This is a genomic window from Streptomonospora alba (genome assembly GCF_000826685.1).
Classification (GTDB): domain Bacteria; phylum Actinomycetota; class Actinomycetes; order Streptosporangiales; family Streptosporangiaceae; genus Streptomonospora; species Streptomonospora alba.
Window position 1 is genome coordinate 1 of the sequence record NZ_JROO01000029.1, and the last position, 114999, is coordinate 114999.

The following is a 114999-nucleotide window of genomic DNA, read 5'->3' on the forward strand; positions in this document are numbered from 1 at the left end:
CGGCGCTGGTGGCAGCAGGCGATCGAGCGGCGCGCGGTGGTGCCAGGGCTCATCGGCGCTGCGATCGCGGGCGCGTTCAGCGCCTTCAGCGTCTACATGCCGCTGCGGGTGTCGGAGGTGTCGGCATTCAACCCCGGGCTGGTGCTGTCGGTCTACGCCGCGACCACCCTGCTCCTGCTGCCCGTGGTGGGGCGGAGCTACGACCGCTTCGGACGGTCCTGGGTGCTGGTGCCGGCGTTGCTGAGTCTGGCCGCCGGACTGGCGGTGCTGTCCGCGGTCGTCCACCCCGCCGCCATCGTCGGCGCGGCTGTGCTGGTCGGCGCCGGGATCGGCGGCGGTGTGCCCGGGTTGACCGCGTGGACCGCCGACCGCGTCGACGTCGACCGCCGCGCCGGGGCGCAGGGCACCTTCTGGACCGTCTACGAGATAGGGCTCTTCGCCGGTTCGCTGTCCATGGGCCTGATGTTCGCCTCCTTGCGCTACGGCGGCTTCGCGGTGGTGGCGGCGGTGATCGCGGCGGCGGCCGGAGCCTACGTGCTGGCGCTGCGCTCCGGGCGCGGCTTCGAGGAACGGGAGGCGGCCGATGAGTGAGCCGGAAACGGGAGCGCCGGTCGCGCTGGTCACCGGGGCCAGCGGCGTGGTGGGCTCGCAGGCGGCCGTGGCGCTGAGCGCCCGCGGCTACCGCGTGGCGGTGCACGGGCGCAGCCGGCGGCGGCTGGCGCGCACCGTGCAGGCCTGCTCGCGACCGGAGGAGACCGTCCTTCCCCTCACCGGCGACCTGGACGCCGAGGGGGTGGCGCACGGGCTCGTCGATGCCGTGCTGGAGAGCTTCGGGCGACTGGACGTGCTTGTCGCCGCGGCGGGCGCGTTCCCCAAGGAGGATTTCGAGGGTTCCGACGAGCAGCTGTGGCACTCGGTCCTCGCGCTCAACCTCACTGCTCAGACCCGGCTGCTGCGCCGCGCCCTGGAGCCGCTGCGCCGAGCCCGCCCGGGCGTGGTGGTGCTGCTCGGCTCCGAGCCGGTGACCCGCCCGGTCGCCCGACCCGACCAGGAGGCCTACTACGCGAGCAAGGGCGGCCTGCTCGGGCTCGCGCGAGGGCTGCAGGCGTCCCTGCTGCACGAGCCCGTGAGCACGGTGATCGTGCACCCCGACTGGACACTGCCCGACCGGGAGGTCACCGACCCCGCGGCGCAGATTCCCGCCGGCCGGCTCGGCGAGGCCCTCGCCCACGTGGTGGCCATGGCCGGGCTGGTCCGTGTGCGCGAGGTGACGCTGCACCCACTGGAGGCCGTCGCGGCGGACGCGGACTCCCCGCTCCCGGCCGCGCCGCCCGGTCCCGGAACAGGACGGCCGCCGGCGGCCGCCGGCGGCGCCGCTTCGCACAGCGGTTCGCCTACACAAGCAAGGAGTGCGGTCGATGACTGAGAAGCCCCGTGCTGCCCCTGCACACAGGGGAGAAGCGCAGACGGTACGCAGCTGGCTCCCCGGCGACCCGCCGAACTGGGATCCCCACACCGGCGTCGACGACTGGTCCATGCGGATCCACGCCGGGCTGTTCGAAGGACTGGTCCGCCCCGCTCCCGACGGGGATCTGCGCCCCGCGCTGGCCGAGGGATGGCGGATCGACCGCTCCGGGCGGGTCGTCACCGTCCAGCTGCGGCGCACGGCCCGGTGGTCCGACGGCCGCCCGGTGCGGTCCGGCGACGTCGCCCACACCTTCCTGCGCGGCACCGACCCCGCCCTCGGGTTGCGCTGCGCCTGGCAGATGTACGTGCTCGGCGGGGCCCGCGACCGCCATCAGGGCGTCCCCGGCGCCGCCCTCGGCGTCGACGTCCTCGACGAGCACACTGTGCGCTTCCACCTGGAGCACCCGTTGGCCGACATCCGCGAGTTCTGGGCGCTGCCGGCGTTCGCGCCGCTGCGCGAGGACGCTCCGCCCGCGCGCAGCCCTCACGATGCCCTCGCGGTGCCCGCCAGCGGCCCCTTCCGCTACAGCGCCGTCGACCCGGGCGAGCGGATCGAGCTGGAGCGCAACCCGTACTACTGGGACGACGCCATGCCCGCGTCCCCGGTGCGCTACGTCGTCGGGGGCGATCCCGTGGAGCTTTACGCCAGCGGGGACATCGACCTGGCACCCCTGGAGATCCGCGCCCTGGACGAGGTCGACCCCGCCCACGTCACCCGGATTCCCGAGGCGACCGTGAGCTACCTGGTGATGAACACCCGCGACGACCTGCTGGCCGACTCCGGGGTCCGCGCCGCTCTCGCCGACGCGATCGACCCCGAGGAGCTCGTCACCGACACCCGTTCGGGGGCGGCGCCCATCGGCCGGCTCGTCCCGCCCAGCGCCGGCACCCGCGCATACCTGCGCGCCAGCCCCCGGGTGGCGCGCCGCCGCCGCTCCGGCGGGAGGCTCGACGGCGTCCGCCTCACTTTGGTCTGCACCGACATCCGCGACCGCGTCGCTGAGGCCGAGCGGCTCGCCGACCAGATCCGCAAACGCACCGGCGCCTCCGTCGAGATCGACGCGCGCAGCTACGCGGGCCAGTACACGGCGATCCGCGAGGGGACCTACCACCTTTCGATCGCATCCTGGCGGGCGGACTACGACGACCCGCTCGCGTTCCTCGCCGAGCACGTCTCCGACGGCGTGGCCGGCAACCAGTCGAAGTGGTCGGACGCCGAGTACAACAGGCTGGTCGCCGCCGCCCGCGACGAGATCGGCGACGCCGAGCGCCACTCCCGCCTCGCGGCGGCCGAGCAGCGGCTGCTGGACCACGACGCCGTCGTTCCCCTCTATTCCTGGTCCGGGCTGTGGCTGCAGCGTCCCGGCCTCACCGGTGTGGTGCACCGTGCGGCGGGAGCCTCGCCCGACCTGCGTTGGGCGGTGCGCACATGACCGCCCCGCGCGAGGTCGTCGTCGTCGGCGGCACCGGCATGCTCCGGCCCGCCGTTCACGAGCTGCTGCGCACCGGTGCGCGTGTCGTCTGCGTCGCGCGCCGGCCCGAACGCGCCGAGCGCGGGGCACCCGACACCGGGGAGCTGGTGCCGGTGCCTGCGGACTGGGCCGCTCCCCGGGAGCTGGGCGAAGCGGTCAAGGGGGCCGTCGAGGGTCGGCGGGTCGCCGAAGCGCTGCTGTGGGTCCACACGCCCTTCGACGAAGGCGTCCACGCTGCGCTGGTCCCGTTGCTGAGTGCGGACGCGACCGTCGTGCAGCTGTGGGGCAGCTCCGGTGTCGACCCGCGCCGGAGTCGGCCCGAGCCCACGCATTATGCGCCACCGCGCAGCTACCGCAGTGTCGTTCTGGGGTTCGCCGACACCGGTCGGGGAACCCGCTGGCTGACGAATCAGGAGATTTCCGACGCCGCGTTGCGCGGCCTGCGCGACAGCGAACCGAAGCAGATCGCAGGAAGGGTTGAACCGTGGTCGGACCGACCGTGAGAGCCGACGTCCTGTGCATCCAGGGCAGTCTGGGACATCCATCGAGGACAGCGGTGCTGACGGAGCTCGTCCGCAGAACCCTGGAGCAGCTGGGGGCCCGCACCGACGTACTCGACCTCCGTGAGCACCGCCTGCCTCAGGTGGACGTGCGCTATCACGGTAGCCCCGAGGACCCGCCCGACCCGGCCGTCGGCGACCTGTTGCACCGGGTGCGGGCCGCCGACGCCATGGTGTGGGCGAGCCCCGTCTACCACAACTCCTACTCGGCGGCGCTGAAGAACGCACTCGACCACCTGGCGATCGCCGACGTGCGGGGCAAGCCGCTGGCGCTCTGCGGCAACGGCGGGCGGCGCGCCAGTGGCCAGGCCGCCGACCACCTGCGGATCGTGGCGCGCGGACTGCACGGGATCGCCGTTCCGCTCGTGACGACCACCGCCGACGGCGACTTCCGGCGGGTCGACGGCGAGTACCGGATCGCCGCGCGGGAGACGATCGAACGCGCCGTGGCCATGTGCCAACAGCTGCTCGACTACACCGACAGGTTCCGAACCGCACCCCAGGACGCCGTCGGTGTGGCGGCGCCCGCGTCAGAAGGAGCATCATGAGCCAGAGCACCCTGGACGACCTGCCCGACGCGGTCCGGCTGGAGCGCGAATACGACGTCCCCCGGCTGGTCGCGGACCTGAAGCAGATCACCGGGCACCAATGGCAGCGGCAGCGGTACTTCTCCGACACCGGTGTCGGCACCGAGGTGAGCTACGACTGGACGGTGCTGCCGCTGCGCAGCCCCGGGGGCGGCGACGACCGCACCGATCCCGGCGGGCCCGGACTGGTGGACCACGCCGACACCGGCTGGCTGGCCCGGACCCCCTACTTCGCCCGGATCCTCGCCGAGCTTCCGGTTCCGCTGCGCGCCGTGCGGCTGATGGCGCTGGGCCCCGGCGCGGCCACCCGCAAGCACGTCGACACCAAGTACGGCTTTCCCTGGGGCACACTGCGCCTGCACATCCCGATCACCACGGTCCCCGAGGCGACCCTGGAGTTCGGCGACGACGTGTACCGGTGGCAGCCCGGGACACTGTGGTTCGGCAACTTCTGCAGGCCCCACCGCGTCAGCAACACCGGTACCGGAAACCGCGTGCACATGGTGATCGACACCCACGTCACACCCGAGCTGGTCGAGCTGTTCCCCGCCGAACTCCGCGAAGCGCTCGCCGAGCCCGACGTCGTCTTCGCCCGCCCCGAGCAGCCGCTCGATCCGGGCGGGGCCTCGCGGCGCCGGTGCCGGTTCGCCATGCCCAAACCCTTCACCAGCTGGGAGGACGATGACGAGTTCCGCACCAGCGACGCGCTGGTCGACGCGTCGATCGACTGGGCGCAGGGACAGCTGGCCGTGCATCTCGACGGCAGCCCCGCGCTCGGACTCGTACACCTGGGCGAGGGGGAGTTCCGCTTCCGCGGCTGGACCGACGAGCGCTGGATCCGCGTGGAGGGGCAGGGAGACGGGATGACCGTCACACTCTTCAACCGGCGAGGGAGCGAGGTGCGCTCGCGCAACTGCCCCGCCGCCGCACTGTGACGGCCCGGGCGGGGCCTGCTGAAGAGGTGTTCCGCGACGCCGTCGGGGGCCTCGGCGGCGCCGAGTGGGACCGGCTCGCCGGCGACCGCTTCTATTCGTCCCGCGGCTGGCTGGAGTTCTGCGCCTCCCTGGACGGCCACACCGGGGGAGCCGTCTGCGTCGAGGACGCCGGACGCCGCGCGGCGGTGCCGGTCTCGGCGGTGACCCGCCAAGCCCACACCCGCTACCGCTGGGACGCTCTGCTGCGCGACCTGGGGACGTCGGAGGTGCCCGCCGGCGTCCTCGTCGGCCCCGCCCGCGGATACCAGACCCACATCCTCTCGGCGGCGCAGCCCCACACCGGGCTGGTCGAACGGCTGCTCGACCGGCTGCGGCGGCTGCCCGAGCACGCGGCCGCCGCCGGCCTCCTGGGCGACGCCCCGCCGCAGCGGCCCCCGGTGATGGCGATGTTCCTCTCCACCGCCGAAGCCGAAGCCCTGCGGGCCGCCGGAGTCCGCCGGCAGCCGGTGCTCTTGGGCGCCGACGCCTGGTTCACGCTTCCCGACGGCGGCTGGGAGGGGTGGCTGGACTCGCTGTCGGCCAAACGCCGCAGCATGGTACGGCGCGATCTGCGCAGGTTCGACGAGGCGGGCTGCACGGTGCGGCACGCGCCTCTCGAAGACGTCGTCGACGTCGCCGCCGAGCTCCAAGCCCGCACCGACGAACGCTACGGACGGCGCGCCCCCGCAGAGGCGATCGCCGACTCCTTCCGCCGGCAGGCCGCGGCCGCGGGGGGCGCTGCTCGCGCTGCGCTGTGCTGCCGCGACGGCCGGATCATCGGCTACTGCGCCTACCTCCTCCGAGGCCGCACCCTCTTCCTGCGGTCGGCCGGATTCGACTACACGCGGCTGAACGGCGTCGCGGAATACTTCACGACCGTCTACTACAGCCCCATCCGGGCCGCGGTGCGGGCGGGCGCGCGGCACGTGCACGCGGGCATCGCGGCCGAGGACGCCAAGGCGCTCCGCGGTGCCGACCTGCACCCCTTGTGGCTGCTGGATCTCACCCCCGGCTCCCGCGGCACCGATCGGGACGAGCCGATACTGGCCCGCAACGCCGAGGTCTCCGCCCGAGTCGCAGCCCTCTCCCCGGCCGTGGAACGGGCATGGACGCCCCAGGCCCGCAGCGCCGAGCAGTTCGGGCTCGCTCGAAGCCTGCCCTCGACGCGCCGATGAAACAGCTCTCGCGGCGCAGACCCGGGCCGCGACGCCCACCCGCGCCCCCCGCGCAGCGACGAAAGGCGACGGATACATGGATACGGCACCGCAGACCGCAGCGCCCCGCACCGACGTTTCGCGCGAGGACGGATTCCGGTTCGACGGCCGGGACCGCGACCCCGCCGGAATCGCCGAGCAGATCAGAATCCTCGACGTCAACAACAGCCGCCCAGCGGTCCGCGCGCTCAAGGAGTGGGCGTTTCGGCGGCTGGCGCCGCGGCCAGGCGAGACCGCCCTGGACGTCGGGGCCGGAACCGGCGAGGACGTCGTGGCGCTGGCCGCCGGGGTCGGCCGGCACGGGCGCGCCGTGGGGGTGGAGCCTGTCGCAGGGTTGCGTACCGAGGCCGAGCGCAGAGCGGCGGAACGCGGCGTCGCCGTCGACATGGCCGACGGCGACGTCCGCTCCCTGGCCTTTCCCGACGGGTGCTTCGACATCGTGCGCTGCGAGCGCGTCCTGCAGCACATCGAGGACCCCGCCCAGGCGGTCGCCGAGATGACGCGAGTCCTCGCGCCGGGCGGGCGGATCGCGCTCCTGGACACCGACTGGTCGACCGCCGTGCTGCACCCCGGGCCCGCCGACGTCGTCGACCGGGTTCTCGATGCCCTCAGCGCGCCTTTGGCCAACCCGCAAGCCGGTCGGCAGCTGCGGGGCCTCCTGGTCGCGGCCGGGGTGGATGTCGCCGACTGCGAAGCCGCCACCTGGATCGACGACGGCGCGGCGGGAGCCCGGGCCCCGGCGTCGGAGCTGCCGTGGCGGGCGCTGCGCTGCGGTGCCGTCACGCGAGAGGAGGCCGTAAGGCTCTCCCAGGAGCTTGCACGCGCCTCCGCGGCCGGCGCCTTCTTCCGCGCCACCACCGTGTTCGGTGCGTTCGGCACCCGCGTGGACGGCCCTCCGGGGAAGGCGAAGGGGCCGAGTATCGCGTGAACACGGGAGGCCGCGCATGCGGCCGCGCGGAGAGACTCGAAAGCGGCGGAAGGCAAGCCGCGACCGGTGTGAGAGGGGAGCGCGATGCGGGTGTTCGCGGTCGGAGCCACAGGAGTGCTCGGCCGGCGGCTGGTACCGCTGCTGACGGCGCGCGGCCACAAGGTCACAGCCATGGCACCGGACAGGTTGGACTCCCTGCCCGAAGGGATCCCGACGGTGCGGGCTGGGCTGCTCGACTCCGGACTCGACCTGCGCGCCCAGGTCGAAGGCCACGACGCCGTCGTCAACCTCGCCACCAGTATGCCGCGCGACCCCTCCGCCGCCGGCGCATGGCGGCCGACGGGGCGTATCCGCAGCGTGGGCACCGGCGCTCTGGTCGAGGCCGCGCGGGCTGCGGGCGTACGGCGTCTCGTGCAGATGAGCATCACCATGGCCTACGCCGACGGCGGGGACGGCTGGCTGGCCGAGGACGCCCTCTTCGACGCCGACCCCCGGCGCCGGGAGATCGTGGACCCCGTCGCGGAGATGGAGAGGGCCGTCAGCGCGGTACCGCCCACCGAGGTCGCCTGGTGCCTGCTGCGCGGAGCGCGCTTCGCCGGTCCGGGAACGGCCCAGGACACGCAATGCGGCCAGCTCGCCCGCGGCGAGCTGCGCATTCCCGGCGACGGACGCGCTTTCGTGTCGATGGTGCACGTCGTCGACTACGCCGCCGCGGTGGTCGCGGCCCTGGAGCGAGCCCCCGCCGGATGGACGTTCAACGTCGCCGACGAACCGCTGCGTGTCGGCGACTACTACACGAGGCTCGCCCGCGCCACCGGCTGCGCACCGCCCGAGTCCGACGGCGCGGACGAGAGCGGCATCCCGTCGCACCGGATCGACAGCACCGCCGCACGCCAGAAGCTGGGATGGCATCCCGCTCGCGGGATCTGGCCGTCCTAACGGGTGCTCCGTCCATCGCACCCATGCTGCGCGGGAGCGGGCGGCACCCTGCCCGGACCGCGGGGACCGGAGGTCCGACGCCATGACCGTTACACACTGCCCCTACTGCGCGCTGCAATGCGCCATGCGGCTGACTCCGGCCCCGCAGGGCGGACTGTCGGTGCGACCGGTCGACTTCCCGACGAACCGGGGCGGTCTGTGCCGCAAGGGCTGGACGGCGGCCGAACTGCTCCGCTCCCCGGAGCGGCTGACCCGGCCCCTACTGCGGATCCGTCGCAGCGCCCCCCTGCGGGAGGTGGACTGGGAGACCGCCCTGGACCACGTCGCGGCCCGCCTGGGCGAACTGCGTACGGAGAGCGGCTCCGACGCGGTGGGCGTGTTCGGAGGCGGCGGGCTGACCAACGAGAAGGCCTACCTGCTCGGCAAGTTCGCCCGTCTCGCCCTCGGCACGTCCCGTATCGACTACAACGGCCGGTTCTGCATGTCCTCCGCTGCGGCGGCGGGCACCCGCGCCTTCGGCGTGGACCGCGGGCTTCCCTTCCCGCTACCCGATCTGGCCGGGGCCGAGGTCGTGCTGCTGGCGGGCGCCAACCCTGCTGCGACCATGCCGCCCATGATGGGCCATCTCGCCTCCCCGCGGCTGATCGTGGCGGATCCGCGCCGGTCGGAGACCGCGGCCCGAGCAGAGGAGGGCGGAGGCCTGCACCTGGCCCCGCGCCCGGGAACCGACGCCGCCCTGGCGATGGGACTGCTGCACTCCGCCCGCAAGCAAGGGCTCCTCGACGAGGCGTACATCGCGGAGCGGACCACCGGTTTCACCGCGGCCCTGCGGCAGGCGGCCGCCTGGTGGCCCGAGCGCACCGAGCACGTCACCGGAGTCGCCGCCGCCGACATCCGCACCGCCGCGGACATGCTGGGCACCGCCTGCGGCGCGTACGTGCTTACCGGGCGCGGCGTCGAACAGCACAGCACCGGAACCGCCACCGCGGGCTGGTGGATCAACCTGGCCCTGGGCCTGGGCCTGCCCGGCAGGCGCGGTTCCGGCTACGGCACCATCACGGGCCAGGGCAACGGGCAGGGCGGGCGCGAGCACGGCCAGAAAGCCGACCAGCTGCCGGGTTACCGGAGCATCGGCGATCCCCGCGCCCGCGAGCACGTGGCGAAGGTGTGGGGAGTCGAGCCCGACGAGCTGCCGGGGCCGGGGCCCAGCGCCCAGGAGTTGCTGGAGTCGCTGGGGCGGCCGGAAGGGCCGCGCGGACTGGTGGTGATGGGCTCCAACCCGGCGGTCTCGGCCCCGGACTCCGACCGCGTCCGGGAACGGCTGGGCGCAACGGAGTTCCTGGTCGTATCCGACTTCGTGCTCTCCGAGACCGCCGCGCTGGCCGACGTGGTGCTGCCGAGCCTGCAGTGGGCCGAGGAGGAAGGCACGCTCACCAGCCTCGAAGGGCGGATCCTGTGCCGGCGGGCGGTCGCGGAGCCGCCGGAAGGGCCGCGCAGCGACCTTCGGATCCTTTCCGAGCTGGCCCGTCGGCTGGGGCAGTCCGCCGCCCGGTTCCCGGCCGAACCCGAAGCGGTGCTGTCGGAGCTGGCCGCCGCATCGGCCGGGGGACCGGCCGACTACGCAGGGCTGAGCCCGGACCGGCTGGCGGGCGGAGAGGCGCTGTACTGGCCCCTCCCGGACTCCGCCAGCAGCACTCCTCGGCTTTTCCTGGACGGGTTCCACCACCCTGACGGACGGGCCCGGTTCCACAGTGGCGGGCTGAGCGCGCCCGACGAAGCACCCGACGCTGAGTTCCCGCTGCTGGCCACCACCGGACGGCTGCTGAACCACTACCAGTCCGGCGCCCAGACCCGCCGCGTGCCCGAACTGGCCGAGGCCGCACCCGAGGCCGAGGTGCAGGTGCACCCTGACAGCGCCCACCACTACGGGATGTCCGAGGGCGAGTGGGTGCGCGTGGTCTCCCGGCGCGGCCGCATGCTCGCACGCCTGCGGCTGAACGGCGGAATCCGCCGCGACACGGTGTTCCTGCCCTTCCACTACTCCGGCGAGCAGGCCGCCAACAAGATCACCAATCCCGCCTTGGACCCTGTCAGCCGTATGCCCGAGTTCAAGCTCAGCGCCGTGCGCCTGGAAACGTGCGCCTCCGGCGCCGACCCGGCCTGATCCCGGGCGCCGGCGGCACCCGGCGCCCCCTGCGGCCGGCCTTCGCGACGCCAGGAAGGATCCGCCCGTGACATGTGCCGTGCGCCATCTCGTCGTAATCGGCAACGGGATGGTCGGAGCCCGTTTCGCCGAGGAGGTCGCCCGCCGCGACCCGGACGGGCGGCGCTGCCGCGTCACGGTTGTCGGTGCCGAGGCGGGCGGCGCCTACAACCGCGTTCTGCTGCCCGGCGTCGTGGCGGGGGACTACACCCTGGACGACATCCGCCTGCCGGAGCCGGAGACGCCCTCGGTCCGGGTGCGCACCGGGGTGGCCGCGCGCGCCATCGACCCCCGCCGCAAGACCGTCGCCCTGGACGACGGAACCCGGCTGAACTACGACAGGCTTGTGCTGGCCACCGGCGCGCGTGCGCGCGTGCCTCCCGTCGCCGGGATCGCCGACGAAGCGGGGAGACTGGCCGCGGGAGTGAGCACGCTGCGCGACATCGCCGATTGCCGCCGCCTCATGGCTCAGGCCCGCCCAGGCGGGGCCGCGGCCGTGCTGGGAGGCGGCGTCCTCGGCCTGGAGATCGCCCGGGCGCTGGCCGGTCGGGGCGTGCGCTGCACCGTGGTGGAGGCGATGCCCTGGATCATGCACCAGGAGATCGACGAGCAGGCCGCGGAGGTCCTCTCCCGGCGCTACGGCGAGGCCGGTGTGGCCGTCTGCGCCGGCCAGGCGGCCGCGCGCTGGCATCCGACCGCGGGTCTGGAACTGGACGACGGCCGGACGCTGGCCGCCGAAGCGCTGGTGCTGACCACCGGGGTGCGCGGCAGCACCGAACTCGCCGATGCTGCCGGCATCGCGACCGACCACGGCGTCCTCGTCGACGACGAGCTGGCGTCCTCCGAACCCGGCGTCTACGCGATCGGGGACTGCGCTCAGCACCCGGCGGGAGGAGCCGGCCTGGTCCAGCCGGGCTGGGAGCAGGCCGCGGTACTGGCCGATCGTCTGACGGGAACCGGCCCCGGCGCCTGTTACACCGGCGTCCGGCCGGTGACCCGGCTGAAGGCCGAAGGGATCGAGCTGGCGGCGATGGGGCGGCTCGACACCGGCGATCCCGTGCTGACCATCGACGACTTCCGCGCCGGCCGCTATGCCCGCCTGTCGGCGCAGGGGGACCTGGTGACCGGCGCGGTGCTCTTGGGCTTCCCGCGCGCGGCCGGGACGCTGGGGCGGCTGTTCGCCACCGGATCGCCCTTGCCCGCCGAGCCGCTGGCACTGTTTCACGAGTCGGCGACCGCGGCCGCCGATACAGGCGAGGAGGAGCCGGTGTGCCGGTGCAACGCCGTTTCCCGCGACCGCATCGAGGCCGCATGGCGCGACGGAGCGCGCAGCCGGACGTCGGTGGCGGAGCGGACGCGGGCCACCACGGGGTGCGGCGAGTGCGCCCGCGACGTCGACGCGCTGCTCTCCGCCTGGAGCGGCGGGGACGCGGCGTCCCGGTCGCAGAGGTGACCGCGCCGCGGGCGCCTCACCGGGACCGGCGTCCGTACGCCCGGTTGCCGGCCTCGCAGCCGTTCGCGATCGTTCCCGGCTTCGGCGGGCAGAGCCGTGAAGCGACGAGCCGTTCGCTGGCCCCGGCCGGTGAGCAGGTCGCGTGCCTATGCGGGTGACATCGGCGTGTGCGGCTAGCGAAAGGAACGGGCATGCGCTCGTCGTGCGGCTGGCGCTACTCGCACCCCACCCCGTCGCGATCGCGATCGAGGTGCGGTCCGTATCCGGGGTCGCCTTCGCGGACGGGGGCGGCGCCCGCTGCGCGGGCCTCGTCGCAGTTGTCGTAGTACGTGTCAAGGCCGCCGTCTTGGGCGGGCGCCTGCTCAGTGACCGTCTGCCGGACGGTCTCCGTAGCGGTCACCTGCACTTCACGGGTTTCGGTGGAGGTGGCTTCGACCTTCTGGGTGGCGGTAGCGGTAACGGTGACGGTCGCTGTCGGTGCGGGGGAAGGCGCCGGTGCGCTTCCGGTGGGCTCGGTGCCCCCGCCGGCGCAGCTCTGGGCGGTTGCGGCGATCAGGCCGACTGCAAGGAGGGTGCCGGTGACGGACACGGACATGCGAGTGCCGTGTTCACCGCGTCCGGGGGATCTGGTGGAAGGGCGCTGCATACCCGAAGGATGCTCTGGTCGGGGGGAGGTTGTCAGTCGAAACTAGGAAAAATCACCGTGCAATCGGGGTCACCCGAGGCGACCGGCCCCGGGCTCAGGCGGCAGAGTCGCCGGGTACAGCCTTCCGCGCCCGATGTGAAACTCCGGACCACCGCCGCCTCGTCGCACGAGGCCGAGGGAGCGTCTCGCACGGCGCCCCGAGCTTCGCCGCAGCCTCGGCTACCTGCCGGATTCGGGAGGAGTCGGGCGGTCGGCCGGTGTGGAGCGGTCGGCGGTGTCGTACTCGCGGCGGTTGGCGAGAACCTCGTCCATGTGCGCTTCCGCCCACCCTTTGATGCCGCGCATGACGCCGTGGAGCGACAACCCCAGGTCGGTCAGCTCGTAGGTGACCGTGACAGGCACGGTCGGCGTCACCGTGCGGGTAAGCAGGCCGTCGCGTTCGAGGGAGCGAAGGGTCTGGGTGAGCATCTTCTGGCTGACGCCGGACAGCCGGCGCGACAGTTCGGAATAGCGCATCGCCCGCGGATCACCGCGGCGGTCCTCGCCGGGGTGCGGGCCGTCGCTGCCGAGCGCGGCCAGGACCAGCGTCACCCACTTGTCCGAGATCCGGTCGAGGAGCAGGCGGCTGGGACAGTTCGCCAGGAACGCGTCGTACTCCGCCTTCTCCTTCGCCCGTTTCTGGGCCGCCGTCATCGTCGGCAAGGACCCCTCCTCCCTACCTCGCGGTGGCCAACGCACTTCGAAGTGCGTACTTCCCGTTGGAGAGTTACCCCTCCATTGTGGTGGAGCAGTACCGATATCTCCACAGGAGGCAGACATGTCCACCACGTTCCGGACCGCGGTCGTCCGCATCCCGGCCGGTCCCGACTCCATCGAGATCATCGACGTGCCCGTCGTCGAGCCCGGGCCCGGCCGGATCCGGGTCGACATCGCCGGGGCCGCCGTCAACCCCGTCGACCTGGCTGTGGCCGGCGGGGTGTTCCACGAACTCGGCCTGATCGACCAGCCCGAGCACACCGGCCTGGGTTGGGACTTCGCCGGTACGGTCACCGCGGCCGGACCGGGCACCGACCTTCCGGTCGGCAGCCGTGTCGCGGGGATGGTCGGCGGGTTCGACCGCGACCTCGGTACATATGCCGAGCAGGTGGTCGTCCCGGCGGGCGACGCCGCTGTTGTGCCCGACGGTCTCGACCTGGTCACGGCGGCGACGGTCCCGGTCAACGGCCTGGCCGCGGCTCAGTTGGTCGACCTGCTCGGCGAGGGCAGGGGCCGGAGCCTGCTGGTGACCGGGGCCGCAGGGGCGGTCGGCGGTTATGTCTCCTCGCTCGCCCAGGAGCGCGGCTGGCGCGTCACCGGTCTGGCCCGCGCGGAGGACGAAGAGTTCGTCCGCAGCCTCGGCGCCGACTTCACCACCGAGGCGGCATCCGGATGGGACGCCGTAGCCGACGGTGCCGCGCTCCAGGAACGGGGCCTCGCGCTGGTCGGCGACGGCGGCCTCTTCGTCGGCGTGCAGCCGGGTGCGGCGCCGGCGGAAGAGCGCGGCGTCACCGTCCGGGTGGTGGTGGCGCAGCCCGACGGCGCCCGGCTCGCCGGGCTCCTCGAGGCCACCGCACGCGGTCGGCTGCCCGGGCGGGTGCACGCCGCGGTACCGCTGGATGAGGTCGCCGCCGCCCACCGCGCGGTCGCGAAGGGCGGAGTGCGCGGGAAGTACGTCCTTCGGCCTTGAGCGTCGGGGCGCCACGGGAAGGGGCGGAAGTGCGGTCGAAGCGGCTCGGCGATCCCGGGGACCTGCGCCCGGGGATCGCGGAACCGGTCGCAGGCGCGGTTCCGTTCTCCCCATGGCCGGGGTGGATACGGCGATCCAGCCCGGCCCTAGGGCCCGGCCGCCCCCCATGGCGCGACGAGCCGGGTCGGTGGACGACGCCCCACCCCAGCGTTCGCAGCGGAGTCCGTCCGGCCGGCTCATTCCGCACCGTCCCCGAACGCGGGTCGCATGTCGGCGATGTCGAACTCCTGGACTGAGGCCGTGAGCATCGCCGGTTCCGGTTGCGATTCAGGGCCGCTGCTGCGGAAGGCCGCCAGCGCCGCCCGCGATTCCCAGCGCTCGTAGACGTTGACACGGCCGGGGTCGGCCAGGTCCGCGCAGATCGCGAAGTCGAGGCAGCCGACCTCCCGGCGAGCCTGTTGGACGATGGGTGCACAGCCCGCGAGATAGGACTCGCGTTGATGCGGTTCAACGGTGATGTGTCCTGCAACGATGACCATGGATGCGCTCCAGTGCTGTCGCCTTCGTGCCCCGCGCGCCGGGCAGTTCCGCTGGGATGGACTTGCAGGGGCGGAGAAACTCATCGTCGGGTACGCAGAAACGCCCGGCGCTTCGGCTCGGGTTTCGAGGGGACCGGTACCGGCGGACGCCGCCTGGCCGGGCGGGTCGATTCACGCGGATGCCGGTGACCCGGGCATCCTCGATAGAGGAAAAGCGGGTTTCTCCGCCTCAGGTTCCCGCCCGAGTGGCGCCGTATATACCGCCGGGTTTCCGGATACCTGCCGGTCGTTCTCGGGCATACTTCGTTCATGCGATGGTTGGCGGTGGGGACCTTCGGGGGAGTGGCGGCGGTGGCTGCTGTCGCGGCGGCGCTGCTCAAGTACGTCATGGACCTCGACGAATTGGCCCAATGGGCCGCGGTCGCCGCGGTGGCCGTAGGCATTGCCGCTATCGCGGTCGCCATCTGGAGCGCCCGACGTTCCGGCGGCAGCGCTGCGCCTGTTCCCCGGGCCGGCGGTGTGTCCAACCGAATCGAGGGCAACGTGTCGGGCACCGTGATCCAGGCAGACACCATCACGGGGGGCGTCACCCACGCGACCTATGCGGGCGACCGCATCGACCTCTCTCACGGCACCTTCCACGGATCGGTGGCAGGAAAGCACAGCGGCCACACCCGCCCCCGCCGCGAATCAGAGAACACGGACGAGGACGAGCAGTGACCGACCCGGGCACCGGGACGTGCCAGGAGCCATGTCGACGTCTTCCCCGGCATTTCCTTCTGTTTCGCCCGCAGAACGGATGCACCACCACCGGGTCGCATCCGGAGTCCTTGTGCGGGCAGATCGCGCACCGATGAGTTTCCCGCGCCGCGCCGGTCTGCACGCCGAAGACCGACTCACGGAAGGCTGGCGCCATGCGGAAACTGATCTACGGCATCAACGTGACCCTGGACGGCTACATCGCCGCGCCCGGCGACGACATCGGCTGGAGCGCGCCGAGCGACGAGCTGTTCCAGTGGTGGCTTGACCGGGAGCGGGCGATCGGACTGTCGCTGTACGGGCGCAAGCTGTGGGAGACGATGAGTGCCTACTGGCCGACCGGTGACCAGCGGCCCGACGCGACCCCGGCGGAGATCGAGTTCGCGCGGAACTGGCGGGACACGCCGAAGGTGGTGTTCTCCTCGACGATCGACAGGGTCGACTGGAACACCCGCTTGGTCACCGGCGACGCGGTCGCCGAGATCACCCGGCTCAAGGCCGAGGACGGCGGTCCGATGGGCATCGGCGGCGCAACGCTCGCCGGAGCTGCCATGCGGGCCGGGCTGATCGACGAGTACGAGCTGGCCACCCACCCGGTCCTGGTGGGCGGCGGCACGCCGTTCTCCACGGCGTTGGACAGCTGGGTGAACCTGAGCCTGGTGGAGACGCGGACGTTCCCCGGCGGCGTCGTGCTGACCAGATACGAGACGACGCGCTGAGGGGAGCGACCACACCAGTCACAACAGGCACACCGCCCCAAGCCGCATAATCACGTCACCACATGAGACACGCTCCTAGGGGCACTGCACTGGCCCCGGCGCACCCTAGCGTCGGCGGCTTCTCCTCAGGACGCCGGGCCTTCGCTGTGGTCGCCGGCCCTGGCCGAACCGCCGCGCTCCTGGTCGTTCAGCCGGGGGGAGGCCTCAGGCGGAGGCGCGGCGCCGCGACGGTGGCCGTGTTGCGAGCAACCGCGGCAGTGGTGATGGAACTGGACGTGGCCGATGGTTCCCGCCTGTACCGCCGTTCCCGTCACTACGCCGTCTACCGAGTTACGGGTTCCGCTGGGGTCCGCGCGGGGTGTGCGGTTTATGCGGCGTTGAACGACGTTCAACAGGATTCCCGCGAATCCCCACCCCAGCCTGGCTAAAAACGTCGATACCCCAGCGGCCACCGCTATGAGGAGAATGTCTACGGGGTGGAGGTTCTGATTTTGGGCAGGGGATGCTAGCAGTGTATGGCTATGTAAAACGAGCTAAACATCCCTGGTGCCATTATCTGCTTCCGCGGATTCTCCCTCTGCGTCCCGGTAGGGGCGGGTGCTCTCTCCGGGCACGTCCAGACGACGGCGGATTCTATCAGTCGTATGCCGCAGGCGCGGAACCGCGTGGACATGCGCCCGCGCTCGCCGAAGAGCAGCGCCGGTCCCCGGTGGTGGCAGAGCGTCCGGTTCCTACGGGCGGGGATCGCCGAGCCGACGGCGTGTCCGGACCGCTCCCGCCACTTTCATCTTATATCAGATCCGCGCACCTCATGAGGAACCGAAAACCGCTCCATACTTGCTGCCGTGCGGACCGGATCGACGAACGACGGGGGAGCGGAATTGCGCTATGTGATGGATTTCGAGCAGATCGACGCGACGAACGCCGCGGACGTCGGCGGAAAGGGGGCGCTGCTGGGCGAGTTGTCGCGGATCGCCGGTATCCGCGTGCCGGACGGCTTCTGCATCACGACGGACGCATTCAGAGGGATCGTCGCCGAGGAACCGTCGATCGGTGCCCGGTTCGATCTGCTGTCGCGCGTGGAACCGGGCGACCGCGCGGCGATCCGCACCCTGAGTGCCGATATACGACGCAGCATCGAAGGCGTCGCGGTGCCCGAGGCCCTTGCGGCGGCGATCAGCGAAGCGCTCGCCCGGTTCGGGGAGCACACCTCATACGCGGTGCGGTCCAGCGCGACCGCCGAGGACCTGCCGACCGCGTCCTTCGCCGGCCAGCAGGACTCCTACCTGAACATCACGGGTCCGGCGGCGGTCCTTCGGCACGTCCGGCGGTGCTGGGCCTCGCTGTTCACCGAGCGGGCGGTGACCTACCGTCTCCGCAACGGCTTCGACCACCGGGACACGGGAATGGCCGTGGTCGTACAGCAGATGGTGTTCCCGGACGCGGCCGGGACCCTGTTCACCGCAGACCCGGTGACCTCGAACCGCACAACCGCCACTGTGGAAGCCGGCTGGGGGCTCGGGGAGGCGCTCGTCTCCGGGCTGGTCTCCGGTGACGTCTACACGGTGCGCGACGACCAGGTCGTCTCCACCGCGCTCGCCACCAAGGCCCGGTTCGTGCAGGCGTCGCCGGGAGGCGGTACCCGTGACGCACCGATCGAGCCGAAGCGGCAGACGCAGCCGACTCTCACGGAATCACAGGCCGTGCACCTGGTGCGGCTGGGGCGGCGCATCGAAGCGCACTTCGAGTGGCCTCAGGACGTCGAATGGTGCCGGATCGGCGACGAGTTCCACATCGTGCAGAGCAGGCCGATCACCACGCTGTTCCCCGTCCCCACGACCGACGACCGGGAGAACCACGTCTACGTCTCCGTCGGTCACCAGCAGATGATGACCGACGCGATGAAGCCGCTGGGGCTCTCCCTGTGGCAGCTGACGACCCCGCGGCCGATGCACGAGGCGGGTGGACGGTTGTTCGTCGACGTCGCGCCCGCCCTGGCGACGCCCGCAGGTCGCGCGAGCCTCATGGAGGGCCTGGGGAGCTCCGACCCGCTGATCGGCGACGCGCTGCGGACCGTCCTCGACCGCGGCGACTTCCTCCGCGCGCTTCCGGAGGACGATTCCACCGCCGCCCCCGCCGGTGACGGCCCCGCTCCGATCGCGACCGATCCCGACGTCGTCAGCGAGCTGATCCACCGCAACGAGGCTTCGGTCGCCGCCCTGCGCAGCGGGATCCGGAAGCTGTCCGGGCCGGAGCTGCTCGCCTTCATCCGGGCCGACATCGCGGAGCTGAAGCGCATACTTTTCGATTCGCAGAGCCTCCAGGTGGTCACGGCGGCGATGGAGGCGAGCCGGTGGCTCAATGAGCACGTGCAGGAGTGGCTGGGCGAGAAGAACGCGGCCGATGCGCTCACGCAGTCCGTCCCCCGCAACGTGACCTCCGAGATGGGGCTGGCGCTCCTCGACGTGGCGGACACCGTCCGGCCGTACTCCGACGTGGTGGCGTTCCTGCACCGTGTCGTGGACGAAAGCCGGGAGGGCGACGGCTTCCTGGACGAGATGGCCGAGCTGGCCGGCGGACCGCAAGCACGGGACGCGATCCGGGGCTATCTCGACGCCTACGGAATGCGCTGCGTGGGCGAGATCGACATCACCAGGACACGCTGGAGCGAGCGACCCGCCGCACTCGTGCCCGCCATCCTCGGCAACGTCAAGAACTTCGATCCGGGCGAAGGGGAGCGACGCTTCGAACGAGGGCGCCGGGAGTCACGCCGGAAGGAACACGAACTGCTGGCGCGCTTGCGGGCCCTTCCCGACGGCGAGAGCAAGGCAGAGGAGACCAGGCGGATGATCGACCGCGTGCGTACCTTCGCCGGATACCGGGAGTACCCCAAGTACGGCATGGTCAGCCGCTACTTCGTCTACAAGCAGGCGTTGCTGCGGGAAGCCGACCGCCTCGTCCGGTCCGGCGCCCTGCGCGAGGAGGAGGACATCTTCTTCCTCCGGTTCCGGGAGCTGGAGGAAGTCGCGCGCACCGACTACGTGGACCCCCGCCTCGTTGTGGAAAGGCGGGAGGCGTTCCGTTCGCACGAGGCGCTCACCCCGCCTCGGGTCCTCACATCGGACGGCGAGGCCGTCACCGGCCGGTATCGGCGTGACGACGCCCCGCCCGGCGCACTGGCCGGCCTCCCGGTCTCGGCCGGGGCCGTCGAAGGCCGGGCCCGTGTCGTCACGGATATGGCGCAGGCCGACCTTGAGGCGGGCGACATCCTGGTCACCGCCTACACCGACCCCAGCTGGACGCCCCTGTTCGTCACCGTCTCCGGACTGGTGACGGAGGTAGGCGGACTCATGACGCACGGGGCGGTGGTCGCGCGGGAGTACGGCCTGCCGGCCGTCGTGGGGGTGGAGCAGGCCACCCGCACGATCCCGGACGGGCAGCGGATCCGCGTGCACGGAACCGACGGGTACGTCGAGATCCTCACGTGAACCGCCGGAGCGGGCCCGCCACCGGACCGAGGGCGGGTCGCAATCGGGGACGGGGCCGCGGCAGCCGAGCACCGAGCACACACCGTCCGTTCGGCAGGCGGTGACGGATTCGGTGATGGCCTCCAGGCCCTCGTCGAGCCGCCTCAGGACCGCGAACCCTGTCCGTCCGCGGCCTCGGGGGCGCCCGGCCGGCACGGAACGGCCGGCCGGGCGGGGATCCGCAGGGGGAGCGGGGAAACCCTCATCGAGCGGGTGTCCGTATCCACGCTGCTGCGGCGGCGACGGCCGCGCCGGTGACCATGGCGATTCCGGACCAGGTGAAGGCGCCGCCGACTCCGATGGATCGGACCACGGGCTGGGCGGCCAGCGGCGAGAGGAACTGGCCGAGGAAGATCGCGGCGACGAGTCCGCTGAGGATTCGGCCGCGCCAGGCGGGCGGGGCGAGCTCGGACAGGCGCAGGGTGAGGTTGGGGACGGCGAACCCGACACCGGCGCCGCCGACGAGCAGCCCGGCCGCGGCGCCCCAGGCCGTGCCGGTGCTGCCGACCAGCAGCCAGCCCGCGCCGAGCAGCGCGATGCTGACCGTCGTAGTCGTGGCGGAATCCAGTCGCCTGCGCAGCGCCGGGAAGGCGAACGCGCCGAGGGTGCTGGTCAGCGTGCTCGCGGCGACGACGACCCCCACGAGGGCGGGCCCGATGCCGAGGCTCTCCAGCAGGAACGGAACCTGCGTCGGCGCCATGTAGAACGCCATGGTCGCGCCGAGTGCCAGAGCGTAGATGCCGAGCATGCGGCCGGTCACCGCCCGCCCGCGGTCGGCGGCCACCGTGGGAGCGTCCCGCGGCCCGTCCCGTACGGCGAGGACCGCGAACAGCGCGACCACGGCCGCCAGGCTGTAGAGCCAGAACGGCACCTTCCAGCCGATCGTCGCGAGCACTCCGGCCAGCGGCAGGAACACCACGCCGCCGAGGCTTGCGAACGCCTGCTGCAGTCCGAGGAAGGAGGCCCGCCTCGGCCCGTCGAACCAGTCGGTGATCGTCGCGCTGACCGCCGTCATGACCCCGCCGACGGCGATGCCCAGCACGGCTCTGGTCCCCAGCAGCAGGAAGAGGTCGGTCACGAAGTACCCGGCGGTTCCGCCGGCCGCATACAGCACGAGGCTGAACACGAGCAGCGGGCGGCGCCCGACGCGGTCGGCGACCAGTCCGGACACCGGCGCGCTGACGGCGATCATGAGCGAGGTGACCGTCATCACGAGGCGGACCAGCAGGGGCGCTCCTGGCTGGGCCGCGAAGACCTGCTCCATCGTCGGAAGGCTGGGGGCGATGAGGGCCGGGGCCATGATCGTCAAGGTCGCCGCGGCGAGGATGGTGCCGCGTGCGAGGCGCTGAGGGGCCATGCGGGCGGTTTCAGTCGTCATGCCGTCACGATCGCTTGGGCGCGGCCGCGTTCGCGTCGGTGACGATCGCCGATGTGTTCGCCTCCGCCCGCTGCTTCGGGGCGCTGCCGGCGCCGCTCTGCACGCAGGCGGCGGGCGTGACCCGTGATCGGGGTCACGCCCGCCGCGGGCGGCTCGCCGCGGCAGGTCAGTTCCCGTGCTTGCCGGGTGCGGCGCTGCCGGTGTACTCGCCGAGGTCGGAGACCAGTCCGGCGATCTCGGGCATGGTGTCGTAGCGGCGCTGGTGGATCTCGGCGATCTTCGCGCCGGTCTCCGGGTCCGGGTCGTCGGTGATGTCGAACGACATGAAGGTCTCGACCAGCGGCAGCCCGATCCGGTCGGTGTGCTGGTGCGCCGGGTGGTTCATGTACTCCTCGTAGCCTTCGAGGTCCGTGAGCACGAAGACGGCGCCGTACTCGTACTCCCCGCCGAAGTCGGGGCCGACGACGAACGAGGTGACGGACGGGATGGCGCGGCCCTGGTTGCGCAGGCTCTCCAGAGCGGCCTGCTTGTCCTCCTCCGAGACGCCGGGCCTGAGGGTGAAACGGTTGCCGTGGTAGATCATCGAAACGTTCCTTCCAGCGGATGGGTGTACACGCGCGAATGCGGTGAGGGGTGTCCCTCGGCGGGTCCGGGCGCGGTTCGGCTCGTGCGCACGGTGGCCGCGACCGGCTGTGCCCCGGAAGCGGGGACGGGCGGCGGTGCGAGGGCGATGAGGACGGACGCGGCCGCGCTGAGGAACGCGGTCGTCGACACGATGCCTCCGTACGCTCGCGAGGCGTCGAGGCGCCCTGCCGCCGGCTGGTGTGGCCATGCCACGACGATCGCGTGGGCGTGCTCTCGCTCGCGTCGGTGAGGATCACCTACTTCGACGGCGGCGCCGCCGACCGCTCCCGGCCCCTGGCCGCCGCGACGAACGCCCGTCGCTGCGGGCCGTCGACGACGTGCACGTGGCGGACACCGACTCGGCGGCGCGGGACCCGCCACCGTTGCGGTCGGACCACCGGATCGCCGGTCCGATCGCGCTTCGGCCGACGCGCGGGACACGGCCCGCTCCCGCAAGAGCGTTCCAGCCCGCGTCACCCGAGTTCGGGCATGTCCCTGAGCTGCCTGCGCGACGTGATGCCGAGCTTGCGGAAGATGCTGCGCAGGTGGGCGTCCACCGTGCGCGGGCTGAGGAACAGGTGCGCGGCGACCTCCTTCGTCGTCGCGCCCCCAGCGACCTGGCGCGCGATGTGCATCTCCTGCATGGTCAGCCGGTCGTAGGTGTGCTCGGAACGGCTGCGCGCCACCTCGCCGGTCGCGCGCAGCTCGTCCGCGGCTCGCCGGGCGAACGCCTCCATCCCGATCCCCGACAGCTGCTCGTGGGCGGTACGCAGGTGTTCGCGGGCGTCGCGGCGGCGGCCGGCACGGCGCAGCCACTCCCCGTAGCGCAGGTGCGCCCGCGCGAGCTCCGGCCTCAGCGGGCTCTCCGCCAGGCGCTCGACGGACTCCCGGTAGTCGTCCTCCGCGCCGCGGACCAGAGCCCGTGCGCCCGCCGCGACGCCGAGGCCGTAGGCGGTGCCCGAGGGCGCGGTGCGCTCGAGTAGGGACTCCAGCGCCGACTCCGCGACGGTGTTCTCGCCGCACCGCACCGCGGCCTCCACCAGTTCGGGCAGCGTGAAACCGGCCAGGAAGAGGTCGCCGCGTGCCACCGTGCGCCCGGCCGCCTCCAGTGCGGCCGGGTAGTCGCCGAGGCCGTTGTACAGCACGGCCGCGGCCCCGTCGGTGTTCGCGGCCAGCTGGCCGGCGCCCCGCCTCCGCGCTTCGGCGAACAGCTCCAGCGCCTCCTGGCGGCGGCCGCGCACCGCCGCCAGGTGCACTCGCGAATACAGCTGAGGCACATCGCCCAGGGCGTCGGCGATCGCCTCCTCCTCGGCGATCGCCGCCATCGCCCGCCCGAAGTCACCGGTCAATACCGCCGACATCGCCACCTGAGACAGGCCGAGCCGGATGGTGAGGGGCGACCCCGTGTCCCGCCCGCTCCGCACCAGCCACTCGGTGATCGCCGTGTGCAAGTCGAGGTCCCACAGTTCGCCCGCCACCATCGTGGCCAACGCCGGCACCCGGGTCCAGCCGGCGTCGTCGCCGGTGAGAACCTCGCGGAGCATCGGCACACCGGTGCGGTGGCCCTCGGTGCTCAGCAGCACCAGCGCGTCGAGGAGGTCCGGGGGGTGCGGCGCCGGCGGCGCCGCGCGGGCCGCATCGAGCATCCGGTCCATCACCCCGGCGGCCCTGCCCACGACGAGGCCCATCTCCAGCGCCGCCACGAAGGACTCGCGCGACCGTTTCGGATCACTGGCGGCGAGCCGCTGTGCGGCCCGCAGGATGAGGTCCGGCCCGCTGTCGGACCCGTCCGCACCCCCGACGAAGGCGATCCGCCCGCGCAGCAGGTCGACGGACGCGTGCTGGAGATCGTCCAGCGTCGCGGTGTCGACGCTGGCCAGCAGGTTCGCCGCCGCGTCCGCCCCGCCCGCGTCGAGCGTGGCCCGCGCGGCCGCGATCGTGCGCTCGGTCTGCTTACCGCGGTCGTGTGACAGCGCCGCCGCGCGTTCCAGGAAGGCGGCGGCCGCCGCCACGCCCCCGCGCGCCTGCGCCCGCGCCGCCGACGACTCCAGCGCCTCCGCGACCTGTTCGTCCGGCCCGGCGGTGGCCTGAGCGCGGTGCCAGGCCTGCCGGTCCGGCGCCGTGGCCGGGTCGGTGGCATCGGCCAGCGCCCGATGCGCCGCATGGCGCCGCTCCGGATCGGCCGCACGGTATACGGCCGAGCGCGCCAGCGGGTGGCAGAACCGCGCGCGCGTGCCGAACAGCGCCAACCCGGATGCCTCGACGGCGGCGCTCGCGGCGGGAACGTCGATGTCCGACCGCTGAGCCGCCGTCCACAGCAGGCCCGGATCCCCGGTGGGATCGGCGCTCGCGAGGATCAGCAGCAGCCGCGCGTCCAGCGGGAGTTCCGCCGTTCTGGCCTGGAAGCTCCGCTCGATCCGGTCGGCGACCGGCGAGGGTGTGGGCAGCACGAAGCCCCCGGCCTTCGGCAATTCGAGCAGGGCCAGCGGGTTTCCGCGTGCCTCGGCGAGAACGCGATCGCGCACCCGCTCGTCGAGCGTCACGGTCTTCCCCTCGGCCAGCAGCGTGCGCGCATGCGCGTCGTCCAGGCCCTCGACCGCCATCCCGGGCAGATCGTCCAGCCCTCGGGCGGTGCCCTGGTCGCGGGCCGCGAACACCATCGCGATCGGCTCCGCCGCGATGCGCCTCGCCAGGAACGTCAACGCCTTCGCCGAGGCGGCGTCCATCCAGTGCGCGTCGTCCACGACGCACAGCAGCGGACGCTCCGCCGCGGCGGCGGACAGCAGTTCGAGGGCGGCAAGGCCGACGCGGAACGGGTTCGGCGCGCCGTCGGCCAGTCCGAACGCGACCAGGAGGGAGTCCCGGTAGGGAGCCGAGACCGCGTCGAGGTGTCCCAGCACCGGGACGCACAGCTGGTGCAGCGCCGCGGACGGCAGCTCGGCCTCGAACTCCGTCCCGGATGCGCGGATGGTCTGGAACGTCTCCGGCGCCGCACGTTCGACCCGGTCCAGCAGTGCGCTCTTGCCGATTCCCGGGTCGCCGCGAAGGACGAGCGCGCCGCCCTCGCCCCTTTCGGCGGTCCCGACGAGGGCGAGGAGGCGCTCGATCTCGTCGTGCCTGCCGACGAGCGAGCGGGGGTGCCTCGGGAGCATGGGCCAACTTTATGTGGCGGGGCGGTCGGCGGCGCCATCGGCGAAGTAGGCGATTGTCACCGACGCGAATGCGGGTGCCTCCGCGCGATGGTCATGGCATGACGGCACACGCCCGCGGAACGGCGGAGCACCTGCCTCGCCCGCGGCACGTTTCGGGCGGGCCCCCGGGCGCGGCCCTCGCCGCCGTCGGAACACGGAATCAGCCGCCCCGTGCCGAGGACGTGTCGATGAGCAGCGAAGCCGCTCTCACCGCGGTGCCCGACCGCCTGCGGGCGCCGCGCGGTCCCGCTCGTCTGCACCGCCATCGCCCTGTCGCCCGTCCCGACCGCCGATACACGGCCGGTCCCCGATCGCACGGGCGCGCGCTGACCCCCGGGCAGACCCCGCCGAGGCACCCGCCTGGGCGGCACCGAGGAAGGAACACCTGACGATGAACGCACCCACCGTGCTCGTGACCGGCGCGACCGGAACCGTCGGATCAACCCTGGTCCCCGCCCTGCAAGCCCGCGGCGCCGACGTCCGCGCCATGACCCGCAACCCCGACCGGCCCGTCCCCGGCGCCGAGAACGTCGTCGCCGACCTGCGGAATCCGGAGTCGGTCACCGCCGCGCTGAAAGGCGTCGACGCGGCATTCCTCAACAGCCCTTCGGCAGCGGACGCCGCCGCGCTTCAGATCCGGTTCGCCGAGCTGGCCCGCGGCGCGGGCGTGGACCGCCTCGTGGTGCTCTCGCAGTACGCGGCACGCCCCGACTCACCGGTGCGGTTCCTGCGCTGGCACGCCGAGGTCGAGGCACACGTGCACCAGCTCGGCCTCGACCACACCGTACTGCGCCCCAACCTCTACATGCAGGCGCTGCTCGCCTTCGCGGGCACCATCGCCCAGGGCCGGTTCGCCGCGCCCATCGGGGGTGCCGCCGTCAGCACCGTCGATACCAGGGACGTCGCCGAGGCCGCCGCCGCGGTGCTGACCGGCGCGGGGCACACGGGCCGCACCTACACACTGACCGGGCCCCGGGCCGTGACCCACGACCAGATCGCCCAGGCGCTGTCCACCGCCACCGGGCGCGCCATCGCCTTCCACGACGTCCCCTCCGACCGGTTCGCCGCCGCGCTGGACGGCATGCTTCCGCCGTGGCAGGTCGCCGGTCTCCTAGAGGACTACGCCCACTACGCCCGCGGTGAGGCCGCCGACGTGCACACGTCGGTCGCCGACCTGACCGGGCACCCCGCGCGCGACATCACCGACTTCGCCCACGACTACTCCGCCGCGTTCATCCCGGCGTGAGGCCGCCGGTGGACCCGGTGTCTTCACCTCGTCCGCCGAGCCGGTCTCCGCCACGCGGGCCGTCGGTACGGGTGGCGTGATCCTCTCCGCATGCCCGACCTCGGGCGAGACGAAAGGGAGGCGACGTATGGATCCCGCGTCCCCTCCGGCGGCGGAGGAGGTCGTCTCCGCGCGGCGGCCGCCGCGCGCCCCGAACAGGTCGTGCTCCTGCCCGGTCTGGATGACGCGAAGACGGATTCCTGGGCCACGCCGCCTCCCCGTCCGGCGCAGGGGGGGGCGGCGATTCCGAGGTGCGGGCGGTGCTTGACGGAGGTGGCCGCCGCTCAGCGCGTCGGGCGTGGAAGCGGCGCCGGCTCGGCGGCCAGGGACCCCAGCAACCGCAGCGCCCGGAAGTCGGGACCGCCCTGCTCGGCCCGGTACACGACCAGCATGAGTCCGTCCTCGCCCCGCACGTCGAACACGTGCGAAGACAGGGTCAGCTCACCCACCGCGCCGTGCCGAAACGTCTTGGCCTCCTGCGACTTGCCGCGAACGTCGTGCTCGTTCCACAGGTCGCGGAACCGGGGACTGCCCCGGTCCGCCTCTTGCACGAGTTCCTGCACCCTGCGGTCGTGCGGATCGTGACCGAGCGCCAGACGCAGGTTGGCCACGCACGCCCGCGCGGTGCGCTGCCAGTCGGCGAAGAAGACCTCTCCCGCCGGGTCCAGAAAGGCCATCCGCACCAGGTTGTCGGCCTCGGCGAAGTCGGCGTACAGCGCGTCCGCCAGCGCGTTGGTCGCCAGGAGGTCCAGGCGCCGGTCGATGATCATCGCCGGGGTGTCCGGCCAGGAGTCGAGCAGCATACGCAGGTGAGCGTCGACACGCGGCCGGGCGGGTGCGGGACGGTGCTCCGGCGCGACACCGGCCAGGCGGAACAGGTGCTCGCGGGCGTCGGGCTCCATGTCCAGGGCGCGGGCGACGGCGTCCAGCACCGAGGCGGAGGGACGGCGTTCCCGGCCCTGCTCCAGCCGGCTGTAGTAGTCGGCGCTCACCCCGGCCAGAACCGCGACCTCCTCGCGGCGCAGCCCGGCCACCCGGCGCGTCCCGCTGTAGGCCAAGCCGACGTCGTCGGGAGCGAGGCGGGCGCGACGGGCGGTCAGGAAGGCTCCGAGTGCGGTGCGGGGCATGGTCACCAGCTTACGGAGGCCGGGCGGAGCCAGCCAGGGTGTGCCGCACCCAGGGGGAGCCCGGCCTGGTAGTCCGGCCGCCCGGCTCCGAGGGTGGAAAGCGTTCCTGAAGACGCACCCACCTTGCGGAGGAAGACCATGAGCACCACGCTGCTCGACGAGGACCTGCTGAAGACCGTCGCCGCCGAGCCGCACCGGCCGCTGCTGTTCGGAAACGCCACCGTGCACACGCTCCACCCGGTGATGGGCGACCTGACCGGCGCCGACCTCCTCCTGAACGGGAACGAGATCGCCGGTGTCGGCACCGGTCTGCACACGGCCGCCGAGGACGACGGCATGATCGTCGTGGACTGCGCGGGACTGACCGTCGTGCCGGGCGTCGTCGAGAACGACACCGTCGCCGGACTGCGCCGGCGCCCCTCCGACCGGGTCGGCACACTGGCGCCCGGAAACCCCGCGACCTTCGCCGTGATCTCCGGGCACCGGCCCGAGGCCCCGGAGCTGGAGCGGATCGTCTGGCGTCCGGAGCAGGCCGCCGCGATCGTCGTCGAGGGCGAGATCGTCCTGTTCAACGGCCGCCGCCTCGTCGAGCCCCGGACCGCGCAGGTCCCGGACCCCGCACAGACGCCGGCGGACAGCCCGTACCTGGGGATGTGGATCGACGAGACGGGCTTCATCCACCAGGAGCTGACCGCCGACGGCCGCTACGACGAGACGCGCGGCGGACGCCCCCACGCCTACCAGGGATCGTTCTGGATCGAGGGCGACCGCATCGTCTACCGGGACGACCTGGGGTTCTGGGCCTACGGCCGCTTCGCCGACGGTGTGCTCCACCACGCGGGCTACGTCTTCCACCGCCGATGACCGCACCCGGCACGTACCGATCACACCCGGGCAGAACACGAAGGAGAACCATGACCGCCACACTCTTCACCGGCGGGACCGTCGTCACGATGGACCCCGGGATCGGAGACCTGGAACGCGGCGACGTCCTGGTCCGCGGCGACCGGATCGTCGCGGTCGGCGCGGACCTGGCAGCGCACCCGGACGCGGCCGGGGCGAGGGCGGTCGACACGTCCGGGCGCGTCGTCGCCCCCGGATTCGTCGACACCCACCGCCATGCCTGGCAGTCGCAGATGCGCCGCACCATCCCCGACGTGTCCGACCTCGGCTCGTACGTGAGGTCCACGCTGGGCGAGGTCGCCCCCCGATACACGCCCCACGACATGTACGTGGGCACCCGGCTCGCGGCGCTCACCGCGCTGGACGCCGGGATCACCACGATGCTGGACTTCTCGCACAACTCGCGCACGTCCGCCCACTCCGACGCGGCGATCCGCGCACTCGCCGACACCGGTATCCGAGGGGTGCACGCCTCCATGGGTCCGCACTTCGGCGCCTGGGACCACCAGTGGCCCGGGGACCTGGAACGCCTGTGCGACGCCCACCGGGGAACCGGGGACGGCCTGGTCACGATCCGCCTGGCGGCCCTGGCCACCGACGAGGTCGCGGGCCCCGACCTCGCCTACGGGAGCGAGCTGGCGGCGGTGGCCCGCGACCTCGGCATCGGGGTGAGCGTCGACGCGGTGTTCGGGGCTCCCTCCTCCCGGGCGATCCTGGGCTGGGCCGACGCGGACCTCCTCGGCCCCGAGGTGTGCCTGATCCATGCCACCGGCCTGACCGCGCCCGCGTGGCGTGCCGTCGGCGAGACCGGGACCACCGTGTCGCTGGCGCCCTCCTCCGACGCCCAGATCGGCTTGGAAAGCGCCGTTCCGGCGATCGACGAGGCGCTCGCGGCCGGCATCCGCCCCGGTCTGAGCATCGACGTGGAGGTGGCGCTGGCAGGCGACATGTTCACGCAGATGCGGACACTGCTCGCGATCCAGCGCATGCGCGCGGTGCGGGGCGTGTACGGGAGCGGCGCCCCGGTGCCGGAGCGGATCACCGCCCGTGACGTGCTCGACTTCGCCACCCTGCAAGGCGCGCGCACCATCGGGCTGGGCGAGGCCACCGGCTCGCTGTCCCCGGGGCGGCAAGCGGACCTGATCGTGGTCGACGCCGGCGACGTCAACACCATGCCCTTGAACGACCCGGTGGGGATGCTCGTGCTCGGCGCCGACGCCCGCAACATCGAGACGGTCATGGTGTCCGGTCGGATCCGGAAGGCGCACGGGCGCTTGGTCGGGGTGGACGTGGACGGCCTGCGCGAGGAGGTGACCGCCTCCCGGGACCGGATCGTCGCGGCCCTGGGGTAGGCCCCCGCTACCGGCAGGGGAACACCGGGCCTTTCCGCGCGGGGGAGCCGGGGGCCGAACCGTGAGGCCGCCCCGGCGCCTTCCCGCACCTGCGGGAAGGCGCCGGGGCGGCACGTGCCGATCGGCTAGAGCAGGTACAACCACACGGTGAGGACCAGGCCGGCGATGGCGACCGCCCAGGTGTAGGGGATCGTGGAGAGCATGGAGCGCTCCGGGCGGACTCCCGCGTACTGGGCGCTCCAGACCGTCTGGGTGCTGGTGGGGTCGGAGACGCCGAGGACTTGGCCGTAGGAGGCCATCAGGCCCAGAACCGCCGGCGGCGGGTAGATGCCGCCGGAGATCAGGACCCCCGCCACTCCGGCGCCCAGCCCGAAGATGTTCATCGGGCCGCGGTAGAGGCACAGCGGCACCAGGACGGCGAAGACGGCGACGAACAGCAGCGGGCTGCTCGGGCTGATCGCGGTGACGACCGGGCTGAGGGCCTCGACCGCGCCGGGCAGGTTGACGGCCGCCAGCAGCATGCCGATCGCGATGAACAGCACGATCGGCGGCGCCGCCACGTCGAACGAGCGGTAGAGGCTGCGCAGCGCCGTCGACGCCATCTCGCGCCAGCGCACCGCGGTGACCAGCGCGAAAACCAGACCGGTCAGCAGTGACGGGACGATGGGGATCTCCAGTCCCAGGGCGAGCGCGATCGGCACCACGGGGGTGAGCAGCGCGTACCAAGGTGCGTCGCCGCGGCGCTCGCGGCGGCGCGCCGCTCGGGTGAAGGCGCCGTGGCCCCCCTCGGCATCCGGCCCGCCGCCGGCCTCGGGGCCGGAACCGCCGTCCGCGCCGCCCGCCGGGACGCGTACCGCCCAGGTGTGGCGTGTGCCGCGGCGGCGCATCTCGATCAGGATGTAGGCCAGGCCGCCGACCACCGCGATCGGGAACATCCGCAGCTGGAAGTGCTGAACCGTCGAGACGGGCACGCCGATGGCGTCGGAGAGGAACTGCCAGTTGATCAGCTCCAGCGGCAGGCCCGCCGCGATGCCGACCAGCACGGTTCCCGCGGCCACCACCGGCGGCACCCCGACCGCGATCATCGCGGGGATGCCGACCACTCCGGCGAGCATCGCCGCAGGGGCCGAACCGGTGATGCTGCCGCACATGATCGCGACGGCGAACACGCCGACGGCCACCACCGACGGCCGCTCTCCGCCGAACTCCACGATCTTGCGGACGAGCGTGGACGCGATGCCGGTCTCCGACATCAGTGTGCCCAGCCAGCTGCCGAGCAGGATGGCGACCATGGTGGACGCCAGCATCGGGGCGCCCTCCTGCAGGACGGTGCCGGTGACGCTGCCCTCGTCGCCCGTCAGCGGGGCGCCCGCGATGAGCGCGATGGCCACGGACAGCAGGACGAGGGCGAAGGCGGTCGGCAGGCGGCGCGTGAGCATCAGGCCCACGCCCACCGCCATCACCGCGAGGATTGCGAACGCGGTCATGCTGGGCCTCCGGGGGACGGGACGGACGCCGGCGCCGCCGGAGCGGGAGGGCCGGCGTGGGCGAGGGTGGCGGCGACGGCGGCGGTGAGCAGCAGCGGACTGCGCCGCATCCGGCCGCGCCGGTGGGCGTAGGCGTGCGCGGCGATCTCGTCCGCGCCGACCACGTGTCCGCGGACGCGCAGGCGCCCCACCGCCGCAGCGGTGTGGTCGAGCCGGCGCCGCAGGTCGCGGCCGCGGGGTCCGTGCAACAGCCGGTGCGCGCACTCGTGGTCCAGGGCGGCGGCGCGGACGGCCTCTCGCGGGAAGTCCGCGGCCCAGCCCGCGGCCTCGGCCACGGTGCGCGCGTAGTCGAGGGCGTCGGTGTAGAGGACGACGGTGCCGCCGCGCGCCCGGCGGCGGTACTCGGCGAGCAGAACCTCGTCGCGGCGGAGTCCGCCGGTCGACTCGGCGACCCGCGCCTCGGCGCCGCTGCCGGCCGCGTCGGCGTCGCCGGCCATCTCGGTGCCGACCGCGATGGCGGTGCGCGCCCATGCGCGCAGCCGCTCGGGGCTTCTGCCCTCGTGGGTGGGGGCGGCCGCGAGCATCCGGGCGCCGAGTTCGACGTCGCCGAGCGCGGCGAGCTCGGCGTAGCGCTCGGCCGGGGCGAAGCGGCGCGGCTCCGCCGCGCCGGAAGTCGGCGCGCTCACCGCCGCTCCTCCGTGATCGCGACGAGTTCCTCGCCGGGCATGCGCCCGCCGGCCTCCGTCGCCGCCAGCGCGAGCAGGTGGCCGGCGTCCAGCACCCCGGAGAGGTCCACGAGCTTGGGGCCCAGCAGCAGCCACAGGGCAGGGGCGCGGGAGCCGCCGTCGCCGTAGGAGGTGCGTTCGGCCACCAGCTCCTTCAGCCGCGCATCGGCCTCGCCGGCGGTCATCGTGTCGACGCGTGCGTCGGCGCTGTGCAGCCGCACCACGCCTTCGGTATCGACGACCCGGACGCGGGTGCGCTCGCGCGCGAAGCGGCGCGCAAGCCCGCCCGGGCGGCGGGTGTGGCCGAGGACGCGGTACTGGGCGGTGGCGGCCAGTTCCCGCATTTCCCCGGGCGGAGCGCCGAGGCTCGCGGCCGCCGCCCGCCGTGCCTCCTCGGAGCCCACGACCTGTGCACGGTCCTTGGTGCGCAGCTCGGTGGCTCCGGTGGCCACGGCCGAGACGAGGTTGCGCTGCGGGTCGACGGTGACGTCCACCTCGACCGCGGCGGGGTCGGCGCCCTGCCGCAGGACCGCCTGCTCGGCCTCGGTGCGCACCGCCAGCACGTCGGAGTGGCCGGCTCCGGGGATGATGCGCTCCACCGACTCCCGCACCAGCGCCAGAGCCACTCCGAGCGGGCTGATGACCTCGCTGTGCGCGGCGATGCGCGCCTCCAGCCGCATGCGCGCTCCCAGGTAGGGGGTGACCGTGGCCGCACCGCCGCCCCCGCCCACCAGGCTGCACACGTCCCGGTCGAGCCCGTGGTCGGCGATGAGCCCGGCGACCGTGGACTCGATCCGGTCCGTCGCCCGCTGCAGTACGGCGCGCGCGGCGCTCTCGGCGTCGGTGCCCAGTTCGCGCGCCAGCGGCTCCAGCGCGGCGCGGGCGGTGGCGGGGTCGGAGCGGGCGTAGTCGTCTTCGGGGACGAGTCCGGCGGCGTTGGCGGCGCAGGTGAGGGTGAGCGCGAACCGCCCTCCGGCGGCCTCGATGACGGCGTAGTCGGCGGGGTCGCCTTCACGCGGGCTGAGGCGGACGAGTTCCGCGTCGCGCAGGTCCTCGGCCGCGGCGAAGCAGGCATAGGGCAAGCCCGCGATGTGCGCGCTGCGCGGCCCCACGTCGGCCACCTTCGCGCCGCCGCCGCGTGTGGAGCCGAGTCGGACGAGCGAGCCGCCGCCGATGCCGACAGTGCGCACGTCCAAAGCCGAAAGGTAGGTCTCCTTGCCGCCGAGGCGGGCGTGCCGGATCTGCACCCGGCCGCGGCGGATGACGCTGATGTCGGTGGAGGTGCCCCCGGTCTCCAGGAACACGCCCTCGCTGACCTTCTCGCCCATCAACGCACCGGCCACCCCGGCGGCCGGGCCGGAGAGCACGGTCAGCAGCGGACGCGAGCGCATCTCGGCCAGCGACATGACACCGCCGTCGCAGCGCATCACCATCAGCGGCGCGCTGACACCGGCCTTGGCGATGCTGCGCTCGACCAGGTCGGCGGTCTCCAGCATGCGCGGCATCACCCCGGCGTTGAGGACCGCGGTGCGGGCGCGCTTGCCGAGCCCGTAGAGCTGGGTGATCTCGTGGGTGGCGGTGACGGGCACACCCGCCTGCACGGCCGCGGCGGCCACCGCGTCCTCGCCCTCGGGGGCGTCGACGCTGAACGGCTCGACCGCCACCAGGACGTCGGCGCCCTCCTCGCGCAGCCGGTCCACCGCGGCGCGGGCCTCGCCCGGCCGCTCGGGGTGCTTGAGGCCGGTGTAGCGGATGGGCAGGGGGCGGCCGGAGTCGAGCTTGAGCCGGCCCAGCGAGCGCAGCCGCCCGGTGGCGAAGGCGTCGTAGCCGGTGCCGATGCCGACGATCCCGACCGTGGCGACGTCGCCTTCCAGCAGCGCGTTGGTGGCCTGGGTGGTGCCGTGGGCGAGGAAGGTGACGTCGTCGGCGCCCACGCCGATGTCGGCGAGCAGGCGCTCCAGCGCGGCCATGATGCCGTGGGCGACGCCGTCGGCGTGGTCGTGGCTGGTAGGAACCTTGGCCTGGCCGAGCAGTTCGAAGGTGCGCGCGCTGACGGCGACGGCGTCGGTGAAGGTTCCTCCGACGTCGATGCCGATGCGCACTGCGGTGTCGTCCGGGCCGGACGGTTCGCCGGGCACGGCCGGTTCCGCCGGTTCGGCGGGGGGATGGGGTTCGGTCGGCATTTCCGCACCTTTCGTAGGGCGGGGACGGGGATCAGGCGGGGGAGCCGCGGGCGGCTCCCCCGAGGGCTGTCAGTAGCCGCGCACGTCGGGCCAGCGCCGTTCGACGCCGGCGCGGTCCAGCACCGCGCAGAACCGCTCCAGCAGGTCGTCCTTCTCACGCACCGCGTGCGGCCGGGTGCCGTTGTCCAGGGCGAACGCGGCCAGGTGCCCGGCGGTCTCGCCGATGTTCCACTCGACGGGGTGCAGCCGGAAGCAGCCGTTGGTGATGTGGGTGGTGCCCGCGTTCTTGCCGGCGGGCAGCAGATTGCGCATGCGCACAGGCAGCAGCGCGCCCAGCGGGATCTCGAACGGCACGCTGGGGATGTCGATGTAGGTGTCGCCGCCGGTGGAGGGGTGCAGGTCGATGCGGTAGCTGCCGATGCCCACCGCGTCGTGGCGGCGCGTGATGCCGTAGGGGCCGACGAGATCCATGGCGACGTCGTGTTCGGTGACGGTCGTGACGGCCTTGATGCGGCGGGACTCGCGCACGTAGGCGGCCTTGGCCAGGCCGTACTCGGCTCCCGTGACGTCGGGGCGGGGCCGCAGGCCGGGAAACCCGGTGCCGCCGTCCGGGCGGGGCGCCTCGGTCTGCAGCCAGTACAGCACCGACAGGGAGAGCTGGCGGGCCTCCTCGTGTGCCAGGCGCACGGTCTCGGCGTCGGCGCGGCCGTCGATCTCCAGCGCGGGCCGCAGCCAGTAGTCGTTCAGCGGCCAGTTGGCCAGCGTGATGTCGGAGTCGAAGGCCCCGGGCCGGTGCAGCCTGCGCGCGAGGATGCGGCGGAACCCCCACAGCTCCTTGTCGCCGGCCTCGGCGCTCTGGTCGGCGGCCACGTCCAGCGGGTCGACGTCGGGGTTGGGGTCGAACCTGCGGGTGACGGGTTCGAGCGTGCGGGGGTCGGGGGCGGAGAAGCCCACCAGCGGCCCGGGCCAGAAGTCCGGCCGGTACGAGCGCCAGAAGTCGTAGAGGCCGGGGCGCTCGATCGTGTGGTCCTCGCCCTCGTGGTGGGAGACGGCGAAGCAGTAGGTGATGCCCTGCAGATTGGCGGGGTCGGCCGCCTCGGGGGCGTGCGGTTCGCCGTACTCGGCGCGGGACTCCGCCCCGGTGGCGTACTCGGCTCCCGCCAGCGGCAGCAGGTCGCCGTTCTCGGTGGCGTCGAGCACGTAGTCCGCCAGGATCGTGTGCCGCCCGCCCTCGGCGTCTTCGAGTTCGACCGCGTGCACCTCGTCCCCGTCGGTGCGGGCGGCGACGGGCCGGTGGCCGGCGAGCAGGGTGATGCGGCCGGCGGCCCGGTGCGGAGCCAGCAGCTCCTCCAGTACGGCCAGGGCCGCCCGCGGTTCGTGGCAGAGCTTGCTGACCCGTCCTGCGCCCGGGTTGAGGGCGGGCGACGCGGCGGCTTCGGCGCGCAGGGGGTAGGCGCGGCGGTAGTAGTCGCGGATGCCCTCGCGCACCTGCCGGTAGGAGGCCGTGCAGCCGAACCGCTCGATCCACGGGTTCTCGTCGGGCGGGACCGCCTGCGAGGTGAGCTGGCCCCCGATCCAGTCGGTCTCCTCTGTGAGGACCACCCTGCGCCCCGACCGTGCGGCGGCGAGGGCGGCGGCGACGCCGCCCAGCCCGCCTCCGACGACCAGGATCTCGGTGCTGCTCTCCGTCATTGCGCGCCTTTCGGTGTGGGGTCGGGGTGGACGGGGGGTTGGGGGACGGCGGTGCGGGGGCGGCGGGTCAGTTCGCCGGAGCGGGCGGGCCGATGGTCGCGCCGGACACGGGCTCGCAGGCCAGCAGGTGGCGGCGCGGGGCGGCCTCGCCCTCGATGAGGTCGAGCAGGAGGCGCACGGCGGCCCGGCCCATCTCGCGCATGGGCACGTCGAAACCGCTGATCTCCCCGCCGAGGGCGGGCGCCGCGCCGGCGGGAGCCGCGGTCGCGGTGCCGAGCAGGGCGAGGGACACCTCGCCCGGACAGGCCAGGCCGGCGCGGGCGACGGCGGCGGTGAGCCCGGACAGCGCCGCGCCGGTGTCGGTCTCCTCGGTGATCACCGCTGTGACGCCTTCGCCGCGCCAGCGCGCGAGCCGGGCGTCCACGTCGCCTCCGTCGGTGCGCTCGACGAGGCCGGCCGTCTCCAGCCCGGCGTCGCGGGCGCCCTCGACGACACCGCGCTCGCGGTCGGTGGAGGCGGGGGCGTCGTCGTTCTCGCGCAGGTAGCGGACCCGGCGGTGCCCTTGCGCGGCGAGGCGAGCGGCCACCTCGGCCGACGCCGAGACGTAGTCGGCACCGACGTAGCTGATGCCGGGCTCCTCGCGGCGGCCGATGTAGACGAAGGGGAACCCGTCCTCGCTGAGCCTGCGGATCGGGTCCTCGGGGACGTGGCGGCCGAAGAACAGGCAGCCGTCGGCCGCGCGGACGCGGCGCACCGCCGCCGCGTCGCCGGAGTCGTCCGCGGCGCGGCTCGCGCCGGTGAACAGGATCAGGTCCTGGCCCTGGGCGGCCGCCTCCTCCTCCACGCCCACGAGGACGGGGTAGTACGAGTGCGCCACGTCGGTGGGGAAGGTCGTGCTGAACGTGTAGAGCCCGAGCATGCCGTTGCGCGCCGCCGCCAAGCGGGTGGCGACGGGGTCGGGCACGTATCCCAGGTCCTCGGCGGCGCGCAGCACGCGCCGACGTGTCTCGGGGGCCAGTACCACACCGGTCGCGGCGCCCCGCAGCACCAGGGAGACGGTCGCCTGGGACACGCCCGCGGCCCGGGCGATGTCGGACTGGCGGGGCTTCGCCCGGCCGGCCGCACGGGGCGGCTTCGGCGAGGGCGGCACGGTGTCGGACACCAACGTTCTCCTCTGTTCGCAAGCTAATGCGGATTAGCTCAAGACTCTGAGTCGCAGCACAGTGGATCGTCAATGGTTTCCGGGATATTTCCTCCCGGAACCGGGGAAGTTTCGTTAATACGTATTAGGTTCTTGACTGAGGCATCGGTGCTGGTCGAGGCTCTCGTTCTCAACACCCGGACGCGCCGCCCCCGGCGCCCCCGGAAGGGAGCCCCCTCATGCCCGAGACACAGCCCCACGCCCGCCCTTCGACCTCCTCGGACGCCGCACCCGGCGTCGACCGCCGCACGCTGCTGCGCGGAGCCGCGGCGGTCACCGCCGCCGGCGCGCTCGGAGGACTGGCCGCATCCCCCGCCGGCGCCTCCCCCGCCGCATCGGGAGCGGGTGCCGCGAACGTCCTGCCGCGCTACACCTTCGTGCGGGAGGCCCTGGACACCGCGAACCTGGCCTACAACCCCACCGGCGAGTTCATCTTCCCCTGCCTGCGCGGGACGGTGGGGCGGCTGCCCGACGCGCCCGGCCGCTTCCTGCTCTACTACGCCCCGCACGACGCGCCCGGCGGGATCTGCCTGGCCTACGCGGACACGCCCGAGGGTCCCTACACCGAGTACCCGCACAACCCGATCATCGGGCGCGAGTGGGCGCCGCACTACTCGGTCAGCCACGTCTCCTCGCCGCACGCGCTGTGGAACGAGCGGGAGCGCGAGATGTGGCTGTACTTCCACGGCGAGAACACCACCACCCGGCTGGCGCGCTCCGGCGACGGAATCCACTTCCACTACGAGGGCGAGGTGCTGACCACGGCGATGCTGCCCGAGGGCACCACCGAGACCTCCTACGCCCGCGTGTTCGAACACCCGCTGCCCGACCGCGGGTCCCGCTACGTGATGGTGTTCATGCGCAACGACACCACGAACCACCGCTCGATCGGCTGGGGGTGGTCGGCCGACGGCGTCTCGTTCGACTTCGACCCCGAACCGCTGGTCGACCACGCGGCGGCGGGGGCGGCGAACCTGTCGGGGCCGCACGTGGTGGAAGAGGGCGGGAGCACCTACGTCGCCTACCACACCGGCGAGGGCGACATCCGGCTCACCGAGGTCGGGCGCGACTTCTCGCTGCGGCGCCACCTCGGCACCGTGCACGAGCCCATGGCCGGACCGCCGGACAACGGGCGCTCGGCCGCGCCGTCGTACGGCTCCCACCACGGAACGCAGTACATGCTCTACGAGGCGGGCAGCCGCCTGGGCGCCACGATCGCCGTCGCGCGCGCCTGACCAGGCGGGGCCCGGCCCGCCCGAGCCGGCCCTCTCGGCACCGCACGTCCGCCGCCGCGTGCCCGCCGCATCCGGGCGCCCGCCCGGTCCTCGACAGGAACGGCCGCGTACCGCCGCCTCCCGCTCGGCGGCGGCCGCGAGAGAGGGCCATGCCGGTGTCGAACGGCTTCGCGGTGCTGCTCTGCGGAGGCGGACGCCGTAAGGAAGCCGGGTCGCGGCTCGGCCCTGCGGACCCGACACGAGCGCCGATCGCCGCTACGGCCGCCGGGCGATCGGGGAGGCCGGGTCGGCGCGGCATCGGGGGTCGCGGTGCTCGCGGGCGGCCCCCGACGAATCCGTCCGGCTATCGGCGGGTCCGCCTGTCATGGCTCGCCCCGATCGTTCCGACGGCGCGTGCCGGGGGACCGGTCGCCGCAGGGCCCGGCATGACCGGTGCCGCCGTGGTGGCCGGACGGTTCGCCCCGGGCGGTGGCCCGGTGCACCCGGGCGGCGATCGCCACGGCGAGTGCCAGCAGGACGCTGTTCTGCACGTACTTGGCTGCGACGCTCACGCCTTCGGGCACCGGACTGAGGAACCCGGTGATCGTGCCGCCGATGATCGCGGCCGCGGCCAGCAGTCCGAACTCGCGTGCTTCCCAACGCCGGGTGACGGCAAGCCGATGGATCGCCGCGGCCCCGAGGAGCAGGACGGCGGCACGTCCCGCCGTTCCGACCCAGGTGGAGGGCAGCAGATCGATGAGGAGTTTGCCGGCCAGCCCGCCGAGCAGGATCGCCGCCGGTGCGACCGGTCTACCCGAGGGGTCGGCGGGCAGCGGTCTTCCCCAGCGGGAGAACGCCGCGGCTCCCAGCGCCGACACCACCACTGCGACGCCGACGACTTGCCCGGGCCCGGGGGAGTAGTCGTACATCTGCCGGCCGTCGATATGCACCAGGGCCGCGGCAACGGCGCCCAGCCCGGTGACCACCGCGATCCCGGTCCGCCCGAGCAGGGGGCGCCCTCGCTGTTGCGGCGCGAGGGCGTGCAGCAGAGCCAGCGGCGCGCCCACGCTCATCAGCACATGCCCGGTGACCCAGCCGAGCGTGGGCCCTGCGGCCACGCCCAGCGGCTCGATCAGTGTGGGTCGTCGGAGCTCCTCCCAGTACGGGACATCCGCCCGATGCTCGCCCAGCAGCGAGAGGTCGATCAGCCCCGGCATCGCCACCCCGAATGCGGCGGCCAGCAGCAGCACGCCACGCCAACCGAGCCCGCTGCGAACCGCCGCTTCCCGGATCAGCAGCGCCGCGCCGCCGTAGAGCGGGCCGAGGAACAGCAAACCGCCTAAGAGCTGAAGTGCGTTCCCGGTCAACGACAAGTAGGCCTGCAGGTATTCGGCGCACACAGGCGCGCCGAAGTAGACGGCGAGGACCGGACCCAGTCTGCGGCGGAGGGCGAGCATGGCCGCAATGTTAATGGAGTGACTGCTCCAATAACTAGGATGGGCGTGTGCCTCGACCGATCGACCCCGAACGCCACCGCGCCCGACGTCTGCAGATCATCGACGCCGGACTGACCGTGTTCGCCAGTCACGGCTACGCCGGCGCCACGACCGCGCTGATCTGCCGCACTGCGGGCATCGGCTCCGGCACGTTCTTCCACTACTTTCCGACCAAGGCGGACCTGCTGGCGGCGATCATCGAATGGGGGACCGCCGAGACCCGGGAGTTCTTCGCCGCCCAGGAGGGCCGCGCCGATGCCCGGCAGGTGCTGTTCGACTTCGTCCGGCACGCGACGGCCGAGTTGGAGGACGAGCGTGCCGCAGGCTTCGTCCGCGCCGTCGGCGGCCAGGTCGGGGACACCGGGGTGGCCGCCGCGCTCGAAGCCGACGACCGAGCGGTCCGCCTGGGCCTGCGAACCTGGGTCGAACGCGCCCAAGGCGACGGCGGCGTTCGCACCGATCTGCCGGCCGACCGCCTCGTCGAGTGGATCGTTCTGCTGCTCGACGGCTTCGCCTCGCTGGTGGCGGGACGGAGCGGATTCGAGGCCGCCCGTGAGGCCCCGATGCTGCTCGAACAGACCGAGCGGCTGCTCGCCCCGACTCGCTGACGCCAGCGGCCGGGAGTCGGGGTGCACAGTGCACCGGGGCGGTGGAGGCTGCCGGCCCGGCACCGGTCGAGGCCCACGATCTCCATCGGTGTGGATCTCCGTCTACCGCACCCGGCGACGGGACTCCACGTAACGCGTGCCGGAGAGCCCCATGGGCTTCCTGTGCAGGGCTGACAGGCGATCGGCGATCACGTCGAAACCCGGGGGACCTGTTGGGGCTCGGGGCCACCGCGTCGATGCTGTCGGACTCGTGATGACGGTGCTCCCCGCGCACGCGGGGTTGGTCCCCCTCAAACGGGCAGTTGATGATGCGCCCGGTGTGCTCCCCCGCGCACGCGGGGATGGGCACCGGTCGATCTCACGTAGGCCGAGCCCGCCGAGTGACTCGCTGGCCGATTACGGGGCCGCCGTGGCATAGGCCTCCAGGAGGAGGTCGCCTCGGCGCGTGCGGGCGATGCTGACCGTGCGGCCCTGCCGCCTACGGTGGATGAGTCCGGCTTTGGCGAGTGCCGCGCAGTGATGGGTGGCGGTGGGCGGACTGCAGGTGAGCAGGGCGGGCACCGCGCTCATGGGGGTTTCGCGGTCCAGGTAGCGCAGCAAGCGGGCTCGGATCGGAGTCAGCAGCGCGTCGAGCTGTGCCGGGTTGGCGCGGTGACCGGAGAGCAGAGCGGTTGCGAAACCCGAGTGAGTGCCGAGGCGTACGGCCGGTCGGGCCGGACCCTCAGGCGTGCTCGGCCGCGCTTTTCAGGTGGCCGAGCCACGAGGCGAGGGAGTCGTCGAGAGCGGCCCGCATGCCGGCGACGTCGGCGCGTACCGGCTCCCCGTCCCAGGACTCCTCGGTGCGAACGCGCACGGAGGAACCCGCCTCCTCGAACGTCCACAGATGGACGCCGACGATCCCGTGGGCCGACCCGCCCCAGAGGATTCGCCGCGGCGCCTCGACGGCGTACACGGTCGATTCGATGTCCAGTCCCGCCGTGCTCCAGCGGAACGTGTCGCCGACCGCCAACGGTCCGGCGGCTCGCGCGGCGGTGATCTCGGGCTGCCACCGCGGCCACGAGGGCACGTCCGCGAGTAACCGCCACACGCGCTGCAAGGGCGCGCCGACGTGGATACTGCGGCGTACGACGACAGGCGCGTTCGCGTCGATCTCGGTGATCGCGTTCATGGTCCGTTCTCCTCGGTGACGTGGATCCGGAGCTCGCTGCGGCTCCGCGGCCATGGGAGAACGATCGCGCGGCAGCACGGCGGTTCGCGTCGGTGATGACCGCCTAACCCGCCTGGAATACCCCGCCCGGAATACCCCGCCCGGAATACCCCGCTTCGTCCCCGCTCCGTCCACGGTCCGCCGGGGGAACGCACCGCCCTGGGCGTTCCGGGCGCTCGGGAGCCGGGTCGGCTCCCCGAAGTCCGGCACGTGCCGCAGCCGTGTGCGGACGGGTGCTCCGTGGTCACGGCATTCGGAGAGCCCGCAAATGGGGAAGCGGAACGCCCCCGAGGGCGAGGAGCGATCCACGTCGCGGCGGACCGGACCGTGCCGCCGTCCTTCGGCGGTGCGCTTGCCGGGGGCCCGGGGCCCTCTCAGCGTCCTGCCTGGCGCCCTGGCCGTGCACCGCGAGCGGTGCCGCCTGTTCGCACCCCTCGCTGAGCACGCCCCGCTGCGGCGCTCACTCGCGCCAGGTGCTCAACGTGCGTGAGACCTCGGCGGCGTCGTTGACGACCTCCTCGCGGATGCGGGCGGCGCGCTCCTCGCCGATCCGGTACTGGGGGCCGGCGACGCTGATCACCGCCACCATCCGGTTCGACACCGTGATGGGTGCCGCCACCGCCCAGACGTCCTCGTCCACCTCCGAAACGCTTTGCGACCAGCCCTGCGCGGTGATGAGCGGCAGCTCGGCCAGCACCGCATCGCGCTCGGCCGGCGGAGGCCGGTTCTCCAGCCGGTCGAAGTAGCGCTCGGCCCACTCCCGCCCCATACCGGCGAGCAGCGCCTTGGGGCCCGCGCCGTGGTGCAGACTCATCGTCTGGCCGGGCCGGAACGACAGCCGGATGGACCGGTCGGCCTGGGATATCTCCGTGCAGGTGGCGAAGTCGCCGGCGCGGCGGATGACCAGAGCGGTCTCCCCGGTGACCGAGGAGAGCCGCTCCACCATGGGGCGCAGCACGTGGGACATGCGCATGCTGCGCTCGGCGGTGTCGGCAAGGGCGAGGATGCGCGGGGTGAGGACATAGCCGCCCGCGCCGTTGTCCTCGACGAGGTCCAGCTCGCGCAGCAGGGACAGGAACCGGTAGGCGGAGGGTGTGGAGATGCCGACGCCCTCGGCGACGTCGTCCGCGGTGAGCTCGGGAGACTGCTCGGAGAACTGAAGCAGCGCCTTCAGCGCCCGGCGTGCGCTGTCCACGCCGGGGGTGCGGCCTCGCACCTCTGTCACTGCGTCCCCCTCCTCTCTTCGTTCCTTCGTTCCTGACGGTCGTGCGGCGTCCGGGCCGCCTGCGGGCATTCACAGAGTGCCAGAGGCCGGGTACCGGAAAACCCCGGTGCGGGGTGGAGGCGCGTCCGCACGGGGCGGCCGCACCTCCGCCCGGCCTCAGGCCGAGTAGGTGCCGACGATGCGGTTCTGCTCGATGATGTTTCCGGCGTAGTCGGCGAGGAACGCCTCGCGCGAGGGTGCGCCCTCGACCCGGGTGTCGAGCGCGTAGACCCAGAAGTAGTAGTGGTGCGTGCCGTGGCCGGGGGGCGGGTTGGGGCCGGCGTAGGCGTTCTCCCCGAGTGTGTTGGGGCCCTCGCGGCGGTCGGGGCCTCCGCCGCTTCCGCTGCCGATGCGGGCGGTGGAAGGCGTGATCCCGTAAACCGTCCAGTGCGTGAACCCGCGCGGGAGCGGCGCGTCGGGGTCGTGGCAGACGACGGCGAGCTCCACGGTCCCCGCCGGGATTCCGGAGATCTCCAGGTCGGGTGCGGTATCGCCGCCGTTGGCCGCGTGGGCGTCGGGGATCCGCTCGCCCTGCTCGAACTGGCGGGCCGCGATCGACAGGTCGCGGATGTTCAGGGGCATGGTTCGTCTCCTTTTCGGTGTCGGTTGTCCGGTGCCGAGGGCGGCGCGGCGCCTGGGCGCCTCACTCCGCTTCCTCCAGCACACGGGTGATCTCGTCGGCGACGGTCCGCGGACGCTGCTCGGGAACGTAGTGGTCGGCCTCGGCGACCTCCAGCGCCCGCAGGTCCGGACGCAGTCGCCGGGTGGCGGCGAAGGCGCGCTCGGAGACGATCCGGCTCGCCTCGCCGCGCAGGAGGGTGACGGGGACGGCCACCTCGCGCATCGCCTCGGCGAAGTCGGTGCGCAGGCCTTGGACCGTCTGGCGCATCGCGTCGGGGGCGGCCAGCGCCTGCAGGCCGCCCCCGACGCGGGTGTAGCCGTAGGCGATCCGGCGTCGCAGCGCCTCGCGGGGCGTGCGCGGGTAGCGGTCGTGCAAGTACTCCTCGACTTCGGCCGCGGAGCCGAAGAGCCGGTCGCCCCCGCGCACCCGCGATTCGAGGGCGTCGAGCACGGCGGGCTCGACGTAGGGCGTGTAGTCGACCGCGACCACGCCCGCCACGCGCTCGGGCCGCGCGGCGGCGAGCACCACCGCGTTGCGCGCCCCCAGCGAGTGGCCGCACAGCACCGCCCTGTCGCAGCCGAGTTCGTCGAGGAGGGCGCCCAGGTCCGCGCAGAAGTGGTCGGCGGTGTACCCGCCCGCGGGCTTGGCGCTGCGGCCGTGCCCGCGCTGGTCGAGCGCGATCGTGCGGACGCCGCCGCCCAGCAGCTCCACCACCGGGTCCCATACGCCCAGGCTGGCGGTGGTGCCGTGCAGCAGGACCACGGTCGGTCCCGACCCCTGTTCGCGGTAGCACAGCTCGGCGGGCGTGGAGCGGGTGAACGACAGGTGCGCGGTCATCGGCCCGCCTCAGACCGGCGTGATCTCGGAGAGCGCCTTGCGCACGGTGACCAGGCCGCGCAGGATGTCGGCGCGCTTGGCGGCGACCTCTCCCTCGGCGTAGGGGTACATCCCGTCCTCCGTCTTCATCCCGAGGCGGTTCTGCTCCGTAAGCTTCGTCACCAGGGGGGAGATCCCCTTTTCGTCGGACAAGTCGGGATTGAGGTAGCCCGACACCGACGAGTAGATGTCGAGGCCGGCCATGTCCAGGAGCCGCATGGGACCGATCACGGCCAACTTGTAGCCGATACCCCACTTCACGCAGGTGTCGATGTCCTCCTGGCTGGCCACGCCCTGCTCGACCAGGGACAGGCACTCGCGCATGATCGCGTAGAGCACCCGGTTCTCCACGAATCCGGGGACCTCCTTTTCCACCACCGCCTTATAGCCGAGCGCCTCGACGATCGCCACGGTCGCCGTCTCGACTGCCGGGTCGGTCCGCTCGCCGCGGATCACCTCGATCATCGGGATCAAGTGCGGCGGATTGGACCAGTGCATGCCGACCAGGCGCTGCGGGTGTGCCATGGCTGCGGCCATGTCCGAGATCGGGATGCCGGAGGTGTTGGTCGCGATCACGACTCCGGTGCCCACGGCGGCCTCGATCCTCTCCAGAACCCGGCGCTTGAGTCCGATCTCCTCGGGCACGGCCTCGATGACCAGTTCGGCGCCGTCGAGAGCCGCCGCCGCGTCCAGCTCGAAGGAGACCGACCCGCCCTCGGTGACGGGCGTACCGAGCTGGTCGAGTGCGCCCGAGGCGGCCGTGCATGCGGACTCGGCGCGGTCGAGCGCCTCCTGGCTGATGTCGTTGAGGCGGACCTCGGATCCGTGCCGGGCCAGCAGCGCGGCGATGCCGGGGCCCATGGTGCCCGAGCCGATCACGGCGCAGATGCCGGGAACGTTCATGGTGGTTCCTCCTATGCGGGTCGTTTCGGCGCGGGAAGGGCGCCGCGGGCGTTGTCAGCGCCGGGCCTCGTGCGCGTCGAGCTTCCGGTTGAAGTACATCCAGTAGTTGTCGCGGGCGCGCTGGGGGTAGATCCGCCGGTGCTTGTCGACGGTCTCCGCGGCGTCGGGAGGCGTGTGGGCCAATCCGGAGGCCCCCAGCGCCAGCTGCGCCTTGGCCGCCCACTCCAGGAAGATCCCGGCGAGGGTGGCGTCGCGGACGTCCTTGCCGACGAAGGCGATCCCGTGGTTGGCCAGCAGGACGGCCTCGGCCGGGCCCAGGGTGGCGGCCACGGCGGTGCCCAACTCCGGCGTGGTGACGATGTGGCTGGTCTCGCTGAAGCGGGGGACGCCGTGGTCGGCGAACCACACCGCGTGGTTGACGTAGGGGCCGATTTCGCCGTCCGTCGCGCCGAACACGGTGGCGTGGAAGGCGTGGGTGTGCCCGACCACGGCCACGTCGGGCCTGGCGCGCATGATCTCGGCGTGCAGCGGCCACTCCAGGTGTCGCAGGCCTTGGCCCTCCAACACGTCGCCGTCGAAGCCGATCAGGATGAAGTGGTGGGCCTCCACCTCCTCCAAACCGAGGTTGCCCTGCTTGAGCCAGAGTCCGCGGCCGTGGGGATCGCGATAGGAGAGGTGGCCCATGGACATGTCGCCGTGGCCCTCCAGTTCGAGGATCCGGTGGGCGCGGGCGAGTTCGCACAGCACGTTGCCGATGGACTCGTCCTGGTTGTACAGGGCGTGGCTGTGGGACATGGCGGACCTTCCGTGCGGCATGGGGTGAATGCGGCGAATGCGGCGGGTTCTGGGCCGTGCTCAGGAGGAGGCCGCCGCCCGGGCCTCCCCGGCGTCGAGACCGCCGACTCGGTGGTGAACGCGTCCGCCGCTGGCCACGGCGACGCAGATCAGCAGCTCGTCGGGCCGCGGAGCGTCGGGCGCGCTCAGTGTGATCGCGTCATAGTGCGAGCGCACGTAGATTTCGTCCTTGAACGCCAACGGGATGTCGATGGGTGTGCCCGGCGCGGCGGTCTTGGTCGCCGATGAGATCCAGGCGGCGCCGCCGCCCACCGCCGCGCGCAGGGCGTCGCCGAAGACGGTGGTCACGCAGGCGACGACGTGCTCCTGCTCGCCGTCGACTCCGGCGATGCCGCCCTTGCCGTAGCTCTGCACCTCCCGGCCGCCCAGCAGCGCGGCGGCCCGTCGGCCCAGCTCTGTGCCCAGGGCGGCGCTCGGCGCGGTCAGCGCCGAGAGGTCTGCGGCATAGGAGCCGGCGAAAGGGTTGCCGATCACGACACCGCAGGCCGCCTTGACCAGGGGCTCTTCGGGCCGGGGGCCGTTCTCGTGTGCGATCTCCTCGACGGTGCCCACCCAACGGCGAACCCGGTAGTGCTTGTCCACTTCGGCTGCGCCGGTCATGGCCGGTGCTCCTCTCACGATGGCTGTCGCTGCGGCGGGCGCCGCCGCAGAGCGCGGTGCCGGGGATGGGCGGCTAGCTCGCCCCGGCGGTGTGGCGTCGGGGGTCGGTGGGGTCGTAGACGGCGGTTTCCAGGTTCTCGGGGCCGAACTGGTTGCCCTGCGACATGCGGCGTGTGGCGGCGTAGTCGGCGGAGCGGCGCTGGCAGCGGTCGGTGATGGGCCGCTCGCGCCGCTCCCACTCGGCCAGCGCGCCGGCGACCGCCGCGGAGTCGGCGGCCGCGGCGGTCACGGCCTGGGCGAGGGTGTAGGCGTTGGCCATCGCCGTCCCTGCGCCCTGGGCCAGCGCCGGGCACATGGCGTGGGCCGCGTCCCCGACCAGCGCGACCCGCCCGCTGGCCCAACTGCGCAGCTGCGTGGTCTGGTAGCCGTAGTAGCGGGCGTCCTCGGCGACGGCGGCCGAGCGCAGCACGGGAGCCAGTTCCGGAAAGACCGAGGTCCACAGGTCCAGGTCGATGGGGGTGCGGCTGCCCTGCTCGTCGGCGCTGGGTGCTCCCAGCGCGATGTAGAGCTCGCGCTCGTTGCAGGGTACGTAGAGGACCCGCAGGTAGCGCGGCTCCAGATTCCAGAAGTCGATCACGTTGTCCCACTCGCCGGGCCCCAGTTCGTCCTTGTGCCGCGGCACGAGGAAGCGGATGATCCCGTCGGCGGACTTCCAGCGGTCCTGCTCGAAACCGATCGAGTCGCGCACGCGGGAGCGCACTCCGTCGGCGCCGACGACCAGGTCGGCCTCCCTGGTCTCCCCTGAGGCCAGCGTGATCGTCCCGGCGGGGTCGGCGGCCACAACCTCCGAGCCGCTGCGGATCTCCGCCCCGGCCCGTCGCGCCGCCTCCAGCAGACAGCGGTGCAGGTGCGGGCGTGTCATGGTCCGCCACCGCAGGCCGCCGAAGTCCTCCTTCGACACGGTCTGGCCGTGCATCCGCGTTTCGTAGTACGGCGGGGTCATGGAATCCGACCCGGCCTCGTCGTAGGCCCCGATCGCCTCCAGGACGCGGATGCTGTTGTGCCAGAGCACGATGCCGGCGCCTTGCTCGCGGAGATGTTCCCCCTTCTCGTGAACGCGTACCGTCCAGCCGAGCCGGGCCAGGGCCGCTGCCGCGGTCAGCCCTGCGAACCCCGCGCCCGCGATCTCGGCGTGGCGGCCGCGGCCGCCGGTTGTGTGTGTCATCAGGTCCTTCGCCTCTTCGTGTCGGCGTTCAGCGTGCGGCGCGTCGCGATCCGGTCAGTTCCCGGAGTGGTAGGACTCCTGGAACGAGGGGTCGTAGACCTCCTCCACCGGCGGAGCCTGGCCCTTGAGGGCACCCTGGTCGGCGAGGATGTCGACGGTCGCCTGCCACCGCTGCTCCTCCATCGCCCCCAGGCCGCCCTCCTCGGTGGCCGGGCTGGTGAAGGTCTGATCGATGTCGGCCTGCAGCTGCTTCTGGAAGAGGTCGGCGTTGTCGGCCTGCTCCGGTGCGGAAGCCGCGAGGATCTCCGCGGTTTCGGCCGGGTGGTCGGCGACGTACTCGAAGGCCTTGAGGTAGGCGTCGGTGAACGCCTGCACGGTTTCGGGATCCTGCTCGACCATGTCGTCGCTGGTGGTCAGGCCGGACCCGTAGGCGTCGTAGCCGGCGTCGGCGCCGAGCAGGACACTGAGCGAGCCCTCGCCGCCGGCGTGCTGGCGCAGGAGGGGGACCTCGGCGTCGACGTAGCAGATGACGGCGTCGACCTGCCCTTCGAGCAGGTAGTTCTCGTAGGGCGGGGTCACGGTGACCTCTTCGACCTTGTCTCGGTCGATGTCGTTGGCGGCCATCAGGGCCTCGTAGAAGATGTAGGTCGATCCGGCGGGGTGCACGCCGATCTTCAAGCCGCTCAGATCGTCGACCGAGCCCAACTGCACGTTGTCCTTGAGCGTGCACATCCCCAGCGGCGAGACCTGGTTGACCGCGGCCAGGGCTTGCACGGGCACGCCCTGGGAACGCGCTGTGACCAGGGAGGGCAGGTCGGCGAAGCCGAAGTCGGCCTGGCCCTTGCCGACGGTGCGCAGGGCGTCGGGCGAGCCGGAGCCGGTGGTGATCTCCTCGACCTCGATCCCGGCGTCCTCGAAGTAGCCCTTCTCCTGGGCGACGTAGAACATCCCGTGGTTGCCGCGCAGCTGGTAGTCGAGTTGCACGGTGACCGTTGTGGGGCCCTCGTCTTCGGCGCCTCCGGAGCCGCAGGCGGCGGCTGCCAGCAGGACCGCCGAAGCGGCCATGGCGGTGCTCGCGCGCAGCGCGGATCGGGTGGGCAAGCGGTGGTATCCGGTGTATGGCATGACGTACTCCAAAGGGACATGCGCGGGGAGCGCGGGGGATGTCGGTGCGAGTGCGCGGTACGCGGCGATGACCGCGCCGGGTCTACTGGGATTCGGCGGTGATGTGCGGGAACCGGCGCGCGAGGGCGAACTCGGCGAGCGACATCCCGTAGTACAGGACCAGTCCCAGCAGCGATACGAGGATCAGGGCGGAGAACATGAGCGGGGTGTCGAGCTGGGTCGACGCGAACTGGATGAGGTAGCCGAGGCCGTCGGAGGCTCCGGCGAACTCGGCGACGACGGCGCCGATCACCGCCAGCGTGATGGCGATCCGCATTCCCGCGAACAGGTAGGGCAGGGAGGTGGGGATCTGGATGCGGGCGAGGATCTGGTTGCGGGTGGCGCCGACCGACTTCATCAGCAGCAGCAGGTCCGGGTCGATGCTGCGCAGTCCGACGAGCATGTTGAGGGTGATCGGGAAGAACGCGATCACCACGACCAGCAGCAGTTTGGGTGTCACGCCGTAGCCGAACCAGAGGATGAAGATCGGGGCCAGCGCCACCTTGGGGACCACCTGGAACAGGACCACCAGCGGGTACACCGCCCGGTCGACCCAGCTGAAGCGCGCGATCACCACGGCCAGTCCTACGCCTACCGCGACGCTGATCAGGAATCCGTAGAGGATCTCCTGGGTGGTGATCCAGGCGGCCGCGAGTAGCAACTCGCGGGAGTTCCAGGTCTCGGCGGCGAAGGCGCTCGGCGGGGCGACGACGAACTCCGAGACCCCGAGAAGGGCCACCGCCAGCTCCCACGCCACCAGCACGGCCAGGAGTAAAAGGGCGCTGGGCCAGGCGCGGGAGTACCACCGCCGCAGCCGACCGGGGGTTGTCGACACCGGCCTGCTGTGCTCACGGGTGGGGACGCCGGGTGCCGCGGTCACCATGGTCACACCGTCGCTTTCGGTTCGAGTAGCTCGCGCAGCCGGGATGTGTAGTCGGTGAACACCGGGTCGTCGAACACCTCGCGGGTGCGCGGGCGGGGGAGGGAGATATCGAGGGTCTGCACGAGCCGTCCGGGATCGGCGCCCATGACGTGCACCGTGTCGGAAAGGAAGACCGCCTCGCTGATCGCGTGGGTGACGAAGACGACGGTCTTGCCCGTCTGAGTCCAGATTTCGGCGAGCTTCTCGTTCATCTCGTCGCGGGTGATGGCATCGAGGGCGCCGAAAGGCTCGTCCATCAGCAGGATCTCGGGGTCCATGGCCAGTGCGCGGGCGATGGAGACCCGCTGTGCCATACCGCCCGAGAGCTGGTGGGGCAGCTTTCCGGCCGCCTCCTCAAGGCCGACGAGGGCGAGCGCGTTCTCGGCCGCCCGGAGCGACTCGGCGCTGCGGCCCTTTCCGGTGGCGACGTCGCGCAGTACGCATGCGTTCTGCAGAGCGGTCTTCCACGGCAGTAGGGCCGGCCGCTGCGGAACGAGGCCGATCTGGCGCCGGTCGACCGCTTCCGAGGGCGGTCGGCCCCCGATCGAGACCTCTCCGTCGGTGGGTTCCAGAAGCCCGCCCAGGATCTTCAGCAGTGTGCTCTTTCCGCAGCCCGACGGTCCGAGCAGGGTGACGAAGGCTCCGGGGGCGATGGTCAGGTCGAGGGCCTCCAGAACGGGCTGTGCGGTGCTGGTTCCGCCGAAGCGCATCCCGATGCCACGTGCGGAGATGAATCCCGATTCCATGCGGCCGGTCCTTCCTTGTACTGAGCGGACGACAGCAGCGCTCCGACGGTTATCACTCTCTAATAATGTTCTATTAGATCCACTACGCTAAGAATCGAGATCTTGGGAGTCAAGGGGGTCTGTGCAAGAAAATCCCTGGTCACAGCATGTTTACAAGGGAGAGAGAAGTAGCTCCGCGTGTTCGCTCCGTCACGCGCCACCCTGGGTTCGGGTGCGAAACGACTGCTGTGTCAGGCTTTCCGTTGACTCGGTCAGAATGGGGCAGATGCGTAAAATTGCATCAAATCAGACATTTGGTCTCGGGGGTGGCGAGGTGGCGAACCCCGTTGAATGCGGTCCGCCGGCCGTCGGATCCCCGCATGGAGGCGACGGGCAGGACGCCGTGGGGGCGGTTTCGCCGCGCGCGGCCGCGGATGCGGGTGAAGCGGTGTCCAGCGACCGCATGTGCGCAAGGCGGCGCGCTGTGAACGCGTTCCGCCTGATGCTCCGGTCCGTGCCGGGGCGGCGTTCGAGAACGGTCAGCCCGTCGAAAGAGCCACCGCCGACTGCACTTTTCAGCCGTACAGGGTGAGCACGGCGACGACGGCCGCGGTGTTCCACAGGCAGTGGCTGACCATCGAGGCGGTCACGCGGCCTGTGAGCATGAAGAGGCCGACATAGACGAGTCCGGCCACGGCGATGGCGACCGCTGCCGACCAGCTGGAGGGCACATGCAGCAGGCCGAAGAGCAGCACCGACAGCACCGCGGCCACGCCCACCGCGCGGCGGCGCCGGCGGAAGGCCTCCGGTAGAGCTCCGATCATGAATCCGCGGAAGTAGAGTTCCTCGGCGACGCCGCCCCCGATGACGCCGAGCACGAGCGTGGCGGCCAGGGCGGCCCCGCCGGCAGCCGTGTTGTCCAGGACCTCGCGGGCCTCGGGGCTGTCGGCTCCACCGGCCATCGGAACGAGGACGCCGAACTCCAGCAGCAACCGCGGCACCACGGCTGCGGCGCCCAGCGCGGAGTCGCGGACCCAGTGCCGCGCGCTCAGTCCGACGTCTACCCACCGCAGACGGCGGCGGTGCAGCCACCACGCCGTGATGGCGCATACCAGCAGCAGCTCGGCCAGCGCCACGGTGATCAGCACCGCGGGCCCCTGGCCGGTGAAGACCCCTGCCGCCAGCGGAGGCGCCACGAAGACGATCAGTGCCCCGCCGAGGAACACCAGGCTCGCCCGCACGGGCGCGGGACGTCGCTCCGGCGCCCGAGCGTCCGGCCGCGCCTCAGGTGTCGGTTCCTCGCGCTGTTCCCACTCCCTCGCCATGGGAATGGAGCCTATGCCTGGATACCGGCCGGTCTGGGAAAACCGACGGCGACCGGGCTCAGTGGCGAGCCGGTAACGAGAAGGGCATCCTGTCTGACATGGAAACGAGTGCCGACGAGCAGGGGCGGGGCATTCCGGTGACGCATGTGGTCGAGTTGCTCGACGCTGTGGCTGCCGACTCCGAGGAGACCGCCGATGAGGCGCTGGAGCGGTCGAGTGGCAAGCTCCCGGCCGAAGACCTGGCGGCGCTGACGAACCGTGTTCGCAATCTCCGCTCCTTGCTGGCGCGGTGGCGGCGTCGCGGTCTGGAGTTGTCGGCCTTGTTCTCCAGCGCCCGCGAGTTGGCCGAGCTGCGTGACACCGACACGCTGCTGCACCGTCTCGTAGAGCGAGCGCATGACCTGATGGGTACGGATGTCACTTACCTGTCGGAGTTCTATGAAGGCAGCGACGAGCTGCGAGTGCGTTCGACTCTGGGAGCGGTCGCGCCGTCGTTCCGGGAGCTGCGGGTTCCTCCGGGGATGGGCCTGGCGAGTCAGGTTGTGCGTACTCGATGCCCGCAGTGGACGTCCGTCTACCACGACAACCGTTCGATTCAGCGTGAGCAGGGAATCGATGCGGCTGTGGCGGCGGAGGGACTCGTCTCCCTGCTCGGTGTACCGCTTGTGGCGGGAGGCCGGGTGCTGGGAGTGCTGTTCGCCGCCAACCGCAGCAAGCACGAGTTCGTTCCCGATGAGATCGCCCTGTTGAGCGCTTTCGCCGATCACGCGGCGGTGGTGCTGCAGACCACGCGACTGCTGGAGCAGGCGCGCGTCGCGGCCCAGGAGGCCGAGCGGGCGAATTCCATACTGGCGAGCAACGTCACCGCGATGGAACGCGCCAGCACGGTACACGAGGATCTCACCGCCGTTGTGTTGCGGGGTGGCAGCGCACACGAGGTGGCGGAGACGCTGGGGAAGGCGCTGGATCGCCCGGTGACGATCCTCGACCGAGAACTCGCGCTCATCGTGGAGCCGGACAACGGCGGGATGCACTATTGCGAGACAGACGGCGACCTACCGCATTCCGTGCACGAGGCGATCGCAGCGAGCCGGCTGTCGGGTCGATGCGTCTTCATCGAGGATACTGCGCCGCTTCCGGAGGTCGCGGTAGCCATCGTAGCCGCCGAAACCTTCCTGGGGGCGGTACTCGTCGGATACGGCGACCTCGAACTCCGCGAAGTCGAGCAGCGCACGATCGAACGTGCCGCACAGATCGCCGCCCTCGTCGAGGTCAAGCAGGAGGCGGTGGCCGCAGCCGAGGATCGCGTGCGCGGAGAGTTGCTGTCCGACATACTGCGTGCCGATCAGCACCGCTGGCAGGAGTTGCTGCTCAGGGCGCGAGCCCGCGACGTGCGGTTGGACGAGTTGCGTTCGGTGGTGGTGGCGACGGTCCCCGCCGACGGGCGGAGACCGGCCCTCGAAGGACTGCGGAGAGCGGTTGAGGGCGGGTTGGTCGGGGAGCGGGACGGCATGCTGGTGATCCTCTCGCCTCAGGATGACCCCATGACGGCCGCGCACGAGGTGCGGCACACGCTCAACCGCGTGCAGCGGGGACCGGTGCTGGCCGTCGCGGGCCCGCCGGCTCCCTCAGTCGAGGCGCTGGGGACGTGCTTCGAAGCCGCCCGCCGGTGTGTCGAGCTCATGCGCAAGCTGAATACGACGGAAGGGACGGCCGACGCGCGGGCATACGAGCCCTACATGGCGATGTTCGGCACCGGCGGCGAACACCTGTCCGGTTTCATCGAATCGACGATCGGGCCGGTGCTGCGGTGGGACGAGGAGCGCGGCACCGAGCTGTTCGAGACGCTGTCCGCCTTCGCCGACTCCCACGCGAGCCCCAGCCGTACGGCGCGGTTCCTCCACGTCCACATCAATACGGTGACACAGCGGCTGGATCGGATCAGCGCCCTGCTGGGCCCGGAGTGGCGTGAGCCCGAATCGCTGTTCCGTGTCTCCGTCGCCGCCCGCCTGCACGCCCTGGCACGGCCGAAGACGGTGGGATGAACGAGCAACCCACCCGAGCGCTTCCCTCGGGGCGAGAACGTCGCGCAATCGGCTGACCTGGGAGTTGTCGGAACCCGGCCTGGGTGATTCACACGTGTACGGTCGTCCGGAAACGTGTAGTTCGACCGTGTTGCTGAGGTCACACTCCCCCTAGCGTTGCCTCTAACCCGGCGGCTTTGCGGCACCGGGGAGACCGCCCCCGGCCGTGCGTCGGTACGGCGCGGCCCGCACGGCTTCGGCCGAGGACAGGGAGGTATGTGTGACGAGGCAGAGCAGGATCCCCGGTTTCCGGGACGCGTCCCCGGCGGAGAGGCGGGCTATGGCCGCCAAAGGCGCCGGTGTTCCCGCGGAGGCACTCGATGCGTTCGCCTCAGGTGGGCTGACCGTCGAGCAGGCCGATCACATGATCGAGAACGCGGCGGGCACGCTCGGGGTGCCGCTGGGAGTGGCTACCAACTTCACCGTCAACGGGGTGGACGTCCTGGTCCCGATGGCCACGGAGGAGCCGTCGGTAGTCGCGGCGGCCGGCAACGCCGCGCGGATCGCGCGTGAGCGGGGCGGATTCCACACCAGCAGTTCGGCGCCTGTCATGCAGGCCCAGGTCCAAGTGCTGGACGTGGCGGACCCCGATGGCGCGCGGCTGCGCCTGCTGGAGGCCCGCGACGAATTGATCCGCCTGGCCGACGACCAGGATCCGCAGCTTGTCTCCCTCGGCGGCGGGGTGCGCGACCTCACCGTGCGCATCGTCGACGCACGCCCTGGCCGATACGTCGTGGTGCACCTGGTCGTCGATGTACGCGACGCCATGGGCGCCAACGCCGTCAACACCATGGCCGAGGCGCTCGCGGGCCGGGTCGGTGAGATCGCCGGCGGCCGCGTGCTGCTGCGGATCCTGACCAATAAGGCCGACACGAGGTTGGCGCGAGCGCGGGCCGTGTTCAGTGCCGATGCGCTGGGGGGCGAGCGGATCGTCGGCGACATCGTGCATGCGGCCGCGCTGGCCGAAGCCGATCCCTACCGTGCGGCCACGCACAACAAGGGGATCATGAACGGGATCACCGCCGTCGTGCTGGCTACCGGAAACGATACGCGGGCCGTCGAGGCCGGTGCGCACTCCCACGCCGTCGGAGCGGACGGCGTGTACACAGCCCTGTCGCACTTCGAAGTCGACTCCGACGGCGACCTCGTCGGCACGCTCGAACTTCCGATGCCGGTCGGACTGATCGGCGGAGCGACCAAGGTCCATGCGGCGGCGGGTTCCGCGGTGCGGCTGCTCGGGGTGGCCACCGCGGCCGAACTCGCCGAGATCGTCGCGGCGGTCGGCCTGGCGCAGAATCTCGCCGCCTTGCGCGCACTGGCGACCGAAGGGATCCAGCGCGGCCACATGTCGCTGCACGCCCGCAACGTCGCGGTCGCGGCCGGCGCAACGGCAGACGAGATCCCCGAGGTCGTCGGCCGATTGATCGCCGACCGGGCCATACGAGCGGACCGTGCCGAGCAGGTGCTCGCCGAACTGCGGTCGCCGGGCGGCTGACCACCGGCCACCCGGCGACAACCAGCACCGAGCCGAAGGAGACGCAGCAACCATGACTCTGCACGTGGGCATCGATGTGGGGGGCACGTTCACCGACGCGGTCGCCGTCCACGACGGCCGCGCCGTGCGCGGCAAGGCATTCTCAACACCCAACGTCACGACGGGTATCCTCGACGCCCTCGGCGTCCTCGAAGGTCGGCTCGGCGTGGCCACGGGCGACTTCTACCCGCAGATCGACCGTTTCGTCCTGGGCAACACGATCGTCACCAACGCCGTCGACGAGCAGAAGTACTCGGCCGTCGGCCTGCTGACCACGCAGGGATTCCGCGACACGCTGCGCATCGCCCGCTCAGCGCGCGACGACGAGCGCGACCCGCACCGGACGGCACCGCCGCCCGCGGTCATCGATCGCAACCGCATCGTCGAGGTCCCCGAACGCATCGACTCCCACGGCGACGTCCTCGTCCCGCTGCGCGAGGACGCCGTGGCCGAGGCCGTCGACCGTGTGCTTGCGACGGGAGCGGAATCCCTGGCGGTGTGCCTGCTGTGGTCGTTCCGCAACCGCCAGCACGAGGAGGCGATCGGCAGATACCTCGAAACCCACCATCCGGACCTGCCCTACACCCTGTCCAGCCGGCTCACGCCCGTGTATCGCGAGTACGAGCGGATGGTGACCACAACGCTCGATGCGGCGGTCAAGCCGATCGTGGCACAGCACTTCGATCATCTCGCCGAGGAGCTCGCCGCCCGAGGCCTGCGCACACCTGTGCAGATTATGCAGGTCCACGGCGGCTTCCTGTCAGCGGAGGAGACCAGCAGGGCGCCGATCGCCATGTTCAATTCCGGTCCGGTGGGAGGAGTGACCGGCGCGCGCCTGCTCGGCCAGCACCTGGGGCGGCACCGGGTGCTCACGGCGGACATGGGGGGAACCAGTCTGGATGCGGCCGCCATCATCGACGACGAGTTCCGTGTGCTGCCGCGCGCCGAGATCGGCGGACTGCCGACCAGCCTGACCGCGGTGGACATCGAGACGATCGGAGCCGGAGGCGGCAGCCTGGCCTGGGTCGACGGCCGGGGTGTCATGCGGGTCGGTCCGCACAGCGCCGGTTCCGTGCCGGGACCGGCCTGTTACGGAAAAGGCGGTGACCGGCCTGCCGTCACCGACGCCGCTCTGGTGATGGGCCTGCTCAACCCCGACTACTACCTCGGCGGTACCGTCACCCTCTACCAGGACGAGGCCCGCGACGCGGTACACCGCCACCTCGCCGAGCCGCTCGGGCTGTCCACCGACGCTGCCGCCCACGGTGTCTATCGCCTCGCCGTGTCGCAGATGGCCAACGCGGTCCGCAAGATCACCGTGAACCGGGGGCACGATCCCCGCGATTTCACCCTGGTCGGTTTCGGTGGGGCGTGCGGGCTGTTCGCGGCCGCCATCGCCGCGGAGATCGGGGTGGGAGAAGTGATCATTCCGCGCAACGCCGCAGTGTTCTCCGCCTACGGCCTCATGCACGCCGACTCCGTCTTCTCCGCAGTGCAGACCACGCCGTGGACGTTCTCCGAGCCGGCCGCGCAACTGGAAAAGGAGTTCTCCGCTCTGGAAGCGCGAGCGCAGGATTGGTTCGAGTCCGAGAGCATCCCCGCCGAGCGGCGCGAGACGCATCGCGAGGCGGACATGAAGTTCCTGGGGCAGATCTTCGAAGTCACCACGCGGCTGCCGAGCAAGGTATTCGACGATGAGGACAAGGACGTGCTGCGTCGACGCTTCATCGAGGACTACGAGGCCGAGTTCGGCGTCGGGACGGCGTGGACCGAGGCCGAGGTGCTACTCGTCAATTCCCGGGTCAAGGCGGTCGGGCGCACCGAGGCTCAGCGGATCACGGACAGTGGAAGCGGCGGCGAGCAGCATTTCGACGATGCACGGGAATGCGTCGACCCCGTCACCGGAGAACGTCGCAGCGTCGAGGTCCACCGCGGGTTCGGCGCCTTGGGCGCAGCGCACGGTCCCTGCCTCCTGGAAGAACCCGACACCACCGTGTACGTGCCCGCAGGGGCGGTTGTGGAGGTGGTCGACGGAGGCCATTTCTCGATCCGCCTGAACGCATCGTGAACGGACTCAGCATCGTTTGCCGGTCCGCCGCACACATTCCCAGGAGACGGCCATGACCATGAACTCCACGCACGTCCCCGCCGGGTACGACCCCGTCACCCTCGAAGTCCTTCGGATGCGCCTGGACTCGATCGTCGAGGAGATGGGCAGCGCGATGATCCGGTCCTCCGGCTCACCGGTGATCACCGAATCCGGCGACTTCAACACGGCATTGTTCGACCCCGAAGGCAGGATCTACTCCTACTCGGACTTCGTCCAGTTCCACATCGGATCCGGCAGCGTGGCGGTGCAGAACCTCGTCGCGGAGATCAAGGGCGAACCGCTTCACCCCGGCGACGCGTTCATCTGCAACGACCCCCACACCGCCGGCTCGGCGCACCCGCCGGACACCAACGTCATCTCGCCGATCTTCTACGGCGACGAACTCATCGGCTGGGCGCAGTCGCAGGCGCATCTGGTGGACGTGGGCGGAATGACCCCGGGCGGCTTCGCGCCGGGAGCCTACGACTGCTTCAGCGAGGCGTTGCGGCTTCCCCCCGGAGTGAAAATCTTCGAGCAGGGCAAGCCCATCGAGTGGGTCCGCCGCGTGCTGCTGAACAACGTCCGCGTCCCCACACTGTTCTGGAACGACGTGCGCAGCCTGGTCGCCAGCAACAACACCGGGATTCGCAGGCTGTTCAGCACCGTCGAGGAATTCGGACTCGCCGCGTTCCGCGAGTACACGCGGGTCAACTTCGAAATCGCCGAGCGCGTGGTGCGCGAGCGGATCGCCCTGCTCGCCGACGGCGTCTACGAGGCGGACGAGTGGACCGAGCACAACGGGCACATCAACGAGCTCTACCGCGTGCACTGCACTATGACCAAGGCCGATGACCAGATCACGATGGACTTCACCGGCTCCAGCCCTCAGACCGACGGCTTCATCAACCTCAGCTACGGAACCCTGGTGGGTAGCGTCGCCAGCGCACTCGTGCCCATCCTCGCCTGGGACGTGCCATTCAACGAGGGTGTGATGACCGCCTGCACCGTTCTGGCCGAACAGGGCTCCCTGGTCAACCCCGTGCCGCCGGCACCCATCAGCAACGGCCACCTCACGACCGGGGCCCGTGTCAGCCGACTCGTCACCAAGCTCCTCAACGAGGCGGCCAGGACCAGCACCAGTGAGCTGATACGCGCACGTACCCAAGGAGTGTGGGCGGACTCCTGGACCGGCGGCATCTCCGCAGGCACGCGCGACGACGGCGAGTACTTCGTGCTGTTCAACATGGACGGCGGAGGCATGGGCACCGGTGCCCAGCCCGTCACCGACGGCCTCGACTGCGGCGGGATGATGACCCAGGTCAACAACTCTCTGCCCGATGTAGAGATGAACGAGATGCTCTACCCGGTGCTGTACCTGTGGAAGCGGCTCAATACCGCGAGCGCGGGACACGGCGCCTACCGGGGCGGGCAAGGGCACGAGTTCGCCTGGAAACTGCACGGCACCCCGGAGGTGATCCAGACGGTGTTCGCCCCCAACGCGCAGGTGGTCGCCGACGGGTTCGGCGGCGGATTCCCCGGCGGTGGCAGCGGACATGCGGTCTGGCGCACCACCAACATCAACGACCTGCTCGACCAGGGGACCGTCCCGACCGACACCGACCTGACCGCGGGCGCGCGCGAGCTCCTGGAGATCAACCAGCAGGGCGTCACGATCGGCTCCGACGACGTGTTCATGCAGTGGGTCGCCGGAGGAGGCGGATACGGCGACCCACTGCTGCGCGCCCCAGATCTGGTCGCACGCGACGTGGCGGACGGATACGTCACCGACGCCGTCGCGGCGAAGGTCTATGGGGTGGTTCTCGTCGACGGAGAGGTCGACGGCACCGAGACCGAGCGCCGACGCGCAGCCCTGCGGGTCGAGCGCCTCGGGGGCCGCGAGCCCGCAGTCTCGATCGCGCCCGGAGCAGCTCCCGGGAGCTCGGCTCCGCAACGCGACAGCGACGGCTGGTACTGCCCCGCAAGCGGCGCTCGGCTGAGCACCGACGACGACTGGCGCGGTGACGTGCTGACTCGATCCAGCGCCGCCGCGCAGCGGTTGTCCGAGCTCGGTGTGCGAGTGCGCTCGCGGGACGCCGAGCCGGCCGTGCTGATCGACGAGCTGGTAAGCCCGGCGTGCGGCACGCTGCTGGAGACGCGCATCCGCGTGGAATCGCGCGGGAAGGAGGCGGAGACGCTGTGAACAGGCTGCCCGAGCCACCCGGCACGGAGACCACCGCGCGCGGCCCGCTCGCCGGAGTGGTCGTCCTCGACATCACCCGCGTGGTGGCCGGCCCGTTCTGCTCCATGATCCTGGCGGATCTGGGGGCGACGGTCATCAAGATCGAACGGCCCGGCGAGCCCGACTACGCGCGGGACTTTCCCCCGTTCCTCGAATCCGACGGCGGTGACCGGTTCAGCGCCTTCTTCGCCCAGTACAACCGCAACAAGATGGGCCTGACGCTCGATCTCGCCGCCGCAGAGGGCAAACAGTTGCTGAAGCGGCTCGCCGAGCACGCCGACGTGCTCGTCGAGAACTTCCGCCCGGGCACGATGGACAAGCTCGGCCTCGGCCACGTCGACCTCCAGCACGTCAATCGCAGGCTCGTCTACACTGCGATCTCGGGCTTCGGGCAGACCGGGCCGTACCGGCGGCGCCCGGCGTTCGACAACAGCGCGCAGGCCGCGGGAGGCCTGTGGTCGATGAACGGGAACCCCGACCAGCCTCCGACGCGGGTGGGCACCATCATCGGAGACCTCGCGGCGACCATGTACGCCGTGATCGGCACACTGGCAGCACTGCGGCACGCCGAACGCACCGGGGAGGGCCAGCTCGTCGATGTCGCCCAGCAGGACTCCGTGCTCTCCCTGACCGAGAGCGCCGTCGTGTCCTACACGGTCGAGGGAAAGACCGCCAAGCCCTTGGGCAACGCCCACCCGTTCGTCCGCCCCTACGGGCTCTATCCCTGCAAGGACGGGTACGTGTTCTTCGGCGGGTACACCGACAAGTTCTGGAGACTGACGTGCGCCATGTTCGGGGAGCCTGAGGCGGCCGACGATTCCGAGATCGACACCATGGCCAAGCGATTCGATCCGGAAGTCTACGAACGGCGCATCCGCCCCCTGCTGAACCGGTGGATGGCCCAGCGTACGCGGGCGGAGTTGGAGGAGCTGGCCGGCGAGCAGGTCCCGCTCACCGCGATCAAGGACATCGGCGATGTCGTCAATGATCCGCACATCAAGGCGCGCGACATGATCGTCGATGTGGAGTACCCCGAGCTCGGCACGCTTGAGATGTTCGGGCAGCCGATCCACCTCGGTGCCACTCCGGCCGAGCCCCGCGGGCTCGCGCCCGCTGTCGGCGAGCACACCGACACGCTCCTGCGGGCGATGGCGGGGCTGTCCGATGACGAGATCGCCGCGCTACGCGCCTCCGGGGTGGTGTAGGTGGGCATCACCGTCGAACGCGAGGGGGCGGTGGCGGTCATCCGGTTCGACCGCCCGGACAAGCTCAACGCCTTGACCCTGGCAATGTACGACGAGCTGGCGGCCGCCTTCGCCGAGGTCCGCGACGACGCCTCGATCTCCGCCGCTGTACTGACCGGCCGAGGTGACCGCGCCTTCTGCGTCGGGGCGGACCTGGGCGAGTCCATCCCGGCCCTGGCCGAAGGACGGTTCGACATCTCCCGTTGGGACGGCGCCCACCAGAAGCACACCGACCTCTTCAAACCCGTGATCGGTGCGGTCAACGGGCTCTGCCTGGGCGGCGGATTCGAGATCCTGCTGTCGACGGATCTGCGCGTCGCCAGCGAGCACGCCGAGTTCCAGTTCCCCGAACCCGGGGTCGGCGTGGTGCCCGCCGGTGGCACGCTCGTTCGGCTCACGCGCCAGATTCCGTACGCGTGGGCGATGCGGCTGCTTCTGCTCGCCGAGCGCATCGACGCCCGGGAAGCGTTGCGCTATGGGCTGCTGAACGCCGTGGTTCCGGCCGATGAGGTACTGCCCACCGCGGTCGAGTGGGCGGAACGCCTCGCGGGACTGAGCGGGACGGCGATCGCCACTATCAAGGAGGCGGTGCTGCGGCTGGCCGACCTTCCGTCCCGGGAGGCGTTCCAGAGCGAAGCCCGCTACGGGCAACGCGCGTTCGAAAGCCCGGACGCCCGCGAAGGGCTGGCCGCATTCCAGCAGAAACGCGCCCCCGTGTTTCCGTCGCGCCAGTCATCGACGAGCGATGAGAGCGCCGAGGAGTGACAGTGAGGATGTGTCGCGGTTCTCTGCCGGTTAGTCGACTCGCCGGTATGCGCTCCTCGCACCTGCCCCAGTACACGGTCAGGTTCACTCTGGGAGTCCTCGCTTACCATCGGCACCGGTTTCGCCGCGCGCTCGGCATCAGCCTGATCCGCAGCGCACTGCGTCCCGAGTGGCGAACGTCCTCACACCGAAACGCGCCCCGGTAGGTCGGAGCGTGCCCCGGTGGGCCGGTGCCCGCGAGCGCGCGGGCCCTGACCGTAGAGGTGCCGCCGCGGAGCCGGGGACGGCGTAAGTCGATACCGCTGTCGTGGGGGCGGTTCGCCACGGGCCAGCATCGGCGTCCTACTCGATCGCCGCCCGTTTCCCGCGTTGATCTTGTACCTGCGGTGACATGTGATCGCTCACAATGACCGCAGGTACAAGATCAACGCTGATGCGGGCGGTGCCCTGGGAACAATTCGGGCAAGTCGGGCCCCTAGTGGTCGGCAGTGCGCCCGGAGCGCGTCCATGCACGCGGAGCCGTCGGCGCCGCCCCGGATCTGCGGTGCCGTCGCCGCCTACGTCGGGCGCTGGGCCATTCGCCGGCAGCACCGACTCCTGCCCACCCCGGCCATCCGCCGCCCTCGCCGCCACCGTCAGGCGACGAACCCCGCGCCGGCAGAGCCGTCTTCCGCCTCGGGAACCGTCCCTGCCCGGATGCCGTGCGCGCGAGCTCCAGGGGTGCGTCGGCCCATGCGGATGCGCCGCCCTTGACGGGACCGTCCCACGCCTACGCCCGAGGGCACGGGTGTCTTCGAGGCGCGGCCACCTCTGACAGGGCGGGTCCAGGTGTACACCGCGATGGCCCCGTCGGCGAGTATGGCGAAGAGAGCGGGCAGGATCTCCGTCGTGATTCGCCCGAACGCCTCTCGGGGGACGCTGCCCCCGCCTTGACCGGCGGCACGACTCGAACTCCGCCGCCAGCACGGACAACGACCCGCCTCGCTGGATGCGCCGGCGCCTTGTCGTCGGCATGGTAGCCGTCCTGGCAATGATCACCGCAGTCCCCGCGGCTACCAGCAGCCGAGGTCGTCGTCCCCGGGCAGACTGCCTTGGCCGCCTTCCGCGGGCGGAGGTTCTTCCCGAGACGGTCGCCGAATACGGCTGTGTCGGATTCACCGGAACGAGCCCTGGCACTATGAGCTGCGTGACAGGGGCGATCGTGGTTGCCCAGCGGATGTATGCCGACCCCACCGAGGACCCGAGGACGCAGCAGTGACCGACAGTGAACCAGTGCGGGCGATGGCGGGGCCGGATGCGGCGGAGCCCGGAGAGGAGGGCGCCGACCGTCGCGACACCGGTTTCGGTACCCGGCGCGCGCGCATCCGCCGGGCACTTCGTATCGCTACCCGGCCGGGGCCCTGGAAGCGCGGCTCGGTGCTTGCGGCGCTGGCGCTGCTGCCGGGTCTGCTCATGCTGCTGCACGCGAAGATCCCGAACCGGATCGGAGGCGTCGGCAGCCTGGTGGAGACCTTCCTGCCGTGGTTCGGCCTGTTCATCCCGGTGATGCTGGCGGGGGCGCTTTGGCGCCGCTCCGCCTCCGCGGCGGTCGCGCTGCTGCTTTCGGCGACGGTGTGGCTGAACCTCTTCGGCGGGCTGCTCATCGACAAGTCGCAGCCGGGCGGGGACCTTACAGTGGTCAGCCATAACGTCGGTGCCGAGACCCCCGACCCGGTCGGCACCGCCCGCGACCTCGCCGCCTCCCGCGCGGACCTGCTGGCTCTGGAGGAGATCACCCCTCAGGCGGAACCGCTGTACGAGAAGGAGTTGGCGAAGGCGTACCCCTACCACGCGGTGCAGGGCACGGTCGGGCTCTGGAGCAAGCTGCCGCTGTCGGACACCGAGCCGGTCGACGTCATGATGGGCGAAACCCGGGCGCTGCGCACCACGGTGAGCACGGACCACGGGCCGTTGGCGGTGTATGCGGCCCATCTGGGGTCCGTACGGGTGATGCCCAGAGGAGGCTATTGGACGGCCTCGCGGGACAGAGGCGCGCAGGCGCTCGGCACGGCCGTCGCCGCCGAGCAGAATGAGCGGGTGGTACTGCTCGGCGACCTCAACGGCACCGTCGACGACCGCGCGTTCGACAGGATCACCGCGCAGCTGGACTCGGCCCAGGAGGAGGCCGGGGACGGCTTCGGCTTCAGCTGGCCGGCGAAGTTCCCGGTGGCACGCATCGACCGGATCCTCGTCCGCGGCGTGGAGCCGGAGAGCTCGTGGGTGCTGCCGGCCACCGGCAGCGACCACCTCCCGGTGGCGGCCGCCATCAGCTGGTGAACACCGGGTAAGCCTCCGGATAGGGGCCGCACCTCACCTGGGTCGGCTGTCGCGGATCAAGGCGCCGTGGCCTGGCTGGGCGGACGCGGCCGGCTGCACCGGCGCTACGAGCACAAGTCCGCTGACGGAGGACCTCGGGCCCGCGGTGGTTGTCACTCCGGGGCCGCGCATGCGGTCATGAGGTCGGCCACCAGGTCACGCGGGTCGTACAGGCTGCGTGCGCCGTCGGTGATCACGCGTCTGGTGCCCGCGTCCAGGGGAGAGGTGGCGGCCCAGTCGGGTGTGGCGACGCTGAGTTCGATCTCCAGACCGGAGATAGTGCGCCAGCGCCACTCGGTGGTAGGACCCCAGGTGCGGGTGGTGACGAACGTGCCGAGCAGGCTCAGGGAGTCGGTGTTGTAGAGAGCGGGGTCGTCGCTCAAGAGGACGAGGTCGACGTCGGAGTCCTCGCGTGCCGCCGCTCGGGCCCACGAGCCGACAAGCAGGAGTCCGGCGACATCGGAACGGCGGCGCGCCCAGTTCGACGCCCAATCCTGCAGATCGGCGACCTCTTTTACACGCTGGCGCGAGACGGACATGCATCGGCCCCTTCCGAGTCCAGTGCTCTTCCCGGTGCGGGGGACGGCGTCGCTGTGGCACTGTCCCCCGCGGATGTGCTCGCCTCACCTGTGGGCGCCGGCGCCCGGGTTCAGTGGGTCGGCCACAGGTCGACGGCGTAGCGTTCTTTGCCGTCCAGTTTCTCGAGTTCCTCGCCCATGCGGTCGAGGTCCCAGTCTTCGTCGGCGGCCTGTAGTTCGATGTCCTGGGCCTCGCGCATGACAGCGTGATGGTTCCACCCCTGGACGCGCAGGTGGTAGGAGCCCGCGCGAGGAAGGGGGATCTCGGCTGCGATGCCGATGGTGCCCTGGTCGACATAGAGAACGCCCTCGGGGAAGGCGACGGTGAAGCTGTGCTCCTGCTCGGCGCCGTTCCCGGGTTCCCCCGAGGGTTGAGTCGACCAGACGGTGACATCGATCCGGACCTTGACGGTGGCATTGCCGCATTGCAGGACCATCCAGTGCTCGTCGGCCGCCGCGCCGGCGGAGATGGAGCGCTTGATCACGGCGCTGGAGCCGTCACGGTAGCCGCTACCTCCATGGAGGGACAGCATGCGGTGGTCAGGGACGGCCACCACCTGCTGCCGGGTGAACGGTTCGGAGGGTGCGTTCTCGTAGGGCATGGGCTTCCAGAGATACGGACGTAGAAAGGGTGGTCGTCGAAGATGAGGTGCTCGTAATACGTCTCCTTCAATCGCCTCGCGCATCCTGATCGCCGTCCGCATCAACCAGCCGTGCCGAAGACCGTTGATCTTCGCCAGTGGAGGCGCCCTCACGGGTGGTAGCGGAGGGGTATTCATCGCAGTCGACCAGGGTCCCATCGCCCCTGGCGATCGGGGGTCACAGGCCGTGTCACTGGGCGGGGCAGCGGCCGCCTCACCCCCGTTCGCGCGGGGTCTCCGCAGGTCCCGTTCGGCGGTCAGCCGCCGCACCGGATCAGGCCCGCTCGGACGGCGAGCATGCCGGCTATCCAGTGAACGGGCGGGGGAAGACGGCCGCGGGCGAGGCCGCAGGAGCTGCATTCGGGTCCTCGGCGGAAAGAACGCAGAGCAGGTGTGCGACTCCCGCAGGCGCGCGAACTCCGCGCTCCACTCACCGGCCCCTCGGCGCTGGGGCGCTATCGCCGCGGTTTGCCGGGTTCCAGGTCGAGGATCGCCAGGGCCCCTCCGTCGGGATGGTTGGCGAAGGAGAGCCGGGCGCCCAGGACCTCGGCCTGGCCGCAGGCGATGGTGAGTCCCAGGCCGTGGCCGCCGCCTCCCTCCGGTGGGGTCGGGCCCTTGCGGAACCGGCCGGGCCCCTCCTGCAGCAGGGTGTCGGGGAATCCCGGCCCGAGGTCGTGGATGCGCACCCGGCTCCCGTCGATCTCCACGGTGACCGGCGGCGCGCCGTGGCCGAGCGCGTTGACCAGCAGGTTGGCCAGAATACGTTCCAGCCGCCGGGGATCGGTGGAGACCACCTGCTCCGAGACGGACCGCACTGTCACATCGGGGCCGAACCGGGCGGCCCGGTGGCGGACGAACTCGGCGAGCGCGATGTCGCTGAGGTCGGGACGCTGCGTCGCGGTGTCCAGGCGGGCCACCTCCAGCACATCCTCGACCAGGGCCCGCAGCGCGGCGACCCGGTCGCGGACCAGTTCCGCGGGGCGACCTTCACCGAGCAGGTCGGCGGCGGTACTCAACCCGGTCAGGGGAGTGCGCAGCTCATGGGCGATGTCGGCCGTCACCCGCTGCTCGGCCGCGATACGTGCCTCCAGCGCGTCGGCCATCGCGTCGACCGCCCGCGCCAGCTCGCTCGCTTCGTCGCGCGCGCTTCCTCCCACGGCCTCGCTCACGCGCGTGCCGCGGTCCCCGGCGGCCACCCGTCCGGCGGCCGCGGCGACCCGGCCCAGGCGCGCCGACAGCCCGGCCCCCATCACCACCCCGGCACCCGCGCCCAGCGCGACCACCAACGCAGAACCGACCAGCAGCACCCGGTCCAACGCGGCCAGATCGTCCAGCCGGGGAGCGTAGGAGCTGCGCAGCGACAGGACCCGGCCGTCCGAGGTGGGCACGGCCGCCCAGACCGCCGTCGCGTCGTCGCCGTCGGTGATGGCGGTGGCCGTGTAGCCGTCGCCGGCGGCGTCGCGCAACCGGGCGGGCACCTCGGCGGAGTCCAGGCGGCTGTCCAGAGCAGGGCTGCCGGTGCGCTCGTAGGCGCGCAGCGCGAGCTCGACCCGTTCGGTCTGCAGTTCGCGGGCCTCCTCGGCCTGCTGGAACGCATACGCGTAGTGCACCATCAGACTCAACGCGACCGCGACCAGCGCGCTCACCACCGCGATGGTGGCGGTGATCCGCCAGCGCAGGCTCACCGGTCGCCGCCCGCGAGCCGGTAGCCGAATCCGCGCACGGTCTCGATCCGGTCGGCGCCGATCTTGTTGCGGAGCCGCTGGACATGCACGTCGACCACCCTGGTGTCGCCACCCCACTCGTAGTCCCAGACGTTCTCCAGCAGGACGTCGCGACTGAGGACGGTGCCGGGCGACTGCGCGAACCGCAGCAGCAGCCGCATCTCGGTCGGGGTCAGGTTCACCTCTTCGCCGCCCCGCAGCACCCGGACACCGTCCGGGTCGATCTCGACATCCCCGAAACGCAGCACGCCCCCCTCGGGCGGACCGCCGTCGGAGAAGCGTTCGGCGCGCCGCAGGGCCGCGCGCAGCCTCGCTGTCAGCACCGCGCTGTCGAAAGGCTTGGTGACGTAGTCGTCGGCCCCGGCCTCCAGCCCGACGACGATGTCGACGGGGTCGTCGCGCGCGGAGAGCATCAGCACCGGCACCAGGCTCTCCTCCCGGATGCGTCGGCACAGGCTGACGCCGTTGAGGTGCGGCAGCACCACGTCGATCAGCACCGCGTCGGGCGGCCGCGCCCGGAACAGCGCCAGCCCGTCGCGTCCGTCGGCGGCGGGGGTGACGCGGAAGCCGTCCCGCTCCAGGCTGAGGCCGGTGGTCTCGCGGATCACGTCGTCGTCCTCGACGAACAGCACGTGGGTGCCGGTCACCTCTCAGTTCCCCCCGCCTGCTGTCTCGCTCAGCCGTGCGCCGTCCCACTCCAGCTCTGTGCGCGTGACGGCGCCGGGGCACACCTCGGAATCCGAGCCCGCCGCCCAGTCCGCGCGTTCGACCACGGGACCGCCGTCGTGCCACGCGACCTCGGAAGCGCCGTCCGCAGTGGTGTAGACCCGCTCGGCACGGTCCTCCCAGAGACGGTAGACGTAACCGGCGAGGCCCCCCGTGCAGGCGACCTCGCCGTCGCATCCCTGCACGTTCACCAGCGCGACCGGGACTCCGGCGCTGGGGAGTTCGTGGTAGCGCACGTACATCGGGTACCAGCCCGCGCCGTAGCCCTCGGTGCAGGGCCGCGCGATCGCGTCCTTGACCGTTTCGCTCACGCCCGGGTCACCGCGCAGCACGGCGACCGCGTCGAGGGTGCGCGTGGTCGTGGCGCCTCCGTCCTGGGGCGCGGAGGCCGAAGGGGTCGGCGCGGCGCCGGAGACGCGGACCCCGGTGTCGACGACGCCGCAGCCGGCGGCGGCCATCCCGGCGGCGGCGCAGAGCACAATGGCCGCCCTTCTCGTGGAATCTCGCATCGCCGCGATGCTACCCCCGCGCCGGTCGCTGTTACACGATCGACGGAATTCCTCCGGGAGACCGCAATACGGCGTCAGCAGGACCGAGAAGCCCGGTTCCTAGCCTCCGGTGACGACACCAGAGGAGGCGAAACAATGGGAATTCGATATTCCGGGCCGGTGCTGCTGGCCGCGGCCGTTCTTCTCGCGCTCACGTCGTGCTCGGCGGGGCAGTCCGCGCACACGTCGGGTTCGGAGACGGGAGGCGGCGCGCCCGTCGTCTTCCGGGCCGCCACCGACGATCCGGTCGTGTTCTTGACGATCGACGACGGCGCGGTGCGCGACGCGGCGATGACAACCGTCCTGAAGAAGGCGGAGGTACCCGCCTCGCTCTTCCTCACCAGCGACTACGCCGTCGATGAGCCCGAGTTCTTCCGCCGCCTGCGCGACGAGACCGGTTCGCGCATCGAGGGCCACAGCATCGACCACTCCGATCTGAAGGGGCGGGACTTCGCCGACCAGAAGCGCCAGATCTGCCGACCCGCCCGGTCCTATACGAAAGCGTTCGGAAAACGGCCGCGCCTGTTCCGGCCGCCCTACGGCAGTTACGACGAAACGACACTCCGCGCGGCCGACGAATGCGGCGTCTCCCGTGTCGTCCTCTGGAGCGCCGAGATCAAGGATGGAACTATGTCGTTCGCCGCTGCCGACCGCCTGCGACCGGGCGACATCGTCCTGATGCATTTCGGAGACAATTTCCGCGAGGATGTGCGGGAGTTCGTCACGCAGGCCGACCGCTCGGGCCTGCGCCCGGCGCTGCTTGAGGAACACCTCGAATGAACACGGCGCCTGACCCATCGTGCCGGGCCTTGCGCCCGCTCGCGGTCCGGCGGCGCCCTCTTCGAGGAATTCCGCAACGACGCCGTTGGGCGCGTTGCGCAGCCAGTGCGACAGCGAGGCCGCCGAGAACGGAAACGTCGGCGCGATCGCCGCTCTCGGAGCGCTGCTGTACGAGGACGCGCGCCGGGGAAGCCGAGGTCTGGTTCCGCCGGGCCGTGAGGGGGGAGGGGCAGTCCCGCACGGCGGGCACGCGAGGGATTTCGACGTCGACCTCCTCGACCCCCTGAGGACTCAGGCCGCGCGAGCGGCGCCGCGCCAGCGCCTTGAGCGCGGGTATGACCAGCCCGACCGCGCCGCACATCCAGTCCTTCGACATCCGCGCCCGGACGAGCGCCGCCCGTCACACCGGTCCTTGGCGGCCCGTCGGCGCCCCTCGCCAACAGCAGGTTACGGGCCGAGAGCGGTCTAGCGGCCAACGCGAGCGCGGGCGGGCTCTCGGCGTGGTCGGGCAGCGCGACGGCGCCGCGGTCCGACTCCAGAGGGACGCGGATAGCGGGCCGGCCCACCCGAGCAGGCCGAGAGCATCGCCAGGAGAGTTCGAGCGGTAGGGCGTGCCCAGCCCCGAATCCGCTGCAGCGCGACGCGCTGCGGTGGCGGGCGGGAGCGCGACGTGTGCCAGCCAGTGCCCGCCCTCAGGCTGCTCGCACCCATGGACAACAGGGGCGCGAGCAGCCCACCTGCTTAAGAGCGGCCTAGCTAGCGGGGCCCAGGACTGCACCATAGTCGGGCGGGTGCGGCGCAGATCGACGCCATTTCGGGCCTATGTCACACTATGTGGTGATTGCCCTTCCTTGCGGTAGGAGGGCTCTTCAACTCAGACATCCCCCACACTTCCTCTCAGCGTTCTGCCGTCCCTGAGGCATTAGGCCCCATCATCGGTTCGCCCAATCGGCGGCGTCCGGTCCCGATGCCCAGCCCACTCAGCGCGTGCTATCCCCGCTCGGCGCTCCGCTCACCACCACGGAGTCCCCCCGCTTGAGAATCGCGTTCCTGCTGCACAACGCCTATGGCATTGGCGGCACCATCCGATCCACCGTCAACCTCGCCACCGCCCTCTCCGAGCGCCACGACGTGGAGATCGTCAGCGTTCATCGCCCGGCAGACGAGCCCAATCTCGTTGCCGGCCGCCCGCGCGTAGCACTGCGCTGGCTGCTGGATGTCCGCGAGGACAGCGGCGGTCCCGCCCACGATGCGCGCGAACGGCACCTGTCGGAGCTGCCCAACACCGTCTTTCCCGACCCCGACGTCGACAACGACCGCCGGATGCACTACACAGCGCTGCACGATGAGCGCATAGACGCCTACCTCCGCGACAGCGAGGCCGACGTCGTCATCGCCACACGGCCGATCCTCAACGGTTACCTCGCCCGCCATCGGCGGCGCGGTCAACTCCGTATCGGCCAGGAGCACCTGTCCATGGACGCCCACGGCGACCAGCTGCGCGAGGACCAGAACGCGGCCGTCGCCGGACTGGACGGCTTCGTCACTGTCTCCCAAGCCGACGCCGCCCAGTATCGGGCGGCCCTCCCCGGTGCCGCCGCCCGCATCCTGTGCATCCCCAACGGGGTGCCGCTTCCGGAAGTGGAACCCTCCACGCTGGACTCCAAGACGATCGTGGCCGCCGGGCGGCTGATCCGGATCAAGCGCTATGACCGATTGCTCGAGGCGTTCGCGAAGGTCGTCGCGCAATACCCGGACTGGACCCTGCGTATCTACGGGCGCGGGCGCGCACGGGCTGCCCTGCGCAGGCAGATCGACGAGATGGGCCTCAACGACAGCGCGATGCTGATGGGGCCCGCCGCGCCCATCGAGACCGAATGGGCGAAGGGCGCGATCGCTGCCGTCGCCTCGGACCGCGAGTCCTTCGGGATGACCATCGTGGAGGCCATGCACTGCGGCGTCCCGGTAGTGGGGACGGACTGCCCGTTCGGTCCCGCCGAGATCATCTCCCACGGGTCCACAGGCCTGCTTGTGCCGCTGGATGGCGGCGTCGACGCCTTCGCCCAGGCGCTGAGCCGGCTGGTTGCCGACGAGGAGGAGCGGCTCGCCATGGGCCGCGCGGCCCGCGCGGCGGCCGGGGCCTGGGCTCCCGAGGTGATCGCACGCCGCTATGAGGCGCTCTTCGAGGAGCTGGCGCCGCGTCGACGGACGCTGCCCCGGCTGTTGAGGAGCGGGAGCGCTCCCGCTCCAGCGCGGAGCCCCGCGGAACCTGCGACCGCCCGGGGGCCACGGGTGCGGGCGCGTTCAAGCGCGGACGCCCGGATCATGCTGAGCATCGGCGCGGACTCCCTGCCCGCGGGCGAGTGGGACTTCCTCACCCGCCTCCGACGCGGGGAGGAGGAGATGCGCTTCCCGCTCCCGGCCGCGGATTCGCGAGGCCGCGTGCGGTTCTTCCTGTCGCCCGTGGTCGAGGCCTTCTCCGAGGGGCGTTGGGACTGCTGGGTTCTCCCGCGTGGAGGCGCGGGCAAGCGTCTTCGGCTCACGGCGGCACGGATCGAACAAGCGGGGCTGCTCCGGGGGCCGGGGCTCGTCCATGACGGCGACAGCGTGCGGCACTGCATCCCCTACACCACCGCCGACGGGTATCTGGCGCTACGCGTGTGGAACCGTCCCGCCCACGCTGAGGTGGTTTCCGCCCGCCCCGACGATCTGGGCGTCCACGTCTCCGCCCGACTGCTTTGGGGCGGCCCCCCGGCCACACGGGACGCTCGGCTGCATGCCGTGCATCGAACGGAGTCCGCGTCGTCCTTCGAGGCAGAGGCGGTGCCTGACACCGACGATCCCGGATTGTTCCACGCGTTGGTGCGCCATGCCCCGGCCTGTCAGCGGCGCACCGGTGATGACGACATATGGGACCTCGTCCTGCGGCCCGGCCCGGGAGGGCCGACGGTCCCGCTCGGTCGCATCGGCGGCGACCTCGCCGACCGCAAGCGGGTCCACGTCTACGCGCCGAGGCGGTTGGACGACCCCGCGCAGGGCCGCACTCGCGTGCGCCTGTTCTACACCGTCGACAACCATCTTGCGCTGGCGCATCGAGCCGAGGAGGTCTAACTGTTCTGGCCGAAAGGTTGGAATCGGTGGACGGGTGGGCCGCCGAGCGCGGCGTGGAACCAGTGGCGGTTGTAGCGGGGCGGCCATGCGGTGAGCGTGCTGCGGGCTTTCGCAGCCTGGTGAGACCGGGCGATAACCGTCATGGTGGTAGGCGGCGGACCGACCGGCATGATGCTGGCCGCCGAACTTCGGCTGCACGGCGTGTACGCGCTGGTGCTGGAGAAGGAGGCGGAGCCGGCTAGGGTCGTCCGCGCGCTCGGCCTTCACGCGCGCAGCGTCGTGGTGGTGGACCTGCGCGGCCCGCTGGAGCTGTTCCTCGCGTGCGGCCGGTTCGCAGCCCACCACCGACCGCCTGCTGACCGAGCACGCCGCCGGGCGCCCCCGGCCGGCGCGAAGCCCGGGCCCCGGTCGGCCCGGCGGGTAGGTCTCAAGGGCGGGCGCGGCCGTGTCGATCCCCGGCGCCGAGTTCCTGCTCGGCGGCGCTTCGCCAGTGCGGTGCGCCCGCCCGTTCGGCGACGGCGCGGGCGCGCTGGAAGTGGCCCTCGGCCTCCGCGGCGCGGCCCAGCGCGCGGGCGAGGTCGCCCAGGTGGTGGGCGACGGGCCCCAGCGTGACCAGGCCGCTGCCGGCTCCGGCCAGCTCGTCGGCGGCCGGCAGCAACCGCTCGTAGGCGCGCCGCATCCGCCCCTGATCACCGGCGGCGCGCGCCGCACGGGCATCCATACAGGTCAGCGCCTCGTTCAGCAGTCCCACCGGCGCGGGCGGCGGTGCGGGCGGGGCCGTCTCACCCCCGCCCAGCAGCGGCAGGGCCCACGCAGTGTAGGGCCCCCAGTCGGCCCCCGCCAGGTCCGCAAGGCCGGCGGCGTCTCCGGCCGCCTCACCCGCCTGCAGTCGCAGGCACAGCAGCGCCAGCGGCACGGCGCCCTGCGCCATGCCCGGCATGCCAGAATCGGCCAGCGGCGCGCCCGCGGCGCGGTAGGCAGCCTCGGCCTCGGCGAACCGGCCCGCGACACCCGCGCGCACGGCCCCGTACAAGCCGGTGAATACGGCCACGTTGCCGATCTCGTAGCGGTCGCCCAGCTTGTGGACCGCGGCGGCGTGGGCGTCGGCCGCGGCGAAGTCGGCCAGCCCGCTGTGGGCCTGCATCTGCACGAGTCGGCCCAGCACCTCGTAGGCCACCAGCCCGGCGCCCGAGGCGACCTCGACCAGCTCGGCGCCGATGCCGGCGCGCCGCCGCGCCCCTCCGGCGGTGTGGAAGGACTGCATGAAGCGGGCGTTGAGGGCCGCGCACAGCAGCGCGGCGTCGCCGCGGCGACGCGCGAGGGCCTCGGCCCGGCGGGCGGCGTCGCGGCCGCGCTCGCCGGCGTCGCCGCGCAGCTCCAGCGCGAGCGCGACCAGCAGGCGGCAGCGCAACTCCGCGTCGCGGCAGTGCGGGTCGCGCTCCTCCAGCGCCGACAGCGCTTGCCGGGCGGCGCCGGCGACGCGGGCGGAGAGGCCCTCGTCGTCGTTGCGCGGCCACAGCGCCGGCACGTCGAAAGCGGTGACGACCCGCCCCAGCAGCTCGGGGTCCTCCAGCCCGGCGGCCGCCTGTACGGCGCGGCCCCGATGAGCGCGGGCCTCCTCCAACCGCCCGGTCACCGCGAGCGCCCGCACCGTGCCCATGACCGCCTCCAGCCGCACCCGGGTGGGGGCGCCGCTGCGCTCGCACGCCTCGGCGGCCTCGCGCCACAGGCGGGCGGCCTCGTGCGGGGCGAAGCGCTCCTCGGCCCGGCACGCGGCCTCGCGCGCGTAGCCGGCGGCACGCTCGTCGGCGCCGGGGGTGTCGGCGCGGGCGAAGTGGTGGGCCAGCGAGGCGGCCTCGCCGGGACGCAGCCGCTCCAGGGCGCGGGCGGTGCGGCCGTGCCAGTGCGCCCGGCGCGGCCCCGACAGACCGGTGTAGACGGCGTCGCGCACCAGGACGTGGGAGAAGCGCAGCCGGCGCGGCCCGGGTTCGGTGAGGAAACCGGCCTGCAGCGCGGCGTCGAGGGCGTCGAGCATGCCGCCGCCCTCCTCGGCCACGGCCGCCAGCACCTCAGGGTCGACGTCGCGGCCCACGACCGAGGCCTGGCCCACGAGCCGCCGCGCGGCCGGATCGAGGTCGGCCAGGCGGTGGCGGATGAGGTCGCCCACCCCGGGCGGGACGGCGTCAAGCGCACGGGCGCCCTGGTCGGCGTAGAGGCGGGCGAGCTCGCGCACGTAGAAGGGGTTGCCGCCGCTGCGGCGGTGGATCGCGGCCACGGTGGCCTCGTCGGCGCCGCGCCGGGCGACCTCGGCCACGATCCGGCCGGTGTCGACGAGGGAAAGCCCCTCCAGGTACAGGCGCAGGGGTTCGCGCGGGGCCAGGCGGGCCAGCGTGCGGGTCAGCGCGGGCGTGATCTCGTCACTGCGGTAGGTGCCCACCATCAGCACCGGACGGGTCCCCGGGCGGGCGGCCAGACCGGCCAGCAGCTCCAGGGTCTCCTCGCCGGCGCGGTGCAGGTCGTCGGCGACAAGCAGGACGGGGCCGCTGGCGGCGGCCGCATCCACCAGCGCGGCGGCGCGGCGCAGGGCCTGGAAGCGGGCCGCGGCCGGGTCGCCGGGGGGCTCGGCGCCAGCGGACGCGACCGGGGCCGCCGGGGCGGGGGCGGCCGCCGCCAGCGCCGCGGCGATGCGCTCCCAGGTCCAGGCCGGCGGGGCGCCTTCGTGCTCGGGGCACTCGCCCCAGGCGGTGGTCCACCCCCGCCGGGCCAGGCGCGCGGCCAGGTCGCGGGCCAGTGCGGTCTTTCCGGCTCCGGCGCCGCCGGCGACCAGCGCCGTCACGGTGCCGCCGTCGCGCTCGGCGCGCTCGGCGGCCCGCTCCAGGTCGCCGGTCTCGTCGGAGCGGCCCACCAGCGGGTGCACCGGCGCGGCCGGCTGATCGGGCACCGCGGACGCGGGAGGGGCCTGCTCTGCGGGCGGAGGGCTCAGCCGCGGCGCTTGAGCGAGGATATCGGCCTCCAGCGCGCGCAACCGCTCGCCCGGCTCCACCCCCAGCTCCTCGGCCAGCGTGCGGCGAGCCCGCCGCAGCGCCGCCAGCGCGTCGCCCTGGCGGCCCGAGCGGTACAGCGCCAGCGCCAGGTGGTGCCAGGCGTCCTCGCGCAGCGGGCGGGCGCCGACGTGGGCCCGCAGGTCGGGGGCTGCTTCGGCCGCCCGGCCCAACCCGATCAGCGCCTCGGCGCGGTGCTCCACGGCCACCAGGCGCAGCTCCTCCAACCGCTCGGCGCAGGCGCGCGCCCACGGGTAGTCGTCGAACTCGGCGTAGGCGGGGCCGCGCCACAGCTCCAGCGCCCGCTCCAGCTCTTCCAGAGCCGGGCGCGGCCGCGCGTCGGCCAGCAGCGCGCGCCCCCGCGCCACACCTCCCTCGAACCGGTCGGCGTCGACCGCGCCGGGAGCGGTGCGCAGCACGTAACCGGGGGCGGCTGTGGCCAGCAGGCGGGCGGGGCTGCGCGGCGGCCGACCGGGTTCCAGGGCACGGCGCAGGTCGGCGACGAAGGTGCGGATCGCCGCGACCGGGCCGTTCGGCGCCTGCTCGGGCCACAGGTCCTCCACCAGCCGCTCCACCGGCACGACCCGCCCGCCTGCCACCAGCAGCCGCGCCAGCAGGGCCCGCTGCCGCGGCCCCTTCAGCGCCAGGGCCCCGCGCGGGCCGGCGGCCTCCAGTGGCCCCAGTACGGCGAAGCGCACCGCGGCCGTGTCGTCGGCATAGCTGGTCATGGCATCGAATCTAGCCGCGCGCACCCGGTGCGGCGTCCGGGGAGCCGGCGCTTGGCCGCTGCTCATCGGCTGCTCATCGCCGCCCGGCAGGCTGCGAGTAATCGACACGAACCACGAGAAGGAGTCCGCGGTGGAACCGCAACCGCTCATCGAAGGATTCGACTACCGGCGCCTGCCCGGCGCCGACGGGGTGGAGCTCAACGCCGCCGTCGGCGGCGCGGGGAGCCCGATCGTGCTGCTGCACGGCTTCCCCCAAACCCACCTGATGTGGCGGCACGTCGCCGCCGACCTGGCCGCCGACCACACCGTGATCTGCCCCGACCTGCGCGGCTACGGCGACAGCGGCAAGCCCGCCGACGCCGGCGGCGGCGCGACGTATGCCAAGCGGACCATGGCCGCCGACGTCGTCGCGCTGGCCGGCGCGCTGGGCCACGACCGCTTCGCGGTGGCCGGCCACGACCGCGGCGCCCTGGTAGCACTGCGCGCCGGGCTGGATCACCCCGGCGCCGTCACGCACGTGGCCGCGCTGGACGTGCTGCCGGTGCCCCAGATGTGGGAGGCGCTGCACGGGCGCGCGGGGGCGGTGGGCTTCCACCTGTACCTGATGGCCCAGCCGGCCGACCTGCCCGAGAAGCTCATCGCCGGCGCGCCGGAGGCGTTCTTCGGCCACTTCCTGGACAGCTGGTCCCAGGACCCCGCCGCCATCCCGCCGCGGCTGCGCGAGGTCTATGTGGCCAAGTCCGCCGCGGCGGTGGACTCCATCGTCGCCGACTACCGCGCCTCGGCCGGCGTCGACGCCGACCTCGACGAGGCCGACCAGCGGGCCGGTCGGCAACTGGCGATGCCGGTGTCGGTGCTGCAGCAGGACTGGGGGGCGGTGCTGGGCTACGACGCCCCGGCGATGTGGCGGCCCTGGGCGCCCGACCTGCACCACGTCACGGTCTCCTGCGGCCACTTCATGGCCGAGGAGGCCCCGGCCGAGGTCGTCAAGGCGCTGCGGGCGCTGCTGGCGCGCTAGCGGGATCGGCGCGGGCACCGCCGCCGGCGGCGCACCTGGCGGAGGGCGTTGCCGAGGTTGTTCCAGGCGGCAGCTTCGCGGCGGGTGTCGCCGGCGGTGTGTGCGGCTTCTTGGGCGACGCGGGGGATCTGCTCCCACTCGGTGAACCGGCGCCGCTGGTCCAGGTATCGGCCAGGTGCAGGGGCGGATGGATGGCTGTGCGGGTGTGGCCGGTGGTCCTGGCGGTGTGTGGCGCCTCGGTCAGGGTGGGGTGTTCCTCGTCCAGCCAGGTCAGGGCGTGCTGCCGGTCGTCGAACACCTCGGTTGCCTGCTGGCCGACAGTGCCCGCAGGTGATCGTCGGCCACCTCGGCCAGGGCGGCGTAGGCATCCAGAAGCCGGGTCAGGGCCGGTTCGCGGCCGGCGGGCGGGCCGGGATGGTTTCGAGCGTAGTCGGCGGCCAGGTCGTGCATGGCCCACCGGTGGGGCGCGGGCCGGGGGAGCAGACGGGCTGTGGCCAGTTCCTCCGGTGGCGGCGCAGCGCGTCGGCGAGTGCGCCGAATGCACGGCTGGGCATTTTCATCCCGGGGGGATAGGAGAGCGTGTGAAGTTCCTGGTTGAACGGTTTGCTCTGGGCAATCGGCCTTGCAGGCATCTATCGGGTCCGTAGTGACAGTTCGTTGTGTCGTTGCTGGTCGAACGGCAGGGGCAGGGATAGGTAGCCGTTTTCGGGGTTGCGGACGTAGTCGAGGTAGTCGCCCGCTTCCTCGAAGGCGTTCTCACCGATGACGAGTGCGCCGCTGCGCAGGTGGGGGTGCAGCAGGTCGAGGACGGGGCGGTAGAGGCTGAACGCGCCGTCGAGTAGGACCAGGTCGATAGTGTCGTCGAGGTCGTAGCGCAGGGTGTCGAGTGCATCGCCGACGCGGATGTCTACCAGGTCGGCCATGGTGGCGGCCTGCAGGTTTTCATGCGCCCGTGCTGCCTTGGTGGGCTCCAGTTCGGTGCTGATAACTCGGCCGCCGCTGTTGTCCCGCACGGCCGCAGCCAGATGGATGGTGGAGACGCCGAAGGACGTGCCGAATTCGACGATGCTCCTGGCGCCGCACGCGCGGGCGCAGACGTAGAGGAACCGACCGAATTCCGGTGAGACGCTCAGGAAATGCTGGGAGAGCTGCTGGTAAAAGCCCTGGTAGTCCTTTGCCTCGGCGTCGAGTAGCTCGCTGATCACCGCGCTGCTCGACTCGGCTTTGTCGGTCCATTCGCTCAGCAGGTGGCGATCGGTTGTCTCGGCCTCGGTGAACAGACGCTGTAGCGTTTCCGCGACCGGATTGGTCGTCAACGAGTCCATACTTCTCCTTCGCGTCGAAAGCCGACAGATCGGTGTCGGGCGGATTCCTTCAGGCCCAAAGGTCTTGGACACTCGGCTCGCTCTGGCGCTGACGTATGCCGGTTAGTCGAGCCCGCTACGTCCCTGCGCCCAGTAGGCCTTGGCTTTGATCTGTCGGGGCTGTCGGGGCTGTCGGGGCTGTCGGGGCTGTCGGGGCCATCGGCGGGCATCGCGTCGAAGAGCGTGCACCGTCGCTGCGTCGCCGCTGACGACGAGGTCGAAGGGCGCGGCGGATGCTTCGGCCTCGTCTCGTGCCTGGTGAACCAATGGCGCCCGGTCGGCATTCTTGGGGACGATCGCGCACTGCGCGGCCAGTCCCAGATCGCCCAGCACGGCTGCGAGCTCGGCGGGATCGGTCGCTTCAAAGATGTGCCGCACATCTCCGTTCACCGTGCGCAGCGCGCAGGCGAGCCCGACGCTGGACTCGTCACCGACGAACACCGTCCGAGCAGACAGACCGCGCAGATCGCTCGAGCGACGTGGCCCGAACACCTCGCACGTATCGCCGGTCTTGACCCGACGAAACCATCGGGCAGCAGGGCCGTCTCCGTGGGGGAACGCGATCAGCTGCGTCGCACCATTGGCGGGGTCCCACCAGATCGGGGTATAGGCTCGCATGCCCAGTGTTCCGCGCTCCGGCCGGAACTGCAGCTTCGCCCCCGGCACCCAACTCACCGAGCGAAACGCCTCGGACTGCAACTCGACCTTCAGGAAATCCGACGAACAGCGATTGACCTCCGTCACCTCCGCGGCGCTCAACAGGGCACCGCCGGCCAGATCCGCCAACCGTTCGGTCATCTTGGTCATCGTCGTCTCCGTCGTCGCTGGGTAAGACCACGCTAATGTGACCAAGCTGCGGAATGTGGCCAACAATGGCCGTGAATTGGCCACTCGGTCGCGACGAGGGTTACCAAGAGGACGACGTGGCAGACGACGACATCACCGGCGAGCCGGCAACCGATGGCCCCCCGTTGCTGGTCGTCTCGGGCTCGGCCTTCGATCAGGGCCTTGTCCTCGACGAACACCAGCACCCCTGCCACCACATGATCATCTGGTCGGCAACGGCCACTATCACCATGCGCACCGGTCACCGCGACTGGCTGGTTCCACCGACCCACGGGCTCTGGATACCTGCGGGCACCTCCCACGCGGCCGAGGTGATTCGCCCTGGGCACAGCTACGGCATTCTGCTGAGTGTCGATCGATGCCCGAGCATCGGGACCGAGACCACCGGCGTCCTGATCACTCCTCTGATCCGCGAACTGATCATCCACATCGACCAGGACCCGGCTCCGGCCCCCACGCGCGCCTACGCCGAGGCCTTACTACTCGCGCTGCTCGAACCGGTACCCAGCAAGAGGTTCCACGTGCCGCTGCCCGACGACCCCCGCATCCGGACCATCGCCGAGGCCCTTGTCGCTCATCCCGCCGACGGACGCGACCTCGCTACCTGGGCTGACAACATGAACACCAGCGTCCGAACGATCACCCGCCTGTTCACCCGCGAGACCGGGATGACCTTCGCGCAGTGGCGTGCCCGCGTCCGCATCCGCGCAGCGCTCACCCACCTCGCGCGGGGGAGATCGGTCGGCGCCACCGCCAGAGCGGTCGGCTACCGCAAACCCGGTGCCTTCTCCGAAGCATTCCGCCGCCACACCGGCCAACACCCCGCCATCTACCACCACATCAGCAGCACCGATGTCTCATCAGGCGAGGTCGCGGTTTGATCAGCAGGGAAGACGACCATCGGGACCGCATCTTCTCCTGACACGAGTCAGGTCGAAAGGACGGGCCGACGAGGGTCGGGCTGCGATCGCGGCTTTCTTCGAAGGCCTGGAGAACGACGAATTCGGCATCTGCCGCCTCCCCGAATGGCGCTCCGTTGTGTCGCGGCCGGCACGGCATCGTCGCCGACTGAACTCTCGGACGGTCGACCGGCAGGTTGCGTCTCTTGAAACCCTGAAGCCCTGAAGCCCGGTGGAGACGGAGGCCATGAGGCGGGCCGGCTCGGCAACTTGCCCTGCCGCGCCCGGCGAGCCCTCGCTGTCGGCCGTGCGTGCCTGCCCCATCCGAGTGGAGGCCGCCGGCCGCCGAGTACGTCGCGGGCTCGGCCGCCCGTGCGCCGATCGCGGGTTCGTTCCCCCGATTCGCAGAGTTTCCTGTGAGTGGAAGGCCGCAGAGCCGGGCGGCGACGCCACGGCGCTCGGATGGGGCTGCCGTCTTCTGGGAGGTCTCTCAGAAGTCCTCAGAAACCGGCCGGATCGGCTCGGCAGGATCGGCCTCATGACAACGATCGAGGTACACGGACTGACCAAGCGGTACGGTCCCCAGACCGTGGTGGACGACGTGTCCTTCACCGTCGGGTCGGGGCAGGTGACCGGTTTCCTCGGCCCGAACGGCGCCGGCAAGTCCACGACAATGAGGATGATCCTGGGGCTGGCTGCCCCTGATCGGGGGTCCGTCACCATCGGCGGCCGCCGCTACGGCGACCTCCCGGTGCCGCTGACCGAGGTGGGCGCGCTGCTCGACGCCGGCGCTGTGCACGGCAGCCGGAAGGCCTACGAACACCTACTGGCGCTCGCGGTGAGCAACGGCTTGCCTCGGCGCCGGGTCCACGAGGTGCTCGCCCGTACCGGGCTGGAGGACGTCGCCGGCAAACGAGCCGGAGGGTTCTCGCTCGGCATGCGTCAACGGCTCGGCATCGCGGCGGCCCTACTCGGTGAGCCGGAGGTGCTGATCTTCGACGAGCCTGTCAACGGGCTCGACCCGGAGGGCATCCGCTGGGTGCGAGGTTTCATGCGCTCGTTGGCCCGCGAGGGCCGGACGGTGCTGGTGTCGAGCCACCTCATGAACGAGATGGTGGAGACCGCCGACCACGTGATCGTGATCGGCAGGGGAAGGCTCCTCGCGGATACCGGCATCGGTGAGCTCATGCGTGCCGACGGTGACGGCACCGTACTGCTCCGCACGCCCGACCGGGAGGCTTTCGCGCTCCGGTTGACCGCCGCCGGGGCGGCCGTACGCGAAGGTTCCGAGTCCGCACTCGTCGTCTCCGGTATGACGAGCGGCGAGATCGGCAAACTCGCCGCATACGACGGCATCGTGCTCACCGAGCTCACGCCGCAGCGACCGTCGCTGGAGGACATCTTCATGGCGATGACCAGGGACAGCCTCGACTACCAAGGGACCGCCGCATGAGCTCGCTCGCCGCTTCGTCCGACGTGACGTTCGCTCACACCGTCCGCGCGGAGTGGGTCAAGTTCCGCAGCCTGCGTTCAACCTGGTATGCGCTGGCCTGCCTCCTCGCAGTGGGGCTGGGGATCACGGCCCTGACCATGGACCATGTCGGGCAGGAGTATGCGGCCATGACGGCCGCGGAACGACGGGATTGGGATCCCACCAGCCTCAGTCTGAGGTCACACCTCGTCGCTCAGTTGGTCATCGGTGCGCTGGGGACGCTGGTGGTGACCTCCGAGTACGCGACCGGTCTGATACGGACGTCGCTGATCGCCACGCCCAGCAGGCACCGAGTGCTGGCGGCGAAGCTGGTGGTGACCGCCGGCGTCGCCGTGGTCGTCAGCCAGGCGCTGATGTTCGCGGCCTTCTTCATCGGGCAGGGCCTTCTCGCCGCCCAAGGTGTGCCGAACGCCGGGCTGGGCGACCCGGGTGTGCTGTCAGCCGTAGCGGGCGCGGGACTCTATCTCTCGGCGATCGGGCTGCTCGCGGTCGGCCTCGGCACGATCACGCGGGCCACGGCGGGAGCGTTCGCCACGCTGGTCGGGATCGTCTTCCTGGTGCCTTCCTTGGCTCCGCTCTTCCCCTCCTGGCTCCAGTGGCTCCTCGACTTCTGGCCGGGTGCGGGCGCGACCGCTATCGTCGCGACCGTGCCCGATCCCGCCTACCCGCATCCTTGGCTCAACTTCGCCGGCATGTGCCTCGGCGTCGCTGCTGTGCTCGCCGCCGCTTTCGTAGTCTTGCGGCGCCGCGACGTGTGATACTCGCTGATGGGCCATCCGGGGATCCGGGCGTTCCCATCGTGGTCGGCGTGGGGAGCTCAGGACAGGCGATGACGTTCCGAGAAGATGCCGAGCGGCTGCTGGTGGTCGACGACGAGGCGACCGTCCGCGAGCTGCTCTCCGCGGCGCTGCGTTTCGCCGGATTCGAGGTGACCACCGCGGCGACCGCCGCCGATGCGGTCGCCGCGGCCACCGGGGAGCCTCCCGACCTGGTGCTGCTCGACATCATGCTGCCGGACACGGACGGATTCGACGTGGTCCGGCAACTCCGTGAAAAGCGCTCGGAAAGCCGCGGCGGGCCGGTGCCCATCCTCTTCCTCACCGCCCGGGACCAACAGGCCGACAAGGTCACCGGCCTCTCCCTCGGCGCCGACGACTACGTGACCAAACCGTTCGATTTGGAGGAGCTGATCGCCAGGATCCGCGCGATCCTGCGCCGCACGACGGGCCTCCAGGCCGACGTGCTGAGGGCGGGCCCTCTCGCCCTCGACCCCGAGGGACACCAGGTGACGCGGGCGGGACAGCCCGTCCGCATCTCCCCCACCGAGTTCCGCCTCCTGCGCTACCTGATGGAAAACGCCGGACGCGTGGTGTCCAAGGCACAGATCCTCGACCGGGTGTGGCGCTACGACTTCGGCGGCGACACCAACATCGTCGACACCTACATCTCCTATCTGCGGCGCAAGGTCGACACCGAAGAGCCCAAGCTCATCCACACCGTGTACGGGGTCGGCTATGTCCTGCGGGAGCCCCGGCGATGAGGCGCGTCATGAGCCGACTCTCGCTGCGGGCCAGGCTGCTGCTGCTCACCACGGGCCTGCTGCTGGCGGGGTTGACCCTCGTCAGCGCTGTGGTGTCCGACCGCCTGGAGCGCTACCAGCTCGGCCAGCTCGACAGCCAGCTGCGCTCGTTCACCGCGCTCATCTCCCGCGCGTCGACCGCCCTGCCGTCCGGGGCGGATCCGGTGACCGCTTACCCGGAGCGCCTCCAACCCGCCCTCGACATGTTCGGGGTCCCTTACCTGGTGCACCTGGACGCGGACGGCACGATAGCCCGAGATATCCAGTCTTCCCGGCTGGACAAAGCGAACTTGCCGCCACTCGGCGATCTGCGCGCAATCCCCGCCGAAGGGACACCAGTCACCCTGCGCGCCGCTGACGGCCGGGAACGCTGGCGGGCCGTCGCCCGGGCGGTCCCGGGGGCGGGCGAAACGGTCATCGCTGCCACACCGCTCACCGAGCTCGATGCCACGATCGCCCGCCTTCGGACAACCAGCCTGGTCAGCGGCGCGGTCCTCCTCGTATTGCTGAGCGGGGTCGGCTGGTTCGCCCTCGGCCGAGGCCTGCGGCCGCTGCGGCGGATCGAGCACACGGCGGCGGCGATCGCCGGCGGCGACCTCACCCGGCGCGTCCCCGACATCGCCGCGCCCAGCACGGAGATCGGGCACCTCGCGGCATCGCTCAACACCATGCTCGGCCAGCTTGAACGGGCCTTTGCCGACCGGGCCGCATCCGAGGCCCGGATGCGCACATTCGTTTCGGACGTCAGTCACGAGCTTCGCACCCCGCTCTTCGGCATCAAGGGCTCGGCCGAGCTCTACCGGATGGGCGCGCTGCCGGAACGGGCCGACGTCGACGAGACGATGCACCGCATCGACCGAGAGGCAACACGCCTCGCCGGCCTCGCCGAGGGCCTGCTGCTGCTCGCCCAGCTCGACGAAGCGCCCGAAGAGCAGCTCGATCGGGCCCCGATGGACCTTCGCACCCTCGCCAATGACGCCCGGCACGATCTGCGCGCCCTGGACCCCTCGCGTCCGATCGAACTTACCGGCCCGGGAGGCGACGGTCCGCCCGGCCCCGCCCAGGTCCACGCCGACGAAACCCGGCTGCGGCAGGTCGTGACCAACCTCGTAGGCAACGTCGCCACCCACACCCCACCGGGCACCCCCGTCCGTATCGGAGTAGGTACCGAGGACGGCGCGGCATTGCTCGAGGTGGCCGACGAGGGTCCGGGAATGGCCGCCGAACAAGCGGGCCGCGTCTTCGACCGCTTCTACCGCACCGACCGCTCCCGGAGCCGCTCGGACGGAGGGAACAGAGGGCTCGGCCTCGCCATCGCCCGCTCCCTCGCCCGTGCCCACGGCGGCGACGTCGAACTGGAAACCGCCCTTGGCGAAGGCGCCCGCTTCCGGCTGACACTGCCGCTACTGGACCAAGCCGCATGAAGGTTCCCGCTTTTGCGGACGCGTGACCGAGGGACCGTGATGCGGCGGTCCATGCGGACCGGGCCCCCTTGGTCGTAACCGCCTCCGACCCGCCCTAGAGGATCCGGCGCGGCATCTCGAGGGCGTACACGGTCGACTCGATGTCCAGTCCTGCTGAGCTCCAGCGGAACTCGGTCCGCAGCGGCCCGGCGGCCCGCGCGGTGGCGATGTCGGGCCGCCACCGCCCTCACGAGGGCACATCCGTGAGCAGCTGCCACACTTGCATCGAGAAGTCTTCTCCGGGTGTTCTGGGGGAGTTGAGCGCCGCCGGGCATCGGTTCCGAGCGGGTCGGGATCCGGCTCTCGCCGGGTGCCGTGTTGCAGGACGCGGTCGACACCGAGGTCCCCGACCTCTACGGTGCGCTGCTCGACGCGCTCGCGCCGCTCGGCCCCGCCTATGTCCACCTCGAAGCCACCGCCGACGAGGAGACCCTGGTCGGCCTGGGGCGCGCCTGGCCGCGCCGCTGGTCGTCACCCCGGGCTTCCCGACGGGGGCGACCCCCCGGACCGCAAGAGCGCGGACCACCGGCTGGACCCGGGTGCCGACCTGATCTCGTTCGGCCGCGCATTCCGGGCCACCCCCGATCTGGTGGAGCGCCTGCGCGCCGACCTGCCCCTGAAGGAGGCGGACTAATGCGGAGCGACCTCTTCGTATAGGGCCCGCTCGGGTGCATGGACGGTTCCGGTCGCCACAGCCTCGGCTCCGCGATGTAGCAACTCCGGACCCCGCAGAACTGTTGTCGGCGACCGTTCTCGGCTACCTCTTGCGCGCCAGCCCGCAGTACTCGTCCATCTCCCGGGCTCGGCCGACTTCCGCCGGTTCCGGATGCCACAGCGGACAGGACACGATCCCGGGCTCCACAAGCTCCAAACCGTCGAACAGCCCGGCCATGCGCTCCGGTGTACGCAGGTGGTAGACGGCCGATCCCGCCTCGTTCCACCGGCGGACGGCTTCTTCCATCGCTTCACCGGTGACGGCGCTCGTGCTGTGCACGATCGCCAGGTAACTGCCCGTGGGAAGTGCGCCCAGAAGATGGTCGATGATCGCCTTCGCCTCGGTGTCCTCGCCGACGAACGGCAGGACCCCGAACATCGTGATGGCGACCGGTCGGTCCAGGTCGAGGGTTGCGGCGGCCTTGTCCAGGATCGTGGCGGGGTCGCGCAGGTCGGCGTGGATGTAGTCGGTCGCTCCCTCGGCGGTCCCGACGAGGAGGGCGCGTGCGTGGACGAGGATCAGCGGGTCGTTGTCGACGTAGACGATCCGGGCGGCGGGATTGGCGCTCTGGGCGACCTCGTGGGTGTTGTCGGCGGTGGGTAGGCCGGTACCGATGTCCAGGAACTGGTCGACGCCCTGCTCGGCGAGGTAACTGATCATGCGAACCAGGACGGCGCGGGTCGCGACGGCGATGTCGACGATCTCGGGCAGGACGCCCACGATCTGGTCGCCGGCTTCCCGATCTGCGGAGTAGTTGTCCTTGCCGCCCAACCAGTAGTTCCAGATGCGGGCGGAATGGGCTTGGGAGGTGTCGACGGGGGGTGGGGTGTTCATGTGCACCAAACGTCGGAAAGGAGGGGAATCCCAAGCATAGTGCTGCGACCGACATGTGCACCGGGGCGGATCAGACCGCCCTGCGGATCAGTCCGGCGCCGGCCCGTCCCGCTTCGTTCGGCTCTGACACCGTGGCAGGCGAAGAACGACGCGGGCTCGCGGTGCGCTCGCGTGGGCGGGCATCGCGGGCGGCGCGGTGCTGGTGGAGGGAGACTCCACCGCAGGCAAGACCCGCAGCCTCCTGCACGCGCTGCAGCAACAACTGGCGGCCCGGCCGCGGTCTCCCAGAGGCCGTAGCGCTCGCAGGCCGCGCCGGGGGACGACGGTTCTGGTGCGGTAGAGGATCGCGTCGATGATCCTGCGGTGGTCGGCCCACCGCTTGCCATTGGGCGGGTTGTCGGGCATAAGCGGGGCGAGCAGGGTCCACTCGACGTCGGTGAGTCCGAAGCGACCGGACACGGCCCTCGCAGGCGGATCGGCATAAAGATGGCCTCTGGCTTGCGGAAACGTGGACCAGGGGTCATCTGTCTTCCTCAGCTCGAGGGGCCTGTTGCACGCACCTACCTCACCACGTTGCGCCTCGCGCTCGTCGGGGTGGTGGTCGGTGCCGCCGTCGGAGCAGGAACAGGCATGTGGTGGACGATGGGGGTGCTCGGCGGAACGTTCCCCGGCGTCGCGAGGCGGTTCGCTCGCAGGTAGCGCTGAGCCGTCAGGGTGGGTGGCCGATCCCGGCGCCGACATCGACAGAGCCGACCGCCACGACGCTCGCGATGCTCACTCGCCGGGGCTGACGAGTCCGGTCTCGTATCCGATGATCACGAGCTGGGCGCGGTCGCGCGCGTTCAGCTTGCCGAGGATGCGACTGACGTGCGTCTTCGCCGTGAGCGGCGACATGTAGAGCGACTCGCCGATCTCGGAGTTGGTCTTGCCACGTGCGACCTCGGCGAGCACTTCGCGCTCTCGCTCGCTCAGGACATCGAGAGGACCCGATTCGCCGGGACGATTGATCGGTCGGCGAACGAAGTCGGCGACCAACCGCTTGGCCATCGCCGGTGAGATGAGGACGTCACCGTCGGCGGCGGCGACGATGGCCTCGAGCAGGAGTCGCGGTGGGGTGTCCTTGAGCAGGAAACCGGAGGCACCGACTCTGAGCGCCTCGTAGACGTACTCATCGAGCGCGAAGATGGTGAGCACGAGCACCTTGGTGGCGCTGAGCCGTTCGTCGCCGCAGATCGCTCGCGTCGCGTCGAGCCCGTCCATGCGAGGCATGCGGATGTCCATCAGCACGACGTCGGGGCGTGTCCGCCGGGTCTCGGCGATCGCCTGCGCGCCGTCGCCGACCTCACCGACGACCTCGATGCCGGGTTCGTTGGCGAGCAGTGCCGCGAACCCGCGGCGCACCAACTCCTGGTCGTCGACGAGCAGCACGCGGATGTCGCGCCTCGCCACGGCAGGCGCGTCGAGCCGAGGGGTCATGCCTCCCACCCGCCGGGTATTTGGTACGGCACGAACGCGTGCACCGTGAACCCGCCGTTGTCGGCGGGTCCGGCGTGGACGGTGCCACCGAGGAGCTCCGCTCGCTCGCGGATCGCGACCAGACCGATGCCGGTGCCCGGCGTCGTAGCGTGTGCTGTTGCCGGGGCGTCGTTCGACACTGTGACGTGCACGCCGCCGTCTGCGTGCCGGAGCCGGACGATCGTGGGGACGTCGCCGGCGTGGCGGGCGACGTTGACCAGGCACTCGTGCACGATGCGGTGCACCGTCACCACGGTGCTCTCCGCCACGCCCGCAGGATAGTGGCCGTCCTCGACCACCTCGACCTCCCTCGAGTGCCCGGCGGCAGCGACGACGTCGCTGAGGGTGGTGGTGGCCGCCGGTATCGGGCGAAGTGGGACCGACTCGTCGGACCGGAGGAGCCCGAGGAGGGATCTCAGCTCGTCGAGCGATCGTCTGCCTGCGTCGTTGATCTCGACGAGCGCAGTATGAGCAGCGGCGGGATCGCGCTCGAACCCGTGGGCGGCGATGCCGGACTGGACGGTGATCGCCGACAGCGAATGGGCGACGATGTCGTGCAGGTCGTACGCGATGCGAAGGCGTTCCGCCTGGAGCCGCTCGGCGACATGGCGTTCCAATCTGTCGGCTCGACGCCTCAGGTTGGAGCGACGGGCGTCGGCGGCGGCGATCGGGAGCAGGAGAACGGCTGAGTAGGTGACCCATTCGAACCAGAACGGTTCATCACCGGCCTGCGCCGCGAAGCCGGCGACGGCGATCGCGACGAACGATCCGAACCAGATCACAGAGCGATCGTCGCTCCGGCGCACGAGACGGAACAGCGCCACGGCGAGCATCGGTGCCAGCGCGACCGGGCTGGAGGTCCATACGAAGCTGACGACGGCCAGCACACCGATCGCCACGACGGTGACCCGACCGAACCGACCGGCGACGACGAGCAGCACCGCGGCGACGGCCGCGATCGCGATGCCTAGGAGCTGCCGTCCGGCCAGGACGTCCGGATCGAGGACGAACACGCCGATCGACACCGCCAACGCGGCGACGAGCGCAGCGAGATCGGCGCGACCGGTGCGACCGGTGCGGTGGTCCGTATGCGTCATGGCACTATCCTCGTCGCAACCGATGGCGGGCGCGTACTCCGACGGGAGGTCTCTGCACCGGGACCGGTCGTGGGCCGCCCGGTCCCGGTGCTGGAGCTGGGCGCATCAGCGGTCCCGGCTCACCAGCTCGAGCACAGGCACCCGGGAGACCCGGAACGCGGGCCACGCTGCAGCGACCACGCCCGCTGCGACTGCGACGATCAGCGTCACCGCCAGACGGAGCCAGGGTACGACGACGGACGGGATCTCCGCGCCTCCAGCGACATCGATCATCGCCCCGCCGAAGCCGGCTCCGACGGCGATACCGATCGATGCTGCAACGAACGACAGGAGTGCCGCCTCGAGCCGCACGATGCGCCGCAGCTCCCGCCGAGACGCCCCGACCGCTCGCAGCAGCCCGATCTCTCCCGAGCGTTCATTGATCGCGAGCGCCGTGGTGTTGGCGACTCCAAGAAGCGCGATGAAGCTCGCCAGAATGAGCATCCCGTCGATGAAGTTCCCGAACGCAGCGATCTCGCTCCCGCTGCTGGCGACGTGTTCTTCCTGGGTCGCCAGGAACGCCCCGGGCGTATCTCGGACCAGGGCACTCACGTCTTCCTCGGCGTCCGCCACCGCTCCGTCGGCGAGGTCGACGAACACCTGCGCATCGAGCAGACGACCGACCGAGCCGTCGAGTGTCGCACGGTCGACGAAGTACGCTGGGGCTTCGAAACCGCCGGTGCTCCTCTCGACCACGGCAACGATCGGCGCTTCGATGGTCGATCGTTCGAACTCGACCTCCAGGGTTCCGCCAAGCCGCGCCGGGTCGTCACCGACCACGGCCACGCCTCCCGAGCTCAGATCGGCGAGGTCGCCGGCGATCGGGTCGAGGTCGTACATGGTGGGCAGTGCCGTCGGGTCGATGCCGCCGATCGCCTGGGCTTTCCCGGCCACTACCCCTTCGGCGATCGACAGCGCAGTTACCGAGTCGACGTCGGGCAGCTCTGCTATCCGGCCGGCCAGGGTGGGGTCGATCGTCGAGAAGTCGGGGGTCGCCGACGTGACCACCAGATCCGCCCGCAGTCCCTCACGGACGTCCGTTCCCACCGCGCTCGTCAGTGAGCTCGCGAAGATCGAGAACACCGTCACCATCGCCGTTCCGAGCATGAGCGCGAGCGCCGTCGATGCCGATCGACGGGGGCTCGCAGCCAGGTTGCCCGTTGCGATCGAGCCAGACACACCGGCGGCGCGGCGGGCCGCCGGAGAGCTCCAACGTGCTGAAGCTGTCACGATCGCCGGGCCGCACAGCACGAGCGCCGGGACAATGGCAGCAGCGAGCATGAGCCACACTGGGTTCGAGTCCACCACAGCCACAGCTCCTCCAGCGATCGCCGCCGCGGCAAGCACGAGTCCGCTTGCAGTCCGCGCTCGGCTCACGACCCGGGGTTCCGCCGCGCTCTCGCGCAGCGCCTCGATCGGTGGTGTCGCCGCCGCGCGGCGAGCCGGGATCCATGCCGAGAGGATCGTTGCGCCGATACCGACGGTCGCGGCGATCGCGATCGAGATCGGGCTCACGATCGTCGGCCCGGTGATCAGGCTGACCCCGGTGAGTCCGACGACCCAGCGCAGCGCGCCCACTCCCGCGACCCCGCATACGAGGCCGGCGAGCGTGGCGATCGTTCCGACGAACGCCGCCTCGATCACCACTCCGCCGAGCACTTGGCGTCGCTCCGCACCGACCGCACGCAGCAGTCCCGACTCCCGCCGGCGGCGGGCGACAGTGAGCGCGAACGTGTTGAAGATGATCGTCACGCCGATCAGAATCGCGACCACGGCGAAGGCCAGAAGGAACACGTTCAGGAACTGCAGCGGTGACGTCGCGGCGTCCTGCATCGTCCGGATGTAGTCGGGTCCGTCGACGACCTCGGCATCGGACAGCGCCGACAGTCGGCCGAGCACCTCGGTGCGGTCGGCACCCTCCGCGACGTCGACGAGCACCTCGGTCGGCGCCGCCATGTCGAGCCAGGCGGACGCCGCTCCGTCGGGCAACAGAACCGTTCGCTGCAGCGGTGCCGCGTCCGCAGACGCGAACGTCGCGATACCGGTGATGGTCGCGTCGTGCATCCCCGTCGCGGTCAGGACCTGTACGACGTCACCCGGAGCCACGCCTGCGTCATCGGCGAGTGATCGATCGATCACGATCTCTCCGACCTCGGTCGGTGGTCGCCCGCTCGCGAGCCGGAACGGATTGAGCGCCGGGTCGGCGACCCAGTTGCGACCGACGTCGCTCGCCGTGCCGGTTCCGACCGTCGATCCGTCGACGACCAGCTTCGCGAAGCCGGACCATTGCGAGGCGGCCCTGTCGACGCCGTCGACCGCAACCACGCGCTCGGTGATGTCGGGATCCAGTGATTGCCGAACCGACCTGGCAGGATCTCCCGGTCCTCCGCCGGGCTCGCCGAGGGAAACGCCTTGCACCACGGCGTCCGTCCCGGCGAACGCTTCGGCGATATCGCTGGCCGCTCGGCCGCGCATCGAGTCGGCCAGCACCAGCGTCGCGACGAGGAACGCCACCGACAGTGTGATCGCCGTGCCCGTGAGCAGGAACCGACCCCGGCTCGCGAACACGCTCCGAGCCGCGCTCCGCACCATCTGGCTCATCGCCCCAGGCCCTTCATCACGTCGAGCACCGAATCGGCCGACGGGCGATCCATCACGTCGTGCACTCTGCCGTCGACGACGAACACGACGTGGTCCGCCCAGGCAGCGGCGTTGGGATCGTGCGTGACCATCACGATCGACTGATGATGCTTGTCGACCGCTGATCGCAGGTATCCGAGGATCTCCTGTCCGGACCGGGTGTCGAGGTTGCCGGTGGGCTCGTCGGCGAACACCACGTGTGGCCGGGCGACCAGCGCCCGGGCGATGGCGACGCGCTGTTGCTGGCCGCCCGAGAGCTCCGCCGGCCGATGACGCATGCGATCACCGAGGCGCAGCATCGACACGACCTGATCGAGCACTCCATCGCTCGGCCGGCGGCCCGACAACGTCAACGGTAGGCAGATGTTCTCCTCGGCCGTGAGGGTCCCAACGAGATTGAGCGTCTGGAACACGAACCCGATCCGTTCTCGGCGCAGCATGGTCAGTGCGCGGTCGTCGAGGGTCGACAGATCGGTGTTGCCGACGAAGGCGCGGCCCGTCGTCAGTTGATCCAGCCCGGCGGCGCAGTGCATCATCGTCGACTTTCCCGAACCCGACGGGCCCATCACAGCCGTGAACTTCCCCGCCGGGAACGCGATGGTGACGTCGTCGAGAGCGACGACGGTCGACTGGCCGGAGCCGTATCGCTTGACTGCGCCGACGAGCATGGCCGCAGCGTCATCAGCGTTGGATGACAGCGCGCTCCCGGACTGCTGATCGACGACCGTGGAATCTGGATGTGGGGACACGAGACCTCCGATGAGTGGTTGGTGTCCACCACGATGCCGACGGGCCGCCGGCGGCCGCCTCCGCCCGCAGGAGGTGACGCGTACTCGCACGGAAGTACATGAGCGACCGAACGGCCGACCTTGGTGGGAGAGTCCCGCGCACGCGGGACGGGAATGGATCCGGTGGGGGATCGGGACACGCGTCACAAGGAGTTTCCCGCGCACGCGAGGTCGAGTCCCACTGATGTGGGGATGGGATGGCCGCGTTCGGGCGACCCCGCGACCGTCGCCTCGAGCTCCGGGGACGCGGTGACGGACTGCAGGGAGGTGCGGTGTTTATGTACGTTCTGGGGCAGTCCGAGGTCGCGCCGCTTCCGTGGTCGGAGCGGGGCGTTGAGGCGCGCCTGGCTGGGAGTGGCGCGGTCTCCCTCGGTGGCCGACCGTGCGGGAGCGTTTCGCCGTGCAGTTCGGACGGGTGCCGTCTGCCCGCCAGAGGGCCCGCCACGAGGGTCGTGTAGCGGCTGGCGTGGGACCTGGGTGAGTCCATGGTCGGGCGGGCGGAGGTGATCGTGGGTGGACGGTCGCCCGGGCGGCTGCCGAATTGCCCGCTGGGCCGGTAGCGCGTTGACCTGCAGCGGCGACGGAGTCCGAACTTGCGAGCACACGTGGAGCACACGCGGCCCCCAACTGAGGGTCAAGCGAGCGCACGAAAGCCGATCACCTGAGGTGATGGGCGCACCTGGCAGGATTCGAACCTGCGGCCGTCGGATTAGAAGTGCATTCTAATTGTTTCTCACGCTGCCAAATAATTCTGCTACCTGCTATTTTATCCGCCGGATCTCGGGGCCCGAGGGTCGTTCCCGCGATGTCGGTCGATCAGCGCAACGCGGTGGACAATCTGATGCTGCTGTGCCCTTCCTGCCACAGCAGGATCGATAAGAACTCGGGCGCCGACTATTCGCCGGAGGAACTCCGTACTGTCAAGGAGCGGCACGAGTCCTGGACCCGCGCGCTCCGCAGGGCTGGCGCGGCCGGAACATCCGCTACCCCCACATCGACTTCGTCAACCTGCCCCGCATCGCGATGCTGCCCGGCGGGGAAGAACTCCTGCGGATCTGCGACGAGATCGGCCTGGATCCCGAGAGAGCGTTCCGCAACCAGGGAGCGCGGTCGGGCGTCTTCGCCAACCGCGCTCGAGCGGTATTCGAGAACTGGGGCGAGCGCGCAGTGGACCTCGACCCGTCCGCCCCGATCCAGGTGCAGCCGGGAATGGTGGTCGCGTTCGACTCCCCGATGCGGGCCCACAACGTCAAGCGGGCGCGGCAGTCGGCCCCCGTCAGCGGCTCCATCAAACGCGATCCGCATCTACGGTTCGCCTATGGCGACCGGACCGTCGCCGTCCGCTTCGACCCGATCGGGCTGACCACAACGACCTCCCTGACGACCCTGGGAACGGCAGAGAAGGAAGATGTGACCTATGCGGGGCTCGGGACAGTCGTCGCGGCCACCCAGGACCAGATCCATATTTCGGGTGTCTTGCAGCGGCTGTGGTTCCGCCGGTAAGGCGGTCTCGCTCAGTCATGTCCGAGCGGCCCGATCGCACGCGGGTACCAGGCCCCGCGGCGGCGGCCGACTCCGGCCATCAGCGTCCTGTGCCCGATGCCGTCCACTGGTCGACACGCTGAACGACGCCTCGGCCCTGTGCCCGGGATCGGCCGGAGGGGTGTGCATCATCGGCGGAGGTGCAGCGAGCATCTCGACCACGAAGTTCCTGGCCGGGCGCATGTGGGTGCCCCAGGTGTGGCACGCCACCGCCCCCACCGGCTGCTGCCTGAACAGCCCTCATTCTGCGCTCGTCGAGTTCTGGAGAACGGCGGAGACCGCGGTAGCAAGCGTCTCCTCTTCGGCCTGCGAGAGTGCATCAATCGCGGGAAGCGCTCTTTGTAGTGCGAGGCCTTTGAGAACGGTTCCGAGGAAGCGCGCATGCCGAGGCGCTTCGGACCGCGAAAGGAATCCCTCGTCCGCCAGTGTGTTCAGCCATCCCTCGATGCGCCGCTGGCCATCGCTTTCGATCGAGAGGTAGGCCTCGCGTACCGCTGGTGTCTGTTCGACGGCGACGAAGGTGCTGATGGTCGTGAGCATGGCGTCACGTGCCTGCTGGCCTGCGCCGGCCTGGACCAGTACCTGGCGGAGGCTTCGAAGGAGGCGCTCGTGTGCGGGCAGCGATGCGTCGAGCATCCACTCCGCGGGGGCCAGCCAGTCGCCGATGCGCTCCATGACCTGGTCTCTGAGCTGCTGTTGCGTGGGGAAGTGGTGGCGCATCGATCCGATGCTGACCCCGGCACGGGCAGAGACGGCCCGCACGCTCAGGCGTGCGGTGACGCCGCCCTCGGCGATGATCATCGCAGCTGCGACGAGGATCCGCTCACGGGTATCGAGCGGTGACCGTTCAGTCATATCGACCTCCTGTTGCCCACTAGTATACCGTGCTAGTACGGTGTACTAGCTTGCGGCGAGTCCGCAGCGCACGCTTGAAGCCAGGGGGAGCAATGATCGATCGCCTACAGAAGCGCCTTGCCCTTGCGCGTGCCGAACCAGGGGACGGTCGCGATCTTGCGCGGTACCGGTGGTGGCAGGTCCCCGGTCGCGCGCTGTTCCACCTGGATCCGGGCGGCTCGGGCCCACCGGTTCATTACACGGTGGACGTGAGGCATTGGGGGAACCAGGCCGCCGGAACCGTGCAGGCGCAACTCTTCCGCGACGGGCGGCAACAGGCCGTCAGCAAACTGCCCGCAGCCTTTGCCGTCGAGGGCGGGGTGATCGAGGTTGCGATGAGCGCTGTGGGGATGAAGCGCTGCCACTACGTGCCCCACCACGGTGCCGCACGACAGCTACGCCCCGATCCTCGATCTGCCGAGGGCCTGCGGGCGCGCTTCGAAGACCGCCACCCCGTGGCCAGCCGATGGGTCGGTGTCGCCTCCGTCATGACCCTGACGGCCGGTGTCGGGCTTTTGGTGTTACAGGTTATCGACCCGCTATCGAATGTGCCGCCGGTCGAGGAGCATTTCGGTCATATCGAGGCGCCGTTCACGCTTCCGCTCTGGTTGAACACCGCTTCGGCGGTGCTGGCGGCGACAGCAAGCACGGAGCGGGCGTTGAGACTGCGCTACCGCTGGTGGATCGACGCGATTGGGAACTGATCATGCCTTTCAATGACAATGGAACTAACACGCGGCGATTCGGGGCGCACCTCTCCCTGAGCCGGTGGAAGCCGATTATCGTGATCGCCATCCCCCCGATCGCGATGATCGCATTGCAGATCGCCTTGTTCCAGGTGGCCGGGCTGATCGACGGAAGCAGCGGTCAGTCCGGGAAAGTTACTCCACTGCAACTGCTCGCAGTGAACCTCAGCATGAGCCTCACCGGTTTGCTCGCCGTGCCGCTCATTGCGCGGCTGGCGAACGTTCCCTGGCGTGTGGTGCTGAGCTATCCGCGGAAATTCGACCGCCGTCGCCTCGCTGTGTACTTGCTCTGGGCGCTTTTGTTCACCGTTCTCGGAAACGCGGGATTGGCGACCTTTGCTCTCGATCACACCCCTTGGGTGGGATTCGGTATCACCGGAACCACGATAGCTCTGCTCGTGGTCATTTTGTTGACCACTCCGTTCACGGCGGCAGCAGAGGAGCTCATGTTCCGGGGTGCGATGATGCCGGCCGTGGCCTCGTGGGTGAGACCCGAGCGACTTGCGCTGGGGTCGGGCGCTGTGGTTTCCAGCTTCGTGTTCGCTGCTTCCCATTTCGCATCGGATCCGTGGCTGTTCGGCTACCACGTCTTCTTGGGGTTGGCCACGGCTGTGATGGCCATCCGTAGCCAAGGGCTGGAGGCGCCGATCGCGTTCCACGTGGCCAACAACGCCTTCACCGCGGTCCTGAACGCCTTCCTCGCAGACGGGGGTGCCTTCTCCGTTGAACGCGGCTCCGGATCCGGTGGGCCACATCTGTTCATCCCCGTCGTCTTTGTGCTGGCAACACTGGTTGTCGTCTGGGTGCGCGAGGGGCGGGCGAGGACGGCGAGCGTGAACGGATGAGATCGATTCTCTTCGACTGTTCTGGAGCGCGAAGTAGCCGCCGTATCGGCGGTCGTTTCCGTCTGAGTACAGGTCGTCGCGAGCAGGACGTAGATAGTGACGGGGACGCCGCGCCATGTCGCGCTGCGCCGGTGGCGGTCGGCCCGTTTCGTTGTGGACCAGCGCTGGTGCTGGAGAAGGAGCGGAGCCGACCAGGGTCGTCCGCGCGCTCGGCCTGCACACGCGCAGCGTCAAGGTGATGAACCGGCGCGGCCTGCCGGATCGGCTCCTCGCGTGCGGCCGGCGGGACCGCTCGGCGGAGGCTTCGCCGGCGTCAGAAAGCCGTCTCCGGAGCGGCTCGGCACCGCACATCCCTACGTGGTCGCGATCCCTCAGCCCACCACCGACCGCCTGCTGACCAGAGCTGATTCAAAGTCGGTGATCGTCTTAGTTGTATGAGGGCTGGAGGTTGGTTACACCGACGTGCAGACGTGAGGCCGGAGGTCGACCGCCGGCGGCGCTGTGGGGCCGATGGTGGTTGTCATGGATGTTCCAGGTCGCCAGAGCCGCGGCGCGCTCCTCCTCGCTGTCGTAGGCCCGGGCATAGAGCACCTCTTCGGCCATGATCCGCTGGTAGTGCTCGACCTTGCCGTTGTGGCGGGGCGTGAACGGCTTCGTCCGGCGATGCTTCGTCGAGGCGGTGACCACGCGGGCGCTGGCTCTGCCGATCGGTACGGGGAAGTGCTCGTCGCGCCCGCCGTGCGGACGGCTTCCTCGGACTCTCGCTCGGAGACCTCCCCTCATGTCGAGCAACGAGGGATCCGAGCTGCCCACGCGATCCGGAACGTCCGGAGACAACGTCTGCCACCAGCCCTTCTTCGGGCCACGAGGCATGAGACTGTCCTTCCGATATGGAGACCCTTGCGATCCCGCACGGCTCTCGTCGTGTCCGGTCCCGGTGATGTCGGCGCGATCCGTCTCGTGGATGCCCGCGAGACGGTGCTGGACATCTACTGTCCTTCGGCGTCCCGGGCGGAGTCCGTGGGGTCTTAGAGCGCGAGCCGGTACGCCTGGCGCAGCACCTCGACCTGGGCGGGGTTGTAGAGCTCGGTGACCGCCTGGACGAGGTCCTGCAACGAGGTGCGACTGCCGACGCCCAGCGGTGGGGTCCGCGTGCCCGGGTACTGCTCGTGGATCGTGCGGAGCGCGGGAGCCAGACGCGCGGCGACGGCCCGGATCTCGTCGGCGGTGGCGTCCGACGCCAGCTCGTCAAAGGCATCGTCGGCCTCCCGGTGGTGCGCGACGATGGCCCGCATGTCCTGCAGGCCCTGCTCGTCGTAGACCCGGGCGCTGATCATGACCATCGCGCGATCGGCAGGCGTGAGATCGTCCGCGACGTCGGCGAACCCGGCGGGGACGTCGGGATCGGGGCAATGGCGTAGGAGGTCGGCGATCTCGGCGCGCAGCTCCTGCTGGTGGGCGATGGAGGCGGCGAGCTGGGAATCGAGGGTGCGGAGCGTCTGCGTGAAGGCCTCACCGGATTCCTCGAGCTCTGCGATGCCCGACAGCGGCATCCCCAGCTCCCGCAGGCGCGCGATCTGCAGCAGGCGCACGAGATGGGAGGTGCCGTACTCCTTGTAGCCGTTCCCGGCCCGGGCGGGCTCCTCGAGGAGTCCGATCGCGTGATAGTGCCGGACGGTCTTCACAGTCGTGCCCGCGAGCTCAGCGAGCCGGCGCGTGCTCCAGGCCATCAGCGGTCGCTCAGCAGGTCGGGCATGAGGCCATCCTCCCCGCTCGGACCGGGGAAGGGAAGGCCGTCTTTGACTCTGCCCCCAGGGCATCGTTTTGGCTGAGGGCACCGATCGCACCTCGCCGAAGGAGCCCCATGACCGTGCGTGCCACGTCCGTCCCCCGCCGATTCGAGGCCGAGGACCTGTTCCGCGACCCCGCCTTCTCCCACCCCGTGATCTCCCCCGACGGAGCCTGGCTCGCATATTTGGCGCCGGCAGGTGGGCGGAAGAACGTCTGGGTGCGGGGGATCGATCAGGAGCAGGAGGAGGCCCGCTGCGTCACCCACGACTCCCGACGAGGGATCCTCACCTTCTTCTGGTGCGACGATCCCCGTTGGCTGCTCTACCTCCAGGACACCGACGGGAACGAGGATTGGCACCTGTTCCGGGTGGACCTCGAGCATCCCGAGGCCGCACCGCAGGACCTGACCCCTCTGGAGCCGGGGTCGCGGGTGTTCTCCGCGGAGCCGATGCCCTCTCGGCCCGGGACAGTGCTGGCCACCATGAACCAGCGGCCCGCGCGCCTGGACATGTTCCTGATCGACGTGGGCTCCGGCGAGATCACTCTGCTGCACGAGCAGACCGAGGCCGGGGTGGACCTGCTGCTGGACCGGGATGGCGAACCGGCATTCGTCTCCCGGGTCACCGAAGACGGGAGCACCGAGTTCTGCACGATCGACCCGGACTCCGGGCAGCAGCGCCTGCTGCTGCGCGCCGGCGGGGCCGAGCAGCCCATAGGGGTCGAGGTGCAGCGCTCCACACCCGATGGCACGGGCCTCATCCTGAGCCTCTATCTCGAGGGCGATGACCTGCAGCTGGTGCGCATCGACCGGGAGACCGCGGAGGTGAGCGTGCTGGCCGCCGTCCCGGGGCGGAGCCTGGACATCATGAGCGTGCTGGCCCCCGGTGTGCTGCCACCCACCCTGTTCACCGATCGTGCGACCGGGGAGATCCTCGCCGCCCGCTTCACGGGGCCCCGCCCCCACATCGAGGTGGTCGACCCGCGCTTCGCCGAGGTGCACGCGGCGCTGGCCGCGCTCTCGGACGGCGTGCTCGACTCCCTGAGCTCGGACACCTCCGGGACGCGCTGGGTCGCCACCTTCCTCCACGACCGCGAACCGGAGGCCTGGCTGTACAACCACGCCACCGGCCGCAGCCGCCGCCTGTTCCAGCCCTACCAGCACCTGGACACCGCACATCTCGCGCCCATGGAGCCGGTCCGGCTCCTCGCCCGGGACGGGCTGCCGCTGCATGGCTACCTCACCCTTCCCGTCGGCATTCCCGCCAGGAAGCTGCCGCTGGCGCTTGTGGTCCACGGCGGACCGTGGGCGCACGACAGCTGGGGCTTCAGCGCACAGGTCCAGTTCCTGGCCGACCGCGGCCACGCCGTGCTGCAGGTGAACTTCCGCGGATCCTCCGGCTACGGCAGGCGCCACACCCTCGCAGCGCGCGGCGAGTTCGCCGGCGCCATGCACACGGACCTCCTGGACGCGGTCGACTGGGCCGTCGACCGCGGCATCGCCGACCCGGACCGCGTGGGGATCATCGGCGGCTCCTACGGCGGGTACGCCGCTCTCGTCGGTGCGGCCTTCACCCCGGAGCGCTTCGCCGCGGCCGTGGATCTCGTCGGCATCGCGGACCTGTCGAGCTTCCTGCGCAGCTTCCCGCCCGTGAGCCGTCCGTACATCGCGAGCGGCTGGCTCGCCTACGTCGGCGACCCCGACGACCCCGCGCAGGAGGCGGACATGCTCGCCCGCTCCCCGATGAGCAGGGTCGACGCGATCACCACCCCGCTGCTGATCGCCCACGGCGCGAACGACGCCCGGGTGCGGCGCGAGGAATCGGACCGGATCGTCACCTCGCTGCGCGATCGGGGGGTCCCTGTCGAATACCTGCTGGGCCAGGACGAGGGCCACGGCTTCGGCAACCCTGAGAACGAGATCCGCCTGCAGCGCGCGATCGCCGCGCATCTCGCCCAGCACCTGGCCTGAGCCGAGCAGGGCGAAGAGGACAGTGGACAACCCGATCCCGACGCCGACGCCGCTGCGCCGGAGGCGTTCCGCCCGGTTCTCGACCACCTCCGGGACCTCCTGCGCAGGGCTCTCCCGGATGCAGAGGAGATGACGGCGTACAACATGCCAGGATTCGCGGCACGGTCGTTGCGAGCTACGCGGCGTTCTGCAAGCAGGTCGGGCTGTACTTTCTCGCCCCTGCGATCTCAGCTCATGCCGAAGAGATCGCAGAAGCGGGTCTGAAAGCGAGCAAGATCGGCGTCACCTTCTCGCCGCGCAAGCCGGTCCCGGATGGTCTCGTGATAAGGCTCGCACGAGCATCACGCAAGCACGTTGACGGCTGAGGCGCTTTGCCGCAGATTCGCGTGGCTCCGGCGCTACGAGGTGTCAATGTGAGGTCTCAGGACTTCCTTTACCGTTCGTTCTCAGGACACGGTTGACCACCATGCGGCATGATCACCGGTGAATCGAAGACCGGCGTCGTGGGGCGAGCGTGGATCAGCAAACATTGGCGGAATACCGCTACAGGGCGGTGTGCGAGGTTCTGGGCGGATCACCGATCGGTGAGGTCGCAGCGCGCTACGGAGCGTCCCGCCAGTCACTGCACACCTGGAAGAACCGGTTCCAACAGGACGGCATGAAAGGCTTCGCCGACCGCTCCAGGCGCCCCCGCACCAGCCCGAGCCGCATTTCCGCCGAGGTCGAGGCGCTAATCTGCCGGCTGCGACGGGAGCACCCCCGCTGGGGCGCCCGGAGGATCGGCCACGAGGTCGGCCGACACGGCATCGATCCGGCGCCCTCGCGTGCGACCGTGCACCGCGTGCTGATGCGCAACGGGCTGATCGATGGCCAGTCTCAACAGCACAAGCGCACCTACAAGCGGTGGCAGCGCCAGGAGCCGATGCACCTGTGGCAGCTCGACATCGTCGGCGGCGTCCCGCTGGCGGACGGCCGCCGGTGCAAGATGGTGACCGGCATCGACGATCACTCCCGGTTCGTGGTCATCGCGCAGGTGGTCGCGGTGCCGTCGGCCCGGGCGGTGTGCCAGGCGTTCACCGCGGCGATGTGCCGCTACGGCGTGCCCGCCGAGGTGCTGACCGACAACGGAGAGCGCTGCGGCCATGCCCAGATCGCCGTGGGAGTGGTCGAGGAACGCCTTGCTGCGCACCGGGGTGCCCCGGCCGTCGAGCGCGACGACCGCGAACCCGAGCGCGGCCAGCGCCTCGGGCTCCCCGGTGAACAGGTCGCCGAACGCCGGTGAGGCCCGGTGGATGTTGGGCCCGGGGTAGGTGTGGTCGACGACGGGGTAGCGCCGCGCCGGGTCGAAGCCGTGCGGGCGCCACAGAAGCCCGTAGATCGGAGTCTGCCCGTCCGCCGCCGTCGTCCGGAACCGCTCGGGCGGGCTCCAGCCGACCGCCTCCAGCGCGGTCGCGTTCGGAGCCTCGAGTTCGACCAGCACCTGGCCGTCGTCGCCGAGCACCCTCGTACGGGGCGGGCGACGGTCGAAGCGCGGTCGACGATGTAGTCGCCGCGGGTTGGGCCGACCGCGTCGTGGTCGAGGTCGTCGTCGGTGACCCGCACGAACCCCCCGCCGTCGAGGTCCACCCGGCAGATCTGACGGACGTAGGGGTCCTCGTTCAGCCCGTTGGCCAGGAACAGCACCTGGCCGCGCTCCTCGGCGACCCGCAGGACCCGGCGGACCAACCACTGCCCCCCGGTGACCCGTCCGAGCAGCTCGCCGTCGGAGGAGTAGCGGTACAGGTGACCCCAGCCGTCGCGCTGGGACCACCACAGGATCTCCCCCGAGTCCAGGATGCGTACTCCGGGCGGGGCGTGCAGGTACGGCGAGGGATCCCCCCGAGTCCGGCCGGTCTCGGTGACCAGCGTCGTCATCGCACCGGTGCCCGGGTCGAGGCGGCGCAGCTCGAGCGTGCGCCCGTCCCGGGACTGGTGCAGGACGTGGACGGCGTCCTACTTCTCCCCCGACCACCACCGCCGGTCCAGCGTAGGGGGAGGTCAATACCCCCGGCCCGCCGGACGCGGCCACGTTCTGCCCGGTACGGATGTCGAGGACGTGCCACGTCATCGTCGCCTGGGCTTCGTCGCCGGGCATCGGGTAGCGGATACGGTGTGCCACCGGCCGCCCGCCGCCGGACGGGGCCGGCCTCCACCAGGACCTGCTCTGGCAGCTCGCGCTGGTCGATCCGGTGGGTGACCAGCCTGGTGGAGTCCGGCGACCAAGCCGCCACCAGCACAGAGTCCAGTCCCAGCAGGGGCAGCTTGACCTTCGTGGCCGCTTCGGGAAGCCCGCCGTAGTCCCGGTGCGGCTCGGCGTCGTCGGTGAGCGCGAACTCCTGCTGCCCGTCCCGGCTGCGCACCCACACGTTGCCGTCCCGCCGGAACGCTACCCACGCCCGGTCCGGCGAGACGATCTCCCCCGGCCCCACCGGAGGGCTGTCCTCTACCTGCGTGCAGGTCCCGGTGCGATCCGACCACTCCCACCGCGCGTCGAAAGCCGAGAAACGGATCACTTCGGGATTCCGGTCGGGGACCTCGAACTCCACGGAGGTGAGCGGCAGGTCGTCGGCCTCCACCGCGCGCCCGGACGTCTGTGACAGCGCTGCGGCGAGCCGCTCGTGGTCGAACGCGTCGCGCCTGGTGCCCGCCGCTGGGTCGACCAGGACGCACCGCGGCCCGGACCAGTACCGGAACCGAGCACCGTCCTCGGACTACTGCGGTACCACCGCGGCCTGCGGGACCAGTCGGGCCCGGTACGGCGCGAGCATCTGTTCCGCGCGCGCATAGTCGATGTCGGTGAGGTGGATGCGCCCGGCCGGGTCGATCATGTCGGAGCCTTTCTCCTGATGGGACTAGCTAGACGCATCAGGAACGCATCCGAAGGGACGGCCACGATGAACGAGATCCGCCAGGAGTCCCGGCGCCACGACGCCGAAGCGCCGGATCCGGACCGAGGCGGGGAACACCAGGGGCGGACGGACCTCTCGTTCCTCGCCCCGCCCGGCGAGCTGGCCGACTGGCGCATGGTCCTCGCCTACGAGGCCGGTGCGACCAGCGGGGCCCTGGCGTAACTTCCGGGCACACCCGGCGAGCTCGCGCGGCGGTGCGACCTTGACGAAGGGGCGCTGCGCGCGGTGCTCGGCCATCTGGTCGCCTACGGGATCCTCACCGCGGACCACAACGGACGGCACGCGTTCGCATCCGGAGCTCCACGGGGGCCGAGCACACGACACTGCTCCGTCACGCCGCCGCGATCCGGCGCTGGTCCGGCCCGATCGGCTCACGGCTGCGGGACCGCACGGCCCACCACGCCGGAGGGCATGACACACCCCTGGTACGGACCGCAGATCGCTCCGCCCCCTGGCGGCCGCCGCCCGGCGTTCGGCCAGGGCCAGGCCGGGTAGTCCCCGGCACTGTGCGCGTCACCGACGTCGGTCCACACCAGCATCTGGAGCCCGAAGTCCGCCGACACCTGGTCGCGGCCGCGCATGTAGCTGACGATCGCCACACCGCCTTCCGGGCTGAAGACCGTCCGCAGCCGCCATGTTGGTCACCGTTGAGCAGAACACGAGGTCGAACGGTCCCGGCGCGAGGGTCGTGGCGAGGTCGCCGGCGAACAGCTCCACACCCTCCTCCTGGAAGTCGTTGCGTGTCCGCGCCTCGTCAACCACCCGGGTAAGGTCCTGCACTGTCGGGCGCCGCCCGCGCCGGGCGAACTCGCGCGCGTGCTCACCGTGGCCACCCCCCAAGATCGAGGATCCGCTCCGCGTGCGGGAAACCGCGCAGGCACACGTCGACGACCACCGGTGAGGTCTGACCTGGACCTTGGGGGTACGCGTGCACCCGTGGAAAACGTGCGCTACCTACTTTGCTTCCGGCCAACATCTGTCAGTTCCGGGCTCTCCGCTACCCGGCCGACGCGCGACGGTACTGGCTGGGGCGGAGGCCGTATTCGCGGTGGAAGGCTGAGCTCAGGGCGTAGGAGCTGGAATAGCCGACCTCGCGCGCGACGGACTCGACCGTGGTGTTATCGCGCGCGAGGAGATCGGCGGCCACGCACAGCCGCCAGCTGGTCAGATAGGACATCGGGGGCTCTCCCAGCAGGTCGGTGAATCGCCGTGCCAGCGTGGCGCGCGAGACATGAGCCTGATGAGCCAGCAGTTCAATGGTCCATGGCTGGTGAGGAGCATCGTGGATGGCTGCGAGCGCGGTCCCCACTATCGGATCTGAGCTTGCCTGATACCAGCCGGGGGCCTTCGCTTCGGGGGTTACGAACCAGTCGCGCAATGCGCCGACCAATACCAGATCGAGCAGCCGATCCAGAATGGCCTGCTGGCCAGGCTCGTCGCGAAGGATCTCGTCCTCCAGCAGTTGCAGTGCCGCGGTTCTCTGGACCGCGCGCGGTACCACCAGCACGCGCGGCAGGGCACTTAACAGGCGGTCGGCCACGCGTCCCGTGACGGTGAAGGATCCGGTCAGCATGGCGTCATCGGCATCCAGCTGCGTTCCGCACGTACGAGTGCCCAACGCGATGCTGTCTGCGGCATTGCCCGCGGCGTCAAGGCAGACGCCGTTCGCGGTCTGGATGTACATGGGCGCGGGGCTCGCCTCAGGGTCGCTGGTCACGTCGAAGGGGGCCGGGCCGACGATGACGGCTATGTCTTGGGGCTTCAGCCGGTGGGGTTCGGTGCCGTCCACGATCCATGCGTGGCCGCGGAGCATCGTGACCAGGGACAGGGAAGCTCGTTCCGCGAACGTGGCGGACCAGGGCGGGTTTGCCAAAGTCCGGCCCAGCAGCGCTCCGGATGATCGGATGTGGTTGAGCACATCAGTCAAGGTATCCACCATGCCACGTTAGACGGCGGATTATCCATATGAGACCGCTGGCGATTCTCCGTCTCACGGGAATCGTGTGTGATGGGCGCATGAACTCCTTTCATGAGCCGACGCCAGGCCGTGCCCACTGGGTATACACCCACCCTCGACACGATTCGCTGAACCGGCACCTGATCCGCGCTGGGAGCGCCGCACTGTCCGAACAGTATGAGGTGACCGTCTCCGACCTCTACGCTGACGGGTTCGACCCGGCGCTCAGCGAGCGCGACCTGGGCGGCCTGTCCGGAGTCCCCGGAAACCTCGCTGAGCTCACGGGCGAGGCCTATGAACGGGGAGAGGTAGAGCCCGAGGTGAGGCGGGAACAGGAGAGACTCGCCGCCGCCGAGCTGCTGGTGCTGCAGTTCCCGCTCTGGTGGTACGGACCTCCGGCGATGCTGAAGGGGTGGGTCGACCGGGTGCTGCAGACAGGGTTCGCCCAGGGTGAGCTCGATGACTCCACAGGTCTGCCGCGCCGGTACGGGGACGGGCGTTTGATGGGACGGAAGGCGCTCATCATCGTCACCGCCGGCGATGACCAGCGCACATTGGGGCCGCGCGGCGTCAGCGGCGATCTGGAGTCGCTGCTGTTCCCGCTCACCCATGGCGCCCTGTGGTACGTGGGGATCGAAGCGCTGGACCTTCACGTGGTCTACGATGCGGACGGCATTGACGGTGCGGGACGCCAGCAGCACGCCGAGCGCCTCATCAAGCGGATCGCCGACCTGTCCGGCGAGTGCAGCCGCCCATTCCGCCGGCTGCTGGACGGAGACTATGACCGGGAGACCCGGGCCCTCCACGAGGATGTCCACCCCGGACGCACCGACCTCGCCATCCACTACAGAGACTGAGCGAATCAGAAAGAACGACGCCCTGGACCACGCGGGATCGTCCCGCACTGTTCCGAGCGGGCATCGATCTTCGGCAGGTAGTCGCTCGCCAGCTCCAGCTCGACCCGGTCGAATCGCTCCGGCGCGGCGACGGCTGCGGAGGCGGCTCTGCCGATGCGCAAAGGATGGGTTCAACGACTTCTAAGACGACAGGAACTTTGGGCGTGCCTTCGGCACACTCAACCGGATGTGACCGCCAGCCCTCGTATCCAGCCGTACATGACAACACCGCGCCGTCGGCCTGTTTCCTCAGGTCGGCGGCGCTTTTCTGGTACGCCCGGCATGGGCAGTTGCTTGGAGGTGGAAGTCCTCTCGGGGAAGCGGCGGTGCTAACCCCGAGCCGGAGGCAACGGCGTCACTGTGAGGTGGGGTCGGAAGGAAGCCCGAGGCGGTAGATGTCAAGTCAATTGAGACAGTGGGCTGATCAAAGGTTTTGTGGTGTGGGGTCGGGGCGTTTGGCGGGGTCGTTGATCCAGGCTTCCTGGGGGATGCGGGGTGGGCGGGGGCGGCGGGAGAAGCGTTCGGGGTGGGCGGTGTAGGCCTTGTCCAGGGCGGTGGCCCGCTGGGCGCGGACGTGCTCGGCGGTGCCGAAGTGCACCGAGGCCGGGGTGTGGTAGCCGATGCCGGAATGTCTGTTGAGTCGGCCTGGAGCGCGGTGCTGGCGTTGCCGCCAGTCCGTTTCTCCAGGCCGCTCGCCGAACCCGCCGTGCGCCTCGCGACGCAGCGGGCTCTCCACAAGTCCCGTGCCTGGGGTCGCGTTTGCGCTCATCCCGCCGTCGGCCAGGGTGGGGGGATCGCTGCTCCCCGGTAGCGGTAGCGCGTGGTGCGTACCTTTGCGGCGTCGAACAGTTCCCGTTCCTGGCCGTGGGGCCACCACCGGCCGCCGCAGTAGCGGCGGCGGAGGTTCTTCCAATTGGCCTTGGGATGCTTACGCCGCAGCCATCCGATCACCCTGTGCCAGGTGCACTGGCTCAGGTTGGAATGCGGCGTGGGAGACCCCGGGCCGGAAGTAGGCGCACCAGCCCCGCAGCAGCCGGTTGAGCAGCAGGGCATCAAGCGGCTGGTTCTTGTCCAGTCCGCGGCACCACATGCGCACCTTGACCATCGCGGCCTTCACGGCCTTCACGGCCTTGCGCGAGGGATAGGTGTAGACGTAGTGCCGTTGGGTTCCTCGCTTGCGGTGGCGCTGGATGCGCCAGCCGAGGAAGTCGAGGCCGTTGTCGATGTGGGTGATCAGTGTCTTATCCTCCGACAGGCGCAGACCCATCGGGCTCGCCCTTGCGGGGGCCTTTCAACCGGGTGATATCCCAGGTGAAGACCTGTCCGGGGCCGGTGGCGCGTAGTTCGGGCACGGTGCGCGCGGGGTGGGTGGCCTGGCGGCGGCGAGGCCGTGGCCTCCGTCGGTTCCCGGGGCGGCTCCTACGACAACGCCTTGGCCGAAGCGTTCAACAGCTTGTTCAAGGCCGAACTGATCCGCAACAAGGGGCCCTGGAGGGGTATCGACGACGTCGAGATCGCCGTCGCCGAGTACATCGACTGGTTCAACCAGCGGCGCCTCCACGGAGAGCTCGGCCACCTCCCACCGGCCGAGTTCGAGGCACTGCACGCAACGTCCGCCGCCCCACAAGCACCCCTGAAAACCAGCCAACCCACTCTCCACAGAACTCGGGGCTTGACAGTTCGCCATGCAATGCAGCTATCGCGATGGAAACCTGGCCCTCGACAGCGACTACTGGATCGTTGGCGATTCCTCCTATATAATGCTCGACCTCCCCGGGGAGCACCCGGACGGGGCCCCGGAGAGGCTGGAAGGGGGACTCGACTCCTCCGGCCGCCATGGCTTCAGCGTTGAGAAGATCTCGGATGAAGCGCAGCCGCCTCCCGTGTGACGGGCGGCGCGGTTCCCCTTGGGAACCGCCCCGCCCCCGGCGGCTCAGGGCACGGCGCCCCTCACTCGCTCGCGAGTGCCCCGGTGATCGAGGCGCCCGCCGCCTTGCGGCCCGGCAGCACCGACGCCAGCAGGCCCGCGGCCACGGCGACACCGATGAACACCGCGATCTGCGCGACCGGCAGGGTGAACACCATGCTCTCCAAGGCCGTGGTCCCGGCCGCCCAACCGAACACGATGCCCAGCAGGATGCCCACGCCCGCGCCGATCAGGCACAGCACCACGGCCTCGATGCTCAGCATCCGCCGCAGCTGTCCTCGGGTCAGCCCGAGCGCCCGCAGCATCGCCGACTCGCGGGTGCGCTCCAGCACCGACAGCGCCATCGTGTTCGCGATGCCGAACACGGCGATGATGATCGCCAGGCCCAGCATGGCCGCGATGGCCAGGAAGGCGATGTTCAGCATGTCGTCGAACTGGGCCCTCATCTCTGCCATCGAGCTCACGCCCACCTTGGGGGCGTCGGCGACCGCGTCGTACACCGCGTCGCGCACCTGCTGCGCCGAGGCGTCCTCGGCCCCGTCCACCAGCACGCCGGCGGCGCCGTCCACGTCCGGGAAGGCCTTCTCGAAGTCCTGGGGGGCCAGGGTCACGCCCCCCATGCCGCCGCCGTCCTTCAGGACCGCGGCGATCTCGTACTCCTGCTCACCGTCCTCGGTGGCCAGCGGGAGGACGTCCCCGGCCTCGCGGCCGCCCGCGTACTCCTCCGACACGGCGACCTTGCCGGGGCCCATGTCGGTCAGCGACCCGGAGACGGCGTCGCTCTTGATGTCCTCGCCGAGCGTGGCGCCGATGTAGGAGCGGACGGCCAGGTCGCCCGAGGCGTCGTCGCTCTCGGTGGAGGTCCGCCGCCGCTCGACGACGGTGCCGATCGCGTCGGACTCCTCCAGCGCGTCCACCGCCGATTGCGGGACGACCGCGTCGGGATCGTCCAAGGACGCGCTGATCCGGTAGTCGGCAGGGAACTGCTCGGCCAGCCTCTCGTCCATCGTGGTCTTGAGCGAGGCGCTGACCACCGCGTAGCCGGTGATCAGCGTCGCCCCCACGGTCAGGGCGATCATCGCCGTCGCCGCCCGCTTCGGGCTGCGCCGCGAGTTGTCGGCGGCCAGCATGCTCGCCACCCCGATGCGCCGCATGGCCGGCGAGACGGCCGCGACGACCGCGCGCACCAGCAGCGGCGACAGGACCACGACGCCGACGAAGCAGACCAGCCCCGCCACCGTCGTCAGCACCATGCCGGTCGGGCCCGTCCTGTCGCCGTCGGTGGCCGCGAACACGATGCCGCCCGAGATGAGGAACAGCACGGCGCCGACCGTGATGCGCACCCAGCCGATGCCCTTCTCCAGGCCCTGCGCGGTGGCGCTGGTGCGCAGCGCCGCAAGCGGCGGTACGCGGGTGGCGCGCCAGGCCGGCAGCAGCGCTGCGCCGAGCGCCATCACGGTGCCCACGGTCATCCCGACGACGACCGGCAGGACGCCCACGACCAGCGGTTGCGAGGCGTCGGCGCCGAGCGCCTCGCCCCCGAAGGCGAATCCGGCCCAGCCGGTCCCCACACCGACGGCCACGCCCACCGCGGAGGCGACCAGGCCCACCACCAGCGCCTCGGTGAGCACGCTGAGGAACACCTGCCCGCGCGCCGAGCCCACGCACCGCAGGAGCGCCATCTCCCGCTGGCGCTGGGCCACCAGGATCGCGAAGGTGTTGTAGATGACGATCGCGGCGACGAAGACCGAGATCAGAGCGAACAGCATCAGGCCGACGGTGAGCACCTGCGTGTCGCCGCCCGCCGCCGCGGCGAGCCGGTCGCCGTAGGCGTCGCCGGTCTCCACGTGGGTGTCCGACCCAGTGACGCCCTCCACGGCGCGGACCACCTCGGCGTCGGTGACGCCCTCGGCGGCCCTCGCGTCGATCTCCGAGTACCCCTCGGCGCCCGTCATCTCCCGAGTGGTGTCCTCATCGAAGGCGACGACCCCCCGGTAGCTGAGTTCGCGGTCGACGCCGAAGTCGATCAGCCCGCTGACGGTGAACTCGTGCCGCTCGTCCTCGGAGTCGAGCACGGTGACGATGTCGCCGACCCCGTACCCCGTGGCGTCGGCGCTGGTGGTGGCCAGAGCGACCTCGCCGGAGCCCTCGGGCAGGCTCCCCTCCGCGGGCTGGAACCGGGTGTCGGGTCCCACACTCATGCCGATGGTGGGAACGGACCCCACGGCGCGCCCGTCCTTGTCGAGCAGCGGGGCGTCCCCGCGGGTCATGCCGCCGGCCGCGGCCACCTCGGGAAGGTCGCGGACCTGTTCCAGCGTGTCGGCGGGCAGCACGGGCGCCGGCGCCTCCGGGTCGGCGGGGGCGCCCTCGTCCCATGCCGGGATGGCGACGGCGGCGTACTCGTCGGCCGCCCCCAGCACCTTGGTGCTGTACCCCTCCTCGAGGGTGTCGCCGAACACCTGGGTCCCGGTGACGAACATGACGCCCAGGGCGATCGCCAGGGCGGTGGTGACCAGCCGCGCCTTGTGCATGCGCAGCCCGGCCAGGGTCGTGCGCAGCATCAGGACTCCAGCTTCAGCAGTCGGTCCGAGACGGTCTCGGCGGTGGGCGCGTGCACCTCGTCGACCAGCTGCCCGTCGCGCAGGAAGATCACCCGGTCGGCGTAGGAGGCGGCCATCGGGTCGTGGGTGACCATCACGATGGTCTGGCCCATGTCGCGGGCGGAGTCGCGCAGGAAGGACAGCACGCCGGCGCCCGAGCGCGAGTCGAGGTTGCCGGTGGGCTCGTCGGCGTAGACCACCTCGGGGGCGCCCAGTAGGGCCCGGGCGACCGCTACGCGCTGCTGCTGGCCGCCGGAGAGCTTGGACGGCAGGTGGTCCAGCCGGTCGCGCAGGCCGACCACGTCGATCAGCCGCTCGAAGCGCTCCCGGTCCACCTTGCGCTTGGCGATCTGCGCCGGCAGCAGGATGTTCTGCTCGGCGGTGAGCATCGGCAGCAGGTTGAACGACTGGAAGATGAAGCCGATGCGGTCCCGGCGCAGCTGGGTGAGCTGCCGGTCGTTGAGCCGGGTGATGTCGGTGCGGCCCAGGTGCACGGTGCCGGAGCTGGCGGTGTCCAGCCCGGCCAGGCAGTGCATCAGGGTGGACTTGCCCGAGCCCGAGGGGCCCATGATGGCGGTGTAGTGGCCTCGGGCGAATTCGACGCTGACCCCGTCGAGCGCCCGGACGGCCGAGTCGTCGACCCCGTACACCTTGGAGAGGCTCCGTGCGATCACCACGGGGGGTGCCTGTGTGCCGTCGTCGGGTGCGGCCACCGCTGCGGTCTGGCTCACGTCTCGTTGCTCCTGCTGTCGTGGGTCTGGCGGGTCCGGAGCGTTCGCGTACCGCGACCGGGCGTGCTCCGGTGCGGTCCGGCTCCGAGGTCGGACGGTGTTCCGGTAACCGGCGGGTTCGCGGCCCGGGCACCGCCCGTGACCACGCTAGGTGCGCCGGGGTGCCCGGAGCCTCGGCCGCGCAGCCGATTTCGGCGATGGCCGAAAGGAGGGGGCGCGGCCCGGTCCGGAGCCTTGGGCGGGGTCCCGGTACCGACTTTCGTCGGTACCCGCCCGGCGGGGCGGCGGGGAGCCGGGGCGCCGGGGCGCCGGGGCCGCAGAGCGGCCGTGAAGGCGCCCGTGCGCTGGGCGCGCACCGCACCGACGTTCGTCGGCCCGCGGGGGGGGACGCCCTTCACCAGGGCGAACGGAGCCCGTCCCCGCAGCCTAGACTCCGGGGGGTGTTCTATGGGGAAGGCGAGGAGCGGCGCCTGCGCGCCGCGTTCGGAGACGGATCGGTCCGGCTGTGGAAGTGGTGGTGGGAGCGCCGCCACCGGCTCGCCGACTGGTTCCTGGCCGTGTGCGCCTTTCCCTGGAACGCGCTGTTCACCCTGGCGCCCGACGGGAACCTGATCAGGGCCCTGACCGCACCCCTGCTCGCGGTGGGCATGCCCTCCCCGCTCCAGTTCGCGGTCCTGGGCACCCAGGCCCTGGCTCTGGCCCTGGCTCTGGTTCTGCCCGTCGCGGTCTCGCTCACCCTCCTGGTGCGCCGGACCCGCCCGAACTGGCTGATGAGCACCGCCCTGGTGCTCCTGCTGTTCTTCGGCAACCCCGTGCCCTGCATGCTCGGCCTGTACTCCTACGCTTCCTGGTTCACCGACCGGCGGCGGCTCGCCCTGTGGAGCGCGCTGATGGTGGCGGCCGTCGCGGGCGCCTCCCTGGTGTCGCAGAACCGCATCGCGGTGACCTTCGTCTTCCTCGTCATGGGCGTCGCCCTGCCGCTCACCCTGGGACTGTGGGTGGGCACCCGCCGCCAGCTGATCGGCAACCTGCGCGAGCGCGCCGAGCGCCTGGAGCGCGAGCAGCACCTGCTGGCCGACCGGGCCATCAACACCGAGCGCACCCGGATCGCCCGCGAGATGCACGACGTGGTGGCGCACCGGGTCAGCATGATGGTGCTGCAGGCCGGCGGACTGGAGGTGAACGCCCCCGACGAGCGCACCGCCGAGGCGGCCGGGCTCATCAGCACCACCGGGCGCGAGGCGCTGGGGGAGCTGCGGGAGATCCTGGGCGTGTTGCGCGAGTCCACCGACGGGCCGGGGGAGGCGCCCACCGCCCCCCAGCCGGTCCTGTCCGACCTGGCCCGGCTGGTGGGGGAGTGGCGCTCGGCCGGCATGGGCGTGGAGTTGGTCACCGGGGGCCGGCCCCGGCCGCTGCCCGCCCAGGCCGAGCGGACTGCCTTCCGGGTCGTGCAGGAGGCGCTGACCAACGCTGGCCGGCACGCGCCCGGGGCCGGGGTGCAGGTCAGGGTCGACTACGGGGAGCGCGACCTCGAGGTGGCGGTGTCCAACGAACCGCGCCCGCCGGGCGCGCCCGAGCCGCCGAGGGGCGGGGGGTACGGCCTGGCAGGGCTGCGCGAGCGGATCGTGCTTGCGGAGGGGACGCTGACCGCTGGGCCCTACCCGGACGGGGGCTGGCAGGTGCGGGCTGTGTTGCCGCTCACCGGGGACGGCTGAGGCCCACGCGGCCCCGGCTATGCGCTAGCGGCGCGCGTGGCGGGGGGAGCGCGCCGGAGCGCGGTGCCCGCGTGTGCAGGCAGTGACGGGGAAGGCGGCCGATGATCCGCACGGTGCTGGTCGACGACGGGCAGCTGGTCCGCTCGGGGCTGAAGATGATCCTGGAGGCGGCCGACGACATCGAGGTGGTCGGCGAGGCCTCGGACGGCGCCGAGGCCGTGCGCGTCGCCCGCGAGAGCGGGCCCGACGTCATGCTGCTGGACATCCGCATGCCCGGGGTGGACGGCCTGAGCGCGACCGCCGAGCTGGCCCGGCTGCCCGCAGTCCCGCCCCGCGTGGTGCTGCTGACCACCTTCGACCTGGACCAGTACGTGCACCAGCCGCTGCGCGCGGGGGCCGTGGGCTTCCTGCTCAAGGACACCCCGCCCCGCGACCTGATCGGGGCGGTGCGCACCGTTTACGAGGGCAACGCGATGCTGGCGCCGAGCGTGACCAAGCGGATGCTGGAGCGCTTCTCCGCCTCCGCCGCGCCGGCCGGCGACGAGGCCGGGAAGCGCCTGTCGGTGCTGAGCGAGCGCGAGCGCCACGTGCTGGTGGCCATCGCCCGGGGGATGGCCAACGCCGAGGTCGGCAAGGAGCTGGGCATGCGCGAGGCGACGGTCAAGGCGCACGTCAGCCGGATCCTGTCCAAGCTGGAGATGACCAACCGGGTCCAGGCGGCGATCCTGGCCCACGACGCCGGGTGGGCCTGAGCGCAGCACGCCGGGTCCGGGCCCCGGGGTCAGCTCCGGGAACGGGCGAGCGCCTTGCCCAGATTGGACACCCCGGCCTCCAGCGCCCCCCGCCCCACCAGGCGGAGCCCCAGGAACGCGCCGATGATCGAGCCGAAGCAGAACACCTCGGCCATGTTGTCGTCGGTCCAGCCGGCCATGCCCACGTAGTCGTCGGGGACCCAGGCCTGTCAGGACATCGCCAGGGCGTGCAGCGCGTACACGGTCAGCGCCATGGCGCCCGCGGCGGTGAGGGGCTCCAGTAGCCGGGGCAGACGCTCGGCGACGCGGAGGCACCCGGCCAGCACGCACATGGCCACGCCCACGCCCCCGGCCATCTCGATGGTGGTGGAGGTGTGCGGCATGCTCGGTCGTGTGCTCGGTCGGCTCGACGGGGGACTCCTATGACAACGCGCTGGCCGAGGCGTTCCACTCGTTGTTCAGGGCCGAGCAGGTACGCAATCTGGAGCCCTGGCAGGGCCTGGAGGAGCTAGTGTGCTGCGCCTGAAATCCGTTTCATTTCGGAGATGGCGAAGACGGGGCGGCCGAAGAAGGCCGAGTTGACGGTGACCGAGGCCGACCGCCGGGAACTGGTGCGCGGAGCGCGGGCGGCGACCTCGACCCAGGCCTACGCGCTGCGCTGCCGGATCGTCCTGGCATGCGCGGAGCCCGGCGCGTTCAACAAGGACGTGGCCGCCGAGTTGGGGATCTCCGTGCCGACCGTGGCCAAGTGGCGGGGCCGGTTCATCGAGCACGGCCCGGCCGGGCCGGCCGATGAGCCCCGGCCGGGCCGGCCGCCCTCGATCCTGCTCGACCAGGTGCAGCAGGTCGTAGAACTGACCTTGGAGCAGACCCCGCCCGATGCCACCCACTGGTCGCGGGCCTCGATGGCGCGGCGCAGCGGGCTGAGCCGCTCGACCATCGGGCGGATCTGGCGCCATTTCGACCTGAGGCCGCACCGCAGCGAGGGCTTCAAGATCTCCACCGACCCGCTGTTCGTGGAGAAGGTGGTCGACGTGGTCGGGCTGTATCACCATCCGCCCGAGCGGGCGGTGGTGCTGTGTGTGGACGAGAAGTCGCAGATGCAGGCGCTGGACCGCTCCCAGCCGGTGACGGGCGATGATGCCGGGCGCCCCCGAACGGGCCACCCGCGACTACGTCCGCCACGGCACCACCAGCCTGTTCGCCGCGTTCACCATCGCCGACGGCACCGTCATCACCGAGTTGCACCGCCGCCACCGCGCGGCCGAGTTCAAGAAGTTCCTCACCAGCATCGACACGGCGGTCCCGGCCGAGTTGGACATCCACCTGGTCTGCGACAACTA

General features: G+C 71.3%; 99 protein-coding genes and 5 pseudogenes (1 of these 104 only partly in view). 49 read left to right on the plus strand and 55 right to left on the minus strand.

Annotated features, from left to right (window positions below):
* The 11 genes from LP52_RS14990 to LP52_RS15045 form a co-directional block, all read left to right on the plus strand.
* Nucleotides 1-591: MFS transporter (locus tag LP52_RS14990; RefSeq protein WP_040274277.1), on the plus strand; the 591-nt coding region annotated here is incomplete at its 5' end.
* The gene (locus tag LP52_RS25815; protein ID WP_052809870.1) at nt 584-1426 is read left to right on the plus strand and encodes an SDR family NAD(P)-dependent oxidoreductase; all 843 of its coding nucleotides are present in this window, start codon (nt 584-586) and stop codon (nt 1424-1426) included. The genes LP52_RS14990 and LP52_RS25815, both read left to right, overlap by 8 nt.
* Entirely contained in the window at nt 1419-2900 is a 1482-nt protein-coding gene (locus LP52_RS15000; RefSeq protein WP_084723216.1) for a peptide ABC transporter substrate-binding protein, read from the plus strand. Before LP52_RS25815 ends, LP52_RS15000 begins: the two co-directional genes overlap by 8 nt.
* Complete coding sequence (locus LP52_RS25820; RefSeq protein ID WP_052809871.1) at nt 2897-3442, plus strand: Rossmann-fold NAD(P)-binding domain-containing protein; 546 nt, start codon at nt 2897-2899, stop codon at nt 3440-3442. The genes LP52_RS15000 and LP52_RS25820 overlap by 4 nt, the downstream gene beginning before the upstream one ends.
* Nucleotides 3439-4047: an NADPH-dependent FMN reductase gene (locus LP52_RS15015; protein WP_274518819.1), complete on the plus strand. Its 609-nt coding sequence runs from the start codon at nt 3439-3441 to the stop codon at nt 4045-4047. The genes LP52_RS25820 and LP52_RS15015 overlap by 4 nt, the downstream gene beginning before the upstream one ends.
* Nucleotides 4044-5021, plus strand: coding sequence for an aspartyl/asparaginyl beta-hydroxylase domain-containing protein (locus LP52_RS15020; RefSeq protein ID WP_052809873.1), 978 nt, complete (start codon nt 4044-4046; stop codon nt 5019-5021). Before LP52_RS15015 ends, LP52_RS15020 begins: the two co-directional genes overlap by 4 nt.
* Before the next feature lie 26 nt (nt 5022-5047).
* Entirely contained in the window at nt 5048-6235 is a 1188-nt protein-coding gene (locus LP52_RS15025) for a GNAT family N-acetyltransferase (protein ID WP_052809874.1), read from the plus strand.
* 76 nt (nt 6236-6311) lie between these two features.
* Nucleotides 6312-7202: a methyltransferase domain-containing protein gene (locus LP52_RS15030; RefSeq protein WP_052809875.1), complete on the plus strand. Its 891-nt coding sequence runs from the start codon at nt 6312-6314 to the stop codon at nt 7200-7202.
* 84 nt (nt 7203-7286) lie between these two features.
* Nucleotides 7287-8141 carry an NAD-dependent epimerase/dehydratase family protein gene (locus LP52_RS15035; protein WP_052809876.1) on the plus strand — a complete coding sequence of 285 codons (855 nt, stop codon included), beginning with the start codon at nt 7287-7289 and terminating at the stop codon, nt 8139-8141.
* An 82-nt stretch (nt 8142-8223) separates the two neighbouring features.
* Nucleotides 8224-10305: a molybdopterin oxidoreductase family protein gene (locus tag LP52_RS15040; RefSeq protein WP_040274281.1), complete on the plus strand. Its 2082-nt coding sequence runs from the start codon at nt 8224-8226 to the stop codon at nt 10303-10305.
* 67 nt (nt 10306-10372) lie between these two features.
* Nucleotides 10373-11797 carry an FAD-dependent oxidoreductase gene (locus LP52_RS15045; protein ID WP_040274283.1) on the plus strand — a complete coding sequence of 475 codons (1425 nt, stop codon included), beginning with the start codon at nt 10373-10375 and terminating at the stop codon, nt 11795-11797.
* Nucleotides 11798-12011: 214 nt separating this feature from the next.
* Here the strand turns inward: LP52_RS15045 and LP52_RS15050 are convergent, their stop codons facing one another.
* Together LP52_RS15050 and LP52_RS15055 are read right to left on the minus strand one after the other, a co-directional pair.
* Nucleotides 12012-12392, minus strand: coding sequence for an excalibur calcium-binding domain-containing protein (locus LP52_RS15050; RefSeq protein ID WP_052809877.1), 381 nt, complete (start codon nt 12390-12392; stop codon nt 12012-12014).
* 270 nt (nt 12393-12662) lie between these two features.
* A complete protein-coding gene (locus LP52_RS15055) occupies nt 12663-13136 on the minus strand; it encodes a winged helix-turn-helix transcriptional regulator (protein WP_449336609.1) in 474 nt (157 codons plus the stop codon).
* Nucleotides 13137-13260: 124 nt separating this feature from the next.
* Between LP52_RS15055 and LP52_RS15060 the strand changes: the two genes are divergently transcribed.
* Nucleotides 13261-14169, plus strand: coding sequence for an NADP-dependent oxidoreductase (locus LP52_RS15060; RefSeq protein ID WP_040274287.1), 909 nt, complete (start codon nt 13261-13263; stop codon nt 14167-14169).
* 236 nt (nt 14170-14405) lie between these two features.
* On the opposite strand, the gene LP52_RS15065 is transcribed toward LP52_RS15060, so the two are convergent.
* On the minus strand, nt 14406-14708 hold the full coding sequence (locus LP52_RS15065; protein WP_040274289.1) for a putative quinol monooxygenase: 303 nt from the start codon (nt 14706-14708) through the stop codon (nt 14406-14408).
* Nucleotides 14709-15017: 309 nt separating this feature from the next.
* On the opposite strand from LP52_RS15065, the gene LP52_RS15070 reads away from it, so the two are divergent.
* The 3 genes from LP52_RS15070 (at nt 15018) to rph (ending at nt 19674) form a co-directional block, all read left to right on the plus strand.
* Nucleotides 15018-15428 carry a hypothetical protein gene (locus LP52_RS15070; RefSeq protein ID WP_157036339.1) on the plus strand — a complete coding sequence of 137 codons (411 nt, stop codon included), beginning with the start codon at nt 15018-15020 and terminating at the stop codon, nt 15426-15428.
* Between the two features lie 194 nt (nt 15429-15622).
* On the plus strand, nt 15623-16186 hold the full coding sequence (locus tag LP52_RS15075; RefSeq protein WP_040274292.1) for a dihydrofolate reductase family protein: 564 nt from the start codon (nt 15623-15625) through the stop codon (nt 16184-16186).
* 845 nt (nt 16187-17031) lie between these two features.
* Nucleotides 17032-19674, plus strand: coding sequence for a rifamycin-inactivating phosphotransferase (gene rph, locus LP52_RS15080; RefSeq protein ID WP_238580931.1), 2643 nt, complete (start codon nt 17032-17034; stop codon nt 19672-19674).
* A 241-nt stretch (nt 19675-19915) separates the two neighbouring features.
* On the opposite strand, the gene LP52_RS15085 is transcribed toward rph, so the two are convergent.
* The 3 genes from LP52_RS15085 to LP52_RS15095 all read right to left on the minus strand — a co-directional run bounded on the left by LP52_RS15085 (nt 19916) and on the right by LP52_RS15095 (nt 24867).
* Nucleotides 19916-21091: an MFS transporter gene (locus tag LP52_RS15085; RefSeq protein WP_040274296.1), complete on the minus strand. Its 1176-nt coding sequence runs from the start codon at nt 21089-21091 to the stop codon at nt 19916-19918.
* A gap of 166 nt (nt 21092-21257) precedes the next feature.
* Nucleotides 21258-21674 carry a Dabb family protein gene (locus LP52_RS15090; protein ID WP_040274298.1) on the minus strand — a complete coding sequence of 139 codons (417 nt, stop codon included), beginning with the start codon at nt 21672-21674 and terminating at the stop codon, nt 21258-21260.
* A gap of 514 nt (nt 21675-22188) precedes the next feature.
* Nucleotides 22189-24867: an AAA family ATPase gene (locus LP52_RS15095; RefSeq protein WP_040274300.1), complete on the minus strand. Its 2679-nt coding sequence runs from the start codon at nt 24865-24867 to the stop codon at nt 22189-22191.
* Between the two features lie 430 nt (nt 24868-25297).
* Between LP52_RS15095 and LP52_RS15100 the strand changes: the two genes are divergently transcribed.
* On the plus strand, nt 25298-26152 hold the full coding sequence (locus LP52_RS15100; RefSeq protein WP_040274302.1) for an SDR family oxidoreductase: 855 nt from the start codon (nt 25298-25300) through the stop codon (nt 26150-26152).
* 323 nt (nt 26153-26475) lie between these two features.
* On the opposite strand, the gene LP52_RS15105 is transcribed toward LP52_RS15100, so the two are convergent.
* Nucleotides 26476-27318, minus strand: coding sequence for a helix-turn-helix domain-containing protein (locus tag LP52_RS15105; protein WP_040274303.1), 843 nt, complete (start codon nt 27316-27318; stop codon nt 26476-26478).
* Between the two features lie 138 nt (nt 27319-27456).
* On the opposite strand from LP52_RS15105, the gene LP52_RS15110 reads away from it, so the two are divergent.
* Nucleotides 27457-28182 carry an Atu4866 domain-containing protein gene (locus LP52_RS15110; protein ID WP_040274304.1) on the plus strand — a complete coding sequence of 242 codons (726 nt, stop codon included), beginning with the start codon at nt 27457-27459 and terminating at the stop codon, nt 28180-28182.
* A 50-nt stretch (nt 28183-28232) separates the two neighbouring features.
* Nucleotides 28233-29573: an amidohydrolase family protein gene (locus LP52_RS15115; protein ID WP_040274306.1), complete on the plus strand. Its 1341-nt coding sequence runs from the start codon at nt 28233-28235 to the stop codon at nt 29571-29573.
* A 125-nt stretch (nt 29574-29698) separates the two neighbouring features.
* Here LP52_RS15115 and LP52_RS15120 read toward each other — a convergent pair whose 3' ends face one another.
* From LP52_RS15120 to LP52_RS15140, 5 genes are all read right to left on the minus strand, one after another.
* Complete coding sequence (locus tag LP52_RS15120) at nt 29699-31060, minus strand: transporter (protein ID WP_040274307.1); 1362 nt, start codon at nt 31058-31060, stop codon at nt 29699-29701.
* Nucleotides 31057-31746: a hypothetical protein gene (locus LP52_RS15125; protein WP_084723219.1), complete on the minus strand. Its 690-nt coding sequence runs from the start codon at nt 31744-31746 to the stop codon at nt 31057-31059. Before LP52_RS15125 ends, LP52_RS15120 begins: the two co-directional genes overlap by 4 nt.
* Nucleotides 31743-33968 (minus strand): hydantoinase/oxoprolinase family protein, encoded by a 2226-nt coding sequence (locus LP52_RS15130; RefSeq protein ID WP_193789995.1) that lies wholly within the window; start codon nt 33966-33968, stop codon nt 31743-31745. Before LP52_RS15130 ends, LP52_RS15125 begins: the two co-directional genes overlap by 4 nt.
* Nucleotides 33969-34037: 69 nt before the next feature.
* Nucleotides 34038-35660, minus strand: a complete 1623-nt coding sequence (locus LP52_RS15135; protein ID WP_040274309.1) for an FAD-dependent oxidoreductase — start codon at nt 35658-35660, stop codon at nt 34038-34040.
* A gap of 67 nt (nt 35661-35727) precedes the next feature.
* Nucleotides 35728-36822, minus strand: a complete 1095-nt coding sequence (locus tag LP52_RS15140) for a LacI family DNA-binding transcriptional regulator (protein ID WP_084723220.1) — start codon at nt 36820-36822, stop codon at nt 35728-35730.
* Between the two features lie 218 nt (nt 36823-37040).
* On the opposite strand from LP52_RS15140, the gene LP52_RS15145 reads away from it, so the two are divergent.
* Nucleotides 37041-38096, plus strand: coding sequence for a glycoside hydrolase family protein (locus tag LP52_RS15145; protein ID WP_052809879.1), 1056 nt, complete (start codon nt 37041-37043; stop codon nt 38094-38096).
* A 362-nt stretch (nt 38097-38458) separates the two neighbouring features.
* Here LP52_RS15145 and LP52_RS25825 read toward each other — a convergent pair whose 3' ends face one another.
* Entirely contained in the window at nt 38459-39532 is a 1074-nt protein-coding gene (locus LP52_RS25825) for a hypothetical protein (protein WP_052809880.1), read from the minus strand.
* A gap of 47 nt (nt 39533-39579) precedes the next feature.
* Between LP52_RS25825 and LP52_RS15155 the strand changes: the two genes are divergently transcribed.
* Nucleotides 39580-40179 (plus strand): TetR/AcrR family transcriptional regulator, encoded by a 600-nt coding sequence (locus tag LP52_RS15155; RefSeq protein WP_040274310.1) that lies wholly within the window; start codon nt 39580-39582, stop codon nt 40177-40179.
* Nucleotides 40180-40575: 396 nt separating this feature from the next.
* Here the strand turns inward: LP52_RS15155 and LP52_RS15160 are convergent, their stop codons facing one another.
* The 13 genes from LP52_RS15160 to LP52_RS15220 form a co-directional block, all read right to left on the minus strand.
* Nucleotides 40576-40779: a helix-turn-helix domain-containing protein gene (locus LP52_RS15160; RefSeq protein ID WP_040274312.1), complete on the minus strand. Its 204-nt coding sequence runs from the start codon at nt 40777-40779 to the stop codon at nt 40576-40578.
* A gap of 121 nt (nt 40780-40900) precedes the next feature.
* Complete coding sequence (locus LP52_RS15165; protein ID WP_040274314.1) at nt 40901-41347, minus strand: SRPBCC family protein; 447 nt, start codon at nt 41345-41347, stop codon at nt 40901-40903.
* A 499-nt stretch (nt 41348-41846) separates the two neighbouring features.
* Nucleotides 41847-42611: an IclR family transcriptional regulator gene (locus LP52_RS15170; RefSeq protein ID WP_202966119.1), complete on the minus strand. Its 765-nt coding sequence runs from the start codon at nt 42609-42611 to the stop codon at nt 41847-41849.
* A gap of 156 nt (nt 42612-42767) precedes the next feature.
* On the minus strand, nt 42768-43232 hold the full coding sequence (locus LP52_RS15175) for a YbhB/YbcL family Raf kinase inhibitor-like protein (RefSeq protein ID WP_040274316.1): 465 nt from the start codon (nt 43230-43232) through the stop codon (nt 42768-42770).
* Between the two features lie 61 nt (nt 43233-43293).
* Nucleotides 43294-44109 carry an alpha/beta fold hydrolase gene (locus tag LP52_RS15180; protein ID WP_052809881.1) on the minus strand — a complete coding sequence of 272 codons (816 nt, stop codon included), beginning with the start codon at nt 44107-44109 and terminating at the stop codon, nt 43294-43296.
* 9 nt (nt 44110-44118) lie between these two features.
* Entirely contained in the window at nt 44119-45051 is a 933-nt protein-coding gene (locus tag LP52_RS15185) for a 3-hydroxyacyl-CoA dehydrogenase NAD-binding domain-containing protein (RefSeq protein ID WP_040274318.1), read from the minus strand.
* A 54-nt stretch (nt 45052-45105) separates the two neighbouring features.
* Nucleotides 45106-45846, minus strand: coding sequence for a class II aldolase/adducin family protein (locus LP52_RS15190; RefSeq protein ID WP_040274320.1), 741 nt, complete (start codon nt 45844-45846; stop codon nt 45106-45108).
* A gap of 60 nt (nt 45847-45906) precedes the next feature.
* Nucleotides 45907-46506 carry an amino acid synthesis family protein gene (locus LP52_RS15195; RefSeq protein ID WP_040274321.1) on the minus strand — a complete coding sequence of 200 codons (600 nt, stop codon included), beginning with the start codon at nt 46504-46506 and terminating at the stop codon, nt 45907-45909.
* A 73-nt stretch (nt 46507-46579) separates the two neighbouring features.
* Nucleotides 46580-47731: an FAD-dependent oxidoreductase gene (locus LP52_RS15200; RefSeq protein ID WP_202966120.1), complete on the minus strand. Its 1152-nt coding sequence runs from the start codon at nt 47729-47731 to the stop codon at nt 46580-46582.
* A gap of 54 nt (nt 47732-47785) precedes the next feature.
* Nucleotides 47786-48856 (minus strand): ABC transporter substrate-binding protein, encoded by a 1071-nt coding sequence (locus LP52_RS15205; protein ID WP_052809882.1) that lies wholly within the window; start codon nt 48854-48856, stop codon nt 47786-47788.
* 82 nt (nt 48857-48938) lie between these two features.
* Nucleotides 48939-49778 carry an ABC transporter permease gene (locus tag LP52_RS15210; protein WP_084723240.1) on the minus strand — a complete coding sequence of 280 codons (840 nt, stop codon included), beginning with the start codon at nt 49776-49778 and terminating at the stop codon, nt 48939-48941.
* Between the two features lie 2 nt (nt 49779-49780).
* Nucleotides 49781-50563, minus strand: a complete 783-nt coding sequence (locus LP52_RS15215; RefSeq protein ID WP_202966122.1) for an ABC transporter ATP-binding protein — start codon at nt 50561-50563, stop codon at nt 49781-49783.
* 554 nt (nt 50564-51117) lie between these two features.
* Complete coding sequence (locus LP52_RS15220; RefSeq protein WP_238580932.1) at nt 51118-51867, minus strand: CPBP family intramembrane glutamic endopeptidase; 750 nt, start codon at nt 51865-51867, stop codon at nt 51118-51120.
* 98 nt (nt 51868-51965) lie between these two features.
* Between LP52_RS15220 and LP52_RS15225 the strand changes: the two genes are divergently transcribed.
* From LP52_RS15225 to LP52_RS15255, 7 genes are all read left to right on the plus strand, one after another.
* Entirely contained in the window at nt 51966-53912 is a 1947-nt protein-coding gene (locus LP52_RS15225; protein ID WP_040274323.1) for a helix-turn-helix domain-containing protein, read from the plus strand.
* 259 nt (nt 53913-54171) lie between these two features.
* Entirely contained in the window at nt 54172-55446 is a 1275-nt protein-coding gene (locus LP52_RS15230; protein ID WP_040274325.1) for a hydroxymethylglutaryl-CoA reductase, degradative, read from the plus strand.
* Between the two features lie 52 nt (nt 55447-55498).
* Entirely contained in the window at nt 55499-57553 is a 2055-nt protein-coding gene (locus tag LP52_RS15235; protein ID WP_040274326.1) for a hydantoinase/oxoprolinase family protein, read from the plus strand.
* A 52-nt stretch (nt 57554-57605) separates the two neighbouring features.
* On the plus strand, nt 57606-59774 hold the full coding sequence (locus LP52_RS15240; RefSeq protein WP_040274328.1) for a hydantoinase B/oxoprolinase family protein: 2169 nt from the start codon (nt 57606-57608) through the stop codon (nt 59772-59774).
* On the plus strand, nt 59771-61018 hold the full coding sequence (locus LP52_RS15245) for a CaiB/BaiF CoA transferase family protein (protein WP_202966123.1): 1248 nt from the start codon (nt 59771-59773) through the stop codon (nt 61016-61018). The genes LP52_RS15240 and LP52_RS15245 overlap by 4 nt, the downstream gene beginning before the upstream one ends.
* The gene (locus LP52_RS15250; protein WP_040274329.1) at nt 61019-61822 is read left to right on the plus strand and encodes an enoyl-CoA hydratase/isomerase family protein; all 804 of its coding nucleotides are present in this window, start codon (nt 61019-61021) and stop codon (nt 61820-61822) included.
* Nucleotides 61823-63076: 1254 nt separating this feature from the next.
* Entirely contained in the window at nt 63077-64138 is a 1062-nt protein-coding gene (locus tag LP52_RS15255; RefSeq protein ID WP_238580934.1) for an endonuclease/exonuclease/phosphatase family protein, read from the plus strand.
* Nucleotides 64139-64290: 152 nt separating this feature from the next.
* Here the strand turns inward: LP52_RS15255 and LP52_RS15260 are convergent, their stop codons facing one another.
* From LP52_RS15260 to LP52_RS15280, 5 genes are all read right to left on the minus strand, one after another.
* Entirely contained in the window at nt 64291-64716 is a 426-nt protein-coding gene (locus LP52_RS15260) for a nucleotidyltransferase domain-containing protein (RefSeq protein ID WP_040274332.1), read from the minus strand.
* 110 nt (nt 64717-64826) lie between these two features.
* Nucleotides 64827-65357 carry a hypothetical protein gene (locus tag LP52_RS15265; RefSeq protein WP_040274334.1) on the minus strand — a complete coding sequence of 177 codons (531 nt, stop codon included), beginning with the start codon at nt 65355-65357 and terminating at the stop codon, nt 64827-64829.
* Between the two features lie 494 nt (nt 65358-65851).
* Entirely contained in the window at nt 65852-67081 is a 1230-nt protein-coding gene (locus tag LP52_RS15270; RefSeq protein ID WP_040274336.1) for an ATP-binding protein, read from the minus strand.
* Nucleotides 67078-67767, minus strand: a complete 690-nt coding sequence (gene cseB, locus LP52_RS15275; protein ID WP_040274337.1) for a two-component system response regulator CseB — start codon at nt 67765-67767, stop codon at nt 67078-67080. The genes LP52_RS15270 and cseB overlap by 4 nt, the downstream gene beginning before the upstream one ends.
* 3 nt (nt 67768-67770) lie before the next feature.
* Entirely contained in the window at nt 67771-68355 is a 585-nt protein-coding gene (locus tag LP52_RS15280) for a hypothetical protein (RefSeq protein ID WP_157036340.1), read from the minus strand.
* Between the two features lie 159 nt (nt 68356-68514).
* Here LP52_RS15280 and LP52_RS15285 point away from each other — a divergent pair, with 159 nt between their 5' ends.
* From LP52_RS15285 to LP52_RS26620, 3 genes and pseudogenes are all read left to right on the plus strand, one after another.
* Complete coding sequence (locus LP52_RS15285) at nt 68515-69174, plus strand: polysaccharide deacetylase family protein (protein WP_052809883.1); 660 nt, start codon at nt 68515-68517, stop codon at nt 69172-69174.
* A gap of 1035 nt (nt 69175-70209) precedes the next feature.
* Nucleotides 70210-72285, plus strand: a complete 2076-nt coding sequence (locus tag LP52_RS15290) for a glycosyltransferase (protein WP_040274341.1) — start codon at nt 70210-70212, stop codon at nt 72283-72285.
* Nucleotides 72286-72426: 141 nt separating this feature from the next.
* Nucleotides 72427-72615 (plus strand): annotated as a pseudogene (locus LP52_RS26620) (FAD-dependent monooxygenase); the annotation flags it as partial.
* A gap of 97 nt (nt 72616-72712) precedes the next feature.
* Here the strand turns inward: LP52_RS26620 and LP52_RS15295 are convergent.
* The gene (locus tag LP52_RS15295; RefSeq protein ID WP_040274343.1) at nt 72713-76054 is read right to left on the minus strand and encodes a BTAD domain-containing putative transcriptional regulator; all 3342 of its coding nucleotides are present in this window, start codon (nt 76052-76054) and stop codon (nt 72713-72715) included.
* A 130-nt stretch (nt 76055-76184) separates the two neighbouring features.
* Between LP52_RS15295 and LP52_RS15300 the strand changes: the two genes are divergently transcribed.
* The gene (locus LP52_RS15300) at nt 76185-77072 is read left to right on the plus strand and encodes an alpha/beta fold hydrolase (RefSeq protein WP_040274344.1); all 888 of its coding nucleotides are present in this window, start codon (nt 76185-76187) and stop codon (nt 77070-77072) included.
* A gap of 270 nt (nt 77073-77342) precedes the next feature.
* Here LP52_RS15300 and LP52_RS15305 read toward each other — a convergent pair whose 3' ends face one another.
* From LP52_RS15305 to LP52_RS15315, 3 genes are all read right to left on the minus strand, one after another.
* Complete coding sequence (locus LP52_RS15305) at nt 77343-77522, minus strand: hypothetical protein (protein WP_040274346.1); 180 nt, start codon at nt 77520-77522, stop codon at nt 77343-77345.
* A 182-nt stretch (nt 77523-77704) separates the two neighbouring features.
* On the minus strand, nt 77705-78397 hold the full coding sequence (locus LP52_RS15310; RefSeq protein WP_040274348.1) for an O-methyltransferase: 693 nt from the start codon (nt 78395-78397) through the stop codon (nt 77705-77707).
* A 102-nt stretch (nt 78398-78499) separates the two neighbouring features.
* Nucleotides 78500-79243, minus strand: coding sequence for a siderophore-interacting protein (locus tag LP52_RS15315; protein ID WP_040274350.1), 744 nt, complete (start codon nt 79241-79243; stop codon nt 78500-78502).
* 71 nt (nt 79244-79314) lie between these two features.
* On the opposite strand from LP52_RS15315, the gene LP52_RS15320 reads away from it, so the two are divergent.
* The 6 genes from LP52_RS15320 to LP52_RS26625 all read left to right on the plus strand — a co-directional run bounded on the left by LP52_RS15320 (nt 79315) and on the right by LP52_RS26625 (nt 85349).
* The gene (locus tag LP52_RS15320; RefSeq protein ID WP_169775372.1) at nt 79315-80163 is read left to right on the plus strand and encodes a helix-turn-helix domain-containing protein; all 849 of its coding nucleotides are present in this window, start codon (nt 79315-79317) and stop codon (nt 80161-80163) included.
* 556 nt (nt 80164-80719) lie between these two features.
* Nucleotides 80720-81634, plus strand: a complete 915-nt coding sequence (locus tag LP52_RS15325; protein WP_040274352.1) for an ABC transporter ATP-binding protein — start codon at nt 80720-80722, stop codon at nt 81632-81634.
* The gene (locus LP52_RS15330) at nt 81631-82431 is read left to right on the plus strand and encodes an ABC transporter permease (protein ID WP_040274353.1); all 801 of its coding nucleotides are present in this window, start codon (nt 81631-81633) and stop codon (nt 82429-82431) included. Before LP52_RS15325 ends, LP52_RS15330 begins: the two co-directional genes overlap by 4 nt.
* Nucleotides 82432-82502: 71 nt before the next feature.
* Nucleotides 82503-83213, plus strand: a complete 711-nt coding sequence (locus LP52_RS15335; protein WP_040274355.1) for a response regulator transcription factor — start codon at nt 82503-82505, stop codon at nt 83211-83213.
* An 8-nt stretch (nt 83214-83221) separates the two neighbouring features.
* Nucleotides 83222-84676, plus strand: a complete 1455-nt coding sequence (locus LP52_RS15340) for a sensor histidine kinase (RefSeq protein WP_040274357.1) — start codon at nt 83222-83224, stop codon at nt 84674-84676.
* A gap of 436 nt (nt 84677-85112) precedes the next feature.
* Entirely contained in the window at nt 85113-85349 is a 237-nt protein-coding gene (locus LP52_RS26625) for a hypothetical protein (protein WP_193789996.1), read from the plus strand.
* A 123-nt stretch (nt 85350-85472) separates the two neighbouring features.
* On the opposite strand, the gene LP52_RS15345 is transcribed toward LP52_RS26625, so the two are convergent.
* From LP52_RS15345 to LP52_RS15365, 6 genes are all read right to left on the minus strand, one after another.
* Nucleotides 85473-86264 (minus strand): SAM-dependent methyltransferase, encoded by a 792-nt coding sequence (locus LP52_RS15345; protein ID WP_040274359.1) that lies wholly within the window; start codon nt 86262-86264, stop codon nt 85473-85475.
* An 87-nt stretch (nt 86265-86351) separates the two neighbouring features.
* The gene (locus LP52_RS28975) at nt 86352-87005 is read right to left on the minus strand and encodes a transposase (RefSeq protein WP_084723226.1); all 654 of its coding nucleotides are present in this window, start codon (nt 87003-87005) and stop codon (nt 86352-86354) included.
* 33 nt (nt 87006-87038) lie between these two features.
* Nucleotides 87039-87740 carry a response regulator transcription factor gene (locus LP52_RS15350; protein WP_052809884.1) on the minus strand — a complete coding sequence of 234 codons (702 nt, stop codon included), beginning with the start codon at nt 87738-87740 and terminating at the stop codon, nt 87039-87041.
* Entirely contained in the window at nt 87737-88876 is a 1140-nt protein-coding gene (locus LP52_RS15355; RefSeq protein ID WP_052809885.1) for a sensor histidine kinase, read from the minus strand. The genes LP52_RS15350 and LP52_RS15355 overlap by 4 nt, the downstream gene beginning before the upstream one ends.
* A 105-nt stretch (nt 88877-88981) precedes the next feature.
* Entirely contained in the window at nt 88982-91516 is a 2535-nt protein-coding gene (locus LP52_RS15360; protein ID WP_040274360.1) for an ABC transporter permease, read from the minus strand.
* The gene (locus LP52_RS15365) at nt 91513-92223 is read right to left on the minus strand and encodes an ABC transporter ATP-binding protein (protein WP_040274362.1); all 711 of its coding nucleotides are present in this window, start codon (nt 92221-92223) and stop codon (nt 91513-91515) included. Before LP52_RS15365 ends, LP52_RS15360 begins: the two co-directional genes overlap by 4 nt.
* Before the next feature lie 1143 nt (nt 92224-93366).
* Here LP52_RS15365 and LP52_RS15370 point away from each other — a divergent pair.
* A complete protein-coding gene (locus LP52_RS15370; RefSeq protein WP_040274364.1) occupies nt 93367-93846 on the plus strand; it encodes a hypothetical protein in 480 nt (159 codons plus the stop codon).
* Between the two features lie 279 nt (nt 93847-94125).
* Here the strand turns inward: LP52_RS15370 and LP52_RS15375 are convergent, their stop codons facing one another.
* Nucleotides 94126-94740: a TetR/AcrR family transcriptional regulator gene (locus LP52_RS15375; RefSeq protein ID WP_040274366.1), complete on the minus strand. Its 615-nt coding sequence runs from the start codon at nt 94738-94740 to the stop codon at nt 94126-94128.
* A 92-nt stretch (nt 94741-94832) separates the two neighbouring features.
* Here LP52_RS15375 and LP52_RS15380 point away from each other — a divergent pair, with 92 nt between their 5' ends.
* Both LP52_RS15380 and LP52_RS15385 read left to right on the plus strand, forming a co-directional pair.
* A complete protein-coding gene (locus LP52_RS15380) occupies nt 94833-95483 on the plus strand; it encodes a hypothetical protein (RefSeq protein ID WP_040274367.1) in 651 nt (216 codons plus the stop codon).
* A gap of 2 nt (nt 95484-95485) precedes the next feature.
* Nucleotides 95486-96370, plus strand: coding sequence for a CPBP family intramembrane glutamic endopeptidase (locus LP52_RS15385; RefSeq protein ID WP_084723227.1), 885 nt, complete (start codon nt 95486-95488; stop codon nt 96368-96370).
* 426 nt (nt 96371-96796) lie between these two features.
* Here the strand turns inward: LP52_RS15385 and LP52_RS28390 are convergent.
* Together LP52_RS28390 and LP52_RS15395 are read right to left on the minus strand one after the other, a co-directional pair.
* Nucleotides 96797-97030 (minus strand): annotated as a pseudogene (locus tag LP52_RS28390) (integrase core domain-containing protein); the annotation flags it as partial.
* Between the two features lie 368 nt (nt 97031-97398).
* A complete protein-coding gene (locus LP52_RS15395; protein ID WP_040274369.1) occupies nt 97399-98100 on the minus strand; it encodes a MerR family transcriptional regulator in 702 nt (233 codons plus the stop codon).
* Nucleotides 98101-98234: 134 nt separating this feature from the next.
* Between LP52_RS15395 and LP52_RS15400 the strand changes: the two genes are divergently transcribed.
* Together LP52_RS15400 and LP52_RS15405 are read left to right on the plus strand one after the other, a co-directional pair.
* Nucleotides 98235-100130, plus strand: coding sequence for a S9 family peptidase (locus LP52_RS15400; RefSeq protein WP_040274370.1), 1896 nt, complete (start codon nt 98235-98237; stop codon nt 100128-100130).
* A gap of 514 nt (nt 100131-100644) precedes the next feature.
* Nucleotides 100645-101265: pseudogene (locus LP52_RS15405) on the plus strand (helix-turn-helix domain-containing protein); the annotation flags it as partial.
* Here the strand turns inward: LP52_RS15405 and LP52_RS28395 are convergent.
* Together LP52_RS28395 and LP52_RS28050 are read right to left on the minus strand one after the other, a co-directional pair.
* A complete protein-coding gene (locus LP52_RS28395; protein WP_238580935.1) occupies nt 101223-102044 on the minus strand; it encodes a DPP IV N-terminal domain-containing protein in 822 nt (273 codons plus the stop codon). The pseudogene LP52_RS15405 and the gene LP52_RS28395 overlap by 43 nt on opposite strands.
* Nucleotides 102041-102745, minus strand: coding sequence for a DPP IV N-terminal domain-containing protein (locus LP52_RS28050; protein WP_052809888.1), 705 nt, complete (start codon nt 102743-102745; stop codon nt 102041-102043). Before LP52_RS28050 ends, LP52_RS28395 begins: the two co-directional genes overlap by 4 nt.
* A 318-nt stretch (nt 102746-103063) precedes the next feature.
* On the opposite strand from LP52_RS28050, the gene LP52_RS27320 reads away from it, so the two are divergent.
* Nucleotides 103064-103240 (plus strand): hypothetical protein, encoded by a 177-nt coding sequence (locus LP52_RS27320; protein WP_157036341.1) that lies wholly within the window; start codon nt 103064-103066, stop codon nt 103238-103240.
* 209 nt (nt 103241-103449) lie between these two features.
* Here the strand turns inward: LP52_RS27320 and LP52_RS15420 are convergent, their stop codons facing one another.
* Together LP52_RS15420 and LP52_RS15425 are read right to left on the minus strand one after the other, a co-directional pair.
* Nucleotides 103450-103677: a hypothetical protein gene (locus tag LP52_RS15420; protein WP_040274373.1), complete on the minus strand. Its 228-nt coding sequence runs from the start codon at nt 103675-103677 to the stop codon at nt 103450-103452.
* A 398-nt stretch (nt 103678-104075) separates the two neighbouring features.
* Nucleotides 104076-105014, minus strand: a complete 939-nt coding sequence (locus tag LP52_RS15425) for an AraC family transcriptional regulator (RefSeq protein ID WP_040274476.1) — start codon at nt 105012-105014, stop codon at nt 104076-104078.
* Nucleotides 105015-105094: 80 nt separating this feature from the next.
* On the opposite strand from LP52_RS15425, the gene LP52_RS15430 reads away from it, so the two are divergent.
* A complete protein-coding gene (locus LP52_RS15430) occupies nt 105095-105892 on the plus strand; it encodes an NAD(P)H-dependent oxidoreductase (protein ID WP_040274478.1) in 798 nt (265 codons plus the stop codon).
* Nucleotides 105893-106355: 463 nt separating this feature from the next.
* Here LP52_RS15430 and LP52_RS15435 read toward each other — a convergent pair whose 3' ends face one another.
* The 3 genes and pseudogenes from LP52_RS15435 to LP52_RS27325 all read right to left on the minus strand — a co-directional run.
* A complete protein-coding gene (locus LP52_RS15435) occupies nt 106356-106700 on the minus strand; it encodes a hypothetical protein (protein WP_157036342.1) in 345 nt (114 codons plus the stop codon).
* 159 nt (nt 106701-106859) lie between these two features.
* Nucleotides 106860-107198: a group II intron maturase-specific domain-containing protein gene (locus tag LP52_RS15440; protein ID WP_052809889.1), complete on the minus strand. Its 339-nt coding sequence runs from the start codon at nt 107196-107198 to the stop codon at nt 106860-106862.
* 7 nt (nt 107199-107205) lie between these two features.
* Nucleotides 107206-107316: pseudogene (locus LP52_RS27325) on the minus strand (IS3-like element IS1141 family transposase); the annotation flags it as partial.
* 5 nt (nt 107317-107321) lie between these two features.
* Between LP52_RS27325 and LP52_RS28980 the strand changes: the two are divergent.
* Nucleotides 107322-107783 carry an integrase core domain-containing protein gene (locus LP52_RS28980; protein ID WP_084723231.1) on the plus strand — a complete coding sequence of 154 codons (462 nt, stop codon included), beginning with the start codon at nt 107322-107324 and terminating at the stop codon, nt 107781-107783.
* Nucleotides 107784-107881: 98 nt separating this feature from the next.
* Here the strand turns inward: LP52_RS28980 and LP52_RS15450 are convergent, their stop codons facing one another.
* Both LP52_RS15450 and LP52_RS15455 read right to left on the minus strand, forming a co-directional pair.
* A complete protein-coding gene (locus LP52_RS15450; RefSeq protein WP_040274378.1) occupies nt 107882-110419 on the minus strand; it encodes an ABC transporter permease in 2538 nt (845 codons plus the stop codon).
* The gene (locus tag LP52_RS15455) at nt 110419-111189 is read right to left on the minus strand and encodes an ABC transporter ATP-binding protein (RefSeq protein WP_052809890.1); all 771 of its coding nucleotides are present in this window, start codon (nt 111187-111189) and stop codon (nt 110419-110421) included. Before LP52_RS15455 ends, LP52_RS15450 begins: the two co-directional genes overlap by 1 nt.
* Before the next feature lie 440 nt (nt 111190-111629).
* Here LP52_RS15455 and LP52_RS15460 point away from each other — a divergent pair, with 440 nt between their 5' ends.
* Both LP52_RS15460 and LP52_RS15465 read left to right on the plus strand, forming a co-directional pair.
* Entirely contained in the window at nt 111630-112904 is a 1275-nt protein-coding gene (locus LP52_RS15460; protein ID WP_040274379.1) for a sensor histidine kinase, read from the plus strand.
* Between the two features lie 101 nt (nt 112905-113005).
* On the plus strand, nt 113006-113656 hold the full coding sequence (locus LP52_RS15465) for a response regulator (protein WP_040274380.1): 651 nt from the start codon (nt 113006-113008) through the stop codon (nt 113654-113656).
* A 29-nt stretch (nt 113657-113685) separates the two neighbouring features.
* Here the strand turns inward: LP52_RS15465 and LP52_RS28405 are convergent, their stop codons facing one another.
* Together LP52_RS28405 and LP52_RS28410 are read right to left on the minus strand one after the other, a co-directional pair.
* Nucleotides 113686-113835 carry a hypothetical protein gene (locus LP52_RS28405; RefSeq protein WP_238580936.1) on the minus strand — a complete coding sequence of 50 codons (150 nt, stop codon included), beginning with the start codon at nt 113833-113835 and terminating at the stop codon, nt 113686-113688.
* Between the two features lie 30 nt (nt 113836-113865).
* Nucleotides 113866-114039, minus strand: coding sequence for a DUF418 domain-containing protein (locus tag LP52_RS28410; protein ID WP_238580937.1), 174 nt, complete (start codon nt 114037-114039; stop codon nt 113866-113868).
* 8 nt (nt 114040-114047) lie between these two features.
* Here LP52_RS28410 and LP52_RS28765 point away from each other — a divergent pair, with 8 nt between their 5' ends.
* Both LP52_RS28765 and LP52_RS15475 read left to right on the plus strand, forming a co-directional pair.
* Nucleotides 114048-114182: a hypothetical protein gene (locus LP52_RS28765; protein ID WP_274518817.1), complete on the plus strand. Its 135-nt coding sequence runs from the start codon at nt 114048-114050 to the stop codon at nt 114180-114182.
* 10 nt (nt 114183-114192) lie between these two features.
* A pseudogene (locus LP52_RS15475) lies at nt 114193-114999 on the plus strand (IS630 family transposase); it runs 301 nt beyond the window's last position.

Bases quoted from the DNA above. Each gene is read 5' to 3' on its own strand.
- LP52_RS28405 (WP_238580936.1), bottom strand. From the start codon at position 113,835: ATGGCCGGCTGGACCGACGACAACATGGCCGAGGTGTTCTGCTTCGGC.
- LP52_RS15030 (WP_052809875.1), top strand. From the start codon at position 6,312: ATGGATACGGCACCGCAGACCGCAGCGCCCCGCACCGACGTTTCGCGC.
- LP52_RS15380 (WP_040274367.1), top strand. From the start codon at position 94,833: ATGATCGATCGCCTACAGAAGCGCCTTGCCCTTGCGCGTGCCGAACCA.
- LP52_RS15335 (WP_040274355.1), top strand. From the start codon at position 82,503: ATGACGTTCCGAGAAGATGCCGAGCGGCTGCTGGTGGTCGACGACGAG.
- LP52_RS15090 (WP_040274298.1), bottom strand. From the start codon at position 21,674: ATGATCTACCACGGCAACCGTTTCACCCTCAGGCCCGGCGTCTCGGAG.
- LP52_RS15465 (WP_040274380.1), top strand. From the start codon at position 113,006: ATGATCCGCACGGTGCTGGTCGACGACGGGCAGCTGGTCCGCTCGGGG.
- LP52_RS15325 (WP_040274352.1), top strand. From the start codon at position 80,720: ATGACAACGATCGAGGTACACGGACTGACCAAGCGGTACGGTCCCCAG.
- LP52_RS27320 (WP_157036341.1), top strand. From the start codon at position 103,064: ATGAACGAGATCCGCCAGGAGTCCCGGCGCCACGACGCCGAAGCGCCG.
- LP52_RS15395 (WP_040274369.1), bottom strand. From the start codon at position 98,100: ATGGCCTGGAGCACGCGCCGGCTCGCTGAGCTCGCGGGCACGACTGTG.
- LP52_RS15105 (WP_040274303.1), bottom strand. From the start codon at position 27,318: ATGCCCCGCACCGCACTCGGAGCCTTCCTGACCGCCCGTCGCGCCCGC.
- LP52_RS15400 (WP_040274370.1), top strand. From the start codon at position 98,235: ATGACCGTGCGTGCCACGTCCGTCCCCCGCCGATTCGAGGCCGAGGAC.
- LP52_RS15430 (WP_040274478.1), top strand. From the start codon at position 105,095: ATGAACTCCTTTCATGAGCCGACGCCAGGCCGTGCCCACTGGGTATAC.
- LP52_RS15020 (WP_052809873.1), top strand. From the start codon at position 4,044: ATGAGCCAGAGCACCCTGGACGACCTGCCCGACGCGGTCCGGCTGGAG.
- LP52_RS15145 (WP_052809879.1), top strand. From the start codon at position 37,041: ATGCCCGAGACACAGCCCCACGCCCGCCCTTCGACCTCCTCGGACGCC.
- LP52_RS28975 (WP_084723226.1), bottom strand. From the start codon at position 87,005: ATGTCGGCGCCGGGATCGGCCACCCACCCTGACGGCTCAGCGCTACCT.
- LP52_RS15185 (WP_040274318.1), bottom strand. From the start codon at position 45,051: ATGAACGTTCCCGGCATCTGCGCCGTGATCGGCTCGGGCACCATGGGC.
- LP52_RS15450 (WP_040274378.1), bottom strand. From the start codon at position 110,419: ATGCTGCGCACGACCCTGGCCGGGCTGCGCATGCACAAGGCGCGGCTG.
- LP52_RS15385 (WP_084723227.1), top strand. From the start codon at position 95,486: ATGCCTTTCAATGACAATGGAACTAACACGCGGCGATTCGGGGCGCAC.
- LP52_RS15310 (WP_040274348.1), bottom strand. From the start codon at position 78,397: ATGGACTCGTTGACGACCAATCCGGTCGCGGAAACGCTACAGCGTCTG.
- LP52_RS15100 (WP_040274302.1), top strand. From the start codon at position 25,298: ATGAACGCACCCACCGTGCTCGTGACCGGCGCGACCGGAACCGTCGGA.
- LP52_RS25815 (WP_052809870.1), top strand. From the start codon at position 584: ATGAGTGAGCCGGAAACGGGAGCGCCGGTCGCGCTGGTCACCGGGGCC.
- LP52_RS15175 (WP_040274316.1), bottom strand. From the start codon at position 43,232: ATGCCCCTGAACATCCGCGACCTGTCGATCGCGGCCCGCCAGTTCGAG.
- LP52_RS15200 (WP_202966120.1), bottom strand. From the start codon at position 47,731: ATGACACACACAACCGGCGGCCGCGGCCGCCACGCCGAGATCGCGGGC.
- LP52_RS28410 (WP_238580937.1), bottom strand. From the start codon at position 114,039: ATGCCGCACACCTCCACCACCATCGAGATGGCCGGGGGCGTGGGCGTG.
- LP52_RS15070 (WP_157036339.1), top strand. From the start codon at position 15,018: ATGCGATGGTTGGCGGTGGGGACCTTCGGGGGAGTGGCGGCGGTGGCT.
- LP52_RS15215 (WP_202966122.1), bottom strand. From the start codon at position 50,563: ATGGAATCGGGATTCATCTCCGCACGTGGCATCGGGATGCGCTTCGGC.
- LP52_RS15370 (WP_040274364.1), top strand. From the start codon at position 93,367: ATGCTGCCCGGCGGGGAAGAACTCCTGCGGATCTGCGACGAGATCGGC.
- LP52_RS15065 (WP_040274289.1), bottom strand. From the start codon at position 14,708: ATGGTCATCGTTGCAGGACACATCACCGTTGAACCGCATCAACGCGAG.
- LP52_RS15095 (WP_040274300.1), bottom strand. From the start codon at position 24,867: ATGCTCCCGAGGCACCCCCGCTCGCTCGTCGGCAGGCACGACGAGATC.
- LP52_RS15295 (WP_040274343.1), bottom strand. From the start codon at position 76,054: ATGACCAGCTATGCCGACGACACGGCCGCGGTGCGCTTCGCCGTACTG.
- LP52_RS15340 (WP_040274357.1), top strand. From the start codon at position 83,222: ATGAGCCGACTCTCGCTGCGGGCCAGGCTGCTGCTGCTCACCACGGGC.
- LP52_RS15240 (WP_040274328.1), top strand. From the start codon at position 57,606: ATGACCATGAACTCCACGCACGTCCCCGCCGGGTACGACCCCGTCACC.
- LP52_RS15085 (WP_040274296.1), bottom strand. From the start codon at position 21,091: ATGACGACTGAAACCGCCCGCATGGCCCCTCAGCGCCTCGCACGCGGC.
- LP52_RS28395 (WP_238580935.1), bottom strand. From the start codon at position 102,044: ATGACGACGCTGGTCACCGAGACCGGCCGGACTCGGGGGGATCCCTCG.
- LP52_RS15360 (WP_040274360.1), bottom strand. From the start codon at position 91,516: ATGAGCCAGATGGTGCGGAGCGCGGCTCGGAGCGTGTTCGCGAGCCGG.
- LP52_RS15345 (WP_040274359.1), bottom strand. From the start codon at position 86,264: ATGAACACCCCACCCCCCGTCGACACCTCCCAAGCCCATTCCGCCCGC.
- LP52_RS15000 (WP_084723216.1), top strand. From the start codon at position 1,419: ATGACTGAGAAGCCCCGTGCTGCCCCTGCACACAGGGGAGAAGCGCAG.
- LP52_RS15330 (WP_040274353.1), top strand. From the start codon at position 81,631: ATGAGCTCGCTCGCCGCTTCGTCCGACGTGACGTTCGCTCACACCGTC.
- LP52_RS15205 (WP_052809882.1), bottom strand. From the start codon at position 48,856: ATGCCATACACCGGATACCACCGCTTGCCCACCCGATCCGCGCTGCGC.
- LP52_RS15130 (WP_193789995.1), bottom strand. From the start codon at position 33,968: ATGCCGACCGAACCCCATCCCCCCGCCGAACCGGCGGAACCGGCCGTG.
- LP52_RS15190 (WP_040274320.1), bottom strand. From the start codon at position 45,846: ATGTCCCACAGCCACGCCCTGTACAACCAGGACGAGTCCATCGGCAAC.
- LP52_RS15305 (WP_040274346.1), bottom strand. From the start codon at position 77,522: ATGCACGACCTGGCCGCCGACTACGCTCGAAACCATCCCGGCCCGCCC.
- LP52_RS15120 (WP_040274307.1), bottom strand. From the start codon at position 31,060: ATGACCGCGTTCGCAATCCTCGCGGTGATGGCGGTGGGCGTGGGCCTG.
- LP52_RS15315 (WP_040274350.1), bottom strand. From the start codon at position 79,243: ATGACCAAGATGACCGAACGGTTGGCGGATCTGGCCGGCGGTGCCCTG.
- LP52_RS15365 (WP_040274362.1), bottom strand. From the start codon at position 92,223: ATGCTCGTCGGCGCAGTCAAGCGATACGGCTCCGGCCAGTCGACCGTC.
- LP52_RS15210 (WP_084723240.1), bottom strand. From the start codon at position 49,778: ATGGTGACCGCGGCACCCGGCGTCCCCACCCGTGAGCACAGCAGGCCG.
- LP52_RS15375 (WP_040274366.1), bottom strand. From the start codon at position 94,740: ATGACTGAACGGTCACCGCTCGATACCCGTGAGCGGATCCTCGTCGCA.
- LP52_RS15135 (WP_040274309.1), bottom strand. From the start codon at position 35,660: ATGACGGAGAGCAGCACCGAGATCCTGGTCGTCGGAGGCGGGCTGGGC.
- LP52_RS15050 (WP_052809877.1), bottom strand. From the start codon at position 12,392: ATGTCCGTGTCCGTCACCGGCACCCTCCTTGCAGTCGGCCTGATCGCC.
- LP52_RS15060 (WP_040274287.1), top strand. From the start codon at position 13,261: ATGTCCACCACGTTCCGGACCGCGGTCGTCCGCATCCCGGCCGGTCCC.
- LP52_RS15220 (WP_238580932.1), bottom strand. From the start codon at position 51,867: ATGGCGAGGGAGTGGGAACAGCGCGAGGAACCGACACCTGAGGCGCGG.
- LP52_RS15435 (WP_157036342.1), bottom strand. From the start codon at position 106,700: ATGAGCGCAAACGCGACCCCAGGCACGGGACTTGTGGAGAGCCCGCTG.
- LP52_RS25820 (WP_052809871.1), top strand. From the start codon at position 2,897: ATGACCGCCCCGCGCGAGGTCGTCGTCGTCGGCGGCACCGGCATGCTC.
- LP52_RS15225 (WP_040274323.1), top strand. From the start codon at position 51,966: ATGGAAACGAGTGCCGACGAGCAGGGGCGGGGCATTCCGGTGACGCAT.
- LP52_RS15260 (WP_040274332.1), bottom strand. From the start codon at position 64,716: ATGTCCGTCTCGCGCCAGCGTGTAAAAGAGGTCGCCGATCTGCAGGAT.
- LP52_RS15035 (WP_052809876.1), top strand. From the start codon at position 7,287: ATGCGGGTGTTCGCGGTCGGAGCCACAGGAGTGCTCGGCCGGCGGCTG.
- LP52_RS15180 (WP_052809881.1), bottom strand. From the start codon at position 44,109: ATGACCGCGCACCTGTCGTTCACCCGCTCCACGCCCGCCGAGCTGTGC.
- LP52_RS15165 (WP_040274314.1), bottom strand. From the start codon at position 41,347: ATGAACGCGATCACCGAGATCGACGCGAACGCGCCTGTCGTCGTACGC.
- LP52_RS15355 (WP_052809885.1), bottom strand. From the start codon at position 88,876: ATGACGCATACGGACCACCGCACCGGTCGCACCGGTCGCGCCGATCTC.
- LP52_RS15110 (WP_040274304.1), top strand. From the start codon at position 27,457: ATGAGCACCACGCTGCTCGACGAGGACCTGCTGAAGACCGTCGCCGCC.
- LP52_RS26625 (WP_193789996.1), top strand. From the start codon at position 85,113: ATGTCCACCTCGAAGCCACCGCCGACGAGGAGACCCTGGTCGGCCTGG.
- LP52_RS15440 (WP_052809889.1), bottom strand. From the start codon at position 107,198: ATGGGTCTGCGCCTGTCGGAGGATAAGACACTGATCACCCACATCGAC.
- LP52_RS15115 (WP_040274306.1), top strand. From the start codon at position 28,233: ATGACCGCCACACTCTTCACCGGCGGGACCGTCGTCACGATGGACCCC.
- LP52_RS15235 (WP_040274326.1), top strand. From the start codon at position 55,499: ATGACTCTGCACGTGGGCATCGATGTGGGGGGCACGTTCACCGACGCG.
- LP52_RS15195 (WP_040274321.1), bottom strand. From the start codon at position 46,506: ATGACCGGCGCAGCCGAAGTGGACAAGCACTACCGGGTTCGCCGTTGG.
- LP52_RS15265 (WP_040274334.1), bottom strand. From the start codon at position 65,357: ATGCCCTACGAGAACGCACCCTCCGAACCGTTCACCCGGCAGCAGGTG.
- LP52_RS15280 (WP_157036340.1), bottom strand. From the start codon at position 68,355: ATGCGAGATTCCACGAGAAGGGCGGCCATTGTGCTCTGCGCCGCCGCC.
- LP52_RS15075 (WP_040274292.1), top strand. From the start codon at position 15,623: ATGCGGAAACTGATCTACGGCATCAACGTGACCCTGGACGGCTACATC.
- LP52_RS25825 (WP_052809880.1), bottom strand. From the start codon at position 39,532: ATGCTCGCCCTCCGCCGCAGACTGGGTCCGGTCCTCGCCGTCTACTTC.
- LP52_RS15055 (WP_449336609.1), bottom strand. From the start codon at position 13,136: ATGACGGCGGCCCAGAAACGGGCGAAGGAGAAGGCGGAGTACGACGCG.
- LP52_RS15350 (WP_052809884.1), bottom strand. From the start codon at position 87,740: ATGACCCCTCGGCTCGACGCGCCTGCCGTGGCGAGGCGCGACATCCGC.
- LP52_RS15040 (WP_040274281.1), top strand. From the start codon at position 8,224: ATGACCGTTACACACTGCCCCTACTGCGCGCTGCAATGCGCCATGCGG.